Source organism: uncultured Xanthomonas sp. (genome assembly GCF_964278005.1).
In the GTDB taxonomy this organism is placed as follows: Bacteria; Pseudomonadota; Gammaproteobacteria; order Xanthomonadales; family Xanthomonadaceae; genus Xanthomonas_A; species Xanthomonas_A sontii.
In genome coordinates this window covers 280,465-393,437 of sequence record NZ_CAXYKF010000006.1, presented here as the reverse complement: position 1 = coordinate 393,437, position 112,973 = coordinate 280,465, and the positions used below count along the sequence as shown (strand labels likewise).

Genomic DNA, 112,973 nt, shown 5'->3' with positions numbered 1-112,973 from the left:
GTATCGCGCGTCTGACGAATGCGCGATGTGGGAGGGACTTCAGTCCCGACGCGCTGCACCATCAGACGGCAAGCAATGCTGTCTGTCGTGGCCGAAGCCGCTCCTGCAGCGGGTCTCCGTCGTTATTGGATCCGCTCTGGAGTCGTTCCCACAGAAATTCTCGGCGAGTTGTTTGGTGCACTGGTGGAAGGACTTAGCCCAGACCGCTATCGAAGCCGGTGGCGATCTGCACTTCGCTCGTCGCGACTGAAGTCGCTCCCTCAGGTGGCTCCCACAACGCACCTGCGACGAGCGCGGCCAACGTTAAAAGCGGCTCTTCGCCCGAGCACTGGCATTCCGCGCAACACGCACCCCGCCGCCCGGCCTTCCAGGCGGCGGCGTAGCGATCCCTCAGAGCTTCCCGGCGCCGGCCTTGGCCTTGACGTCTGCCGCCACCTTGTTCGCCGGCAACAGCGAATAGGTGTACGGCGGGGTCCAGCCGATGTTGTTGTTCCACGAGCAGGTCAGCGCCTGGCCGTTGAGCAGCGAGCCGAAATCGCGGTAGACGCTGCCGCCGTAGTCGGCCGCGATCTTGTCGCAGCTGCTCACGCCGCTGATGTCGAAGACGTTGTTCTCGGAGAAGATCTTCGATTCCTTGCCGACGCCGTGCGCATAGGAGAACGGATACACCGAATTGCTGGTGCTGCCCACGTGGTAGTTGTTGTACAGGTGCACCTGGCCGAAGCGCACCCGCGGCGCGCGCGCGGAGATGTTCTCGAACAGGGTGTTGTGGATGGTCACCTTGAGCTTGCCGCTGTCGGTGCTGGAGGCGCTGTCGCTGGAGCCGATCAGGTTGTTCTTCTCGTGCGACTTGAACACCGAGTACGACACGGTGACGTAGTTGGCGCCTTTCTTGATGTCCAGCGCGCCGTCGTGGTGCTGCTTGGGGCGGCCGTTGGCGGTGCCGTTCTGGTCGTCGGTGCGGCGGCCGTCGGTGAAGGTCACGTGGTCCACCCACACGTTGCTGGCGCCCTCGATGGTCATGCCGTCGTATTCGGAGTTCCAGTTGCCGGCGCTGCCGTCGTTCGGATCCCACACCGGTTGCGGATCCCATGGATTCTCGATGGTCAGGTTGCGCACGATCACGTCGTTGGCCTTGACGTAGAAGTAGCCCTCGCGGATCTCGGCGTTGCTGCCGACGCCGATCAGCGTGGTCTTGGTGGGCACATCCAGGCGCGCGCGGCTCTTCATGTCCGCGGTGGTGCTGTACGGCGTGCCTTCGCTGATGTCGATGATGCCGTTGACCTTGATGATGCGGCCGTTGCTGCCGGCACTGGCCTTCAGCGCGGCCTTCAGCTGTGCCGCGGTGCTGACGCTGTAGACGTCGGCCGCGGCGGCCTTGGAACCGCCCTTGGTGCCGCCGTTCTGCGTGGCCCAGCCGGTGCTGGCGACCTCCAGGCTGGCGTCGGCATGGGCGGCGCCGGCCAGGCCGGCCAGGCACAGGGCCAGGCCGAACGTGCGCAGCGACGAGCGTGGCGATGAAGCGATGAGGGACTGCGTGGTCATCCTGGAAACCTCGTGAGCGTGCGTGGTTTGGACGCAGGCGCGCGCGTTCCGCAGCAACGGAATGCACGGCGACGCCTGCGCGATCGCTGTCCCCTCGGACAACTGCGGGTCATGCCTTCGTGGGAGGCAGGCGCCGAAGAGGCGCGCACTGTAGGCAGCGCGTGGCACGTGTAAAGAGGCGTTGGAGAAACGCGCGATCCAACCGCACAATGTGTGAACCACGTCGCACGAATCGCCCGCGCGCGCCAGGGCGACGCGGCACCATCGCTGCGGGACAACAACGCTGTCCCGCCGACAGAAGGCGACATTGCGGAAGCCGCCTGCGACAGCGCAAAAACACCGAAAGCCGCAAACGGCAGGTGGCGGCCGCCGGGCCTCGCCCATCGACACGCAGCACGCAGCACGCAGCTGCGATTGCCACAACGAACACTGCCGGCACCACCGCCGACCGCCTGCAGCGGCATCGCCAGGATCAGGTTGGGGGACGCATGCGGCACAGCGCCGTCGCGCCGGCCGGGAGTAGGCCGGTATCACCTACACCGGCGCTTGCGCCACCGCCTTCCGCATCCAGGCGGCAGCACTCGAACGAAACCGCACGCCGCCCGCGGCGGACGCGCAGGAGCTCAGGACATGCCGTCGAAGAACAGCTCGATCGCCATCACCAGCGCGTCCTCGCGGCCGTTCGCGGCCGGGTAGTAGCGCGGGCGGCGGCCGATCTCGTTGAAGCCTTCGCTGTGGTACAGCGCGATCGCATTGGGATTGGACGGCCGTACTTCCAGGAACACCCGGCGCGCGCCGAGATCGACACCGTACTTGATCAGCGCGCGCAGCAGCAGCCGGCCGTAGCCGCGCGACTGCCGCTCGGGCGCCACGCAGACGTTGAGGATGTGCGCTTCGTCGGCGGCGACGCTGATCACGCCGTAGCCGACGATCGTGCCCTCCTCCACCAGCACCCAGCCCGGATAACCGGCCTGCAGGCAGTCGCGGAAGATGCCGCGGGTCCAGGGGAACGGATAGGCGCGGCGCTCGATCTCCATCACCGCGTCCAGATCGGCCTCGCGCAAGGCGCGCAGCGTGGCCGTGGGCGCCGATGCCGACCCCAGTGCGCTCATCGCGGCGCCCGCTTGCGCAGCGCGCGCAACTGCGGCCACAGCGCGCGCTTGGCCGCCGCATTGCCGCGCAGCTCGTCCAGCGGCCAGGTTGCCATCAGCGCCTGCGTGGCCGGATCGTTGGGATTGAGGCCGGAGGCGCGCAGCAGGGCGATCTGCAGGCGGTCGGGCAGGCGCAGCCCGACCCGGCGCGCACCTGCCGCGGGCGCCGCACGCGGCGCGTCCGGCTGCACCGCCGGTGCCGGGGGCGCAGGTGCGCGACGCCGCTCCGGTGCGTCGCCGGCCGGCATGTCGGCGGCATGGCCGCCACGCGGCGGCGCCGATGCCGATGGCGCGCGCTGCACCGGCGTCGCCGGCTCGGTCGCCGGCGACGGGACGGGCTCGGGCTCGACCACGGCCGCGGCATCCACATACACGGTGTAGCCCAACGCCTGCAGCCAGCCGACCTGTTCGGCCGACCACAACGGCACATGCATGGACGCGGGCTCGCTCATGCCGCGTCCGGCACCTTGCGCCAGCGCCGCCACAGCCACAGGCAAGGGCCGGACAGCGCGTACAGCACGCCGATCGCCAGCAGCGCCCGCGCCAGGTCGATGACCAGCACCGCCAGCACGATCGGCGCCAGCACCAGCATCAGGAACGGCACCCGGTCGGTCCGCGGCCCCTTCTCGCCACTGCCCTTGAAGCTCCAGAAGCGGATGCGGCTGACCATCAGCAGCGCCGCGGTCACGGTCAGACCCAGCGCCACGTAGCGCAGCTGTTCGCCGTCCCAGCCCAGCGAGCCGTCGGCGAAGGACCACACGAAGGCCATCATCAGCCCGGCCGCGGCCGGGCTGGCCAGGCCCACGAACCAGCGCTTGTCGACCGTGCCGACCTGGGTGTTGAAGCGGGCCAGGCGCAGCGCGGCGCAGGCCGCGTACAGGAACGCCGCCGACCAGCCGACCCGGCCCAGCATGCTGCCGTCGAACTTCAGCGCCGACAGCGACCAGTGGTACATCACCAGCGCCGGCGCCATGCCGAAGCTGACCAGGTCGGCCAGCGAGTCGTACTGCACGCCGAATTCGCTGCTGGTGCCGGTCAGCCGCGCCACGCGCCCGTCCAGCCCGTCCATCACCGCAGCCACGAACACCGCCACGCTGGCGTGCACGAACTGGCCGTTGGCGGCGGCGATGATGGCGTAGAAACCGGAGAACAGGCCGGCGGTGGTGAACAGGTTCGGCAGCAGGTAGATGGTGCGCGAACGGGGGGGCGGTCGGGATGGGTCCATCCCGCCAGTCTAATCGACTTGCCAGGCCCGTCGGCGGGTGCTGCAATCGGCGCTCCCGCCGCGCCCTGGAGACCGAGATGCGCGCCCTGCCCCGGTTTTGCTGCCTGCCCCTGCTCGCCGTCAGCGGCATGCTCGGCGCCACCACCCTGTACCAATGGAAGGACGCGCAGGGCGTCACCCACTATGCCGAGACCCCGCCCCCCGGCGGCAAGTACCAGGTGCGCAAGGTCGACACCCGTGGCGATGCCCCGACCGAGACGCCCGAGGCGGCCCCGGCCGAGAACGCCAAGTGCCTGACCGCGCGCAAGAACCTGGACATCCTCGACAAGCCCGGCAAGATCACCACCGACAGCGATGGCGACGGCAAGCCGGACGGAGAACTGGACGAATCCCAGCGCGGCGCGCAGAAGGCCCTGGCCGAGGCCGCGATCAAGGCCTACTGCACCCCGGCCGCCGCACCCGCCAAGTAAGCCGAACGCGCCCCGAACACGCGCGGCCGGCCGCGGGCGATGCCCGCAGCGCCGGCAATGACTGGCAAAATGGGCGACCCGCCGTCTGCGAAGCCCCTCGATGCGCCTTTCCCAGTTCCACCTGCACACCACCAAGGAAACCCCGGCCGACGCCGAACTGGTCAGCCACCAGCTGATGCTGCGCGCGGGCATGATCCGCAAGCTCGCCTCCGGCCTGTACACCTGGTCGCCGCTGGGCCTGCGCGTGCTGCGCAAGGTGGAAGCGGTGGTGCGCGAGGAAATGAACCGCGCCGGTGCGGTGGAAGTGCTGTTCCCGACCATCCAGCCGCGCGAGCTGTGGGACGCCACCGGGCGCTGGAGCAAGTTCGGCGGGCTGATGCTGCGCATGCAGGACCGCAAGGAACAGGACTACTGCTACAGCCCGACCGCCGAAGAGGCCGCCGCCGATTTCGCGCGGCAGGAGCTGAGCAGCTACAAGCAGTTGCCGGTCAACTTCTACCAGATCCAGACCAAGTTCCGCGACGAGATCCGCCCGCGCTTCGGGGTGATGCGCGCGCGCGAGTTCCTGATGAAGGACGCCTACTCGTTCCACATCAGCGACGAGGACCTGGCGCGCGAGTACGAGAACATGAAGGCGGCCTACACCCGCATCTTCACCCGCCTGGGGCTGCAGTTCCGCGCGGTGCAGGCCGATTCCGGCGACATCGGCGGCGACGCCTCGCAGGAATTCCACGTGCTGGCCGCCTCCGGCGAGGATTCGCTGGCGTTCTCCACCGGCTCGGACTACGCGGCCAACGTCGAAGCCGCCGTCGCCGCGGCACCGGCCCCGCGCCCGGCTGCCGGCGAGGAGCTGCGCAAGGTCGCCACGCCCACCCAGAAGACCTGCGAGGCGGTGGCCGAGCTGCTCGGCCTGCCGCTGCAGCGCACGGTCAAGTCGGTCGCCGTGATGGCCGGCGAGACCTTCGTGCTGGCGCTGGTGCGCGGCGATCACACGGTCAACGAGATCAAGCTGGGCAAGGTCGCCGGCCTGGCCGGCTACCGCATGGCCAGCGAGGCCGAGATCCTCGCGCATCTGGGCAGCGAGCCGGGCTTCCTCGGCCCGCTGGGCCCGCGCCAGCCGATCCGCGTGGTCGCCGATCGCGACGTGGCGGCGCTGGCCGACTTCGTCGTCGGCGCCAACGAACGCGGCTTCCACCTGGCAGGGGTCAACTGGGGCCGCGACCTGCCGGAACCGGACGCCGTCGCCGACCTGCGCAACGTGGTCGAGGGCGAGCGCGCCCACGACGGCGGCGAGATCCGCCTGGCCCGCGGTATCGAGGTCGGCCATGTGTTCCAGCTCGGCCGCCAGTACGCGCAGGCGCTGGACGCCACCGTGGTGGACGAGAACGGCAAGACCGTGACGCTGGCGATGGGCTGCTACGGCATCGGCATTTCCCGCATCGTCGCTGCGGCGATCGAGCAGAACCACGACGACGCCGGCATCCGCTGGCCGCAGCCGATGGCGCCGTGGACGGTGGCGGTGTGCGTGATCAATCCCAAGCGCGATCCGGCGGTCGACGCCGCCGGCGAGGCATTGCTGTCGGAGCTGCAGCAAACCGGGCTGGATGCCGTGCTGGACGACCGCGGCCTGCGCCCCGGCGCGATGTTCGCCGATATCGAATTGATCGGCGTTCCGCACCGGGTGGTGGTCTCGGAGCGGGGCCTGGCCGCCGGCACCTTCGAATATCGCGCGCGCAGCGGCGGCGATGCCGAACACCTGGATCGAACCGCCTTGCTGGCACGCCTGCAGGCGTGACGAAAGGGGCCGGGAGGATATCCCGGCCCTTTTTCTTTACGCGGCCGTCACGCCTTATGAGGGAAACCAGAGCGGTCTGTTTTCAATTGATTACGGCCGCCAGGGATCCATAAGGACATATTCCCACGGCATTGCGACCGAAAATACCCGCCGCGAATTAAGCAGGGTATTTGTCAATCCGATAAAGCATCATTATGATCCTGCGCTGGCCAGGGAATGGCGGAAGCCACCACCCATTTTCCGGAGTAAAGATGACCATCGATCTCAGTGGCCTGTCGGCCAAGCAGTTGGGCGCCCTCATCAAGACCGCCAAGAAGCAGCAGTCCATCGTCGCCAAGCGCACTCCCATCGCCAAGGTCCGCACCCAGCTGGCGCGCCTGGCCAAGAGCCACGGCTACAGCATCGAGGAAGTCTTCGGCGGCGCTCCCGCCGCGCGCGGCCGCAAGGCCGGCAAGCCGGGTCCGAAGCCGGGCCGCAAACTGGGCAAGGTTCCGCCGAAATACCGCAACCCCGCCAATGCCGCCGAAACCTGGACCGGCCGCGGCAAGCAGCCGCGCTGGCTGGCCGATCTGGTCGCCAAGGGCAAGAAGGTCGACGATTTCCTGATCGCCGGCGGCGCCGCCAAATCCGCCGCGCCGGCCAAGAAGACCGCCAAGAAGGCGGTCAAGCGCGTCGCCAAGAAGGCCAGCAAGAGCGCTGCGCCGAAGGCCTGATCCGCCACGGCAACCGCAGTCGAAACGCCGGCGCATGCCGGCGTTTTTTATTGCCGCATTCAAAGATTCTTGCGCGCCGGCACCAACAGATTGCCGAACAGCAGGCCGGCGACCAGCGCCATCACGATATTGGTCACCGTCAGCAGCGCCGATTGCCCGCCGAGCACGTCCTGCTGCTGGACCAGGGTCAACAGCCCGCGCAAGCTGGCACTCCCGGGCACCAGCATGATGATGCCCGGCAACCGGACCAGCGCGCCCGGCCGGTGCACGATGCGTCCGAACAGATTGCCGGCCGCGGTCAATACCATCGCCGACAGGAAGATGCCGACCGGGCTGCCCCATGCGTCGCCGGCGAAGCGCGCGATCGCGTAGCCGGCCACCGATGCCGCCATCACGAACGGATAATCGCGCAGGCTGGCCTTGAACAGCAGGGCGAACGCGTAGGCGGCCACCAGCAGCGAGGCCCATTCCACCCAGCCGTGCTGCGGCCGCGATGCCCGCACCATCGGCTCCAGGCCCAGCAGTTGCGCCAGGGTCACCGCGATCACCGCGCCGACGGTCAGCTTGACGATGGTGGTGACCGCGCCGGCGAAGCGCGCCGTGCCCGAGACCCAGTGCTGGCTGGTGAGTTCGTTGACCGCATTGGTCAGCGCCATACCCGGCAGCAGCACCACCAGCGAGGCGATGATCACCGTATTGAGATTCAGCGGCGCCACGAAACTGGCCACCAGGGTCGCGACGAAACCGGCCAGCAACGCCGCCAGCGCATCGTTGGCTTCCTTGGTGGCCGGGCGCTTGTCGGTGAGCTGGGTGAGCACGCCGATCAGCAGGCCGATGGCGCTGGCGGTGGCGATGTCCAGCCACGGCAGCCGCCACAACCCGGCCACGCCGGCCGCGGCCAGACCGAAGCCGAGCACCTGCATCGCCATCCAGCGCCGCCCCGGCGGCTGGTCCAGCTGGCGCAGCGCGGTGTGGCCCTGGGCCACGCTCATGCGCCCGCTGGCCACGTCGTCGGCGATGCGGTCGGCGACGCTGAGCTTGTGCAGGTCGTTGTCGCCGGGCGCCAGCCGCACCACGCGGGTGATGTCGCTGGAGCCGATTGCCTTGGTCGGGTCGCTGAAGCTGAGGATCAGCCCGGTCGGGTTGGACCAGGGTTCGCAGTCCAGGTCCAACTGCTGCGCCAGCGCCACCACCGCCGCCTCCAGCCGCTGCGCGGTGGTGCCGTAGGTGTGCAGTCGCCCGGCGATGTCGGAGACGAAGGCGATGCGCTGCGCGTAGGTCGCGTTGGCGGAGGGACTGACGGTGGGAGCGGCGGGCATGTCGGCTAGTATGGCGCGAACGCCGCGCCCGGCCACCCCGTCGCGATCACCACATCTGCAACACGGGCGAAACAGGTATGCTCGCGCACCGGACGCCCCCCATGATCGAACCGCAACCGCCCAAACTCAGCCAGGACGACCGAGACCCCTCGCGGGTGCGGCTGACCGGCAGTTGGACCCTGGCCACGGCCCTGGCGTCCTCGGAAGTGCTGCGCGGGATGCCGGCCGGCACCACCGGCATCGACGCCAGCGGCATCGGCCAGCTGGATTCGGCCGGGGTGCTGCAACTGATGCGCTACGCCACCCGCAACGGCATCGCCCACGAGGCGCTGGATTTCCGCCAGGATCACCGCGCCCTGGTCTCGACCATCGAGGACGTGGCCGACGACCGCCCCAAGCGCAAGCGCGACTATGGCTTCGCCGCGGCGCTGGAACGCCTGGGCTACGCGGTGCACCGCAACGGCAAGGAAATCGTCGCCCTGGTCGGTTTCCTCGGCGAGACCCTGGTCAAGCTGCTGCGGCTGCTGCACGCGCCGCGCCGGTTCCGCCTGACCGCCACCGTGCACCACATGGAACAGGTCGGCCTGGACGCGGTGCCGCTGGTGGCGCTGCTGTCGTATCTGGTCGGCGCGGTGATCGCCTTCCTCGGCTCCACGATCCTGCGCGACTTCGGCGCCGAGATCTACGTGGTGGAACTGGTCAGCATCGCCTTCCTGCGCGAGTTCGCGGTGCTGCTGACCGCGATCGTGCTGGCCGGGCGCACCGCCAGCGCGTTCACCGCGCAGATCGGCGCGATGAAGGCACGCGAAGAGGTCGACGCGATCCAGACCCTGGGCCTGGACCCGATGGACCTGCTGGTGATCCCGCGGCTGGTCGCGCTGCTGCTGATGCTGCCGCTGCTGACCTTCGTGGCCATGATCGCCGGCCTGGCCGGCGGCGTCACCGTCGGCGCCTTCGACCTGGGCATCCCGCCGCAGATGTACCTGGCGCGCATGCACGACACCATCCAGATCCGGCACATGCTGGTGGGTCTGTCCAAGGCGCCGATCTTCGCCATCGTGATCGGCCTGATCGGCTGCCTGGAGGGACTGCGCGTGGAAGGCACCGCGCAGTCCGTCGGCGAGCGCACCACCTCCAGCGTGGTGCAGACGATCTCGCTGGTGATCATCATCGACGCGATCGCCGCGCTGTGGTTCATGAACATGGGGTGGTGACGTGAAGCCGGGAATCGGGAGTGGGGAATCGGGAATGGGAAAAGCTGGCGGCGTCCGCGACGCTGGCCAGGAGTGCACGCTTTGACCATTCCCGATTCCCCACTCCCGATTCCCGACCAGGAACTGGCCATCTCCGTGCGCGGCCTGGTCAATCGCTTCGGCAGCCAGACCGTGCACGAGGAGCTGGACCTGGACGTGCGCCGCGGCGAGATCCTCGGCGTGGTCGGCGGATCGGGCACCGGCAAGTCGGTGCTGATGCGCACCATCCTCGGCCTGCGCGAGCCCGATGCCGGCAAGATCCAGGTGCTCGGCGTGGATACCGATTCCGGCCGCCGCGCCGATCGCCTGCATGTGGAGCGCAATACCGGCGTGCTGTTCCAGGACGGCGCGCTGTTCTCCTCGCTGACCGTCGGCGAGAACGTGCAGGTGCCGCTGAAGGAGCATTTCGGCGAACTGCCCGACAGCTGGCACTACGAGCTGGCGCTGCTGAAGGTGAAGCTGGCCGGCCTGCCCGCCGATGCATTGAACAAGCTGCCGTCGCAGCTGTCCGGCGGCATGCGCAAGCGCGCCGGGCTGGCGCGTGCGCTGGCGCTGGATCCCCCCCTGTTGTTTCTGGACGAGCCCACCGCCGGCCTGGACCCGATCGGCGCGGCCGCCTTCGACCGGTTGATCCGCACCCTGCAGGAAGCGCTGGGCCTGACCGTGTTCCTCATCACCCACGACCTGGACACCTTGTACGCTATCTGCGACCGCGTGGCGGTGCTGGCCGACCGCAAGGTCATCGCCAACGCGCCGCTGGCCGAGATCGAGCAAGTGGACCATCCGTGGATCCAAGAGTATTTCCACGGCCCGCGCGCCCGCGCCGCGCGCGATGCCAAGACCGCCTGGACCGAGACCCCCTGAGCCCATGGAAACCAAAGCCAATTACGTGCTGATCGGCGCCTTCACCATCGTGGTGGGGATCGCGCTGCTGCTGTTCGGACTCTGGGCCGCCAAGTACTCCTCCGACCGCACCTGGCAGGAATACCGCGTGGTGTTCCGCGAGGCGGTGACCGGCCTGTCGGTGGGCAGCCCGGTGCAGTACAACGGCATCGCGGTGGGCTCGATCACCGAGCTGACCCTGGCGCCGAACGATCCGCGCCAGGTGGTGGCGCGGATCCGGGTCAACTCGACCACGCCGATCAAGAGCGACACCCGTGCCAAGCTGGGCATCACCAGCCTGACCGGCCCGTCGATCATCCAGCTCTCCGGCGGCACCCCGGAAGCGCCGTCGCTGACCTCGATCGACAACAGCGACGCGCCGATCATCCAGACCACGCCCTCGGCGCTGCAGAACATCACCGACACCGCCAACCGCATCGTCGAGCGCCTGGACGAGGTGCTCAGCGACCGCAATGTCGCCAGCATCACCGCCACCCTGCACAACCTGGAAACCATCAGCGGCGGCCTGGCCGACCGCGACCAGGGCATGCAGTCGCTGATCGTCAGCGCGCGCGATGCGGCGCGCAACCTCGACACCACGCTCAAGACCACCAACGGCACCATCCAGCGCCTGGACCAGAACCTGGTGCAGCAGTTGCCGCCGATCCTGAACAAGCTGGAGGACACGCTGAGCAAGCTGGATTCGGCCGCCGGCAATGCCGACAAGATCCTTGGCGAGAACCGCTCGGCGATCAACAGCTTCGCCAACGACGGCCTCGGCCAGCTCGGCCCGACCCTGACCGAACTGCGCGGCCTGATCCGCGACCTGCGCCGGGTCAGCGACCGCCTGGACAACAACCCCGCGCGCTACCTGCTCGGCCGCGACGCCCCGAAGGAGTTCAAACCCAAATGAAGCCGATGCGCGCCTTCCTCCTGCTCGCCGTGCCGGCCCTGCTGCTGACCGGCTGCTCGCTGCCCGGCGGCAACAAGGAGCCGGTGACGATCTACGCGCCGGACGTGCGGGTCACCGCCGACCCGGCCTGGCCGCAGGTGAGCTGGCAACTGGCGCTGACCAAGCCCAGCGCCGCGCGCGTGGTCGACAGTTCGCGCATCGCGGTGCGGCCGACGCCCGACGAACTGCAGGTGTACGGCGGCGTCAGCTGGGCGCAACCGGCCACCGACATGCTCGAGGACATGCTGCTGCGCGCGTTCGAGGATTCCGGGCGCATTCCCGGCGTGGCCCGGCTCGGCACCGGCATCCGCGCCGACTACAAGCTGCTGCTGGACCTGCGCCGTTTCGAATCGGACTACGCCGGGCGCACGGTGCCGTCGGCGACCATCGAGCTCAACGCCAAGCTGCTGTACAGCACCGACCAGCGCGTGGTCGCCTCGCGCACCTTCCTGGTGACCCAGCCCGCCGCCGGCACCGCCGAATCGCAGGTGGTCGACGCCTTCGGCCAGGCCATGTCGCAACTCGGCCACGACGTGGTCGGCTGGACCCTGCAGCAAGGCCAGGCCGATGCCGCCACCGCGCTGGCCCCCAGCGTGCCGCCGCCGGCCAGCCAGAAGCCGCCGCGGCGCTGATTGGCTCCCCTCTCCCACTGGGAGAGGGGTTGGAGGTGAGGGTGCGGCAGCCAGGGAGCCATCTCCTCCAGACGCTTCCCAGGCAACTCGTACCCTCATCCGCCCCTTCGGGGTACCTTCCCCCGAAAAGGGGGCCATGGTCCCGAAGGGAGAAGGGATCAAAGTGTCGCTCCCCTCTCCCACCGGGAGAGGGGTCGGGGGTGAGGGTGCGGCGGCCGCGGAGCCGTCTTCTCCAGACACCTCCCCAGCCACCCAACCCTCATCCGCCCCTTCGGGGCACCTTCTCCCAAAGGGAGAAGAACTCAGGCATCACACGATCCTGCGGAAGGTCAGATTGATCCGCTCCCCCACCGGCTTGGCCGTACGCGGCAGCGCATGCCGATACAAGCGTTGGGTCTCGCCCGCCATCAGCAGCAGCCCGCCGGAGGTCAGTTCCAGCGCCTGGCGCAGTGCCGGCTCCCGACGATGGCGCAGCACGAAGCGACGCGTCGCCCCCAGGCTCAGCGAGGCGATCACCGGCGTCGGGCCGAGTTCGCGCTCGTCGTCGCTGTGCCAGCCCATGGCGTCGCGGCCGTCGCGGTAACGGTTGGCGAGCACGCTGTTGAACGCCACTCCGGTCTCGGCCGCCAAGCGCGCGCGCAGCGGCAGCAGCGCCGCTGGCCACGGATGCGGCGCGAAGCGGGTGCCGGAATAGCGGTAGCTGGCGTCGGCGTCGCCGATCCAGCAGCTCAGCCGCGGCGAATCGACCAGCTTGCCGAACAGGCGGATGCGGTGCACCTCCCACGGCACCTCATGCAGCAACTGCGTGCACAGCGCCGCGGCCACGACCAGATCCAGCCACTCGGGATACCAGCGCAGATCGGCGCCGGGCAAGTCCAGTTCCATCGCGCCACGCTAGCACGCCGGCGGCCACCATACGCCAGCGTGCGGAATTTGCCCCTTCACGCGCAAACCCTGAAAATGCAGGCAGCCAGAACGAGCCAACGGGAGCGGAGCAGATGACGGGAACCGAGGGCGGCGCCAACGCGCCGCAGCCAGTGGAGCGCGACGTCATGGAATACGACGTCGTCACCGTCGGCGCAGGCCCGGCCGGGTTGGCGTTCGCGATCCGGCTCAAGCAGCTCAACCCCGACATCTCGGTCTGCGTGATCGAGAAAGCCAGCACCATCGGCGCGCATATCCTGTCCGGCGCGGTGATCGAACCGGCGCCGCTGGACGCGCTGCTGCCGGGCTGGCGCGACAACCCGCCGCCGATCTGCGTGCCGGCGGCCGAGGACGAGTTCTGGTACCTGAGCAAGGACGGCGGGCACAAGTTCCCGATGGTGCCGCCGGGCATGCGCAACCACGGCAACTTCATCGTCAGCCTCGGCGCGATGTGCGCCTGGCTGGCGCCGCAGGCCGAGGCGCTGGGCGTGGAGATCTACCCGGGCTTCGCCGCCGCCGAGACCCTGCACGCCGAGGACGGCACGGTGCTGGGCGTGCGCATCGGCGACATGGGCGTGGCCAAGGACGGATCGCACAAGCCCGGCTACACCGCCGGCATCGACATCCGCGCCAAGGTCACGGTGCTGGCCGAAGGCGCGCGCGGACACCTGACCAAGCGCCTGATCGCGCGCTTCGCACTCGACGCCGGCCACGATCCGCAGGCGTTCTCGATCGGCATCAAGGAGCTGTGGCAGTTGCCCGAGGGCCGCGTCAGCCCCGGCAAGATCGTGCACACCCTGGGTTGGCCGGCCGACAGCAAGACCTATGGCGGCAGCTTCCTGTACCACCTGGAGAACAACCAGGTGGCGCTGGGCTATGTCAGCGGCCTGGACTACCACGATCCCGAATACCGCCCGTGGGAAGCCTTCCAGCAGTGGAAGAACCACCCGATGATGAAGGCCCTGCTGGACGGCGGCACCATCCTCTCGGCGGGTGCGCGCGCCATCGCCAGCGGCGGCTGGCAGTCGCTGCCGAAGGTGGAGATGCCCGGCGCGCTGCTGATCGGCGACACCGCCGGCCTGCTCAACGTGCCCAAGATCAAGGGTACCCACCAGGCGATCCGCAGCGGCATGCTCGCCGCCGAACACCTCGCCGCCGGTGCCGCGCTGGACCCGGCCGGCTTCGACGCGCGCCTGCGCAACTCCGAAGTGATGGCCGAGCTCCGTCAGGTACGCAACATCAAGCCCGGCTTCAAGAAGGGGCTGTGGTTCGGCCTGCTCAACGGCGCCTGGGAAACCCTGGTCAAGGGCGCCTCGCCGTGGACGCTGAAGGTCGGCGCCGACTGGAAGAGCCTGGACCGACTGGGCGAGCACGAGCAGCCCAAGCGCGACTACGTGCAGCGCGAGCTGGCCCCGCGCGACCGCCTGCAGGGCGTGTACTTCGCCGCCACCGAGCACGACGAGGACCAGCCGGTGCACCTGCACGTGCTCGACCCGCAGATCTGCGTGACCCGCTGCACCGAGGAATACGGCAACCCCTGCACGCGCTTCTGCCCGGCGGCGGTGTACGAGATCGTCGACGACGCGGCCGGCAAGCGCCTGCAGATCAACGCCGCCAACTGCGTGCACTGCAAGACCTGCGACATCAAGGATCCCTACGCGATCATCGACTGGGTGACGCCGGAAGGCGGCTCCGGGCCGAATTACCAGAACCTGTGAGCGGTCACCGGATGAGCGACTCCGTGCCGGCACGCCTGCGGGCGGGCATGTACCGCGTGTTGCGTATCGCCTTTCGTGCGATGCCAATCTCCGAAGGACTCCGCGACCGATGGCGCAACTGGTTTCTCGATAGATACGCGAACTGGGTGCCGGAGGCGCCCAGAGGGCGCGTCGCGAGCGTCGGGAGCATGGCCCTGCGCCCTCTGCATCGCGCCGACGAGGCAGCGATCGGTCATGTGCCTTACCAGAAGGGCGTGCTGCCGTCGCCGCTGCCGGCGACCCTGGTCGCGTTCTATCTCCCGCAGTTCCATGCGATTCCGGAGAACGACGCATGGTGGGGCAAGGGCTTCACCGAGTGGCGCAACGTCAGCCGCGCCCTGCCGCAGTTCTATGGACACATGCAGCCACGGATCCCGGCTGATCTTGGGTTCTACAATCTGCGCGACCGCGAGGTGATGCGGCAGCAGGCGCAACTCGCCTCCGAGTACGGGATCGGCGCCTTCTGTTTCTATTTTTATTGGTTCGCAGGAACGACCCTGCTCGAGGACCCCATCCGCAACTGGCGCGATGACACGACCATTTCCTTGCCCTACTGCCTGTGCTGGGCCAACGAGAACTGGGCGCGCCGGTGGGACGGCCGCAATACCGACATCCTGATCGAGCAGCAACACAGCGACGCAGACGATCTGGCCTTCATCGCGCACTTGGCCACCTATCTCGCCGACCCTCGCTACTTGCGCATCGACGGCAAGCCGCTGGTGCTGGTCTATCGTCCGAATCTGATGCCGGATCCGAAGGCCACGGCGTCGCGCTGGCGCGCGTGGTGCGCAGCCAATGGGATCGGCGAGATCCATCTTGCGTACGTCCAGGGGTTCGAGCGTCCCGATCCGCGCGATATCGGCTTTGATGCTGCCGTGGAGTTTCCGCCCAATATGAGTGCGCCGCCCTCGGTGGCTGGCGCACAGTTGTTGATCAATCCGGATTTTGCCGGGGAGGTGCTGGACTGGCGCGTCCTGGCGACCGAGATGGCAGCCAGGCCGTTGCAGGACTATCCGCTCTATCCCTGCGTCAATCCCGGCTGGGATAACGAGCCCCGCCGCTCCGGCAAGGGCCGCGTGTATCTCCATGCCTCCCCGCGCGGCTACGGGACATGGCTGTCGCAGACCATCCATGACCGGCTTGCGCCTGCTCCGGCTGCGCAGCGCATGGTGTTCGTCAATGCCTGGAACGAATGGGCTGAAGGTGCCGTCCTGGAACCGGATGCGCGCCTGGGCCACGCATGGTTGGAAGCGACTCGCCGCGCATTGCAACCAAAGCGCCCCGCAAACGAACGCCCGCACGTCGTCATCCATGCCTGGTATGTCGATGTTCTGGAAGAATTGCTGGCGCAGCTGCGCGAGGCGGCGTTCGACCACCAGCTCATCGTGACGACGACGGAACGCAACCTCGCCGGTGTCAACCTCGCCCTGAAACAACAGGGGATGGAGGCCGAGGTCGTGGTCCACGACAACCATGGCCGCGACATCCTGCCGTTCCTGCGGATCGCCGATCGTCTGCTCGATGCCGGCGTATCAGTGGTGCTGAAGCTGCACACCAAACGTTCGGTGCATCGCCAGGATGGCGATCAATGGCGGCGCGAAATGGTGGGCAGCCTCCTCGACCGCGACCGGGTCAAGGCGATCGTGGAGGCCTTCCAGCAGCGTCCGGAGCTCGGCCTGGTGGCCCCGGAAGGACATCTCCAGCCCCTGAGCTTCTACTGGGGAGCCAACGAGCAGGCCGTGCGTGCCCTGGCCACGCGCATGGGTCTGGCGCAACCGGACATCGACAGCGCGGTCTTTGCAGGCGGCAGCATGTTCTGGGTGCGCCTGCAGGCGATTCAGCCCATTTTGGACTGCCACCTGCAAGCTGGCGAATTCGAGAAAGAGGCGGGACAGGTCGATGGCACCTTGGCGCATGCCATCGAGCGCCTGTTCAGCCTCTGCACAGTGGATCGGGGCTTTGCGCTGACCAGTGCCGCCTCCCTCGTGGGGGCCGAGCACGCGCCTGCCGGCCCCTACAAGTACGCACGCAGAGGCTAGATCACCCGGCCCGGATCGAAAAACGGCACCCCGGTCTTGGCGACCAGCTCGGCCTCGTCCACGCCCTCGGCGGTTTCCACCAGCACCAGGCCGCTGTCGGTGACGTCGAACACGGCCAGGTCGGTGATGATGCGGTCGACCACGCCGACGCCGGTCAGCGGCAGGTCGCAGGCCGGCAGGATCTTGTGGCTGCCGTCCTTGGCCACGTGCTCCATCAACACGACCACGCGCTTGACCCCGGCCACCAGGTCCATCGCCCCGCCCATGCCCTTGACCATCTTGCCGGGCACCATCCAGTTGGCCAGGTCGCCCTTCTCGCTCACTTGCATCGCACCGAGGATGGCCAGATCGATATGACCACCGCGGATCATCGCGAAGGAATCGTGGCTGCCGAAGTAGCTGGCGCCGGCGCGGGCGGTGACGGTCTGCTTGCCGGCGTTGATCAGGTCGGCGTCGACCTCGTCCTCGCTGGGAAACGGGCCGATGCCGAGCAGGCCATTCTCCGACTGCAGCCACACGTCCACGCCATCGGGAATGTGGTTGGCGACCAGGGTCGGCAGGCCGATGCCCAGGTTCACGTAGGCGCCGTCGGTGAGTTCGCGGGCGGCGCGCTGCGCCATGTCGTCGCGGGTCCAGGCCATGTCAGGCGTCCTTCTGGCGCAGGGTGCGCTGTTCGATGCGTTTTTCGGGATGCGGGTTGTGCACGATGCGGTCGACGTAGATGCCGGGCAGGTGCACCTGGTCCGGATCCAGGCTGCCGGTCTCAACCACCTGCTCGACCTCGGCGATGCACAGCTTGCCGGCCATCGCGCAGGCCGGGTTGAAGTTGCGCGCGGTCTTGCGGAACACCAGGTTGCCGGCGGCGTCGGCCTTCCACGCCTTGACCAGGGCCACGTCGGCGCGCAACGCGGTTTCCAGCACGTAGTGCTTGCCGTCGAATTCGCGGGTCTCCTTGCCCTCGGCCACCACCGTGCCGTAGCCGGTGGCGGTGAAGAACGCGGGGATGCCGGCACCGCCGGCGCGCAAGCGCTCGGCCAGGGTGCCCTGCGGATTGAATTCCAGCTCCAGTTCGCCGGCCAGGTACTGGCGTTCGAACTCCTTGTTCTCGCCGACGTAGGACGAAATCATCTTGCGGATCTGCCGCGTCGCCAGCAGCTGGCCCAGGCCGAAGCCATCGACGCCGGCGTTGTTGGAGATCACGGTGAGACCGTTGACGCCGCTGTCGCGCAAGGCCGCGATCAAGGCCTCGGGAATGCCGCACAGGCCAAACCCGCCGACCGCCAGGGTCTGTCCGTCCGCCACCACATCGGCCAGCGCCGTGGCCGCATCGGGGAAAAGCTTGCCGCGCCGCCCGCCCGCAGGGGTAGAGGTGTCGCCCATTCGCCAGCTCCGCATTGGAATGTAGACAGCTAGTTTAGCCGCTCGGGGACTGCGACCCCCGCCGCACCGCCGCAACGACCGATTAAGCGCCGTAACGTTACACTCCGGTTTCCCCCAACTAGGACCCTCTTCCATGTCGCTTCCCGCATTCAAGGCCTACGACATCCGCGGTCGCGTACCCGACGAACTGAACGAGGACTTGGCGCGCCGCATCGGCGTGGCGCTGGCGGGGCAATTGGACAGCGGTCCGGTGGTGGTCGGCCATGACGTGCGCCTGGCCAGCCAGGGGCTGCAGGACGCGCTGTCGGCCGGCCTGCGCGCCAGCGGCCGCGAGGTCATCGACATCGGCCTGTGCGGCACCGAGGAAGTGTATTTCCAGACCGACCACCTGCAGGCGGCCGGCGGCGTGATGGTCACCGCCAGCCACAATCCGATGGACTACAACGGCATGAAGCTGGTGCGCGAGAACGCGCGCCCGATCAGCTCCGATACCGGCCTGTTCGCGATCCGCGACACCGTCGCCGCCGATACCGCGGCAGCCGCCGAGCCGACCGCCGCCGAGCATCACCGTCCGGACAAGAGCGCCTACATCGAGCACCTGCTCAGCTATGTCGACCGCGCCACGCTCAAGCCGCTGAAGCTGGTGGTCAACGCCGGCAACGGCGGCGCCGGCGCCATCGTCGACCTGCTCGCGCCGCATCTGCCGTTCGAGTTCGTGCGCGTCTTCCACGAGCCGGACGGGCACTTCCCCAACGGCATTCCCAACCCGCTGCTGCCGGAGAACCGCACCGCCACCGCCAACGCGGTCAAGCAGCACGGCGCCGACTTCGGCATCGCCTGGGACGGCGACTTCGACCGTTGCTTCTTCTTCGATGCCGACGGCCGCTTCATCGAGGGCTACTACCTGGTGGGCCTGCTGGCGCAGGCGATCCTGGCCAAGCAACCGGGCGGCAAGGTCGTGCACGACCCGCGCCTGACCTGGAACACCATCGAACAGGTCGAAGAAGCCGGCGGCATCCCGGTGCTGTGCAAGAGCGGCCATGCCTTCATCAAGGAGAAGATGCGCAGCGAAAACGCCGTATATGGCGGCGAAATGAGCGCGCACCATTACTTCCGCGAATTCGCCTACGCCGACTCGGGGATGATCCCGTGGCTGCTGATCGCCGAACTGGTGTCGCAGTCCGGCCGCTCGCTGGCCGATCTGGTCGAGGCGCGCATGCAGAAGTTCCCGTGCAGCGGCGAGATCAACTTCAAGCTCGCCGACGCCAAGGCCGCCGTGGCGCGGGTGATGGAGCACTTCGCCTCGCATGCGCCGACGCTGGACTACACCGACGGCGTCAGCGCCGAATTCGCCGACTGGCGTTTCAACCTGCGCAGTTCCAACACCGAACCGCTGCTGCGCCTGAACGTGGAAACCCGCGGCGACGCAGCGCTGCTGGAGCAGCGCACCCAGGAGATCTCCGAGCTGCTGCGCGGCTGATCCCACCACCCTCCCCCTAGACGCACTATGGAGTTCCATCGCCCATGAGCGACGTCCTTCCCATCATCCTGTCCGGCGGCTCCGGCACGCGCCTGTGGCCGTTGTCGCGCGAGTCGTATCCGAAGCAGTTCCTGCCGCTGGTCGGCGAACAGAGCATGCTGCAGGCGACCTGGCAACGCGCGGCCCCGGTCGCGGCGCATGCACCCATCGTGGTCGCCAACGAGGAACACCGCTTTGTGGCGGCCGAGCAGTTGCAGCAGATCGGCGTGAAGCCCCATGCGATCCTGCTCGAACCCAAGGGCCGCAACACCGCGCCGGCGATCGCCGTGGCGGCGCTGGAGGCCGCGCGCGATGGCGCCGACCCGCTGTTGCTGGTCCTGCCCTCCGACCACGTGATCGGCGACGAAGCCGCCTTCCAGGCCGCGGTACGCGTGGCCGCCGTTGCGGCCGAGCAAGGCAAGCTGGTGACGTTCGGGATCAAGCCGACCGCACCGGAAACCGGCTACGGCTACATCAAGGCCGCCGCCGGCGACGGCGCGCGCGCGGTCGAGCGCTTCGTCGAAAAGCCCGACCTGGCGACCGCGAAAAGCTACCTGGCCTCCGGCGAGTACTACTGGAACAGCGGCATGTTCCTGTTCCGCGCCTCGCGCTACCTGGAGGAACTGCGCAAGTTCCAACCCGCCATCGCCGATGCCTGCACCAAGGCCTGGCAATCGGCCAAGCGCGATGCCGACTTCACCCGCCTGGACAAGGAGGCCTTCGCCGCCAGTCCCTCCGATTCCATCGACTACGCGGTGATGGAGAAGACCGCCGACGCGGTGGTGGTGCCGCTGGACGCCAAGTGGAGCGACGTCGGCTCGTGGTCGGCGCTGCTGGACGTGTCGCCGCAGGACGCCAACGGCAACGCCCACCATGGCGACGTGATCGAGATCGATTGCCGCAACACCTACGCCTACGGCTCGCGCCTGATCGCGATGGTGGGCCTGCAGGACGTGGTGGTGGTGGAGACCGACGACGCGGTACTGGTCGGCCATCGCCAACGCATCCAGGAAGTGAAGGACATCGTCGGCAGGATCAAGGCCGATGGGCGTTCCGAAGCCACCTGGCACCGCAAGGTGTACCGCCCGTGGGGCGCCTACGATTCGATCGACAACGGCCAGCGCTTCCAGGTCAAGCGCATCACGGTCAAGCCCGGCGCCACGCTGAGCCTGCAGATGCATCACCACCGCGCCGAGCACTGGATCGTGGTCAGCGGCACCGCCGAGGTCACCCGTGGCGACGAAGTGCTACTGCTCACCGAGAACCAGAGCACCTACATCCCGCTCGGGGTGACGCATCGTTTGAAGAACCCTGGCAAGCTGCCGTTGGAGCTGATCGAAGTGCAGTCGGGCAGCTACCTGGGCGAAGACGACATCGTGCGCTTCGAGGACACCTACGGGCGCACCTGAGTTCGGCGCACGCCGCAAACGCAAAGAGCCGGGCACTGCCCGGCTCTTTGTTTTTCGGCTGCGTGGTTTACCGTGTGCGACGGTCAGGCGGCCGGCGCTGCCGCGGCGAGTTGGCCGATGACCTGGCGCAGACCATCGCGCCACTGTGGCAGTTCCAGCGCGAAATCGCGCTGCAGGCGCGACACGTCCAGGCGCGAATACGCCGGGCGCTTGGCCGGGGTCGGATACTCCGCCGTGGTGATCGGCAGCACGCGTGGCGCGCGCAACAACAGGCCCGCGGCCACCGCCTCGGCGAAGATCGCCTCGGCGAAACCGTGCCAGGTGGTCTCGCCGGCCGCGGTCAGATGCCAGGTGCCGGACGGCAACGTCGCGCGCTGCGCCAGCACCCGCGCGGTGACATCGGCGATCAGCGCGGCCGGCGTCGGCGTGCCGACTTGGTCGGCGACTACCTTGAGTTCGTCGCGGTCGGCGCCGACCCGCAACATGGTGCGCAGGAAATTGTGCCCGTGCGCTGCGTACACCCAGGCGGTACGGAAGATCAGGTGCTGCGCACCGGAGGCGCGGATCGCCTCCTCGCCGGCCAGCTTGGTGGCGCCGTACACGCCCAGCGGCGCGGTGGGCGCATCTTCGGGATAGGGCTGCGTGCCCTGCCCGTCGAACACGTAATCGGTGGAGTAATGCACCAGCGGCACGCCGTGCGCCGCGCACCAGGCGGCGATCGCCGCCGGCGACTCGGCATTGGCGCGGTGCGCCGCTTCGGCGTCCTGCTCGGCACGATCGACCGCGGTGTAGGCCGCGGCGTTGACCACCGCCGCCGGCCGCAGCCGGTCCAGCAGTTCGCCCAGGGTCTGCGGCTGGTCGAAATCGGCGCGCTCGCAGGCGCTGCCGTCGGGCAACTGGCCGCTGCGCGTGGTCGCGACCACCGGCCCCTGCCCGGCCAACGCCCGCAGCAGTTCCTGCCCGACCTGGCCGTTGCCGCCGAAGACCAGCACGCTCATGGCTGGTAGACCGGCAGGCGCTCGACCGGGATGTCGGCCAGGAACGGCGCAACCGCGTCCTTGCCCGACAGCACCGGCTCGGAGATCGGCCAGTCCACGCCGATCGCGGCATCGTCCCAGCGCACGCCGGCGTCGGCTTCCTTGACGTACACGTCGGTGCACAGATAGCTGAACACCGCGCGCTCCGACAGCACGGCAAACCCGTGCGCGAAGCCTTCCGGAATCCAGAACTGCTTCTTGTTCTCCGCGCTCAGCACCACCGCGGCCCAGCGGCCGAAGTGCGGCGAGCCGTGGCGGATGTCGACGGCGACGTCGTACACCTCGCCTTCCAGCACGCTGACCAGCTTGCCCTGCGGCCGCGGCCACTGGTAATGCAGGCCACGCAGCACGCCCTTGGCCGAGGTGGAGACATTGCTCTGCACGAACTTGGTCGGCAAGCCATGCTCACCGAAGCGCTCGGCGTTCCAGGTCTCGAAGAAATAGCCACGCGCGTCGCCGAACACTGCCGGCTCGATCACCACGCAGCCAGGCAGATTGGTTTCAATCACTTTCACGGAACGGATCCTCGTACAGCCAGTTCATGCAGGTAGGTGCCATAAGCGTTCTTGCGCAGCGGAGCGGCAAGTGTCTCCAGCTGCGCCGCGTCGATCCATCCCTGCCCGAAGGCGATCTCTTCCGGGCAGCACACCTGCAGGCCCTGCCGCGACTGGATGGTCTCGATGAAATTGGAGGCCTCGTGCAGCGACTGGTGGGTGCCGGTATCCAGCCACGCGTAGCCGCGACCCAACGCTTCCAAGTGCAGTTCGCCGGCCTCCAGGTAACGGCGGTTGAGATCGGTGATCTCCAGTTCGCCGCGCGGCGATGGCGTCAGCTCCGCGGCATGGTCGCTGGCCTGACCATCGTAGAAATACAGGCCGGTGACCGCGTAGTTGGAACGCGGCTTGGCCGGCTTTTCCTCGATGTCGATGACCTTGCCGGAGGCGTCGAACTCCGCCACCCCGTAGCGCTCGGGGTCGTTGACCCAGTAGCCGAACACGGTCGCGCCATGCTGGCGCGCATCGGCGCGGCGCAGGGTCTCGGTCAGGCCGTGGCCATGGAAGATGTTGTCGCCCAGCACCAGGCAACTCGGTTTGCCTGCGACGAAGTCGCGGCCGATCAGGTAGGCCTGGGCTAGCCCATCCGGGCTCGGCTGCACCGCGTACTGGATGTCCATGCCCCACTGCGCGCCATCGCCCAGCAGCGCCTGGAACAGCGCCTGCTCGTGCGGGGTGTTGATGATCAGCACCTCGCGGATGCCGGCGAGCATCAGCACGCTGAGCGGGTAGTAGATCATCGGCTTGTCGTACACCGGCAGCAGCTGCTTGCTGACGCCCTTGGTGATCGGGTACAGCCGCGTGCCGGAGCCGCCAGCGAGGATGATGCCCTTGCGTTGTGTCATGAGGTATTTCCTGGTGAAGTCCGCACGCGCATGGGCGGATTCTTGCGAGGGACTGGCGTTATGCCGCGGTGCCGATGCGTTCCAGCCGATAGCTGCCGTCGAGCACGCCCTGCACCCAGTCCTGGTGGCTCAGGTACCAGTCCACGGTGAGCGCGATGCCCTGTTCGAAGGTGTACTGCGGCTCCCAGCCCAGTTCGTTCTTCAGCTTGGACGCATCGATGGCGTAGCGGCGGTCGTGGCCGGGCCGATCGGCGACGTAGGTGATCTGGCTGGCGCGCGGCTTGCCGTCCTCGCGCGGACGCCGCGCGTCCAGCAGCGCGCAGATCGCCTGCACCACCTCGATGTTCTGTTTCTCGGAATTACCGCCGACGTTGTAGGTCTCGCCGACCTTGCCCTTGGCCAGCACGGTGCGGATCGCCTCGCAGTGGTCGCCGACGAACAGCCAATCGCGTACCTGCTTGCCGTCGCCGTACACCGGCAGCGGCTCGCCGGCCAGCGCCTTGGCGATCACCAGCGGGATGAGCTTCTCGGGGAAGTGGTACGGGCCGTAGTTGTTGGAGCAGTTGGTGGTCAGCACCGGCAAGCCGTAGGTATGGTGGAACGCGCGCACCAGGTGGTCGGACGCGGCCTTGGACGCCGAGTACGGCGAGTTCGGCGCATACGGCGTGGTTTCGCTGAACTTGCCGGTCTCGCCGAGCGTGCCGTAGACCTCGTCGGTGGACACGTGCAGGAAGCGGAACGCGTCGCGGCGGTCCTCCGGCAGCGCCTTCCAGTGATCGCGCACCGACTCCAGCAGGCCGAGGGTCCCGACCACATTGGTCTGGATGAAGGCGCCAGGTCCGTCGATCGAGCGGTCCACGTGGCTTTCGGCGGCGAAATTGACCACGGCGTCGGGCTGGTGCTCGGCAAGCAGACGGCCCACCAGATCGCGATCGCCGATATCGCCGTGCACGAACACATGGTCCGGGTTGCCATCCAGCGACGCCAGCGTCTTCAGGTTCCCGGCGTAGGTCAACGCGTCCAGGTTGATCACACGGATGCCGCGCGCCACCGCCTCGAGCACGAAATTACCGCCGATGAAACCGGCACCGCCGGTTACGAGCCAAGTCGCCACTGTGTGTCTCTCCTGATTCGGCGCCGTCGGCGCCTATATTCAAACCGAACAGGATATACGCTTTGTATGAACCGGTCGTGGTCGACGCATGCAGCGACCACGCCCCGTCGACGGCCCCACCATACGCCCTCGCATGGTCCCTCGCGCCCGGTTAGAATCCCACGACTGCCCCGTGCCAGCCGCCGCGGCCGGGCCTTCCCGCACTGCTGAAGGATCTCGTACACGATGAAAATCCTCGTCGCCTACAAGCGCGTGGTGGACTACAACGTCCGCATCCAGGTCAAGCCGGACGGCTCCGGCGTGGTCACCGAGGGCGTCAAGCTCTCCGCCAACCCGTTCGACGAAATCGCCCTGGAAGAGGCGCTGCGCCTGCGCGACGCCGGCATCGCCAGCGAGGTGGTGGTCGCCACCATCGCCCCGGCCGATGCCGCCGCGCACCTGCGCAACGGCCTGGCGATGGGCGCCAACCGCGCCATCCACGTGGTCGCCGACGCGGCGATCCAGCCGCTGACCGCCGCGCGCACCCTGCTGAAGCTGGTCGAGCAGGAGCAGCCGGACCTGGTGATCCTGGGCAAGCAGGCGATCGACGACGACGCCAACCAGACCGGGCAGATGCTGGCCACGCTGTGGGGCCGTCCGCAGGCGACCTTCGCCGGTAAGCTGGTGGTGGCCGACGGCAAGGCCACGGTGACCCGCGAGGTCGACGCCGGCCTGGAGACCCTGGAAGTGGATCTGCCGGCGGTGGTCACCACCGACCTGCGCCTGAACGAGCCGCGCTTCATCAAGCTGCCGGACATCATGAAGGCCAAGAGCAAGCCGCTGCAGACGCTGGCCTTCGCCGACCTGGGCGTGGAGGCCAACGACAGCCTCACCACCACCCACTACGCCCCGCCGGCCAAGCGCAACCGCGGCGTGATGGTCAAGGATGCCGCCGAACTGGTGGCCGCACTCAAGCAGAAGGGGTTGCTGTAATGGCCAAGATCCTCGTCGTCGCCGAACATCTCAACGGGCAGCTCAACGCCGCCACCGCCAAGTGCGTCAGCGCCGCGCAGGCGCTGTCGGCCGAGGCCATCGACATCGTGGTGCTGGCGTCCGATCCGGCCGCGGTGGCCGCCCAGGCCGCGCAGATCGCCGGCGTCGCCCGTGTCCTCACCGTCGCCAATCCTGCCAACGAACACGCCATCGCGCAGGTGCTGGGCCCGCAGATCGCTGCGCTGGCGGCGGGCTACACCCACGTGTTCGGCCCCTCCACCACGTTCGGCAAGGACCTGATGCCGGTGGTGGCCGCCCTGCTCGGCGTCAACCAGATCTCCGACCTGATGGCGGTGGACGGCGACTACGCGTTCAAGCGCCCGATCTACGCCGGCAACGCCATCATCAGCGTGCAGGCGCCGGCCGACCAGATCGTGGTCGCCACCGTGCGCAGCGCCTCCTGGCCGGAAGCGGCGCAGGGCGGCAGCGCGGCGGTCGAAGCGGCCAGCGTGGACGCGGCGCTGCCGAGCCACACCCGCTTCGTCGGTCTCGCCGCCGGCAAGTCCGATCGCCCCGACCTGCAGAGCGCCAAGCGCGTGGTCTCCGGCGGCCGCGGCGTCGGCTCGGCGGAGAACTTCCAGATCGTCTACCAGCTCGCCGACAAGCTCGGCGCGGCGGTCGGCGCCTCGCGCGCGGCGGTCGACGCCGGCTACGTGCCCAATGAGCTGCAGGTCGGCCAGACCGGCAAGATCATCGCGCCGGAACTGTACGTGGCGATCGGCATTTCCGGCGCCATCCAGCACCTGACCGGCATCAAGGACGCCGGCACCATCGTCGCAATCAACAAGGACCCGGAATCGCCGATCTTCGAGATCGCCGACATCGGCCTGGTCGGCGACCTGTTCACGGTGCTGCCGGAGCTGGAAAAGGCGCTGGGCTGAGCCGTCGCCGAGACCCGGGGATGATGCCGCACGGCGCCGATGGCGTGCCCGCGCCGCGCTACCGCGCGGATCATCTGACGTTGTTCGTCGTGCTGTTGTGCGGCGGCTACCTGGCCGCCCTGTGGTGGATCGACCGCGGCAACGGCACGTTCGCCCGGCTAGGCGCGATCTGGCCGTTGCTGGCGCTGGCGGTGCTGCCGGTCTCGGCCAGCTACCTGTTCCGCTTCTGGCGCTGGCGCTGGCTGCTGCAGCGACAAGGTCATGCGGTGCCGTTCTGGCTGGGCTGGGCCGCCTACCTGGCCGGCTTCGCCTTGACCGCTACCCCGGGCAAGGCCGGGGAATTGCTGCGCATCCGCTATTTCGCCCGTATGGGTGTGCCGGCAGGGCGGACGCTGGCGGTGTTCGTCTTCGAGCGCGCCTCCGATCTGCTGGTGATCCTGGCACTGTCGCTGCTGGCCGCGCCGGTCTTCCCCACCCTGGGCACCCTCGCCGCGGTGGTGCTGGGCTTCGTCGCCCTGCTGTTCGGCGCCGCCGCCTGGCCGGCCCTGCTGGCCTGGCTGGAGGGCATGGGACACCGCCTGCCCGGGCGCTGGCTACGGAGGACGGTTCAGTTCGCCGTGTTCGCCGCCGTGGAACTGCGTGCCTGCCTGGGCACCGCGCAGATGGCGCGCAGCCTGATCGCGGGCGCCGGCGCCTGGAGCCTGACCTCGGCGGTCTTCGTCGGGCTGTGCAGTGGCCTGGGCCTGGAGCTGGATCCGCTGGTCGCGTTCGGCATCTACCCGCTGGCGATGTTGATCGGCGCGCTGTCCTTCGTCCCAGGCGGGGTCGGCACCACCGAATTGGCGATCGTGCTGATGCTGGACCGGTTGGGCGTCGCCACCGCCGATGCGATCGCGGTCGCGGTGGCCGCGCGGCTGGTGACGCTCTGGTACGCGGTCGCCGTGGGCGCCCTGGCGATGGGCGCGACCGAATTCCTGCAACGGCGCCAACCCGACTGAGCGGGGCCAGGGCGGCTCCCAGGTATAATCGCGGCCCCGCTATGCATCACCAGGCCGCAGCATGTCCCTCCCCCCCAGCTCTCCCGCCGACCGCCCGGCTGTTTCAGGGCGCGCGCTCTGCGTGGATCTGGACGGTACGCTGCTGAATTCGGACATCCTCTACGAGTCCCTGCTGGCCCTGCTGGCGCGCAACCCGCTGTACGTGTTCCTGCTGCCGCTGTGGCTGCTGCGCGGCAAGGCCGCGCTGAAGCGCGAACTGGCCGCGCGGGTCACCCTCCCAGCCGAGACCCTGCCCTACAACGAGCACGTGCTGGAGTTGCTGCGCACCACGCCGCAGCGCCCGCGCGTGCTGTGCACCGCCTCCGACCAGTTGCTGGTCGCGCCGATCGCCGCGCACCTGGGCCTGTTCGAAGAGGTCATCGCCAGCGACGGCCAGCGCAACCTGTCCGGCCGCAACAAGGCCGACGTGCTGGTGCAGCGGTTCGGCGAAGGCAATTTCGACTATGCCGGCAATGGCCGCGTGGACCTGCACGTGTGGGACAAGGCCGGCGGCGCCTGGGTGGTCAACAACGGCAACAGCTTGCGCGCGGCCGCCGCGCAGCGCACCACCGTGCACGGGCACTGGCCGGCGCCGCCGCGCGCCCGCGCCTGGCTCAAGGCGCTGCGCCTGCACCAGTGGCTGAAGAACCTGCTGGTGTTCGTGCCGCTGCTCACCGCACACCGCTTCCTGGAGGGCGAATCGGTGCTGCAGTCGGTGATCGCCATGGTGGCGTTCGGACTGTGCGCTTCCGGCGTCTACGTGCTCAACGACTTGCTCGACCTCACGCCCGACCGCCAGCATCCGCGCAAGCGCAAGCGGCCGTTCGCCGCCGGGCGGCTGCCGCTGCTGCAGGGCCTGTTCGCCGCCCCCGCGCTGACCGTGGCCGGACTGGCGCTGTCGCTGGCCTGCAACCTGCACTTCACCCTGGTGTTGCTGGCCTACTACGTGATGACGCTGGCGTACTCGCTGCGGCTCAAGCGCATCGTGATGATCGACGTGGTGCTGCTGGCGGCGCTGTACACCGTGCGCATCATCGGCGGCGCGGTGGCCATCGACCTGGAACTGTCGTTCTGGCTGCTGGCGTTCTCGATGTTCATCTTCCTCTCGCTGGCGCTGCTCAAGCGCTACACCGAACTGCACGCGATGCTCGGCAGCGGCAAGACCAAGGCCAGCGGGCGCGCCTATTCGGTGGAAGACCTGGTGCTGCTGCAGTCGATGGGCGCGGCGGCCGGCTACATCGCGGTCATGGTGATGGCGCTGTACATCAACAGCCCGGAAAGCGTGCAGCTGTACCGGCATCCGAAGCTGCTGTGGCTGATCTGCCCTGTGCTGCTGTACTGGGTCAGCCGGGTCTGGATCGTGGCGCACCGCGGCGACATGCACGACGACCCGATCGTGTTCGCCGCCACCGACCGGGTCAGCCAGGTGGTCGTGGTGCTGTGCGGGCTGTTCGCGCTGAGCGCCATCTGATGGCCGATGCCGGGCAGTCCTGGGGACGCTATCCGCACGCGACGCAGACGCTGCTGCCGATCGCCGACCGGGCGGCGACCCTGCCGGCCTTCGCCGGCACGGCGCTGCCGCGCGGAAACGGCCGCAGCTACGGCGACAGTTGCCTCAATCCCGACGGCACCTTGCTGTGCGCGCGCGGCCTGGACCGCTTCATCGGCTTCGACCCGGCCTCCGGCCGGCTGCGCTGCGAGGCGGGAGTCACCCTCGCCGAGATCATCGACCTGGTCATGCCGCAGGGCTGGTTCCTGCCGGTGACGCCGGGCACCCGCTACGTCACCGTAGCCGGCGCCATCGCCAACGACGTGCACGGCAAGAACCATCACCGCACCGGCAACTTCGGCCACCACGTGCGCGCCTTCGAACTGCTGCGCAGCGACGGCAGCCGCCGCCTGTGCACGCCGCACGACGATGCCGAGGGCTGGTTCGCGGCCACGGTCGGCGGACTCGGCCTGACCGGGCTGATCACCTGGGCGGAGATCCAGTTGCGCCGCGTGCCGGGCCCGGCGCTGGAGACGGAGAACATCCGCTTCGGCTCGCTCGATGAGTTCTTCGCCCTGTCCGCCGCCTCGGCCGACAGCCACGAGTACAGCGTCGCCTGGATCGACTGCCTGGCCAGCGGGCGCGCCCGCGGCCGCGGCCATTTCACCCGCGCCGATCACTGCGCGGGCCTGCCCGAGGAGCGCCCGGCCTCGCCCGGCAAGGGCCTGGCGATGCCGCTGACCCCACCGGTCTCGCTGGTCAACAAGCTGTCGCTGCGGCCGTTCAACGCGCTGTACTACTGGCGCCAGCCCGCGCGCAGCAAGCGCCGGCTGAGCCATGTGCTGCCGTTCTTCTATCCGCTGGACGGCATCCGCCACTGGAACCGCATGTACGGCCCGCGTGGCTTCCTGCAGTACCAGTGCGTGCTGCCGCCGGCCACCGCACGCGACGGCGTGGATGCGCTGCTGGCGGAAATCGCCCGCAGCGGCAGCGGCTCCTTCCTGGCCGTGCTGAAGGAATTCGGCGACCTCCCCTCACGCGGCATGTTGTCCTTCCCGCGCCCGGGCACCACGCTGGCGCTGGATTTCCCCAACGACGGCGCCGACGTGCTGCGCCTGCTGGAGCGGCTGGACCGCATCGTCGACGCCGCCGGCGGCGCTCTGTACCCTGCCAAGGACGCGCGCATGTCCGCCGCCTCGTTCCAGCGCGCCTATGCCCGCTGGCAGGACTTCAGCCGCTATCTCGATCCCCGCTTTTCTTCCGGCTTCTGGCGCCGGGTCACGGAGTGAACATGCAACGCGTCCTCATCATCGGTGCCACCTCGGCCATCGCCGAGGCCACCGCCCGGCACTACGCCGCGCGCGGCGCGGCCCTCCATCTGGTCGGCCGCCAGGCCGCACGCCTGGACGCGATCGCGTCGGACCTGTCGGCGCGCGGCGGCAAGGCCAGTTGCGGCGTGCTCGACGTCAACGACAGCGCCGGCCATGCCGCAGCCTTCGATGCCGCCTGGGCCGCGCTGGGTGGCGTGGACGTGGTGCTGATCGCCCACGGCACGCTGCCCGACCAGGCCGCGTGCGACGCCTCCGTGGAGCTGTCGATGCGCGAGTTCGCCACCAACGGCACCTCCACGATCGCACTGTGCGCCGCGCTGGTGCCGCGCCTGCGCACGGGCGCGACGCTGGCGGTGATCTCGTCGGTGGCCGGCGACCGCGGCCGCGCCAGCAACTACCTGTACGGCAGTGCCAAGGCCGCGGTCAGCGCCTACCTGAGCGGCCTCGGCCAGCGCCTGCGCCCGGAGGGCATCAACGTGCTCACCATCAAGCCGGGTTTCGTCGATACGCCGATGACCGCCGCCTTCAAGAAGGGCGCGCTGTGGGCCAAGCCCGACCAGATCGCCAAGGGCATCCTGCGCGCCGTGGACGGTCGCCGCGCGGTCGCCTACCTGCCCGGTTTCTGGTGGGCGATCATGTTCGTCATCAAGTCCATTCCCGAATTCGTCTTCCGCAGGATCAAGCTCTGACATGCGCGATGAGCGCTCCAAGGCTTTCGCGGGCCGGGTTATCTCTCAATCACTTGATGGCCCTTATGTTGCCCAGGAGTTCCATTCAAGCGTTGGAAAGCTCGCACTGCCTGTGATCTTACTGATGTGCATGCTGCTTCTGGGCGGATGCAACTCTTATGGTAAGTCCGCGTTAGGTGTACATGGCGGTTGTGCGCCAAGCAGCTCTCCTTTTCTGAACCCAGACACCACTGTGGATGGGCAAATTACCTACTGCGAAGGTGGCGACAAATGGACTGGAACGCTTGAGTCACAGGTTTATCCAGCAGGCACCCAGAACGTCGTCGTCATGCTCAGCGGCTATCCCGGCTACCCGGGAGTTTCGGTCCACGCCATCAATGACGCGGGCGTGGAAGCACTTATACCTGTTTCCAGACAACCTCGCGATCGCTGGCAACCCATGGTACTTCAAGTACCGAGAGAGGTCTCGAAAGCTGCGTATCGTATTCGGATCAATGATCAGGCTACCGGTTCTTTCGGTTGGGCCGGCATGGGCGGATCCACTTTGCCCACAGGCCTGATTTTTGCCAAAGGCGCCTTACCAATTCTCGCTGCGGCACTTTTTGGGAATGCCTGGCTGATCGCAGTTTCCTTATGCCTACCAACTACTGCCCACCCACGTGAAAGTCTCCGCAATGGACTGCTTGCCGGCGGAACGTTATGGCTCACCCTTTTCAATACATACGTATTTTCTTTAGAACTGGGTAACGCGCTCACATGGATCCTATCAATTGCGCCATTTCCACTTGCCATTTTTATTGGATGGAGACGCCGCAGATTGATTGCCGACATCCTTGCAATGCAAAACTCGCTACTCCCCGTTTTGGCAGTTGCATTTCTTGTACTATGGACAGGACTTTTCCCATTCTATTGGAACGGCGAACCTGACGGCGCCCCAGCTAGTCGTTGGTGGCCATCGCTGGCAATCGACGCATGGCTGCCGATGTTATTCGGCAACATGCTCGAGAGCGGAAAATTGCTTGTGCCAATGACCGGCGACTGGCTGAGCAGCGATCGCCCTCCCCTTCAGACAGGCCTGTACCTATTAGTCTATAAGTTGATTCCTGGAAGCAGGGAGCTGGTTTATCAAGGTATATCAAGCTGGGCTCAGGCACTGGTACTTCTACCTTTAGCATCGCTGACCGAGCGCTTTATGACGAGGCGCGCTCAGATCGCAGCGCTCCTCACTCTAAGCTTGTCTGCACTGATGATTCTAAACACGCTATTCGTTTGGCCCAAGCTTCTAGCAGCCGCATTCTGCCTTATTTATTACATCGCCGCCTTCCCCGACGGAGGGAAACCAAGGCACTGGGGACAAGCGGGCGTTGCGGCAGCGCTGGCCTTACTGGCGCATGGTGGAGCATTGTTTTTCCTGGTGGGAGCATCGGTAGTCCACTTGGCTTGGTACAGGCGGAACAGCCTGGGAATGCTAATTAGGACTGCAGCCGTTACGCTCGCTCTGTATGGACCATGGATTGCTTATCAGCGCCTAATCGACCCTCCAGGAAATCGCCTTGTAAAATGGCATCTTGCAGGAAAAATCCCTGTAAGCAACGAAGGGGCATTACATGCCATTTTCAGCGCATATTCGCAATTGACTCCAGCAACCTGGCTCTCGTCGCGCATGGAAAACGTCGCCACAATCACAAAGGGCGCCATTTCCGTTCTTCGCGATGCGCCAAGAACTGCAATTGAGCGCGATCCAAACGCACTGCGGGATTTCATCAACGATGACTTTTACGGCTTATTTCACTCAATGTGGTTCGCGTCGCCCTTGCTGCTATTGCCCGGCTTGGCGTTAATTTGCTGGCGCACTAAACACAAAGTTCCAAACGACGTAGCGCTTAACGCACAGCTCAAGCTTGTCCAATTGGCAGCAACAGTGATCATTGCAACCACGCTCTGGGCCATTGTGATATTCCGGGGCGGAGAAGCGACTATCCATGTCGGAGCTTACGCATCCACATTGGCCCTGCAATTAGTAGTGCTGTCCATTGCCTGGCACACTAGCAAGACGCTCTTCTATACGATCTGCACGGCGAACATCATCGTCGCGTTGTCGGTCTATATATTCGACCGACGCTTCCTGCCCGGCCTAAACTTTATCTACGTCCTCGGAAACACCCTGTTCTGTAGCGGGCTATTGGCAGCCATTGCGTCGTCAACTGCAGGCCCTGGATGGCATGCGATCCGGCGCCCCCTCAGTGCCACCTCACTTACATGAAGATCGGCAAGTGCCTACACAACTCAACAAAAAAGGCTCTAGCAAAATCCATGCATTTGGAGGCATATGCGTGCCTGACTGGCAGCCCATGGAGTCATGTGGCTCAATGGTTTTTTCGGTATGATGAAATTCCGTCGATCTCGAGCCATCCCAAGGCGCAAAGCGACGCAACCTTCCGGACAGATGATAGGACCGATGTCCCGCATGAGAGCATTTGTGCCTTTGATGCTCCACCAAGGCGATCGCGCTATTTAGTAGTCTCCCGCCGAGTTTCCAGGACGACGCACCTACATCTCACTGATTTTTGGTTCATCTATGGCACAAAAAAATGAAAAAATTGTCTTGACAGGCGCTGCGGGCCTGGTAGGGCAGAATCTGATTGTCGAATTGAAGCAGCAGGGTTACACGTACCTGGTGGCAATCGACAAGCACGAACACAATCTGGACATCGTGCGCACGCTGCATCCGGAAGTACAGACGATACTCGCAGATCTTGCAGAGCCCGGGGATTGGGCCGAAGCGTTCGTAGGTGCAGGGTTGATAGTCCAGTTGCACGCGCAGATCACCGGCAAGACCACCGACCTGTTCACCCGCAACAACCTGACCGCGACCGCGCACGTGCTCGACGCCTGCCGCGCAGCGAAGGTGCCTTACATGGTGCACATCAGCTCCTCGGTGGTGAACTCCGTGGCCAAGGACGACTACACCAACACCAAGCGCGCCCAGGAAGAGATGGTGGTCGCCAGCGGCCTGCGTCACTGCGTGCTGCGCCCGACCCTGATGTTCGGCTGGTTCGATCCCAAGCACCTGGGCTGGCTGTCGCGCTTCATGGCCAAGACCCCGGTGTTCCCGATCCCGGGCGACGGCAGGTTCATGCGCCAGCCATTGTACGAGCGCGACTTCTGCCGCTGCATCGCCAAGTGCATCGAACGCGAACCGGACGGCGAGGTTTACGACATCGTCGGCGACACCCGCGTGGACTATGTCGACATCATCAAGACCATCAAGCGGGTCAAGAAGCTGCACACCCTGATCGTGCATATCCCGATCGGCTTCTTCGCCTTCCTGCTGCGCGTGTACTCGCTCTTCAGTTCCAAGCCACCGTTCACCGCCGACCAACTGAAGGCGCTGAGCGCCGGCGACGACTTCAAGGGCGTCGATACCGAGGCGGTGTTCGGCGTGCGCCAGACGCCGTTCGAAGACGCGATCCGCGAGAGCTATACCGACCCGCGCTACAGCCACATCGTGCTCAAGCGCTGAACCGTCATACGAGACTAGAACCATGAGTACATTCGCGATCGTCGGCAGCGGCCCCATGGGCCTGATGGCTGCCATGGAACTGCTGAAGAAGGGCCACCAGGTCGACGTCTACGAACGCGATGACCGCATCGGCGGCATGTCCGCGGACTTCGACTTCGACGGCCTGCGCATCGAGCGCTACTACCACTTCATCTGCAAGACCGATTTCCCGCTGTTCAAGCTGCTCGAGGACCTGAAGCTGTCCGACCGCCTGCACTGGACGGACACCAAGATGGGGTATTACTACCAGGGCAAGCTGCACAAGTGGGGCACGCCGTTCGCGCTGCTCGGCTTCCCGCACCTGGGGCTGGTCGACAAGATCCGCTACGCCCTGCACGTCATGCACACCAAGGGCATCAGCGACTGGACCGCGCTGGACAAGGAGAACGCGCGCGACTGGATCACCCGCTGGATCGGCCCCAAGGCCTACAAGGTGATGTGGGAAAAGGCGTTTGCGCTGAAGTTCTTCGAGTACCAGAACGACCTGTCCGCCTCGTGGATCGGCACCCGCATCAAGCGCGTGGCGCTGTCGCGGCGCAACCTGTTCAACGAAAGCATGGGCTATCTGGAAGGCGGCTCGGCCGTGCTGCTGGAACGCATGGCCGCGGAAGTCACACGCCTCGGTGGGCGCATCCTGCTGTCGCAACCGATCGAGGAAGTCGCCTCGGCCGACGGCAAGGTCACCGGCATCCGCACCCGCGACGGCCATCATGCCTACGACGGCGTGGTGTCGACGGCCCCGATCCAGTACGTGCCCGGCATGGTGCCCGGCCTGCCCAAGACCTTCGCCGACCAGGTCGCCGCGATCGAGAACATCCCCGTCGCCTGCGTGATCCTGAAGCTGTCCAAGCCGGTCAGCGAGAACTTCTGGATGAACATCAGCGACGAGCGGATCTCCATCCCCGGCCTGATCGAATACAGCAACCTCAACCCCGGCAAGGGCCCGGGCGAGCACATCGTGTATGCGCCCTACTACATGCCCAAGACCCATCCGAAATGGCAGTGGAGCAACCAGCAGCTGATCGACGAAGTCATCAGCTACCTGCCGATGATCAATCCGGACTTCAAGCCGGAGTGGATCCGCGCGACCCATTGCCATCGCTACGAGTATGCGCAGACCATCTGCCCGCCGGGCTTCCAGGACATGCTGCCGCCGATGAAGACGCCATTGCGGGGCTTCTACATGGCGGATACGGCGTACTACTACCCGGAAGATCGCTCGATCAACGAGAGCATCAATACAGCGCTGGCGCTGGTCGGTGAGGTTCTACGCGGATGAAGGCGCGGATGAAGGCAGCGCGCGTGCAGCTGGCAAGATGGTCTCATCCCCTGAACCCGATCTTCCTTCTGACGGTGCTGCTGATACCCATGATGGCCGTGCGGGCCTACCTGGTGCTGACCTACGGCAGCAGCAGCCCGTTCTGGGATCAATGGGACGCGGAGTTCGACAATCTGTTACTGCCTTTCCTGCGCGGGGAACTCGGCCTTGGCCACTTCTTCGCCGCGCACAACGAGCACCGTATCTTGTTCACCCGACTGATTTCGCTTGGGTTGTTCACCGCCAACAGCAACCAGTTCGACGCCAAGGTGGAAATGTTGCTGAACGTGCTGCCTCACGCAGCTGCCATCGGAACGATGGCCTGGATCGGCATGCGCACCCTCCCTGCTGCAGCCCGACCTCTTTTGGCGATAGGAGTCTTTGCGCTGGCAGCATCGCCATTGGATTGGGAAAACCTGATCGCAGGTTTCCAGAACCAGTTCTTCATCCTTGCATTGCTCTCGGTGGTCACTGCATGGCTGGCGTCGGCCGATGTACTCGGACGCAATCGCGTGCTGGCGATGGTGATTTGCGCAGGATTGGCCTTGTTTACCATGGCTTCGGGGGTATTCGCGGCAGCTGCGGCCGCTGGGTTGCTCATTCAACGGCTATCGGCGGCCGACGTGGATCGGCGCCAGGGAATGATCGCGCTTCTATTGATGCTGGCCATCGCTGCGGCGGGATTGCTGATGATGCCGAAGCCACCCCAAGGGGACAGCCTCAACTCTCACTCCGTCGAGCAGTTCTTGCACGCATTGAAGAATACGCTGGCATGGCCGCTGTCTCCGAATTGGATAAGCGCGGCCGTGCTGTGGCTACCGTCGGCAACGCTGATCATGCTGATGGTGAATCGGATGTTGGCGCGCGGCGCCGCGCCGCGTGGCGAGCGCTTCTCATTCGCCATTGCTGGCTGGGTATTGGTGCAAGCGGCAGCAATGGCATATTCGCGCGGAGGCGAAGTGCAGAACAGCGTGACCTCGCGCTACACCGACCTGCTGACGATTGGCGTCATCAATAACTTATGGTTAGTCCTGTACGCAAGCTTCCGTCAGGACAGCCGGTGGCCATCATGGACGCGCACCTTGGCGCCTGTCGCATTCATCGGATGGACTGCGCTAGGACTCTACCCCAGCCTACTCGCAGCCAAGGCCAGCATGGAGGAGCGCTCCAGAGCGGGCGCCAGCCAGGAGCGAATTCTGGCCAATTACTTGCGTGACGGGAACCTGGACGCCTTGCGCACCGCACCGGGGCGTTTTCCATACCCCGATGCCGAGCGCATTGCCAGGGTGCTCTCCGCGGACGATGCGGCGGGCATGATGCCAATGGAAATCCGTCGCCCACTGCCATTTAAGTTCGCCGACTGCAATGCTGTCAGCAGCCCTGGAGCATATACATCGTTGCCCGCCATGCCTTACGCACTGGGTACCTACACGCCTGGCAAAGGCGACGCCAACCTAGCCGATTGCAGCAGCGCAACCGTGGCAACCGATGGTGGCTGGATCGCGTACCGCCAAAGCGGTGCCGGTGCACCCTCGGTCGGCGCGCACCTGATCGGACACGACCATACCCTAGACCTGACGCGCCATGTGATTCAGGGTGAGCGCTGGCAAACGCGCCTGAAATGGCTGCCGGCCGACGAGTACAAGCTCCGCATCGTGGACTCGGATACGCACACATGGGTTGCGGTCACGCCTCCCGTCCAGATCGGCCGCCTGAGCTTGCTCCGCCTGTGGGCCCAGGAACGTGCTGGACGCTTGCTGTATGCCACACTGGTCCTTGTGCTGATGCTGCTGACGTATGCGGTCGTGCGGCCTCAGACCAAGCATGCGGCGACATCCGCATGAGCCGCCAATTCCTTCTGTTCGTCATCTGCGGCGGGACTGCGGCCGCCGTGAATGTAGGCAGCCGGATTCTTTTCAGCATGGCCGCGCCGTTCGAGGCAGCTGTTTGCCTGGCATATGTGCTCGGCATGCTTACAGCGTTTCTCCTCAATCGGATTCTGGTGTTCAAGGGTTCCGATCGCCCGATCGCACAACAGGCAGCGTGGTTCATCGGGATCAACGCCATCAGCCTGCTGCAGACCCTGGCGATCAGCATATTGCTCAAACGCTGGTTGCTGCCGGCGCTCAACTGGCCATTCGACATTCCACTGAGCGCCCACTTGGTCGGCGTGGCAGTACCTATCTTCACTGCCTACCTGGGACACAAGCACTTCACCTTTTCCCGCTCCAAGACCATCTGACGCATGGATGACATCCATGCGCGAAATGCCCACCCACAGTAGACTACCCGGTCAATCCAAACGCCCCTTGTATGGAAGCCCACCCTAGTTCTCCCGGCCATTTGGTCCGGTCACTGGTCATCAATCGCCGCCTTGTCGTTGCCTTGGCCGCACGTGAGATCGCAGCCCGCTACCGCGGCTCTCTGCTCGGCTTGGCCTGGGCGTTAGTGCAGCCGATTTTCATGCTGGCGATCTATACATTCGTCTTCAGCGAGGTGTTCAAAGCCCGCTGGCCAGGCGGTAGTGGCTCGCGAACAGAATTCGCGCTGGTCTTGTTCAGCGGCCTCCTGGTATTCAACTTGTTTTCGGAAGTCTTCAATCGAGCACCAGCGCTGATCGTCAGCAATGCCAACTACGTAAAGAAGGTGGTCTTCCCACTGGAAGTACTACCCTGGGTGAGTGTGCTGACCGCAATGTTCAGCCTCGTAGTGAACCTATTGGTCTGGATGGCGTTCTATCTGATCTCCACAGGATTGCCGCCGGTGACTGCGTTGCTTGCACCCGTGGTCATGCTCCCGATGATCCTCTTCATGACAGGAATCGCCTGGCTGCTTTCGGCACTTGGCGTATTCCTCCGCGATACGGCACAGATCACTGCGATCATCACTACCGCAGTAATGTTCCTGACCCCGATCTTTTATCCCATCGATGCGATTCCAGCCTCGTTTCGTCCGGTGCTCTACATCAATCCTCTGGCGCCGATTGTTTCACAAATGCGCGATGTACTGATGTGGGGCAAGGGCCTGGATCCGGTGACCTATCCGCTGTGTCTCGCGGTATCGATTGCCACCTTCTTCTTTGGCTACGCGTTCTTCCAACGCACGCGCAAGGGGTTCGCCGATGTGCTCTGACATCGCAATCCAGGTGCGCGACCTGGGCAAATGCTTCAATGTCTATGAGAAGCCTGCGCATCGCCTGATGCAGATGCTGTGGCGTGGACGTCGCAGGTACTATCGTGAGTTCTGGGCGCTTCGCGAGGTTGGTTTCACCATTCACCGTGGCGAAACCGTTGGCATCATCGGTCGCAATGGCGCGGGCAAATCCACACTGCTGCAAATGATCTGCGGTACGTTGACACCCACAGAGGGCGACATCACCGTCAACGGCCGTGTCGCCGCGCTGCTGGAACTGGGCGCTGGATTCAACCCCGAGTTTTCAGGCCGCGAGAATGTCTATCTAGCGGCATCGCTGTATGGGGTCGAACGTGAGGAAGTGAGCAGGCGATTTGCCGATATCGCCAGCTTCGCCGACATTGGCGACTTCATCGAACAGCCGGTGAAGACCTATTCCAGCGGCATGTACGTCCGCCTGGCCTTCGCGGTCATCGCCCATGTCGACGCAGATATCCTGATCATCGACGAGGCGCTGAGCGTGGGCGATGCCTATTTCCAGCAAAAATGCATGCGATTTCTCGCAAACTTCCAACGTGGCGGCGGAACCCTGCTGTTCGTCAGCCACGACATGGGCGCGGTGACCACTTTGTGTGCCTCCGCCGTACTGCTGCGTCGCCAGAATGGGCAGTACCAGTGCGACATCGGTTCGGCACGCGAGATCTCGGCACTGTACCTGCGTGAGTTGTACGCTGACCGTCAGGAGACGGCCCTGATCGCGCCGAACAATGCACTCAGGCAAGGCTCTTACGACGTCGACAACGTCGAACCCACGCATTTCCACGCAGGCGCCTTCCGCCCAGACGTTGACAGCTTCGGCGCTGGTGGCGCACGTATCGAAAATGCGGCATTCACTGACGTGGACGGCAATCCAGTCTCCGAATTCACGTCGCAGGATGATGTACGACTCACCGTCACTGCGCGCGCGCTAAAACCACTCAATTATCCTGCCATCGGATTCATGCTGAAGGATCGCAAGGGCCAGTATCTCGTTGCCGACAGCTCAGATAGCTACCTTCGGGAAGAAGCCATTGCGGTCGAACAAGGGAACACCTTCACGGTCACGTTCCAACTGCAGCTACCACGCCTGATCCGCGGCGAATACAGTCTGGATCTCGCACTCGCCGAAGGGCCAGGCGATGACCATGTGCAGCACCATTGGCTGCACGATGCCATCCTCCTGACCGCCCTCAACTCCCAACTCGTCCACGGCATCGCCGGCGCCCAACCGCTGGCGGTATCGTTCCGCACATTTCATCATTCATGACTATCATTACTGGACGCCACGGCGCTTTCGAAACACTTCCTGGTGACACCGTCATCGCGGACTCGCTGCGCTGGTACGGAGAATGGGCAGAGAACGAGCTCGAACTGCTCCGCCGCTTCGTTTCATCGGGAAGCGTTGTGGCCGACGTGGGCTCCTTCATCGGCACTCATGCAATCGCGTTCGCGCGTGCCGTTGGCAGCGTGGGCCACGTGCATGCGTTCGAACCCAGGCGCGACGCGTTTTCCATTCTTCAGCGCAATATTGAGCAAAATGGCCTGGCGAGCCAGATCACCGCACACAACGTCGGTGTCTCGGATTACCCAGGCACGATTTCGCTCGATGACACAATCGATGGAACACAGAACAAAGGTGGGCTAAGCCTGATCGACGCAGGCCAAGGATACGACGTTCGCATCATCACCCTCGACTCGCTTGCATTGTCGAGGCTGGACCTACTTAAAGTCGACGTTGAAGGCATGGAGGCGAAAGTTCTTATCGGTGCCACAAAGACGCTGCAGCGCTGCAGGCCGGTAATCTTCGCCGAGTTCAATTCCGTCGACGGCGCGGCAACCACCATGGCGGCTGTTGCGGACCTTGGATATACCGCCTATGGCGCGATCTACCCGGCATTCAATCCCGACAACTTCAACCAGTGCCCGGACAACTTCCATGGCGCAAACGCCGAATGCGGCCTGCTTCTGATCCCAAGCGAAGGCAAGCAAGAGAGTTTGCTCACGGAAGACATGCGCCCCATCGACTCCCTTGAGGACATTGTCGCGCTGCTTCTGGAGAAGCCTCAGTACCTGCCCGAGATCCTGCCAGATGCACCTGAAGTGACAGCGGTTCGTCGTAGCCGCATCGAAGCGCCACAGCCTCCTGCGCCAGCGTCCCGACCTCTGCACGTCGTGGCGCCTTTCTACTGCAACGAACATCTGGTCGCCCCGTTCATGCGCGGGCTGCGCAGCGTCGCGAGCGAACTCGTGCAGGCGCACGCCTCCGTCTGGCTCTACAACGACAGCCCAGATCACGAAGGGCTGCGTGTCGCACTGGCTGAAGCCGTAGCCGAGGGTGTTCCAGGGGTCGACGTGCGTACGCTTGCGAATGAAGGCAATTTGGGCTTCATCGGCACGTGTAACCGCGCCTTCGATCGGGCGATCGAGGAAGGCGCCGACGTCTTGCTGCTCAATTCGGACACGGAAGTCACCACCGGTGCGATTTCCGAAATACTGGCGGTGTCTACGCTCGATCCGATGATCGGCTTCGTCTGTCCGCGCAGCAATAACGCGACGCTGGCTACACTTCCGCACTCGATCGAACATGTGGACGTCTCCGCCGAACAGGCGCGCAGCCTGTTTCTTCCAATCGCACGCCGCTTGCCTCGTTCTTCGTTCATCCCGACGGCAGTGGGCTTTGCGCTGTGGATCCGCGGTACCGTGCTGGCCGAATTCGGCCACTTCGACACGGTGTACGGCAAGGGGTACAACGAGGAGAACGACCTCATCATGCGCGCCAACCGCGCAGGCTATCGCGCGGCCCTCGCCAACCATGCCTTCGTCTGGCATCAGGGCGAGCAATCGTTCTCGACAACCAACCAGCAACGCTCCGAACGCGAACAGGTCAATGCCGGCATCCTGCGCAAGCGCTACCCGGAGTACGACTCGCTCATCTATCGCTACTTCACCTCGCCAGAGTACCGCGCCGAGAGGCTGCTCGAAGCCCTGGAGCCAGTGGACGAGCGGCGCATCATCGCCTTCGATTTTTCATCGTTCGGGCCATTCCACAACGGCACGTTCGAATCCGGCATCAAACTGCTATCGGCTGCGCAGCGGTCCTGGCCGCAGGACACCCGAATCGGCGTCTACATCAGCAAAAAGGCCTGGAACTTCCACGGCCTGGATCGCCTCCCTGGAATCTTGCGTTTCGAACCGAACGATCAGAACGACAAGGTAGCTGCGATAGTACGCATCGGCCAGCCCTATCAGACCGGCACTCTGCTGCACCTGTTCGAGACCGCGCCGGTGGTGGGCATCTTCATGCTCGATACCATTTCCAGCGACTGCGGATATCTTCTGCTGGAGTTCGATGAAGACATCTGGCGTTTCGCGCTCGAAAACATGAGTGTGCTCTTCACCAACTCGCAGTTCACGCTCGACCGGATCCGTACGCGCTACACCATCGGCGCCTCGACGTTGCAGCGGGTATCCCTGCACTCGCTGGATCCGGCCGATTACGCCAGCTACCAGCCAAGCGACTCGGAAGGCTCGCATATCCTCGTCATCGGCAATCATTACGCGCACAAGTTTGTACGCGCGACAACCGATGCGCTGGCGATTGGACTACCCGACCACAAGATCATCGCGATCGGCTATCCGGACGACATCGAACTCCCCGCCAACGTGCAGTCCATCAAGGCGGGCGAGATCGACGAAGAGACATTCCAATCGTTCTACAGGGACTCGAAGGTCGTCGTCTTCCCGAGCCATTACGAAGGATTTGGCTTCCCGGTGCTGCACGCACTGGCGCACCATCGCCCGGTGATGGTGCGCGACACCGGGCTGAACCGCGAACTGGCCGACCACATCACCGCTTCGGCCAATATCCATCGTTATGAGACGACGCAGGAATTACTGCAAAAATTGCAGCATGCCATGCCGGTCTGGAGCGATGAATCTCGTGCCGGCGAAGTCGATGGCTGGCGTCGCTCGGCGCTGGAGGTACACGCGGCGCTGACGCTGGCAATGAACCAGGCCACCGGCTCACAGGTCGCATCCGTACTGCGGCGGGTTGATGCCCTCAAGCGTTCCGCCGCGCTCGCGGCGGAGATGGCAAGCTCGAACGCAGCCATGGCGACCTCAGGCCAGCGCGCCGGGCGTCGCTTGGGGCACATCATCGATCGTCTGTTGACGATTCCGGGTGCGGCGGCGGCGGCGCGCTTTGCCGCACGCATTTATCGCAGTCTCAGACGCTGACAAAGATGCGCGCTTTTTTGTCAGAAGCGCTTCTTACACATCGCCGATGGCGCCCTGGCAGGCAATGCCGGGGCGTTTACGCGGGGCCTAGGCTAACGCCCGCTCCAGATCCCCGCGCAAATCCCCCACATCCTCCACCCCCACGCTCAACCGCACCAGCGCATCGCTGATGCCGAGCTGCTCGCGCCGCGCGACCGGCACCGAAGCATGGGTCATCACCGCAGGATGGTTGACCAGGCTCTCCACGCCGCCGAGGGATTCGGCCAGGGTGAACAGGCGGGTGCGCTCGCAGAAGCGCTTGGCCGCGTCGAAGCCGCCCTTGAGCACGATCGAGACGATGCCGCCGTAGCCGCTCATCTGCCGGCCGGCCAGGGCGTGCTGCGGGTGCGAGGGCAGGCCCGGGTAGATCACCTTCTCCACCGCCGGGTGCGTCTCCAGCCACTGCGCCAGCGTCAGGGCGTTGTCGCAGTGCGCGCGCATGCGCAGCGGCAGGGTCTTCAGGCCGCGCAGGGCCAGGAAGCTGTCGAACGGGCCCTGCACGCCGCCCACCGAGTTCTGCAGGAAGGCCAACTGTTCGGCCAGCTCGGCGTTGTCGCCGACCACGGCCATGCCGCCGACCATGTCCGAGTGGCCGTTGAGGTACTTGGTCGCCGAATGCACCACGATGTCCGCGCCCAGGGCCAGCGGCCGCTGCAGCAGCGGCGAGGCGAAGGTGTTGTCGACCACCACCAGCAGGCCGTGCTTGCGCGCGATCGCGGCGATCGCCGCGATATCGACGATCTTGAGCATCGGATTGGTCGGGGTCTCGATCCACACCATCTTCGTGGTCGGGCGGATCGCCGCCTCGAACGCGGCCGGGTCGGTCAGGTCGACGAAGCCGAACTCCAGCGCGGCGGTGCGCTTGCGCACCCGCTCGAACAGGCGGTAGCTGCCGCCGTACAGGTCGTCCATCGCAATGACGTGGCTGCCGCTGTCCAGCAGTTCGATCACCGTGGCCGTCGCGGCCATGCCCGAGGCGAAGGCGAAGCCGCGGCTGCCGCCTTCCAGGGCCGCCACGCAGCGCTCGTAGGCGAAGCGGGTCGGGTTGTGGGTGCGCGAGTACTCGAAGCCCTGGTGTTCGCCGGGGCTGGACTGGGCGTAGGTGGAGGTCGCGTAGATCGGCGGCATCACCGCGCCGGTGGACGGGTCCGGGTGCTGTCCGCCATGGATGGCCAGGGTCGCCAGCGCCAGCGCGGGGCCGTCGCCATGGGGGTTCGACGTGTTGTCCGTCATGAAGGGTTACCGGAAAAGGGGCGTGATTCTAGCAGTGCGGTCTGAACGGCCCCATGCAGCGGGGCCGCGCCGACCGCAGGGATTACTGCACCCGGCGGCGCAGATAGTTGAGCAGGTCGATCCGGGTGATCAGGCCGAGGAAGGCGCCCTCGTTCATCACGATGGCGACCTGGCCACGGTCGAACACCGGCAGCAGGGCCTCGATCGGCGATTTGACGTCGAGCCGGTCGAGCTTGCTGACCATGGCCGTGGCGACGGGGTCGCGGAACCGCGCTTCATCGCCATATACATGCAACAAGACGTCGCTTTCGTCGACGATGCCGACCAGTTGGTCGCCTTCCATCACCGGCAGCTGCGACACGTCGTACAGCTTCATGCGCTGATACGCAGTAGTCAGCAGATCCTTGGGGCCGACCACCACCGTGTCGCGCTGGCTGTAGGGGCGCAGGATCAGGTCGCGCAGGTCGCCGTGCTGCGGGCGCTCCAAGAAGCCGTTGTCCAGCATCCAATAGTCGTTGTACATCTTCGACAGGTACTTGTTGCCGGTGTCGCAGACGAACACCAGCACGCGCTTGGGCTCGGTCTGTGCGCGGCAGTACTTCAGCGCCGCCGCCAGCAGGGTGCCGGTGGAGGAGCCGCCAAGGATGCCCTCCTTGGCCAGCAGTTCCCGCGCGGTGTGGAAGCTCTCGGCGTCGCTGATCGAATAGGCCTTCTTGACCCGGGTGAAATCGGAGATCGCCGGCAGGAAATCCTCGCCGATACCTTCCACCAGCCAGCTGCCGGACTTCTCGCTGACCGTGCCCTGCTCGATGTACTCGGTCAGGATCGAGCCGACCGGGTCGGCCAGGACCAGTTCGGTGTGCGGCGAGGCGGCGGCGAAGGCGCGCGACAGGCCGGTCATGGTGCCGGAGCTGCCGCAGCCGAACACGATCGCGTCCAGCCGGCCGTCCATCTGCCGCAGGATCTCCGGGCCGGTGCCGAACTCGTGCGCGGCCGGGTTGTCGGGGTTGCCGAACTGGTTGATGAAGTAGGCGCCCGGGGTCTCGGCAGCGATGCGCGCGGCCAGGTCCTGGTAGTACTCGGGGTGGCCCTTGGCCACGTCCGAGCGGGTCAGCACCACCTCGGCGCCCATCGCCTTGAGGTTGAAGATCTTCTCCCGGCTCATCTTGTCCGGCACCACCAGGATCAGCTTGTAGCCCTTCTGCTGGGCGACCAGGGCCAGGCCGATGCCGGTGTTGCCGGCGGTGCCCTCGACCAGCACCGCGCCGGGCTTGAGATCGCCGCGGCGCTCGGCCGCCTCGATCATCGACAGGCCGATGCGGTCCTTGATCGAGCCGCCGGGATTGGCGCTCTCCAGCTTCAGGTACAGCTCGCACACCCCGGTGTCGAGCTTGCTGGCCTTGACGATGGGGGTGTCGCCGATCAGATCGAGTACGGAGGAGTGAATGGCCATCGGGTCCGAATGCGTCGCGCCGCGGCAGCGGCTGGACCGGGCATTATCCGCGCTCGGGGAGGGAAAGTCAGAGAATGCGCGCGGCAGAGACGAAAAAAGCCGCGGTCGCGGCTTTCGGAGAGGATGACGCGGACGGTGGCAAGCCGACGAGGAGGCCAGCCACCGCCCGCGACAAGAGGGAATAGTACGGTCAGTGCGGCTTCTGCTCGTAAAGGCGCAGCAGCTTTTCCTTGGCGGCGAGCTTTTCGCGCTTCATCTGCGCCAGGGTGACATCGTCGATCGGCAGCACGCCGAGCTCGGCGTCCATGCACTTCTTGTCCAAGGTCTTGTGGCGCTGGTAGAGCTGCTTGAACTCCGGATCGGACTTGATCAACGCGTCGATTTCGGTCTGCGGTTGCCCTTCGAACATAGGAATAGCCTCCTTCAGCTAGAAACAAGAACGCCCCGGCCGCTGCGGCACGGGGCGTTGCCTGGGAGCGGAAGCGCGCGAGCCGCCGGCTGCACCGCCACAACGCCTGGAACCGCGGTTCCTGCGACGTCGGATTGCGGTGCGCGCCACTGCGTCATCGGCTCGAACTCCTCCGTTGGCACCAGGCGGCGGGAGTGCCGCCTGGAGTACCGACCCTACGCCTCCCCACCGCCGCGGACAAGAGAAGCAGGCCCGCTTTGCCGCATTCAGTTGCTCGGCGCTCAGGCCCAGGGAAAAACCCCGTTAAACGCCCGGGCGCAGGACACGACGCACTTAGGGCGCGATCACAACTTCGGCCGAACGGGCCTTGGTCGAGGCCCCCTTCTTGCCGACCGCCTGCACCCGGTTGGCGGCGACGCCACCGCCGACCAGGGCCGCGCGCAGGGCATCGGCGCGCTTCTGCGCCACCCCGGCGTCGGTGTCGTAGGCCTCGATCCGCACCTTGCCCTTGCTGATCTGCAGGTATTGCGACAGGGCCTTGGCCTGGTTGCTGGCATCGCCCGACAGCGCCGCCTTGCCGGCGCCGAAGGCCGCACCGGAGAAGGTGAAGACCTCGCCACGGGTCTCGAAGCGCGAGGCCGGCAGCTTGGTGCCGGCGACCAGCTCGGCCTCCTCGCGCGCCAGCTTGGCCGACTTCTGCTGCGCGGCGCTGAGCTTGGCGGTCTGCTGACCGGCGACGCTGGCCAGCGCCGCATCCGCATCTGCCCGTGCGGCCTGCTCGGCCTCGGCCGCCTGACGCAGACTCTCGGCCTCCTCGGCCTGGATCTGCGCCTGCACGCGCAGCCGCTCGGCCTCCTGCCGGGCCCGCGCGGCCTCGCGGCGGCTGGCCTCGATCAGCAGGTCGCTGCGGGTCTTCTCCAACTGGTCGACCTGACGACGGGCGATCTCGGCACGGGCCATGGTTTCGGCGATCTCGACCCGGCGCTCGGCCAGGTAGCGCGCTTCGTCGCGCTCCTTGCGCTTGGCGTTGGCGAAGTTGGCCACTGCCTGCTGCGCCTGCAGGCGTTCGTAGGCGGCGACATCGGCGTTGAGCGGATCGGCCTGCAGCGCCACCAGGCGCTGGTTGAGCACGGCCAGTTCCGGGTCGTCCGCGGCCATCGCGCCCAGCGGCGCCAGCAGCAACGCCAGCAGGGCCAGGCGGCGCATTCCGTGCAGGGCGCGGCTCATGGACGACCCTCCCCGGTGCCCAGGGTCTGTTGCAGCTGGGCCACCTCGGCCTGGCGCTGCTTCAACTGTGCATTGGCCACCGCCTCCTCGCTGCGCGCGCGCGCAAGGTCGGCATCGGCGGCCACACGCAGGGCCAGTTGCGGCGCGGTCTTGCGCTGGCGGCGGTCGAGCGCGGCCTGTTGCGCCTGTTCCAGGCCCTGTCGGGCGCTGGCCAGCAGGTCCGGCGCGTACTGGTCGGCATCGGCCTGGACCGCACGCTGCACCGCCTGCTGCGCGGACAGCAGCTCCGGCGAAGCCACCTGGGCGAACGCGGCCGGCGCGGCGAACAACGCCAATGCGCAGGCCATCACATACTGCTGACAACGGAAGTGTGCGAAGCTAGTTTTCATCTAGGGGGGCCGTGGACGGAGACGTCGGTCACGGCCATTGTCGGAAGCCTGTGGCGCGCTTGCAACGGGCGATTGCGGATCGTTGGGGAACCATTGCGCATGGATATCGGCTATTTCCTGAAGCTGATGACCGAAAAGAACGCCTCGGACATGTTCCTGACCACGGGAGCACCGGTCTATATCAAGATCGAAGGCAAGCTGTACCCGCTCGGCGCCACCGGCCTGCCGCCGGGCATGGTCAAGAAGATCGCCTACTCGTTGATGGACGAGGGCCAGGTGCCGCAGTTCGAGCGGGAGCTGGAATTGAACATGGCCATCGCCCTGCAGGACGCCGGGCGCTTCCGCGTCAACGTGTTCAAGCAGCGCGGCGAGGTCGGCATGGTGATCCGCGCGATCCGCAGCAAGATCCCCAGCATCGAGGAGCTGCACCTGCCGCAGGTGCTCAAGGATGTGATCATGACCCCGCGCGGGCTGGTCCTGGTGGTCGGCTCCACCGGCTCGGGCAAGTCCACCTCGCTGGCGTCGATGATCGACTACCGCAACAGCACCACCACCGGGCACATCCTCACCATCGAGGACCCGATCGAGTACCTGCACAAGCACAAGATGTCCATCGTCAACCAGCGCGAGGTCGGCCTGGACACCCACGCCTTCCACAACGCACTGAAGAACGCGATGCGCGAGGCGCCGGACGTGATCCTGATCGGCGAGATCCTGGACGCGGAAACCATGGAGGCGGCCATCGCCTTCGCCGAGACCGGACATCTGTGCCTGGCCACCCTGCACTCCAACAACGCCGACCAGACCATCGAGCGCATCCTCAACTTCTTCCCCGAGAGCGCGCACAAGAACGTGCTGATGAACCTGTCGCTGAACCTGCGCGCGGTGATCTCGCAGCGCCTGGTCAAGGACAGCAGCGGCCGCCGCCGGCCGGCCTCGGAAGTGCTGCTCAACACGCCGATGATCCGCGACCTGCTGCGCCGCGGCCAGGTCCACGAGATCAAGCAGGCGATGGAGGAGTCGCTGGAGGAAGGCATGGAGACCTTCGACCAGTGCCTGTTCCGCATGGTCAAGCAGGGCCAGATCGAGCAGGAGGAAGCGCTGCGCGCGGCCGACTCGCGCGACGGCCTGGCCCTCAAGTTCCGCCTGTCCGAAGGCGGCAGCGGCGAGCACGATCCCTACGCCGACTACGACAGCGGCCCCAGCGCCGCGCCGCGGATCACCCACGGCTTCGTCTGAGGCGTCGCCGTGTTGTCGTAGGCGCGGTTTCAGCCGCGACCGGACGTTCGCAGCCGCCTGGTCGAACTGGCCCCGCAGCGACGGCGGCAACGACCGACCGCAGGTCCAGCGGCGGTCGCCGCGGGTCGCCCTTGCGCGGGCAAACGCCACTTCCACACAATTGCGCGTCGGGACTGAAGTCCCTCCCACAGTGCACCCAGCGAGTGCGCCGCAAGCGCGTGTGGAAGCGACTTCCGTTGCGACACGTGAAGGCCGAAGTATCCGGAAAACTGCAGTCGGGACTGAAGTCCCTCCCACAGTGCGCCCAGCGAGTGCGCCGCAAGCGCGTGTGGAAGCGACTTCCGTTGCGACGCGTGAAGGCCGAAGTGTCCGGAAAACTGCAGTCGGGACTGAAGTCCCTCCCACATCCTCATGCTCACCGGTGCGGCAGGGGCTGGTGGCCGACTGGCAGCAGCGGATGCCCGGTCGCGGCTGAAGCCGCTCCTGCGACGATAGTCCCAGCTTACTGCGCGTCGGGCTGGTGTTCCGGGCGCGCCGCGTCGAATGCCGGCAGCGCCAGGCAGGCGCGCTCGATCCGCTCCAGGGTCGGGTAGGCCTGCAGATCCACGCCGAAGCGGCGCGCGTTGTAGAGCTGCGGCACCAGGCAGCAGTCCGCCAGGCCCGGCTGCTCGCCGTGGCAGAAGCGTCCGGTGTCGGGCGACTCGGCCAGCAACTGCTCCAGCGCATCGAAACCGGTCTGCATCCAGTGCCGCATCCACTCTTCGCGCTCTGGTTGCGGCACGTTCCAGGCGCTCCCGAAGAACTGCGTCACGCGCAGGTTGTTGAGCGGGTGGATGTCGCAGGCGATCAGTTGCGCCAGACCGCGCACGCGGGCGCGATCGATCGGCGCGTCCGGCAGCAGCGGCGGCTCCGGCCAGCGCTCGTCCAGGTACTCCAGGATCGCCAGCGATTGGCGGATCGGCTGGCCCTCGTGGCACAGGGTCGGCACCAGTTCCTGCGGGTTCAACCGCGCATATTCCGGCGAGTGCTGCTGTCCGCCGTCGCGCACCAGGTGCACCGGCAGCGACTGGTAGGCCAGACGCTTGAGCTCCAGCCCGATGCGCACCCGGTACGCGGCGCTGGAGCGCCAGTAGGTGTAGAGCTGCAGTGCCTCGTCCATGCCCGCCTCCGTCTGCGCAATCGACAACGATACCGGTGGACACCCGGGCTGCGGCGCCGCCGGTCGCCCCGGCAGCGCCGCCGGCCGGGTCAGGGCAGCGGCGCCTGCTCGATGCGCTGCTCGATCGCGCCGAAGATGCTCACTCCGTCACGGTCCAGCATCTCGATCCGCACCACGTCGCCGAAGGACATGTACGGCGTGCTCGGCTTGCCGTCGCGCAGGGTTTCCACGGTGCGCTGTTCGGCGAAGCAGGAGGCACCGCGTGTGGTGTCCTGGTTGGCGATGGTGCCCGAGCCGACCACCGCGCCCGCCGCCAGCGGCCGGGTCTTGGCCGCGTGCGCGACCAGCTGCGCGAAATCGAACTGCATGTCCTCGCCCGCCTCGGGGGCGCCGAACCAGGCGCCGTTGATATGGGTCAGCAGCGGCAGATGCACCTTGTTGCCCTGCCAGGCCTCGCCCAGTTCGTCGGGGGTGACGAACACCGGCGACAGCGCCGAACGCGGCTTGGACTGCACGAAGCCGAAGCCCTTGGCCAGTTCCGGCGGAATCAGGTTGCGTAGCGACACGTCGTTGACCAGGCCGATCAACTGGATGTGCGCGGCGGCCTGCGCCGGGCTGACCGCCATCGGCACGTCGTCGGTCACCACCACGATCTCGGCTTCCAGGTCGATGCCGTAGTCCTCGCTGACCACCTTGACCGCATCGCGCGGGCCGTAGAAGCCGGCGCTGACCGCCTGGTACATCAGCGGGTCGGTGTAGAAGCTCTCCGGCACCTCGGCGCCGCGCGCGCGGCGCACGCGCTCGACGTGCGGCAGATAGGCGCTGCCGTCGAGGAACTCGTAGGCGCGCGGCAGCGGTGCCGCCAGCGCGGCCATGTCCAGGTCGAACTGGCCGTCGGCGCTGCCGTCGTTGAGCGACTCGGACAGCGCGTTCAGGCGCGGGGCGAGGTTGCTCCAGTCCTCCAGCGCGCGTTGCAGGGTCGGCGCGATGCCGGTGGCGCGCACGGCGCGGGTCAGATCGCGGGACACGACGATCAGGGTGCCGTCGCGACCGCCTTCCTTCAGGGAACCTAGCTTCATGTCCGTCCAGTGCTGGGGGCTGAGCCGGCGATTGTACGGCCAGACGCCGGCTTGGTTTCAACTGAAACGGACCCGCATTTTGTGCAGCGCGCCAATTCAGGTACACTGCGCCGGTCTGCATGCGGCCGTCCGTTTCCCTCAGGGATCGCCGGCGAGGCCAGGATCGCAACGATCCGACTCGCCCGCCCCGCCCGACGCCTTTCGTGGTGCCGACGAACCCCAGCCTCGCGCTGCGGGTTGATCCACCCTCTCGCAGCGCGGTTCACGGGAACGCTCCGAGCCTCACCTACTTGCGCCTGCGCGCCGGGTCCGTCCCGGCGTCGGCGCGTTATCCGGAGCATTCTCATGTCGTTCGAATCCCTGGGCCTCGCGCCCTTCCTGCTGCGCGCGTTGGCCGAGCAGGGCTACGAAACCCCCACCCCGATCCAGGCACAGGCCATCCCCGTCGCGCTGGAAGGCCATGACCTGATGGCCGGCGCGCAGACCGGCACCGGCAAGACCGCCGCGTTCGGCCTGCCGCTGCTGCAGCACCTGGGCACTTCGCCGCAGTCGGTGGGCCCCGGCCCGCGCAAGCCGCGCGCGCTGATCCTGACCCCGACCCGCGAACTGGCCACCCAGGTCCACGACAGCCTGCGCGGCTACAGCAAGTACCTGCGCATCCCCAGCACCACCATCTACGGCGGCGTGGGCATGGGCAACCAGCTCGACGCGCTGCGCCGCGGCGTGGACCTGCTGATCGCCTGCCCGGGCCGCCTGCTCGACCACCTCGAGCGCCGCAGCGTGGACCTGTCGGGCATCGAGATCCTGGTGCTGGACGAAGCCGACCGCATGCTCGACATGGGCTTCCTGCCGTCGATCAAGCGCATCCTCGCCAAGCTGCCCAAGCAGAACCGGCAGACCCTGCTGTTCTCGGCCACCTTCGAGGAAGGCATCAAGCAGCTGGCCCGCGAGTTCATGCACGACCCGCAGGAAATCCAGGCCACCCCGAGCAACACCGTGGCCGACACCATCACCCACCGCGTGCATCCGGTGGACGGTGCGCGCAAGCGCGAACTGCTGCTGCACCTGCTGGCCGCCGACTCGCGCAAGCAGACCCTGGTGTTCGCCCGCACCAAGCACGGTGCCGACAAGCTGACCATGTTCCTGGACAAGTCCGGGTTGAAGACCGCGGCGATCCATGGCAACAAGAGCCAGGGCCAGCGCCTGCGCGCATTGAGCGACTTCAAGGCCGGCCGCATCACCGTGCTGGTGGCGACCGACATCGCCGCGCGCGGCATCGACATCGACCAGTTGCCCAAGGTCATCAACTACGACCTGCCGATGGTCGCCGAGGACTACGTGCACCGCATCGGCCGCACCGGCCGCAACGGTTCGACCGGCGAGGCGATCTCGCTGGTGGCGCAGGACGAGGCCAAGCTGCTGCGCGCGATCGCACGCATGCTCAAGCGCGAGATGGACATCCGCGACGTGCCGGGCTTCGAGCCGGTCACGCCGATCCGCTGGGGCAACAACAACCCGCCGGACGAGCGTCCGGGCGGCCAGCGCCCGCCGCGTCGCGGCAGCCACGCCCGTCGCGGCCATGGCGATGCGCCGGCGCACGCGCATGCGCACGCCGGCAGCAAGAAGCCCGGCGGCAGCCACGCCGACGGCGCCCGCCGCCAGGGCCAGGGCCGCCGCCACGGCAACGGCGGCGGCAACCGCCCCGCCGCGCCGCGCTGATCCGTCCGCGGCCACGTGCTGCGCACGCACTCGGCCGCCCTTCGGGGCGGCCTTTTTTGTCCGCTCCACCCGGCATCGCGCATGTCGCGACACCCTTCCGCACGACGGCGCCGTCGTCGTCGCGCGGCGCCGGCAGCCCGCCATGCCGCTCCACCCCTGACCGTACAATGCTCCCCATGGATATCTTCAAAGTCTTCACCCTCGAAGCCGCGCATCGCCTGCCCAACGTGCCGCCCGGCCACAAGTGCGCGCGCCTGCACGGGCATTCGTTCCGCATCGAGCTGCACGTCAGCGGCGAGCCTGGCGCCGAGAGCGGCTGGGTGATGGATTTCGGCGACATCAAGGCGGCGTTCCGCCCGCTCTACGACCAGCTCGACCACCATTACCTCAACGACATCGAGGGCCTGGACAATCCCACCAGCGAGCGTCTGGCGGTGTGGATCTGGGACCGGCTCAAGCCGGTGTTGCCGCTGCTGAGCGAAGTGGTGGTGCACGAAACCTGCACCTCCGGCTGTCGCTATCGCGGGCCGGGTTGAACAAGGCCGGGAATGGGGAATGGGGATTCGGGAATCGTAAGGGCCGCACCGCGCCGGCTGAGGGTTTGCGTGCTGCCCGCGTTGCGTCGTTGCGCGCATCTGGCGCTTTCCAGGCCCGCAGAGGTGTCCGGCAAGGGCTGGCGGAATTTCGCCAAGTAATTGATCAGAAAAGCAGTTTTAACGAATCCTGAGCGGCTTCAGAAAATTTTGTTGCATCGCAGCAGAATGAGCGTATGTTGCACTGCAACAGCAGTCGGCATTCCAACGGAGTTGCATGATGTCCGCTCAATTCAACGATCAGTTCAGCAGCTACACCCAGCAGTTCGCCGCCGCCGCGGCGCGTGCCAACCGCCTGGCGCTGGAGAGCGCCGAGAGCGTGTTCGGCGTGCAGTTGAAGACCTTCGAGAAGAACGTGTCGGCCACCACCGGCTTCCTCGGTGAACTGACCGAGGCGCGCGATCTGGGCACCGTGCAGGCGCTGTGGCCGAAGGGCCTGCAGATCGCCCGCGACAACTTCGAGCGGCTGGCCACGGCCAACCAGGAAGTGTTCGGCCTGGGCCTGAAGGCCTCCGAAGCCATCGGCCAGCTCGCCAAGCACCAGTTCGAAGCGGCGACCGAACAGGCCGCGCCGAAGGCCAAGCCCGCCGCCAAGTAACACTAGTTTTCGACGTCGCTGCGGTTCGCCGCCCGACGCACGCTCGGTCTGCATGGGTCCCTCCCCCCGTGCAACCCAAGGCCCGGTAGATCCCTCCCTCTACCGGGCCTTTTTTATGGGCGGGATTCGGGATTGGTTGATCGCGTGCGTCTTGGCGTTCCTGTCTTGCCTGATGAGAGAGGCTTCAGCTCCGGTGCTTTGCCAGGAGCCGGTAGATCGCCTCTTCGACCGGGCTTCTCCATGCGCTTGCTTCGGGAGTGAAACCCGGCATTCGGGATCAGCCCATCTTGCGGATCCGGGACGCCCTGCTCTTGTGGGAGGGGCTTCAGCCCCGACGCGCCATCGGTCAGGCGTCGGGACTGAAGTCCCTCCCACAAAAGCCGGCAGCGCAGTGCCACCGGCAGTTGCTCAGCCGGGCGACATGCCCGCCCACGGCTGCAGTTCCGCCGCCAACTGCTCGGCCTGCGGTTGCGGCCGGTACGGCAGGCGCCCCCAGCACGGCATCGGCAACCGCGCGCGCAGCATCGCCATGTTGTCGTCGATGCGCTCCATCGCCGGGTCGATCTCGTTGCCGATCCAGCCGATGCACTGCAGGCCATCGGCGGCGATCGCCGCGGCGCTGAGCCGGGCGTGGTTGAGGCAGCCCAGGCGCAGGCCGACCACCAGCACCACCGGCAGCCGCAGCGCGCGCGCCAGATCGGCCTGGTCCAGCGTCGCCGACAGCGGCGCCGCCCAGCCACCCACGCCTTCCACCACCACCACGTCGGCCTGCGCGCGCAGGCGGTCGAACGCGGCCGCGATCGGCGCCAGCTCCAGCTGCACGCCGGCATCGGCGGCGGCCAGTTCCGGCGCCAGGGGCAACGGCAGCGCGTAGGGATTGAGATCGTCATAGCGCGGGCGTGGCTTGCTGGCCTCCTGCAGCGCCAGCGCGTCCTCGTTGCGCCAGCCGTCGGCCTCGCGCGTGCAGCCGCTGGCCACCGGCTTCATGCCCACCGCGCGCTGGCCGCGCGCGCGCAGGGCGTGCAGCAGCGCGGTGCTGGCGATGGTCTTGCCGATGCCGGTGTCGGTGCCTGTGACGTAGAAGGCGGAAACAGCCATGCGAAACCCTGTCGGTTGGCCGGCGGGACGCGCGGCGGCGCGCAGGATAGCCGGGTGCGTCGCGCGCGTCAGCCGCCGCGGTGCCGGCGGACGCAGCGCGCTGCTAGACTCGCGCGATGTTCGCCTCGTCCTCGCTCACCGGCAGCAAGCCGGAACAGTACGCCCAGTTGCTCGACCAGGCCCGTGCCCTGGTCGCCGGGGAGCCCGACCGCATCGCCAATGCCGCCAACCTGGCCGCGCTGGTGTACCACGCGCTGCCGCGGCTGAACTGGGTCGGTTTCTACTTCTACGACGGCAAGGAACTGGTGGTCGGCCCGTTCCAGGGCCTGCCCGCCTGCGTGCGCATTCCGCTGCACAAGGGCGTGTGCGGCGCGGCCGCCAGCAGCGGCCAGACCCAGCGCATCGACGACGTGGAGGCGTTCCCCGGGCATATCGCCTGCGATGCGGCCTCGCGGTCGGAACTGGTGGTGCCGCTGCTGCGCGACAGTGCGCTGGTCGGCGTGTTCGACCTGGACAGCCCCGACCTCGCCCGCTTCGACGCCGACGACCAGCGCGGCCTGGAAGCGATCGCCCAGGTCTTCGTCGACAGCCTGCGATGAGTACCACCAAGCTGCGCAACATCGGCCCCAAGAGCGCGGCCTGGCTGCGCCAGGTCGGCGTGCGCACGCAGCAGGACCTGGAGGCGGCCGGCGCGGTCGGCGCCTTCGTCAAGGTCAAGCGCGCCGGCTTCAAGCCCAGCCTCAACCTGCTGTATTCGCTGGAAGGCGCGCTCAGCGGCTGCCACTGGCAGGAACTGTCCGAAGCACGCCGCGCGCAGTTGCTGGGCGAACTGGAGATCGCGACGGCGGCGCTGCCGGCGCAGCGCGGCCTGCCGGTCGCCGGGCCGGTGGCGACCACGCACTTCGACCGCGACGACACGCGCGACGACGACGCTGCCGACGGCGCCTACGCGCACGACACGCACGACACGCCGATGGGCGACCACTACGGCGACGACGACGGCCACGGCACTCACGCCGACTGAGCCGCGCAGCCAGCGGCGATCGCGTACAATCGCGCCGCTTCAAGGTGACCCACCGGCTCCGGCCAGCGGGTTGAAACGGGAAGCCGGTGCGTCTTGCGACAAGGCCGGCGCTGCCCCCGCAACGGTAAGCGATCCGCGCTGACGACCTGCGCCACTGTGCCCTGGGCATGGGAAGGCGTCGCAGCCGGGAGGTCCGCCTCCCTGATCGCGAGCCCGGAGACCGGCCTTGCAGTTCACTGGTTGCGATGCGGAGGGCGTCGCGGCGTGCCGCGCCGTGTCCGGTGCCGTCCGCTTGCACCTTCCGTTCGCGACTCCCTTGCCGTCACAGCGCGCAGCCGCGCGCCGGAGTTGCCACCCATGTCGTCCCGCCTGCTTTCGGTCGCGATCGCGTCCGCCCTGTCCCTGCCCGCGCTGGCCCACGCCGCCGATGCCGCCACCGACCTCGACCAGGTCCTGGTCACCGCCACCCGCACCCAGATTTCGATGGAGGACAGCGTGGTCCCGGCGCAGGTCATCGACCGTGCCGAGATCGAGCGCAGCCAGGCCACCTCGCTGGCGCAGCTGCTGCAGGGCCGCGCCGGCATCGGCCTCTCCAACCAGGGCGGCCTGGGCAAGCTGACCACGCTGAACCTGCGCGGCAGCGAGTCGGACCACGTGCTGGTGCTGGTGGACGGCGTGCGCATCGGCTCGGCCAGCGCCGGCCTGGCCGCGTTCCAGGACCTGCCGCTGAGCCAGATCGAGCGCATCGAGATCGTGCGCGGCCCGCGCTCGAGCCTGTACGGCTCCGACGCGATCGGCGGCGTCATCCAGATCTTCACCCGCCGCGGCGGCCAGGGCTTCCAGCAGAACCTGAGCCTGGGCGGCGGCAGCCACGGCCTGCGCGAGGCCGGCGCCGGCTTCAGCAACCGCGGCGAGCGCGGCTGGCTGGCCGTGCAGGGCGGCTACCAGAAGACCGACGGCATCAATGCCTGCAACGGCTCGGCCACGCTGTTCGCCGGCTGCTTCGTCGACCAGCCCGACCGCGACGGCTACCGCAACGTCTCGCTGAGCGCGCGCGGCGGCTACGCGCTGACCGACACGCTGCGCATCGAAGGCCAGGCGCTGAACATCGACAGCCGCAACGAGTACGACGGCGACGCGCTGTTCGCCGGCAACGAGGCCGACAACACCCAGCAGGTGTTCAGCGGCAAGCTCGACTGGACGCCCTCCGATCGCCTGCACCTGGCCGCGCAACTGGGCCGCAACGTCGACGACGCGGACAGCTACTACCGTGCGCCAGGCGCACGCACCCGCAGCTTCGTCAGCACCTTCGACAGCCGCCGCGACACCGCCGCGCTGCAAGGCGACATCACCCTGGCCGAAGGCCATTTGCTCAGCGTCGGCAGCGACTGGCAGCGCGAGCACGTCGCCAGCAGCACCGCCTTCGACGTCGACAGCCGCGACAACACCGGCGTGTTCGCCGAGTACCAGGGCCGTTTCGGCGCGCAGCAGGTGCAGGCCAGCGTGCGCAGCGACGACAACGAGCAGTTCGGCGAGCACACCACCGGCAGCCTCGGCTGGGGCCTGGCGCTGGACCATGGCCTCAAGCTCACCGCCAGCGTCGGCACCGGCTTCAAGGCGCCGACCTTCAACGACCTGTACTACCCGTTCGCCGGCAATCCGGAACTGAAGCCGGAGCGCTCCAAGAGCGGCAACCTCGGCATTGCGCAGTATGCCGACAGCTGGAACTGGACCTTCAACGCCTACGAGACCCGGGTGAAGGACCTGATCTCCTACGACGCGGTCAGCTTCCTGCCGGTCAACGTGGACGAGGCGCGCATCCGCGGCGCCGAACTGACCGGCTATGCGTTGCTGGCCGGCTGGGAACTGTCGGCGCAGCTGAGCCACACCGACCCGCGCAACCGCAGCGACGGCGGCAACCGCGACAACTGGCTGGCGCGCCGCGCGCAGAACACCGCGCGTCTGGACGTGGACCGCGGCATCGGCCCGGTCAAGCTCGGCGTCAGCGTGTTCGGCAGCGGCCACCGCTTCGACGACGCGGCCAACCGCGTGCGCCTGGCCGGCTACGGCACCGTCGACCTGCGCGCGGAGTACGCGTTCACCCCGGACTGGACGCTGCAGGCCAAGGCCAGCAACGTGTTCGACCGCGACTACCAGACGGTGAACTGGTACAACCAGCCGGGTCGCGAGTACGCGCTGACCCTGCGCTACGCGCCGGCGGCGCGCTGAGCCGGCGTCCCGCGCTGCGCCGATGGCGTGGCGCGGGACGACAGTGCGGAAACCACGCGTCTTTTTTTGTAGGAGCGGCTTCAGCCGTGATGGGCTTTCCCGGGAAAGCCTGTCGCGGCTGAAGCCGTTCCTACGAAAGGCGGCATGTGCGAACACACCGGATGTAGATGCGCGCATTCTCAAAGCAGGCATGCGCGACGCACGCGCACGTGGTCACTCGCGATCAGGCCGCTGGCTGCCGAACGCAAACGGCCTCCCTCGTGCTCATGCATCGCGGCACAAACCTGACAGTTCAGCGACCGCTACGCGCCCGGACCCTCACCCCAACCCCTCTCCCGGGGGGAGAGGGGCTTACTGCGTCATCGGCTGAAGCCGCTCCTGCAAGCGCATCCCGGTCTTTGCGCTACACCGCAGTGTTTGGATCGCCGTCGTATCAGCGCAGCTGCAGCAGCTCGCGCAAATCATCCATCAGCAACACCACGTCGGCCGTGGCCAGATCCAGATCGCGCGGATAGCCGTAACGCACCAGCGCCACCGGCATGCCGGCGGCGTGGCCTGCCTGCAGGTCGGTCCCCGAATCGCCGACCATCAGGCAGCGTGCCGGCGGCTGCGCGAACTGCTGTGCCAGGTGCAGCAGCGGCGCCGGGCTGGGCTTGCGCTCGGGCAGGCTGTCGCCGCCGAGCACCGCAGAGAACAGATCGGCCACGCCCAGATGGCGCAACAGCGGCGGCACCATCGCCGACGGCTTGTTGGTGCACAGCGCCAGCGTCACGCCATCCGCATGCAACTGCGTCAGCGCCTCGGCCGCACCCGGATACAGCCGCGGACTGCGCAACAGGCATTCGGCGTAGTGACGCATGAAGGTCGGCATCACCGTCTCGAGCGGCGTGGCGTCGTCGGCACGCCGCCAGGCGCTCTCGACCAGTTTGCGCACGCCCTCGCCGATCCAGCCGAGCACGGTCGCCTCCGGCACGCGCGGCAGGCCGAAGTCGGCCAGGGTGCGGTTCAGCGCCTCGGCGATGTCGGCGCCGCTGTCGACCAGGGTGCCGTCCAGGTCGAACACCACCAATGCATAAGGAAATGTCATGTCGTGCCAACACAGGGAAACAAGTGCGCATTGTAGGTGGCGCAATGTCGGACGCGGTTGCGACGCGCGCGCGCGGGCGCGGCGCGGCGCGGAAGCTGCCTTCGCTGACACGCGATTGCGACCACGCCACGCCCGCTGCGGCGGCGCCGTGACGGCGACCGAGCGCGCGAACCGCGCTCACGCGATCCATCCCGGCCCGAGTCAACCGCTCGATCCCTGCGCTCGCGCGCACGACACCCGAGAACATCACCGGTTGGCGATCCCCACCCATGTTTCAATCCACGCATCCGTGAGGACGCGACCAGGTCGATCCGCGTGCCAGAGGATGAAGTCGCTGTTGCAACCCGAGCAGGATGCCCCTGTGGGAGGGACTTCAGTCCCGACGCGGGAGCGACAGCCAGGTTCTCGGCCTGCACCCACATCCCATGGTTGTTTCAACACACGCACACGCGAGCGTGTGCGACCGCTTACGCTGTGCTTGCTGACCGACTCGATGTACTTTCAATCCACGCCCCCGCAAGGGCGCGACACAGACCCGCCGTCGCCGCACCGTAACCCCAGGTGTTTCAATCCACGCACCGCTCAGGGCGCGACGATAGAGGGTACGACAGTCTCCCGTGGCACACGTTCCCATGCAATCAGCCGGGAAGGCAGTCTCCCAGGCAATGCCACCACCTCAACCGAACAAGCGCCCCTGCGCTTGCCCCGGCTCGCGCTCGTGGAAGCCGGACAGGCCGACGCCGACCAGGCGGTAGCGGGTGGATGCCGGCAGGTCCACCCGCTCGCGCAGCGCCAGGGCGATGTCGATCAAGGCCTGCAGCGAGTCCGGCGGCTGCTCCGGGGTGAAACTGCGGGTGAGGATGCGGAACTGCGCGGTCTTCAGCTTCAGCACCACGGTGCGCGCGATGCGCTCGGTGCGGCGGGTGGCGTTCCAGGTCTTCTCGGCCAGTTGCCGGATCGCCGGCTCCAGCGCCTCCAGCGCCAGGTCTTCGGCGAAGGTGTCCTCGGAGGAGATCGACTGCACCGGCTGGTCCGATTCCACCGGGCGTTCGTCGATGCCGCGCGCGCGCTGGTACAGGCGCAGGCCGAAGCTGCCGAAGCGCGCCTCCAGTTCCGCCTCGCTGCGCGCGCGCAGGTCGCCGACGGTGGCGATGCCCAGTTCCGCCAGCTTGGCCTCCATGACCTTGCCCACGCCGGGCACCTTGTTCACCGGCAACGGGGTCAGGAACGCTTCCACGCGATGCGGTCGGATCACGAACTGGCCGTCGGGCTTGCGCCAGTCCGAGGCGATCTTGGCCAGGAACTTGTTCGGCGCGATGCCGGCCGAGGCGGTCAGTTCGGTTTCGGCGCGGATCTGCGCGCGGATGGTCTGGGCGATCTCGGTGGCGGTGTGCAATTCGCCCTTGGGCGCGGTGACGTCCAGGTAGGCTTCGTCCAGCGAGAGCGGCTCGATCAGGTCGGTGTGGCGCTGGAAGATCTCGCGCACCTGCCGCGACACCGCCTTGTAGCGGGCGAAATCCGGCGGCACGAAGATCGCGTCCGGGCACAGCCGCTCGGCTCGCAGCGCCGGCATCGCCGAGCGCACGCCGAACACCCGCGCCTCGTAGGAGGCGGCGCACACCACCGAGCGCATGCCGCGCCAGGCCACCACCACCGGCTTGCCGCGCAGCGCCGGATCGTCACGCTGCTCCACGGACGCGTAGAACGCGTCCATGTCGACGTGAATGATCTTGCGCATCGACCCCATACCCTACGCCTGCGAACGGTGTGCGCATGATAAGCCCCGCGCTGCGCACGGACTGAGAATGCGCGCTTTGATCCGGCGCAGTGCGCGCGCCACCGCCGCTGCCGACACTACGCGTGCGTACGGATAAAACGTTTGATTGAACGCGCGAAGCTCATGCACTCTTGCGCGCCTCGACTGTCTCGCCTGGGAATGTTTCGCTCATGAGTCGTCTGTCCTCCTATTCGCGCGAGCAATTGCTCGCCAGCGCACGCGGCGAGTTGTTCGGCGCCGACGCCGCGCGCCTGCCCAACGATCCGATGCTGATGTTCGACCGCATCGTCGCCATCGACGAGACCGGCGGCGCGCACGGCAAGGGCGTGATCCGCGCCGAACTGGATATCCGCCCGGACCTGTGGTTCTTCGGCTGCCATTTCATCGGCGATCCGGTGATGCCCGGCTGCCTGGGCCTGGATGCGATGTGGCAGTTGACCGGCTTCTTCCTGACCTGGCTGGGCGCGCCCGGCCGCGGCCGCGCGCTGGGCGTGGGCGAAGTGAAGTTCACCGGGCAGGTGCTGCCCACCGCCAGGCAGGTGGTGTACGAGATCGACATCAGCCGGGTGATCAACCGCAAGCTGGCGATGGCGGTGGCCGACGGCCGCATGTCGGTGGATGGGCGCGAGATCTATACCGCCAAGGACCTGCGCGTGGGCCTGTTCACGTCGACGGAGGCGTTCTGATGCGGCGCGTGGTCATTACCGGAATGGGCATCACGTCGTGCCTGGGCAACGATCTGGACAGCGTGTCGCGCGCCTTGCGCGAAGGCCGCGCCGGCATCCGCCATAACCCGCAGGCGGTCGAGGCCGGCCTGCGCAGCCAGATCGGCGGCGATGTGCAGCTGGACCTGGACGCGGCGATCGACCGCAAGCTCAAGCGCTTCATGGGCGACGCCTCGGCCTACGCCTACCTGGCGCTGCGCGATGCGCTGGCCGATGCCGGCCTGGACGAGGCGGCGATCAGCGACCCGCGGATCGGCCTGATCGCCGGCTCCGGCGGCGGCTCCAGCCACTGGCAGGTGGAAGCGGCGGACCTGCTGCGCAACCGCGGCGTGCGCAAGGTCGGCCCGTACATGGTGCCGCGCACGATGTGTTCGGCGGTGTCGGCGAGCCTGGCCACCGCGTTCAAGATCAAGGGCGTCAGCTACTCGCTGTCGGCCGCGTGCGCGACCTCGGCGCACTGCATCGGCGCGGCGGCGGACCTGATCCGCCACGGCCAGCAGGACGTGATGTTCGCCGGCGGCGGCGAAGAGCTGGACTGGACCATGAGCCTGATGTTCGACGCCATGGGCGCGCTGTCCACCGGCTTCAACGACACGCCGGCGGTGGCCTCGCGGCCCTACGACGCCGCGCGCGACGGCTTCGTCATCGCCGGCGGCGGCGGCATGCTGGTGCTGGAGGACTACGAGCACGCGGTGGCGCGCGGCGCACGCATCCATGCCGAACTGGTCGGCTACGGCGTGACCTCCGATGGCGCCGACATGGTGGCCCCGTCCGGCGAAGGCGCGGTGCGCTGCATGCGCATGGCGCTGCAGAGCGTGGACGCGCCGATCGACTACCTCAACACCCACGGCACCTCGACGCCGCTGGGCGACGTCACCGAGCTGGACGCGGTGCGTGCGGTGTTCGGCGACGCGGTGCCGCCGCTGTCCTCGACCAAGGCGCTGTCCGGGCATTCGCTGGGTGCGGCCAGCGTGCACGAGGCGATCTACTGCCTGCTGATGCTGCGCGACGGCTTCATCGCCGGCTCGGCCAATATCGACACGCTGGATCCGCGCGCCGAGGGCTTCCCGATCGTGCGCGAAAGCCGCGACGCGGACTTGCGCACGGTGATGTCCAACAGCTTCGGCTTCGGCGGCACCAACGCCGCGCTGGTGTTCGCCAAGGCTTGACCGTACCCAGGCCGCACGGCGCCTTTGAGGGCGCCGTGGCGCGGCTCAGCGTTCCAGTTGCTTCACGTCGTGTCGCCCGGCGGCCTCGTCCTTGTGCGGTTCCGGCTTGGCCGGTGGCGCTGAGGGCGGAGGCGGAGGCGGAGGCGGAGGCGGAGGCGGCGGTGGTGGCGGCGGTGGTGGCGAACTCGGCTTCGGTGGATGCCGCTCGACCCACTGGATCGTCGCCGGCGACGGCGGCCAGGATGGCGATGCCGATGGCGCAGACGCAGGCGGCGGCACCGGCTGCAGTCCCATCGATTCGCGCTGGCGGCGGTCGCTGTCCTGGCGTTGCAACTCCTTCGCCAGTTCCTTGTTGTAGCGGGGATTGAGCGCGTCCGGCGGCGGGATCTGATGCATCCGCTCGCCCGGCGGCGTCCATGCCGGCGTGGCGCTCACGGCCTCGGACGCGGACGCCTGCGGTGGAGGGGGCGCCCGCCATTGCGGCGCCAACTGCCGCTGCAGCGGTGCCGGGATCTGCGCTGGACCAGCGGCAGTCGCCGCGCTTTCCAGCGGGCGGTAACGCGCGCGTTCGCGTGCCCACGGCTGGCCGCGATAGTGCGTGTCCCAGTAGCGGTCCAGCGCGAAGCCGACCGTGGGCACACCGAGCGAGGCACCGGGCGCGACGCCCTGCCCCTGTTCGTGAAAGTCGATTGCACCAGCCGGCAGCCAGCCGCGTTTCTCGCGCCAGCTGACATCGCACCAGGCCCAATCCCGTGTGCAGCCATGCACCTGCAACGCGTCGTCGGTGGCCGGCGTGGCCACGCGCGGATACTCCGGCGCCGGGCCGGCGCGCAGACTGGCGCCGATGCGCACCGTGCCGCTGCCGTCCTGCGCCAATGCCGGCGCGGCCATGCCCAACAGCAACGGCGTCCACCACCCTGCTCGCTTCATGCGGTCCTCCTTGTGCAGTGCGGCAGTGTCCTGCGCCGCGATCGCGGCGGCGAAGATCGACGTGCCGCTGTGCTGTGTTCTAGCACAGAGGAGCTGGGATTCGGGATTCGGGATGATCAGTCTGCGGCTGTTGAAAGCCGGGATGGGAATTGGGGGACGTCGTGCACGGAACAACATCACGATCAAGCTATCTGACAAACGTGGCTGCCTTCCGATGAAAAAGGTCGCCGCTTTTTGTGGGAGGGGCTTCAGCCCCGATGGGCTTTCCCGGGAAAGCCCGTCGGGGCTGAAGCCCCTCCCACAGTGCAATCGCAACCACTACGCCTGTGCAGGAAAATCTCGAATCCCGGCTTTCAGCAGCCGCAGGCTGTCATCCCGAATCCCCAATCCCGAATCCCGAATCCCGGCTTATCCGGCCATGCCGCTGTGCCGCAGCAACGCCTCCAGCTCCGGCGCGCGACCACGGAAGGCGGTGAAGTTCTCCAGCGCCGGGCGGCTGCCGCCGCGCGAGAGGATCTCGCGCAGGAAGCGCGCGCCGGTGTCCGCCAACTGGTCAGGCGCTTCCTCGAATGCGGCATACGCGTCGGCGCTGAGCACCTCGGCCCACTTGTAGCTGTAATAGCCGGCCGCATAGCCGCCAGCGAAGATGTGGTTGAACTGGTGCGGGAAGCGGTTCCACGCCGGCGGCCGGTTCACCGCCACGGCGTCGCGCACGCGCTCGAGCAACTGCAGCACGCTGTCGGACTGCGCATCGAAGTCGTGGTGCAACTGCATGTCGAACAGCGCGAACTCGAGCTGGCGCACGGTGAACATGCCGCTCTGGTAGTTCTTCGCCGCCAGCATCTTGTCGAACAGCGCGCGCGGCAGCGGCTCGCCGCTGTCCACGTGCGCGGTCATCGCCTGCAGGCGCGGCCATTCCCAGCAGAAGTTCTCCATGAACTGGCTGGGCAGTTCCACCGCGTCCCATTCCACGCCGTTGATGCCGGCCACGCCCAGTTCGCCGATCTGGGTCAGCAATTGGTGCAGGCCATGGCCCATCTCGTGGAACAGGGTGGTGACCTCGTTGTGGGTGAAGGTGGCCGGCTTGCCGTCGCTGCCGCGGCCGAAATTGCACACCAGGTACACCAGCGGGGTCTGCACGCCGTCGGCGCGTTCGCGGCGGTTGCGGCAGTCGTCCATCCAGGCGCCGCCGCGCTTGCCTTCGCGCGCGTACAGGTCCAGGTAGAACTGCCCGACCAGGCGCCCCTGCGCATCGCTGAGGCGGAAGAAGCGCACGTCCGGATGCCACACCGGCGCGCTGTCGGCCTCCACCCGCAGGCCGTACAGGTCGTGGATCAGGCCGAACAGGCCGTCCAGCACCTTGGGCTCGGTGAAGTAGCGCTTCACCTCCTGCTCGGAGAAGCTGTAGCGCGCCTGCTTGAGCTTTTCGCCGGCATAGAGCAGGTCCCAGGCTTCAAGTGTGTCGAGGTCCAGGTGCTCGCGCGCGAAGGCTTCCAGTTCCGCGCGGTCGCGCTGCGCGTAGGGCTTGGCGCGTGCGGCCAGGTCGTGCAGGAAGTCCAGCACCTGTGCAGGATCCTGCGCCATCTTGGTCGCCAGCGAATACTCGGCGTAGCTGGCGAAGCCAAGCAAGGCCGCCAGTTCGCCACGCAGGGCGAGGATGCGCCCGATCGCCGCGCTGTTGTCCAGCGCCGCGTCGCCGAACTCCGAGGCGCGGATCGCGTTGGCGCGGTACAGCGTTTCGCGCAGCGCACGGTCCTCGGCGTACATCTGCACCGGCAGGTAGCACGGCATCTGCAGGGTCAGCTTCCAACCCGCTTGGCCGTCGCGCTCGGCCGCCGCGCGCGCGGCTGCGATGCTGTCCTCGGGCAGGCCGGCCAGGCGTGCCGGGTCGTCGACCAGCAGCGACCACGCATCGGTGGCATCAAGCACATTCTGCGAGAACTTGGCCGACAGCGCCGACAGTTCTTCCTGGATCGCGGCGAAGCGCTGCTTGTCGGCCTCGCCCAGTTCGGCGCCGCCCAGGCGGAAATCGCGCAGCGCGTTGTCCAGCACCTTGCGCTGCGCCGGGCCGAGCGCGGCCGCCTCCGGCGACTGCGCCAGCGTGCGGTACTGCGCGAACAGCGCCAGGTTCTGTCCCAGCGCGCTGGAGAAGCGCGTCACCTTGGGCAGGTTGGCGTTGTAGGCCTCGCGCAGCGCCGGCGTGTTGACCACCGCCTGCAGGTGACTCACCTGGCCCCAGGCGCGCCACAGGCGCTCGGTGGCATCGTCCAGCGGCGCCACGAAGCTGTCCCAGCGCACCGGCGCCACCGTCTCGGCGGCGGCCACGGCGGCCTCGGCCTGCGCCAGCAGCGTGTCGATCGCCGGGCCGATGTGCTCGGGCTGGATCGCATCGAAGCGCGGCAGGCCGGAAAAATCGAGCAGGGGATTGGTCATCGCGGAAGTCTCGGTAGCGGGGGAAGGACCGGCGCGGCCGGCCACGAAAAGCAGATGGCGGTCAGTCCAGCGCAGCACAAGGCAGCGGCGGCAGGCCGGCGCCGGCCACCGCCGCGGCCAGCTGCGCATCGGCCTGCTCCACGTCGATGCCGTGCTCGGCGTACCACTGCGGCCGGTAGTAGCTGTGCCCGTAGCGCTCGCCGCTGTCGCACAGGATGGTGACGATGGCGCCGCTGCGGCCCTGCTCGCGCATGCGCGTGGCCGCCTGCAGCACGCCGACGAAGTTGGTGCCGGTGGAGCCGCCCACGCGCCGGCCCAGGCGCGCGCTGACGTAGCGCATCGCCGCCAGGCTCAGCGCGTCGGGCACCTTGACCATCGCATCCACGCAGCTGGGGATGAAGCTCGGCTCCACCCGCGGCCGGCCGATGCCTTCGATGCGCGAGCCGCCGGTGCTTTCCAGGCCGGCGTAGTCGCGTCCGGCCAGCGCCTCGCGGTAGCCGTCGAAGAACAGCGACACCTCCGGATCCGCGCACAGGATGCGGGTGGGATGGCGCCGGTAGCGCACGTAGCGCCCGAGCGTGGCCGCGGTGCCGCCGGTGCCGGGGCTGCACACGATCCAGGCCGGGATCGGATGCGGCTCCTCCTGCATCTGCCGGAAGATCGACTCGGCGATGTTGTTGTTGGCGCGCCAGTCGGTGGCGCGCTCGGCGTAGAGGAACTGGTCCATGAAGTGGCCTCCGGTCTCGCGCGCCAGTTGCACCGAATCGGCATGCAGGTCGCAGGCGCGCCCGACCAGGTGGCAGCGCCCGCCCTGGAACTCGATCGCGGCGATCTTCTCCGGCGAGGTGGTGGCCGGCATCACCGCGATGAACGGCAGCCCCAGCAGGCGCGCGAAATACGCCTCGGAGACCGCGGTGGAACCGCTGGAGGCCTCGATCACCGGCCGCCCCTCGCGCAGCCAGCCGTTGGCCAGCGCGTACAGGAACAGCGAGCGCGCCAGGCGGTGCTTGAGGCTGCCGGTGGGATGGCTGGACTCGTCCTTGAAGTACAGGTCGATGCCGGGGAAACCGGGCAGGTCCAGCGGGATCAGGTGGGTGTCGGCCGAGCGGTTGAAGTCGGCTTCGATCTTCTGGATGGCGGCGGCCACCCAAGCGCGATGGGTCATGGCGGTGCGGGAGCGGAGAAATCGCGCCCACGATACACGCCCGGCCACGCGCCCGGGCCATGCGCGGCAGCGGCCGCCACGCCGGCGTTCACCTGGCGTGGCGCGGCGTCGGAGCGGCGTCGGAGCGGCGCTCAGCCAGCGGCCACGCTGAAGCCGGCGTCGGCGATCGCCTGCTCCAGCGCGGCCACGTCGATGCGCGCGGGGTCGTAGTCGATGCCGACGCGCCCGCCTTCCAGCAGCACCGTGCTGGCGGCCACGCCCGGGCAGGCGTCGAGCACCCGCTGCAGCCGTGCGCTGCAGCCACCGCAGCTCATGCCGTGGACCAGAAGATCGAGATGGTGCATGTCAGGCTCCAGGGTCAGGAAATCGAATCCGCGCTCATTGCGGACGCCAGCGATTCAGCAGCAGCGCGTTGCCCAGCACCGAGACCGAACTCAGCGCCATCGCCGCGCCGGCGATCACCGGGTTGAGCAGGCCGAACGCGGCCAGCGGGATGCCCAGGCCGTTGAAGACGAAGGCGAAGAACAGGTTCTGGCGGATCTTGCGCACCGTCGCCGCGGACAGGTCGATGGCGGCGGCGACACCGGCCAGGTCGCCGTGCATCAGCACCACGTCGGCCGCCTCGATGGCGATGTCCGAGCCGCTGCCGATGGCGAAACTGACGTCGGCCGCGGCCAGTGCCGGGGCATCGTTGATGCCGTCGCCGACCATGCCCACATGTGCGCCCGGCACGGCCTGCAGCCGGCGCACGTGCTCGGCCTTGTCCTGCGGCAGCACCTCGGCCTGCACCTGCTCGATGCCGAGCCGCACGGCCACCGCCTGCGCCGCGTGGCGGTTGTCGCCGCTGAGCATGGCCACCGCGATGCCGCGCGCCTGCAGCAACCCCACCGCCTCGGCGGCATCCTCGCGCAGCGGATCGGCGATGGCGATGTAGCCGGCCATCGCGCCGTCCACCGCCACCCCGACCACGCTGTGGCCCTGCGCCTGCGCCGCCTCGGCCTGGCGGCGCAGCGCCGGGTCGGCCGGTGCGGCGACCAGGCCGTCGAGCCACGCCAGCGCGCCCAGCGCCACCTCGCGCCCGTCCACGCGGCCGCACACACCCTGCCCCGGCAACGTCTGCACCGCCTCAGCCGACGGTGCCGGCACGGCCGCGCGCACGCCCAACTCGGCGGCGCGCTGCACGATGGCACGCGCCAGCGGATGCGCCGAGCCGGTCTCCAGCGCCGCGGCCAGGCGCAACAGCGGCGCGGTCTCGGCAGCGTCGGCGACCAGCACCGCGGTCACCTGCGGCTGGCCCAGGGTCAGGGTGCCGGTCTTGTCGACCACCAGCGCGGTCAGCGCACGGGCGCGTTCCAGCACTTCGGCGTCGCGGATCAGGATGCCGGCGCGGGCGCCGACGCCGGTGCCGACCATGATCGCGGTCGGCGTGGCCAGGCCAAGCGCGCACGGGCAAGCGATCACCAGCACCGCCACCGCGTGCACCAGCGCCTCGGCGAAGCTGCCGCGCAGCGCCCAGGTCGCGCCAAGGGTGATGGCGGCGATCGCCAGCACCGCCGGCACGAACACCGCGGCGATGCGGTCGACCAGGCGCTGGATCGGCGCGCGCGAGCCTTGCGCGGCGTCGACCATGCGCACGATCTGCGCCAGCAGGGTGTCGGCGCCGACACCGGTGGCGCGCGCGCGCAACAGGCCGAGCTGGTTGACCGTGGCCGCGTGCAGGCGACTGCCCGGCGCCTTGGCCACCGGCATGGCCTCGCCGGACAGCATCGCCTCGTCCACGCTGGAATGGCCGTCGAGCACCTCGCCGTCCACCGGCACGCGCTCGCCGGCAGCGACCACGAACACGTCGCCGACCGCCAGTTCCGCCGCATCCACCTCCACGACGGTGCCGTCGCGCTCGACCCGCGCGGTGGTCGGCGCCAGGTCGAGCAGCGCGCGCACCGCCGCGGTGGTGCGGCGCTTGGCGCGCGCTTCGAGCAGGCGCCCGAGCAGCACCAGGGTGATGACGCTGGTGCTGGCCTCGAAGTACACGTGCTGGCCATGCAGGCCGGCCACGGTGACCACGGCGCTGTACAGATAGGCCATGCCGGTGCCCAGCGCGACCAGCACATCCATGTTGGCGCTGCCGTTGCGCAGCGCGCGGTAGCCGGCGCGGTAGAAGCGCGCACCGATCCAGCACTGCACCGGGGTGGCGAGCAGCAACTGCAGCCAGCGCGGCAGCGGTTCGACGTGCCCGCCGCGCAGGGCGTCGCCATCCAGCATGCCGAGCATCTGCCCCCAGAACGGCAGGGTGAGCAACACCGCCGCGGCGAACAGGCCCAGCTCGCGTCGCCAGGCGTGCCGCTCGCTGCGCTCGCGCTCGGCCAGCTGCGCCGGGTCCATGGCCTGCGCGACGCGCGCGCCGAACCCGGCGCGTTCAATCCGTGCGACCAGCTCCGCCGGCGCGACCGCACCAGGCACGATCTCCACCCGCGCCTTGGCCGAGGCCAGGTTGGCGTGGCCGGCGAGCACGCCCGGGGTCTTCGCCAGCACCGCATCGATGGACGCGACGCAGGACGCGCAGTGCAGGCCGCTGAGTTCCAGGGTCAGGGTCTCGATGGGCACGCTGTAGCCGGCCTGCTGGATGCGCTGCAGCAGCGTCGGCAGATCCACCTGCTGCGGATCGTAGTCCACCTGCACGCGCGCGCCGGCATAGCTGGCCTGCGCCGCCACGCCGGGCAGGCGCTGCAGCGCCTTCTCCACGCCGGCCGCGCAGGCGGCGCAGGTCATGCCCTGCACCGGCAAGGTCAGCGAGGCGGTGGCGCGACCCGTGCTCATCGCGACGGCTCGCCGGCGGCATCGCCGCGGATGTCGCCCAGGATCGGGCAGGCGTCCGGCGCACCGCGGCCGGGGCACTCCTCGACCAGCGCCGCCAGGGTGTCGCGCATCTCGGTCAGCTCGGCGATGCGCCGATCCAGCGCCTGCAGGCGCGCGCTGGCGCGCTGCTTGATGCCCTCCACGCCGTGCACGCGATCGTCCTGCAACGCCAGCAACTCGCCGATCTCCTCCAGCGAAAAGCCCAGTTCCTTGGCGCGGCGGATGAAGCGCACCCGCTGCACCGCCGCGGTGTCGTACTCGCGGTAGCCGGAGGCGCGGCGCGGGGCGGGTGGCAGCAGGCCCTGGCGTTCGTAGTAGCGCACGGTGTCGATGGCGACATCGGCCTGGCGGGCGAGCGCGCCGATGGTGAAGCGGGCGGTGGCGGGGTCGGATCGCATGCGCACACCCTACTCCCTGGACTCGGGTCCAGAGTCAAGCCTTGCCGGATGGCGGTCGCTTGCCGCGCACGCCGGCTTCGGTATCCTCTTCCGTTCCCGCTACCACGCTGCCGCCTGTGCCGACCTTCGCCATCCTGCTGCGCCTGCTGCTGTGCCTGAGCCTGCTGCTCAACGGCACTGCGGCCGCCATGGCGATGCCTGGCATGGCGACGCACGGCACTTCGACGCACGACACCGGTGCCACGGTCGCCAGCGCGGCGCCGGTGCATGCGGCAATGCCCTGTCACGACGCGCCGCCACCGCCGCCGGCGGATCACGACGGCCACTGCCACGACCATGCCGGCAAGCACGGTGGCTGCGGCGGCATGGCCGGCTGCCAATGCCCGCACGCGCAGCCGCTGCCGGCCCTGCTGGCGATGCCGCTGGCGCTGCCACGCTTGCCCCGCACCCTGATTGCAGCCGCTCCCCAGGGCGCGCACGGCGCACCCGGCCTGCCGCGGCTGGAACGCCCTCCCAGCGCCTGAGCGCGCGCGGCCGCCTGCTGGGCGGTCTCCCGGTGGCAGCGCACAGGCGCTGCCGCGTCCGAGCCTGCAGCGCCCATCGGCGCTGCGTGGCGCATCGCATCCGCTTACGGACATCGCACATGAACCCATCTTCTTCCGGCCTGCCGGCGCTGCCGTCGCGGCGCCGCTTCGTCACCGGGCTGGCGCTGGGCGCCGCCGCCGGCCTCACCGGGCTGCCGCTGCGCAGCGCCCACGCCAGCGCGCTCGCCCGCAACGGCGCCGCGCCCTACGTGCTGCAGGGCACCGACCTGGATCTGAGCATTGGCAGCACCCGCGTCAACTTCACCGGGCGCGAGCGTCCCGCCATCGCCGTCAACGGCAGCGTGCCGGCGCCGCTGCTGCGCTGGCGCGAAGGCGACACCGTCACCATCCGCGTGGCCAACCGCCTGCCCGGCCACACCCAGACCTCGGTGCACTGGCATGGCCTGCTGCTGCCGGCCAACATGGACGGCGTGCCGGGCATGAGCTTCGACGGCATCTACCCGGGCGAGACCTACCAGTACCGCTTCGCCCTGCGCCAGTCCGGCACCTACTGGTACCACAGCCATTCGCTGCACCAGGAGCAGGTCGGGCTGTACGGCGCCATCGTCATCGACCCGCGCGAGCCGCCGCCGTACCGCTACGACCGCGAGCACGTGCTGCTGCTGTCGGACTGGACCGACCTGGATCCGGCAGCGCTGTTCCGGCGGCTGAAGCAGATGCCGTCCTACGACAACCTGTACCAGCGCACCGTCGGCGATTTCCTGCGCGACGCGCGCGAGGACGGGCTGCGCGCCACCCTTGCCGACCGCGGCATGTGGGGGCGCATGCGCATGACCCCCAGCGACCTGTCCGACGTCAACGGCAACACCTACACCTACCTGCTCAACGGCATGACCCCGGCCGGCAACTGGACCGGGCTGTTCCGTCCCGGCGAGAAGGTGCTGCTGCGCTTCATCAACGCCTCCAGCATGAGCTACTTCGACGTGCGCATCCCCGGGCTGAAGATGACCGTGGTCGCCGCCGACGGCCAGTATGTGCATCCGGTGAGCGTGGACGAATTCCGCATCGCCGCGGCCGAAACCTTTGATGTGCTGGTCGAACCCAGCGGCCAGGACGCGTACACGGTGTTCGCGCAGGACATGGGCCGCACCGGCCACGCGCGCGGCACGCTCGCAGTGCGCGAAGGACTGCAGGCACCGGTGCCGGCGAACGATCCGCGTCCGCTGCTGCGCATGCAGGACATGGGCCATGCGATGGCCGGGCACGCCGGCATGGAGGGCGGCTGCGGCGCGAACATGCACATGGCCGGCATGCCGGGCATGGAGCACGCCGCGCACGCGGCTGCAGGCGCTGCCACCGCACCTGCGCACCCACGCAGCGAACGCGGCAATCCGCTGGTGGACATGCAGTCCGCCGCCACCGCGCCACGGCTGGACGACCCGGGCATCGGCCTGCGCGACAACGGCCGCCGCGTGCTGAGCTACGCCGACCTGCACAGCCTGTTCGAGGACCCGGACGGACGCGAGCCGGGGCGCGAGATCCAGTTGCACCTGACCGGCAACATGGAGAAGTTCGCCTGGTCGTTCGACGGCATTCCCTTCGCCAGCGCCGAGCCGCTGCGGCTGAACTACGGCGAGCGCCTGCGCATCGTGCTGGTCAACGACACGATGATGCAGCACCCGATCCACCTGCACGGCATGTGGAGCGACGTCGAGGACGCGGCCGGCCGCTTCCAGGTGCGCAAGCACACCGTGGACATGCCGCCGGGCACGCGCCGCAGCTACCGCGTGCGCGCCGATGCGCTGGGCCGCTGGGCCTACCACTGCCACCTGCTCTACCACATGGACGGCGGCATGATGCGCGAAGTGCGGGTGGACGCATGAGCCGCCTCCGCCTCGCTCCGCTCGCCCAGGCCACCGGCCTGGCGCTGCTGCTCGCGCACGCTGCGGCGCAAGCGCAGCATGCCCACACGGCCGATACCGACGGCGGCGACGCACCCACTGCCGCGCCCTGCGCCTGCCCGGCACCCGCTGCCACCACACCCATGGCGGGCGCTGCGGAGGCATCGCAGCCCGACACGGCAATGCACGGCGCCATGGACCACGCAGCCATGGGGCATGCCGCGCACGCGTCGACCATGCAAGACACGCCTGCGGCAGAGCACGCCGACGCCCTGTCGCACGCGCACATGGACCACGCCACGAAGGACCACGCGGCCGCGCCGGCGTCGCAGGTCGATCACAGCCACCGCGCGCATCACGCACACGACGGCATGCATCACGACGGCATCGACCATGCGATGCCCACCGCGCCCGCGTCGACCGCGACCGCGAGCGCATGCCAGTGTCCTGCGAGCGCCGACACGTCGCTGCCACGCGAGCCGATCCCGCCGATCACCGACGCCGATCGCGCAGCCGCATTCCCCGTGCTGCGCGACCACGGCATGGCGCACGGCGCGGCGCGCATCGGCTACCTGCTGGTCGATCGCCTGGAGGGCTGGGACAACGCCCACGGCAGCGGCCAGGCCTGGGAGGCACGTGGCTGGTACGGCGGCGACATCGACCGGCTGTGGCTGCGCAGCGACGGCAAACGCGAGGGCGGCCGCACCACGGCCTCCTCGCTGGAACTGGCTTATGGCCGCGCGATCTCGCCCTGGTGGGACATGCTGATCGGCGCCAGGCAGACATTCGCGCCGGGCCGCGCGCGAACCTCGGCGGCGTTCGGCGTGCAAGGCATGGCGCCGTACAAGTTCGAGGTGTCGGCCATGCTCTACGTCGGCGAGGGCGGCCATGCCAACCTGCACCTGGAAGGCGAGTACGACGTGCTGCTGACCAATCGCCTGATCCTGCAGCCACGGCTGGAAGCCGAACTGGCCGCGCGCGACGATCCGGCGCATCGTACCGGCAGCGGCCTGACCACCGTGGAGGGCGGGTTGCGCCTGCGCTACGAGGTCACGCGCCGGTTCGCGCCGTATGTCGGCGTGGAGCACGTGCGCAGCTTCGGCGACACCGCCGACCTGCGCCGCGCCGATGGCGAGGCGGCGCGCGAGACACGCTGGGTCGCCGGCCTGCGGTTCTGGTTCTGAGCGGACGGCAACGCGGCGCGGCGCTGTCCGTCGACGGTCGTTCTCCCCATCCAGGGTCGGCCGCAGTTCACCCGGTACATGCGAGGGTTCGGGCAGCCCTGTGCGCACCACGCACGCGGGGCTGTCACCGTCGATCGCCCAGGAGACCCCCTCGATGCACGAATCCGCCAACGCCGCCGTTCCCGCGGCCCGCCGGTGGCTCGGCCTGGCAGGCATCGCCTGCCTGGCCGTGCTCGCCGCTTGCGCATGTTCGACCGCCATGCAGCAACGCCCTCTGCTGCCGGACGGCACCCACGCGGCTGCCGACGCGCAGGACGCCAACGCGGCCAGGGCAGTGATCGTCTACTTCGATCGCAGCGGCGACGTCGAGCAGACCAAGCGCCGCATCAGCGCGGCGGCGGCGGGCTGGCATGCCCCGCTGCTGTACACGCTCGACCGCGTCGGCGCCATCGTGTTGGGGGTCCCGACCGGGAAGACCGCCGAGCGCCTCATCGCCGACGTCAGCGCCATCGCGGGCGTGCTGATGGCGGTACCCGATGGCCAACAGCAACTGCAGCAGGACGCGTCGTCGCCCCCTTCGTCGGTGCGGTAGCCAGCGGGCCGATGCCAGGGGCGCCCGCGCATGCGGGCGAGCGCGCTGGATGGCCTGGACGCGTCCGCGCGCGCCGGTGCGGCCGTCTCCCGCAGGCGCGGCGCTGGCGGTTTCCAGGATCGGCCACGACAGGCGTCATGGCAATGCCCGCCACGGCTGAAGCCGCTGCTACAACACGGCTCCTGCAAGAACGCTTCAGCTAGGCGTGCAGCGCCGCCTGCAACCCCGCTACCTCGTGCCGCGGCGGACGCAGCGCCCCCAGCGTGCCGACCAATTCGCGATAGCTGCGCGCGAGCTGCGCGAACAGCCCCGCGTCGCTGTCGCGGGTCTCGGCGACTTCGGCATAGGCGCCGCGGCCCAGATCGATGAAGTAGTCCACGCTGACCCGACGTCGCGCCGCCACGCCAGGGAACAGCCCGGCGATCAGCAGGCAACCGTCGCCGACCTCGCGCAAGGCGTCGGCACGCGCACGCCCCACCTGCTCCTGCGCATGCAGCCAGGCCAGCGCCTGGATGCGCGCCAGCAACTGCGCGTCGCGCTGGTAGCGCAGCAGCACGAACACCAGATAGTGCTCGCGCGGTTCGTCCAGCGGCCGGCCCAGGCGCTGCCCGGCCTCGTGCACCAGCGCCTGCCACAGCTCGGCCGGCGCCCCCTGTCTGAAAGACTCGTACATGCGTCCTCCTGCGTGGTGGGAACCCTCGCAGGAAGCTTATGCATAACCCGGGCCAGTGCGTTAGCAGATCGGCGGCGCCTCTGCCAACAGGCGGAGCCGCACGACTCTCTCGCCGCGCTCTACATCGGCCGCTACGCCGTCGCCCTTGGAATTGCGCCAAGCCGCACAACGCGGCGCCTCCCCCATGCGAGACCGCCATGCCCACCACCGAAGGTACAGGTGCCGGCAGACCCGGCGCAGCGGCAGATGTGGACGGCCGGCCCGGCGTGCTGGAATCGACCCACAACCACGGCAGCGAACGGCTGGATGGCCCGGTCTACCACGACGGCAACAGCGAGCCGCGCGGCTTCGGCCATCTGTGCGTGTCGGTGCCGGACCTGCATGCGGCCTGCGCACGCTTCGAAGCGCTGCACGTGCCGTTCCAGAAGCGCCTGAGCGACGGGCGCATGCGCAACATCGCCTTCATCAAGGACCCGGACGGCTACCGGGTGGAGATCATCTCCAACACCTCCAGCGACTGAGCGCAGCGCGCTCAGGCATGCTGCGGCGCGATCACCACGTTGACCCGCAGGCCTAGGCGGCCGGATTCAAGATCTTTCTTGAGCACCGCCGGGTTGTCCAGCAACCCGGCCGGATCGTAGATCAGGCACACCAGGCGCTTGACGCCAGGATGCTGGCTATAACGGGCGGCATCGATCACCAACTGATCGACGATCTCGCGATCCCGCAGCCCATCGCGCGTCATTTTCACTTCGATCGCGACCTCGTTGTCGTCGAGCCGAAAATCCATCCGCGAACTGTTGCCGGCATAGCTCGGCGTGTACTCCTCGGCACGCACGTGCAGGTAATGCAGCTTCAACAGCGCGTGCAGAGCATCCTGCACGTCGTGCTCGTCGACGAAGGTCATGGCCGTCCGTGTTGCGTGGCGCTTGCCGATCTGCCGTACGAACGCGTGGAAGTTCTGCAGCAGGTTGAACAACTGCGCCAGATCACCGCCCGGCGTGCTCGCATCATCGACGGCTGGCGCTGGATCGGCGTAGGACCGTTCCAGCAAGCGCTGCTCAAACTGGCGTTGCGGCTTCGATGCTGGGCGCAGGATGAAATGCAGCAGCACGACGGCACCTGCCATGAGCGCCAGGTAGAAGATCAGATAGCGGGGATCCAGTCGGACGTCGATATCGGGCACATAGCTGGCCCGCACGTGGTCCGCCGCCCCCTGCCCACGGGCGACGACCAGATAGTGGACCACCACCACCAGCCCGGACATCGATCCGCTGCCGGCGTAGAACTCGTCCGGGCGTTCGACCGGAGATCCCTCGGGAGACGCGTTGTAGCGCTGCATCTGCGCGAACAGCGGCGCCGTGCGCGCCCTGAACTCCTCCGACAGCAGGAACTGCTGCACCCTGGAATTGCTCAGGTCGTGCGGCTGGAAGATCGGCCAGATCAGCAGCAGATAGCTCAGCGTGATCATCACCGCGGACAGCACCGTCGCGGACAGGGCCAACCGCCGCATCCATTGCACCCGTTCGATCAGCGCCCGCAGCGACGCCTGCGGCGACCCACGCGTTTCGTGGACATCCTGCATCGTGTCGCTCCTGGGTTGCAGGCGATGGACGCGCCCTCGCCGCCAGCATAGCGCAGCGTCGGCATCGCCCTGCGCCCCGGCGACTACTCCACCGTCACCGACTTGGCCAGGTTGCGCGGCTTGTCCACGTCGGTGCCGCGCGCCAGCGCGGTGTGGTAGGCCAGCAACTGCACCGGCACGGTGTGCAGCACCGGGCTGAGCACGCCGGCGTGGCGCGGCGTACGGATCACGTGCACGCCTTCGGACTCGTTGAAGTTGCTGTCCTGGTCGGCGAACACGAACAGCTCGCCGCCGCGCGCGCGCACTTCCTGCATGTTCGACTTCACCTTCTCCAGCAAGGTGTCGTTGGGCGCGATCACCACCACCGGCATGTTGGCGTCGACCAGCGCCAGCGGGCCGTGCTTGAGCTCGCCGGCCGGATAGCCCTCTGCGTGGATGTAGGTGATCTCCTTGAGCTTGAGCGCGCCTTCCAGGGCGATCGGGTAATGCAGGCCGCGACCGAGGAACAGCGCGTTGTGCTTGTCGGCGAAGCGCTCGGCCCATACCGCGATCTGCGGTTCCAGGTTGAGCACGTGCTGCACGCTGCCGGGCAGGTACCGCAGTTGCTCCAGGTACTCGGCCTCCTGTTCGGCGCTCAGCCGCCCGCGGCGCTTGGCCAGCACGCAGGTGAGCTGGAACAGCGCCGCCAGCTGGGTGGTGAAGGCCTTGGTCGAAGCCACGCCGACCTCGGCGCCGGCGCGGGTGTACAGCACCATCGCGCTGGCGCGTGGGATCGCGCTCTCGGGCACGTTGCAGATCGACAGGGTCTTGGTATGGCCCAGCGCCTTGGCGTACTTGAGCGCCTCCATCGTGTCCAGGGTTTCGCCGGATTGGGAGATGGTCACGATCAGCTGCCGCGGATTGGCGCAGGCATCGCGGTAGCGGTACTCGCTGGCGATCTCCACGCTGCACGGCAGCCCGGCGATGCCCTCGATCCAGTAGCGCGCGGTCAGCCCGGCGTAGTAGCTGGTGCCGCAGGCCAGGATCTGCACGCCGTCCACGTCGGCCAGCAGCGCCTCGGCCTTGCTGCCGAACAGCGTGGTGTCGAACCCGCCTGCGTCGAACAGCGCCTCCAGCGTGTCGGCCAGCGCGCGCGGCTGCTCGTGGATCTCCTTCTGCATGAAGTGGCGGTACGGGCCCAGCTCCAGCGAGGCCAGCGACACGTCGGAGACGTGCGGCTCGCGCTGCACCGGCTGGTCCTGCGCGTCGTACACCTGCACGCCGTCGCGGCGCAGTTCGGCGGTGTCGCCTTCTTCCAGGAAGATCACCCGGCGCGTGGCCTGGATCACCGCCGAGACATCCGAGGCGATGAAGTTCTCGCCCTCGCCCAGGCCGATCAGCAGCGGGCAGCCCATGCGCGCGCACACCAGCAGGTCCGGGCGCGACTTGCTCACCGCGGCCACGGCATAGGCGCCGGTCAGCTCCTTCACCGCCGCCTGCAGCGCGCCGAGCAGGTCGCGGCCCTGGGCGATGTAGTGGTGGATCAGGTGGGCGATGACCTCGGTATCGGTCTGCGATTCGAACACGTAGCCCAGCGCGGTCAGGCGTTCGCGCTGCTGCTCGTGGTTCTCGATGATGCCGTTGTGGACCAGCGCCAGGTCGCCATGACTGACGTGCGGGTGCGCATTGGCCTCGGTGACGCCGCCATGGGTCGCCCAGCGGGTGTGGCCGATGCCCAGCGGCGCGTGCAGGCCTTCGGCCAGCGCGGCGCTCTCGGTCTCGGACACGCGGCCGGTACGGCGCACGCGGCGGACCTGCCCGTCGGCGATGGCGGCGATGCCGGCCGAGTCGTAGCCCCGGTATTCCAGGCGCTTGAGCCCCTCGATCAGGACCGGAACCACATCGCGATCCGCGATCGCACCGACGATACCGCACATAGCCACGCCCTTCGCCGCAAAGTCCGCCATTCTAGCGAAGTCCGCTGAATGTCTCGCCGCTGTCCGCTGCCGGACACAGAGCGTGTCACCCATTCCCGAGCATGCCCCCGCCCTGGTGTCCGCGAACGTGTCCGCGGACACCCGGACACCTGTCCGCGCCGTCCGCACGCATGCAATTCAATGACTTGCAGTTGGCACGCATCATGCTGTGAAGTCCCCATCCTCACCGCTGCGACCGTCCGATGATCCGTGACACCTCCGCCCAGGACCAGGTTCTCGCCCGCCCCCGCTCCGCGGCCTGGCGCCGCTGGCTGTGGCCCGGGCTGATCACGGCGCTGGTGCTGCTGGGCATCGCCTTCGCCGCACGCGGCTGGATCGCCGGCAGCCGCTCGTTCGACGCACAGCGGGTGCGCATCGCCACGGTGACCCGCGGCGACCTGGTCCGCGACATCTCCGCCGACGGCCGCCTGATCGCCGCCAACAGCCCCACCCTGTACGCGATCTCCGGCGGCACCGTGACCCTGAAGGTGGTCGCCGGCGACGTGGTCAAGCAGGGCCAGGAGCTGGCCGAGATCGACAGCCCGGAACTACGCAGCAAGCTGGCCCAGGAAGAGGCCACCCTGGCCGGCCTGCAGGCCGAGGCCGGCCGTGCCGACCTGGACGCGACCCTGGCCCGCGCCAATGCCAGCAAGCTGATCGACCAGGCGCAGATCGAACGGCAGGCGGCCAGCCGCGACCTGGAGCGCTACCAGCGCGGCTATGAAGGCGGCGCCGTGCCGGCAGTGGAACTGGCCAAGGCCCAGGACACCCTGAAGAAGGCCGACATCGCGATGAGCCACGCGCAGAAGGATTCGGGCCTGCAGGCGCAGGGCGCCTCGCTGGACGCGCGCAACAAGCGCCTGCTCGCCGAGCGCCAGCGCGCGGTGGTGGCCGAGGTGCAGCGCCAGGTCGACCTGCTGACCCTGCGCTCGCCGTTCGACGGCCAGGTCGGCCAGGTGCAGGTCTCGCAGCACACCAACGTCGCCGCCAACGCGCCGGTGCTGAGCGTGGTCGACCTGTCCAAGTTCGAACTGGAGATCAAGGTGCCGGAAAGCTTCGCCCGCGACCTGGCGATCGGCATGCCGGCGCAGTTGACCAGCGGTGCCGGCGAACCGTTCGCCGGCGCGATCTCGGCGGTGTCGCCGGAAGTGGTCAACGGCGAGGTCAACGCGCGCATCCGCTTCACCGACAAGCAGCCGCCGGGCCTGCGCCAGAGCCAGCGCATGAGCGCGCGGGTGCTGCTGGATACTCGCAAGAACGTGCTCAAGCTCGAGCGCGGCCCGTTCGTCGAACAGTCCGGCGGCCGCTACGCCTACGTCATGGACGGCGACTCGGCGGTGCGCCGCCCGGTCGAACTGGGCGTCACCAGCCTGGGCGAAGTCGAAGTGCGCTCGGGCCTGCAGCCGGGCGACCGGGTCGTGGTCTCCGGCAGCGACCTGTTCGGCGATGCGCCGCAGGTGACGGTGCATTAGGAGCCGGGATTGGGGAATCGGGATTGGGGATTCGCAAGCCTCTCTCGTTTTCCTTTCCTGGCCACTGATTCCGAATCCCGACATCCCTAATCCCTAATCCCCAATCCCCGCTCCACCACCACAGGAACTCACGCCATGCTCGAAATGCGCTCCGTCTCCAAGGTCTTCCGCACCGAACAGGTCGAGACGCATGCGTTGCGCTCGCTGGACCTGCATGTCCGCGAGGGCGAGTTCGTCGCCGTCACCGGGCCGTCGGGGTCGGGCAAGACCACCTTCCTCAACATCGCCGGGTTGCTGGAAACCTTCACCAGCGGCCAGTACCTGCTCGACGGCCAGGACGTCAGCAACCTCAACGACGATGCGCGCTCGCGCATGCGCAACCAGAAGATCGGCTTCATCTTCCAGGGCTTCAACCTGATCCCCGACCTCAACCTGTTCGACAACGTCGACGTGCCGCTGCGCTACCGCGGCATGGGCGCGGCCGAGCGCAAGCAGCGCATCGAGGAGGCGCTGAGCCGGGTCGGGCTGGGCTCGCGCATGAAGCACTATCCGTCCGAACTGTCCGGCGGCCAGCAGCAGCGCGCGGCGATCGCCCGCGCCCTGGCCGGCAGCCCGCGCCTGCTGCTGGCCGACGAACCGACCGGCAACCTCGACTCGCAGATGGCGCGCGGGGTGATGGAACTGCTGGAGGAGATCAATGCGCAGGGCTCGACCATCGTCATGGTCACCCACGACCCGGAACTGGCCGCGCGCGCGCAGCGCAACGTGCACATCGTCGACGGCCAGGCCACCGACCTGCAGCGCGAACCGGTGCTGGTGCAGGGCGGCGCGGCGGCGGCGTCCGCCAACGATCACCGCTGAGACAGGCCCTGCCATGTCGCTGCCGTATGCCGTGGAACTGGGATTGCGTGGAATGCGTCGGCATCCGCGCACGGTGTTGCTCGCCGTGCTCACGCTCGCCCTGGGCCTGGCATCGGTGATGACGATGCTGACCTTGCAGGCGATGCTGTCCGCCGATCCACTGCCCGGCCTCAGCCAGCAGCTGTACCTGGGCTGGGTGGACTCGCGGCAGATCGCCCGCCAGGACGACCCCGACGCTGGCGAGCCGCCTCAGGCGCTGTGGAAGCTGGACGATGCCACGGCATTCATGGCTACGCTGCCGCAGGTGCGGCAGGCGGCGCTGACGCTGAGCACGTTCGACGTGAGCGACCAGGCACGCACGCGCCACCAGCAGGCCTACGCGATCAGCGCGCTGGGACCGATGCCGGCGCTGTTCGGCCTGCCGCTGCGGTCCGGCCGCTACTGGACGGACGCAGAAGAACGCAACCGTGCGCCGGTGGCCATCATCAGCCACGCGCTCAGCCTGAAGCTGCTGGGCAGCGAGAACGGCGTCGGCCGGCAGATCCGACTGGGCAAGCAGCTGTTCCAGGTCGTCGGCATCAGCGACGACTGGAGACCGCGCCCGGCCTTCTACTTCCTCAATGGGCCGGAAGCGGCCTGGCAGCAGTATCCGCTGGAGGTGTTCGTTCCGGCACGGGCGGCCCTGGACGCGGACGCCAAGCCGGGATTCGTCCAGGACTGCGACGACACCGGCCACGCCGGCGTGCGCTTCAACGAACTCGACCTCGGTGCCTGCCGCTGGCTGATGCTCTGGGCGCAGTTGTCCACCCCCGTGCAGGTAAACGCCTACCGCGATGCGCTGTCCGCGTTCGCACAAGCGCGCCATGCCGATGGGGTTTTCCAGCGCGCGCCGCAGGTCGCCTTGTACGGCGTGGCCGAGTGGCTTGCGCGCAACCGCGTGGTCCCGGACAGCGTGCGCCTGAACGTCTGGCTGGCGCTCGCGCTGCTCGGGCTGTGCATCGTCAATGTCGCCGGCCTGCTGGCCGCACGTTTCCTGCGCCGCTCCGCCGAAATCGGCGTGCACCGGGTCCTGGGCGCCCCGCGCGCGGCGGTGTTCGTCCGCTGCCTGACCGAAGCCGGCGCGATCGGCCTGTTGGGCGGCGTGCTGGCATTGCCGGCCACGCTGTTCGCCCTGTGGATCGTGCGCATGCAGGCGGAGGCCTACAGCGACCTGGCACGCTTCCAGCCCAGCCTGTTCCTGGCGATGGTGGCGCTGGCGATCGGCACCGGCCTGCTGGTCGGCCTGCTCCCGGCGTGGCGTGCAGCGTTGCTGCAACCGGCGCTGCAAGTGAAAAGCCTCTGAGGGCCCGTCGATGCCACTGCGCCCCTATCTCTCACCCCTGTTGCGGCATCCGCTGATGCCGCTGCTGGTGATCGTGCAGACCGGCCTGGCCTGCGCGATCCTGACCAACGTGCTGTTCCTGCTGTGGCAGAAGCTGGCGCCGATGCTGGTCCCGGACGGCATCGCCCGCGATGAGGTCATTTTGGTCGACCAGGTGATCAATGGCCAAGGCGGCTGGAAAGCGCCGCAGATCCGCGCCGGCACCGACACGCTGCGCCGCATCCCCGGAGTCACCGCGGTCTCGCCGACGATCGGCCTGCCAATGAGTTCCTCCATGGTCATGGTCGGCCGCGTCGCCGGCCCTGCGGCGACCGAGCGCGTGAGCCTGCTGGTCGGCGACGACCTGATCGATGCGTTGGGCCTGGACCTGGTGGCCGGACGCAACTTCAGCGCCGACGAAATGCGGGTCGGCGACCTGCCCGCCGCGACCGCGTCCGACCGCACCACCGCGGTCATCCTCACCCAGGCGCTGGCGCAGCGGCTGTTCGGCTCGCGCCCGGCGCTGGGCGGCGTGCTCACCAACGGACAGGCGAACGCGACCAAGCGTTTCGTCGTGGTCGGCATCGTCCGCCACCTGCTGCGCTACCAGCTCGACGCGCTGGACGACGGCAAGGCCGAGTACACGATGCTGACGGCGGGCACAGTCACCGGGACGCCGATCCTGACCTACGCGGTGAGGACCGCGCCGGAGCGGCGCGCGGCCGTGATGGCCGAGATCCCGCAACGTGTGCAGCAGTTGTTCGGCGACGCGCTGCTGCGCGGGATCACGATCCGTGCGAACGACTACGAATCCCAGCGCAACGAACGGCTCCAGCCGCGCCGCGCCGCAGTGTGGCTGTTCGGCACCGCCAGTGCGGTGGTCACCCTCATCACCCTGATCGGCATCGCCAGTCTCAGCGGTTTCTGGATCCAGCAGCGGACCCGGCAGATCGGCATCCGCCGCGCCCTGGGCGCCAGCCGCGGCCAGATCCTGCGGCATTTCCTGCTGGAAAACCTGGTGGTCATCGGCAGCGGCGTGGTCCTGGGCATGCCATTGGCCTACATCGCCAATCTCTGGTTGATGCAGCACTACGAGCTGCCGCGGCTGCCCGCCGCCTGCCTGCCGATCGGCTTGCTCGCCCTGTTGCTGCTAGGCCAATGCGCGGTGTTGTCGCCGGCGCGGCGCGCCGCCGCGATCCCGCCCGCCACCGCCACCCGCAGCGCCTGAGCCAAGGACCCCATGTTCCGTTACTACATCCAACTGGCAGTACGCAGCCTGCGCCGCAGCCCGGTGCTCACCGCGCTGATGGTGCTGTCCATCGCCGTGGGCATCGGCGCGGCGATGACCACGCTGACGGTGATGCGGTTGCTGTCCGGCGATCCCTTGCCCGGGCGCAGCCAGCAGATCTTCTTCGCGCAACTCGATCCGCGCCCCAGCAACGGCGCCAACCAGAAGCCTTTCGACAAGCTCGACTACCCCTCGGCCATGGACCTGTGGACGCGCGGGCGCGCCGATCGCCAGGCCATGGTCGCCGAGAGCGAGATCAAGGTGCACGCGGCAGACGGCGCCACCCCGCCGTTCATGACCCAGTTGTTGATGACCCAGGCCGATTTCTTCCCGATGTTCCAGGTGCCGTTCGCCTACGGCAGCGGCTGGCGCGCGCGCGACGACCAGGACCGGGCGCGGGTGGCGGTGATCTCGTCCGACCTCAACGCCAAGCTGTTCCAGGGCCGCAACAGCGTCGGCCGCAGCCTGCTGGTGCGCGGCACGGCGGTGCGCATCGTCGGCGTGCTGGCACCGTGGCGGCCGTCGCCGCTGTTCTACACGCTGGCCGGCGGCAGCTTCGCCCATGGCGATACCGCCAGCTTCTACGGACGGCCGCAGGACGTGTTCATGCCGCTGTCCAGCAGCCTGGAGGTCAACGACGGCCACATCCAGCCGTGGACCTGTTTCAGCAAGCCCGAGGCCAACCTGGACCTGCGCAGCGCGCCGTGCGTGTGGCTGCAGTTGTGGGTGCAGCTGGACACGCCGGCGAAGGTCGCCGACTACCGCCGGCTGCTGGCCGACTACGCCGCGCAGCAGCACGCCGCCGGGCGCATCGGCCGCGCCGACACCGCGCGCCTGCTGTCGCTGCCGCAATGGCTGGACCATAACCGCGTGGTGCCGGGCGACGTGCGCCTGCAGAGTTGGCTGGCGCTGGCGTTTCTGGGCCTGTGCCTGTTCAACAGCGTCGGCCTGCTGCTGGCCAAGTTCCTGCGCCGCGGCGGCGAGATCGGCGTGCGCCGCGCGCTGGGGGCCTCGCGTCGCGCGATCTTCGCGCAGTGCCTGACCGAGGCCAGCGTGATCGGCCTGCTCGGCGGCGCCGGCGGCTGGCTGCTGACCCTGCTGGGCCTGTGGAGCGTGCGCCAGCAGCCCACCGCCTACGCCGACCTGGCGCATCTGGATCCGACGACGTTCGCCGGCACCTTCGCACTGGCGATCGCCTGCAGCCTTGCCGCCGGCCTGTTCCCCGCCCTGCGCGCCAGCCGTATCGCGCCGGCCATGCAACTCAAAAGTCTGTAACCGGGGCGCACGACGATGCACATCACTCCCATCCTCAGCGCGCTGTCGCGCCATCGCATCGCCGCGGCGCTGATCGCGCTGGAAGTGGCGCTGGCCTGCGCCGTGCTGTGCAACGCCTTCTTCCTGATCGGCAATCGTCTGGAGCTGGTGCACCTGCGCAGCGGCATCGACGAGACCGCGCTGGGCCTGGTGTCGCTGTCCGGCTGCGACGGCTGCAACGCCGCCGACGTCAACGCCCGCGCGCTGGATGCGGTGCGCCGCACGCCCGGCGTGCGCGCGGCCGGTGCCATCAACACTGTCCCGTTCGCGCCGCCGGTGTTCAACAACGGGCTGTGCCTGGACCAGGACTGCACCCGGGTCGGCGGCGTGCCGCACTTCTACATGGTCAGCCCGGGCGCCGTCGCGGCACTGGCGCTGCAGCCGGACAGCGGCCGCACCTTCGGCGAGGCCGACTACCAGCCGCTCGACAACGGCATCCCGACCGCGGCCGGCGTGTGGATCACGCGGGCGCTGGCCGCGCACCTGTGGCCGGGCCAGGATCCGCTGGGCAAGGAATTCTGGTCCGGCGGCCATTTCCGCGTGATCGGCACGCTGGAGCATCTGGCGCGCCCCGATCCGGGCCGCAGCGAGGATGGCGTGATCGGCAGCGACTGGTCGGTGGTGATCCCGGTGCGCGAGGCCGCGCAGTCCGGCACCTATGTGCTGCGTGCCGATCCGCGCGACTTGCCACGGGTGTTGGCGCAGGCGCGCGCAGCGGTGGCACGGGCGGTGCCCGAGGCGGTGCTGGACAACGCCAACAGCAAGCCGCTGGACGACCTGCGCCAGACGTATTTCCAGAGCGACCGGGCGATGACCGGGCTGCTGGTCGCGATCATCGTCGCGATGCTGCTGGTGACCGCGCTGGGCATCGTCGGCCTGGTCAGCTTCTGGGTGCAGCAGCGCACCAAGCAGATCGGCATCCGCCGCGCGCTCGGCGCCACCCGCCGCGACATCCTGCGTTATTTCCAGACCGAGAATCTGCTGCTGGTCGGCGCCGGCGTGGCCCTGGGCATGTTGCTGGCCTACGGCGGCAACGTGCTGCTGATGCGGGTCTTCGAACTGGAACGGTTGCCGGCCAGCTACCTGCCGGTCGGCGCGCTGCTGCTGTGCGCGCTGGGCCAGCTCGCCGTGCTCGGCCCGGCGCTGCGCGCGGCCGCCGTCGCCCCCGCCATCGCCACCCGCAGCGCCTGACCCGGAGCCCGCATGTTCGCCTACTACCTCCGCCTGGCGCTGCGCAGCTTCGGTCGCAACCGCATCCTCACAGGACTAATGGTGCTGGCCGTGGCGCTGGGCATCGGCGCGTCGATGACCATGCTGACCGTGCTACACACGCTCTCCGGCGACCCGCTGCCCGGGCGCAGCGCCACGCTGTTCCATCCGCAGCTGGATCCGCGTCCGCGCAACCTGCCCAGCGCCGACCCCGAGCCGCCGGACGAACTGACCTGGCAGGACGCGACCGCGCTGTACCGGGCGCAGGCGGCGCCGGCGCAGACCATGACCAGCGCGAACTGGCTGCCGGTGCGCCAGACCGTGCCCAACAGCCCCTTGCGCATGCTCACCACCCGCGCCGCCACCGCCGACCTGTTCGGCATGTTCGGCATGCGCTTCCTCTACGGCAGCGGCTGGAGCCATCGCGACGATACCCAGCGCGCGCCGGTGGTGGTGCTGAGCCGCAAGCTCAACGACGCGTTGTTCGGCGGCGCCGACAGCGTCGGCAAGACCCTCACCATCGCCACCCGCCCGTTCCGGGTGATCGGGGTGATCGACGCGTGGGATGCGCAACCGCGCTTCTACGACCTCAACTCCGGTGCGTACACGCCGCCGGAAGCGCTGTACATGCCGTTCGAGACCTGGCTGGACCTGCCGCAGGACTATGGCTACGGGCCGATGCAGTGCTGGGGCAAGGACGGCGAGGCCGGCCTGCACGATCCCAAGGCCGCGCAATGCACCTGGGTGCAGTACTGGGCACGGCTGGACACGCCGGAGCAGGCGCGGCGCTATCGCGCGGCGCTGGATGCCTACAGCGCGCAGCAGCGCCAGCTCGGCCGCTTCGAACGCGCCCCCAACACCCGCCTGCGCGGCCTGGTCGACTGGCTGGACTACAAAAGAGTGGTGCCGGCCACGGTGCGCATGCAGACCTGGATCGCCTTCGGTGTGCTGCTGGTATGCCTGCTCAATGCGGTCGGCCTGCTGGTCGCCAAGTTCATGCGCAAGGCCGGCGAGATCGGCGTGCGCCGCGCGCTCGGCGCCAGCCGCCGCGCGGTGTTCGCGCAGTGCCTGGCCGAATCGGCGCTGATCGGCTGCCTGGGCGGCCTGCTCGGCATCCCGCTGACCTGGGTCGGCCTGTGGCTGGTGCGCCAGCAACCGGTGGCGTACGCGCAGCAGGCGCATGCCGATCCCGCGATCCTCGGCATCGCCCTGGCCGTGGCCACGCTCTCGGCGCTGGCCGCCGGCCTGTGGCCGGCCTGGCGCGCCTCGCGCATCGCCCCCGCCCTGCAGGTGAAATCGCTATGACCCCGCTGCCTCCCGTGCGTCCCATCCTGTCCGCATTGGGCAGCCATCGCGCCGCGGTGGTGCTGATGGCCCTGCAGATCGCCCTGACCCTGGCGGTGCTGTGCAACCTGGTGTTCATCATCGCCCGCACCTACCAGCGCGTGCAGACCCCGACCGGAGTGATGGAACAGGACATCGGCCTGATCCAGAGCATCAGCGTGGTCGGCGAGCCGGGCAGCGTCAGCAGCGTCGGCCGCAGCCTGGACATCCTGCAGGCGGTGCCCGGCGTCGAAGCGGCGGCGTTCGGCACGCCGCCGCTGTGGGGCCCGACGCAGGCGCAATTGTTCCTGCAGCCGCAGGCCACGCAAGCGGTCGCCCGTGCGCGCCTATTCCTCGGCAGCCAGGGCCTGAACCGCACGCTGGGCATCCGCATCGTCGCCGGTCGCGACCTGCGCGACGCGGAACTGACCGGCGCCTCGGACCTGTTCGGTGCACCACCGGAGATCGAGCGGCGCCTGCCGGCCCTGATCACGCCCTCGCTGGCGGCCAAACTGTTCCCCGGCACGTCGCCGCTGGGGCGCACCCTCTACACCAGCACCTTCAACCAGCCGGTGCGCCTGGACATCGTCGGGGTGATGGCGCCGGTGCGCGGCGACATCACCGGCCACGACGACGATGCCGATGCACTGCTCACCGAGATCCGCATCGGCAGCGAAGGCTGGGGCGGCGGCTACCTGATCCGCAGCACGCCCGGGCAACTGGCGCAGGTGCTGCCGCGCGCGGCGGCGGCGATGCAGCGCGCCAACCCCACCTACGTGCAGCAGCGCGTGGCCACCATGCAGGAACTGCGGACCGAGTACTTCAAGAGCGACAGCGCGGTGGCGCGGATGCTGCTGGCGATCATCCTGATCCTGCTCACCGTCACCGCGCTGGGCATCGGCGGGCTGGCCAGCTTCTGGGTGCAGCAGCGCACCCGGCAGATCGGCATCCGCCGCGCGCTCGGCGCCACCCGCGGCGACATCCTGCGCTACTTCCAATTGGAAAACCTGCTGATCGTCGGTGGCGGCGCGTTGCTCGGCGCCGTGCTCGCCTACGTCATGAACCAGTGGTTGATGCAGCGCTTCGAACTGGAGCGGCTGTCCTCGCCCACCGTCCTGACCGGCATCGTCGCGGTGTGGCTGCTCGGCCAGTGCGCCGTGCTCGGCCCCGCCTTGCGCGCCGCCGCCGTCCCGCCCGCCACCGCCACCCGCAGCGCCTGACCCCGGAGTTCCCATGTTCGGCTACTACGTCCGCCTCGCCTTGCGCAGCTTCCGCCGCAACAAGGTCCTCACCGCACTGATGGTGCTGGCCATCGCCCTGGGGATCGGCGCCAGCATGACCACGCTGACCGTGTTCTACGTGCTCTCCGGCGACCCGATCCCGCAGAAGAGCGACCGCCTGTTCTACGTGCAGGTGGATGCGCAGCCCAAGTCCGGCTACCAGCCGGGCGAGGAACCAGATTCGCAGAACACCCGGTTCGATGCCGAGGCCCTGCTGCGCGAGAAGCGCGCCAAGCGCCAGGCGCTGATGACCGGTGGCAGCGTGGCGATCGAACCGACCAAGAGCGGCCTGAAACCGTTCAAGTCGGAAGTGCGCTTCACCTCCGCGGACTTCTTCCCGATGTTCGACACGCCGTTCCTGTATGGCCACGGCTGGACCGGCACCGAAGACGAGCGCCACGACCGCGTGGTGGTCATCAGTCGGAAGCTCAACGAGAAGCTGTTCGACGGCGCCGACAGCGTCGGCCGCGAACTGCGCATGGACCAGAACACCTTCCGCATCGTCGGTGTGCTCGACGCCTGGGAGGCCAAGCCGCGCTTCTACGACCTCACCAACACCTATGGATCGGACGAACAGGCCTACCTGCCGTTCTCGGTGGCGATGGACCTGAAGATGGACCGCAACGGCAGCATGAACTGCTTCGGCGACAGCAACGGCGACCAGACCGCGCTCAATGCGCCCTGCACCTGGGTGCAGTACTGGGTGGAACTGGAAAGCCCGGCGCAGGCCGCCGACTACAAGGCCTACCTGGAGAACTATTCGGCCCAGCAACGCGCCGCCGGCCGCTTCCAGCGCCCCAACAACGTGCGCCTGCGCAACGTCATGCAGTGGCTGGACCACAACGAAGTGGTGCCCGGCGACGTGCGCCTGCAGCTGTGGCTGGCGATGGGCTTCCTGCTGGTGTGCCTGCTCAACACCGTCGGCCTGCTGCTGGCCAAGTTCCTGCGCCGCAGCGGCGAGATCGGCGTGCGTCGCGCGCTCGGCGCCTCGCGCGGGGCGATCTTCGCGCAATGCCTGGTGGAGGCCGGCGCCATCGGCCTGGCCGGCGGCGTGGCCGGCCTGGGACTGGCCACGCTCGGTCTGTGGGCCGTGCGCCAGCAGCCGGCCAGCTACGCCAAGCTGGCGCATCTGGATCCGAGCATGCTGGCGCTGACCTTCGCCATGGCGGTGGGCGCCAGCCTGCTCGCCGGCCTGCTGCCGTCGTGGCGCGCCATCCAGGTGGCCCCCGCCCTGCAGCTCAAGTCCTGATCCTGCGCGCCCTGCGCCTTCCACGCATTCTCACAAGGTCATCGCCATGGATATCCGCCCCATCCTGTCCACCTTGCGCCGGCACAAGACCGCCGCCGCGCTGATCGTGCTGGAGATCGCCCTGGCCTGCGCGATCGTGTGCAACGCGCTGTTCCTGATCGGCAACCGCATCGAGACCCTGCACCGGCCCAGCGGCATCGCCGAGTCGGAACTGGTGACGATCTCGCTGGGCGGCATCGGCCAGCAGGTCAACGCCGCTGCGCGCACCCGCGAGGACCTGGCCGCGTTGCGCGCGGTGCCCGGGGTGCGCAACGCCACCGTGCTCAACCAGGTGCCGTTCGTGCACTACTCCTGGAACACCAGCCTGTCGCTGACCCCGGACCAGGAACGGCCCACGCTGAACGCGGCGCAGTACATGGCCGAGGAGGGCACGCTGAAGACCCTGGGCCTGAAGCTGGTGGCCGGTCGCGATTTCGCGCCCGACGAGTACATGGATCTGGAAGCGGCGCAGACCGACAAGCGGATCCAGGAGAAAGGCACCGCCATCATCCTCAACCGCGCCACCGCGGAAAAGATGTTCCCGGGGCAGAACGCGCTGGGCAAGACCGTGTACACCGGGCCGGTGGGCGCCCGCGTGGTCGGCATCGTCGAGACCCTGGCACGGCCCACCGCCGCCAGCGGCCTGGCCGAGATCGACTACGCGATGCTGCTGCCGTTTCGCCTGAGCTACACCGACGGCCTGTACGTGCTGCGCGTCACCGACCCGGCGCGGCGCCAGGAAGTGCTGAACGCGGCGACCGCGGCCTTGATGAAGGTCGACAGCAGCCGGCTGGTGCTCAAGCAGCAGACCTACAGCGAGATCCGCGACGCCTACTTCCAGGGCGACCGCGCGATGGTGTGGCTGCTCGGTGCGGTGTGCGTGGCGCTGCTGGTGGTCACCGCGCTGGGCATCGTCGGCCTGGCCAGCTTCTGGGTGCAGCAGCGCACCAAGCAGATCGGCATCCGCCGCGCGCTCGGCGCCACCCGCGGGCAGATCCTGCGCTACTTCCAGACCGAGAACTTCCTGCTGGCCAGCACCGGCATCGTGCTCGGCATGCTACTGGCCTACGCCATCAACCAGTGGCTGATGGGCAAGTATGAACTGCCGCGGCTGCCGCTGTCCTACCTGCCGATCGGCGCGGTGGCGCTGTGGCTGCTCGGCCAGCTGGCGGTGTTCGCGCCGGCGCGCCGCGCCGCCGACGTGCCGCCGGCCGTCGCCACCCGCAGCACCTGATCCATCCCCTTGGCCGGCTCCGGCCGGCCTTTTTTCATCGAGCGCGCCATGCCCCGCAACCATCGCCCACTGCCGTCCTCCGGTCTCCTGCGCCACGCGCCTGCGTGGCCGCAGCCGTGCCCGATCGGCCTGGCGGCGCCGGTGCGGCGCGGCCGTTGAACGTCGCCGCCATGGCACTGGGTCCGATGCTCTCGACGCTGTCCCGGCACCGCACCGCGGCGACGCTGATCGTGCTGGAGATCGCGCTGGCCTGCGCGATCGTCTGCAACGCGCTGTTCCTGATCGGCAACCGCATCGCGACCCTGCGCAGCGCCAGCGGCGTCGCCGAAGCGGAACTGGTGACGATCGCCCTCGGCGGCATCGGCCGGCAGGTCGACGCGGCGGCACGCACCCGCGAAGACCTGGCTGCGTTGCGCGCGCTGCCCGGCGTGCGCAACGCCACCGTCGTCAACCAGATGCCGTTCGGGGACGCCGCCTGGAACGTCGGCCTGAATCTGACCCCCGACCAGGAATGGCCCACGCTCAATGCCGCGCAGTACAAGGCCGAGGACGCCACGCTGCGCACGCTGGGCCTGCGCCTGATCGCCGGGCGCGATTTCCGCGCCGACGAATACCTGGACCTGGACGCCCTGCGCAACGACGAGCGCCTGCGCAACGCCGGCGGCGCGGTCATCCTCAACCGGGCGGCGGCGGAGAAGATGTTCCCCGGACAGAACGCACTGGGCAGGACCGTCTACCGCGGCACCGTGCCGGCGCAGGTGGTCGGCATCGTCGACGCCCTGGCCCGCCCCAACCCGGACCTGGTCGGCCCGGCGCAGGCGCCCTACGCATTGCTGATTCCGCTGCGCATGCCCTACACCGACGGGCTGTACGTGCTGCGCGTGCGCGACCCGGCGCAACGCCAGACCGTGCTCGCCGCGGCGACCGCGGCGCTGATGCAGGTGGACAGCAGCCGGCTGGTGCTCGATCAGCAGACCTACAGCGAGATCCGCGACGCCTACTTCCAGGGCGACCGCACCATGGTGTGGCTGCTCGGCGCGGTGTGCGTGGCGCTGCTGGTGGTCACCGCGCTGGGCATCGTCGGCCTGGCCAGTTTCTGGGTGCAGCAGCGCACCCGGCAGATCGGCATCCGCCGCGCCCTTGGCGCCACCCGCAGCCAGATCCTGCGCGACTTCCAGGCCGAGAATTTCCTGCTGACCAGCGCCGGCATCGCGCTGGGCATGCTGCTGGCGTACGCGATCAACCAGTGGCTGATGGGCCGGTACGAACTGCCGCGGCTGCCGCTGTCCTACCTGCCGCTCGGCGCGGCGACGCTGTGGCTGCTCGGCCAGTGCGCGGTGCTCGCGCCGGCGCGGCGCGCGGCGGCGGTGCCGCCGGCCGTGGCCACCCGCAGCCTCTGATCCCGTCCTTCCATCGCCCGCCACCGCCCCCTTCTCCAGGACGCCACGATGTTCGGCTACTACTGCAAACTGGCGCTGCACAGCTTCGGTCGCAACCGCCTGCTGACCGCCCTGATGGTGCTGGCGATCGCGGTCGGCATTGGCGCATCGATGACCACGCTGACCGTGTTCCACGTGCTGGCGGCCGATCCCATTCCCGGCAAGAGCGGGCAGCTGTTCAACGTCGAACTCAACGTCGAACCGGACGACCGTTACGATCCGAACGACACCGACCCGCAGCAACTGACCCGCCGCGATGCCGAGGCGCTGCTGCGCGACCGGCGCGGCGACCGCCAGGCGATGATGTCGGCCGGCAGCGTGACGGTGGTGCCGGCGCAGCCGCAACTGACCCCGTTCGGCGCCGAAGCGCGCTACACCAGCGCCGACTTCTTCCCGATGTTCGCCGTGCCTATGCGCTACGGCCACGCCTGGACCGCGGACGACGATGTCCGGCGCGCGCGTGTCGCGGTGATTTCGCGGCGGCTCAATACCCAACTGTTCGGCGACGCCAACAGTGTCGGCCGCCAGCTCCAGCTCGGCGGTGCCGTGCTGCGGGTGGTCGGGGTGATCGACGCCTGGGACATGAACCCGCGCTTCTACGACCTGACCAACACCGAGTATGGCGACAGCGAGGACGTGTTCGTGCCGTTCTCCACCGCGCGCGACCTGGACCTGGATGTCAGCGGCTCGATGTCCTGCTGGGGCGACCATGCGGGCAACAGGACCAGCGCGAACGCCCCCTGCGCCTGGATCCAGTACTGGGTGGAACTGGACAGCCCCGGCAAGCGCGCCGCGTACCTGGACGCGCTGCAGGCCTATGCGCGGCAGCAGCGCGACGCGGGACGCTTCCGCCATCCGCCGGACATCCGCCTCAGCGACGTGATGACCTGGCTGGACCGCAACCACGCCGTGCCCTCCGACGTGCGTCTGCAGGTGGGGCTGGCACTGGCGTTCCTGGGCATCTGCCTGCTCAACACCGCCGGGCTGATGCTGGCCAAGTTCCTGCGCCACAGCGGCGAGATCGGCGTGCGCCGCGCGCTCGGCGCCTCGCGGTGGACGATCTTCGCCCAGCATCTGATCGAAGCGGCGGCGATCGGCCTGGCCGGCGGTGCCGGCGGCCTGCTGCTGGCCTGGATCGGCACCTGGCTGGTACGGCAGCAGCCGGCCGACTACGCCGCGCTGGCGCACCTGGACAGCCGCATGTTGCTGCTCGCCCTGGCGATGAGCCTGGGCAGCGCGCTGCTCGCCGGCCTGCTGCCGGCCTGGCAGGCGATGCGCGTGTCCACCGCCCTGCAGCTCAAGTCGCAATGACGCGCCGCGCGCGCCCTCTCCGCCAGGAACTCCCACCGTGTCCCTCCATCCCATCCTCTCCAGTCTGCGCAAGCACCGCGTCGCCGCCGGCCTGATCGTGCTGGAGATCGCCTTCAGTTGCGCCGTCGTCTGCAACGCGCTGTTCCTGATCGATCAGCGGCTCGAGCGCATGCAGCGGCCCAGCGGTGCTGCCGAGCAGGAACTGGTGCAACTGCGCAGCCGCAGCGTGGTCAGCGACGGCAATGGCGCCGCGCAGACCCGCGCCGACCTGGACGCGCTGCGACGCATTCCGGGTGTGCGCGAGGCCAGCATCATCAACCAGCCGCTGTTCGGCGATTCGCTCGGCTACAGCGGCGTGTCGCTGCGCCCGGACCAGGAACGCAGCACCTTGCACGCGGTGCAGTACTTCGGCGACGCGCGGCTGCTCGATACCCTGGGGCTGCATCTGGTCGCAGGGCGCCGCTTCGCGGACGACGAGTTCATCGACGACGCGCAACTGCGCGATCCGGTGGCCAAGCGCATCCCGCCCTCGGTCATCCTCAGCCAGTCGCTGGCGCAACGCCTGTTCCCCGGCCAGAACGCGGTGGGCCGCACCATCTACGTCTACGGCGAACACCGCATCGTCGGCGTGGTGCAACGCCTGGTGCAACCCCGCGAAGGAGGGAACGTCGGCCAGTACGAGGACACGATGCTGTTCCCGGTGAACGTTCCCTACGATCGCGGCACCTACCTGCTGCGCGTGCGCGATCCGGCGCAGCGCGAGGCAGTGTTGCGGCAAGCCAAGGCGACGCTGTCGCAAAACGGTCCACGGCGCATGGTGAACGGCGCCCGGACCTTGCAGCAGGCACGCGCGGCCTATTACCGCGACGACCAGGCGATGGCCTGGCTGCTGGTCGGCGTGAGCGTGGCGCTGCTGCTGGTCACCGCACTGGGCATCGTCGGCCTGACCAGTTTCTGGGTGCAGCAGCGCACCAAGCAGATCGGCATCCGCCGCGCGCTCGGTGCCACCTGCACGCAGATCCTGCGGCATTTCCAGTTGGAGAATTTCCTGCTCGCCAGTACCGGCATCGTGCTCGGCATGCTGCTGGCCTACGCCGCCAACCTGTACCTGATGAGCGCCTACGAACTGCCGCGGCTGCCGCTGTGGTACCTGCCGGTCGGCGCGGTGGTGCTGTGGCTGCTCGGCCAGCTCGCGGTGCTGCCGCCCGCACGCCGCGCCGCGGCGGTGCCGCCGGCGGTGGCCACGCGCAGTGTCTGAGCCGCCGATGCACGCAGGCACGACAAGCCGCGCGCGGGCTGCGATGATGCCGCCTGGTCCGTTTTTCTCCGCCGGCGTGTCCCGCCGCGCCCAAGGTGCACGATGCCCTGCCTGCTGATCATCGACGACAACCCCGCGGTCGCCACCGCGCTGGAAGTGCTGTTCTCCCTGCACGACATCGACACCGTCCATGCCGACAGCCCGCAGGCCGGCCTGCAGCGGCTGAGCGAGGGCGACATCGACCTGGTCCTGCAGGACATGAACTTCACCGCCGACACCACCTCCGGCGAGGAAGGCGTGGCCCTGTTCGAGGCGATCCGCACGCGCCATCCGGACCTGCCGGTGATCCTGCTGACCGCCTGGACCCAGCTCAGCAGTGCGGTGGAGCTGGTCAAGGCCGGCGCCGCCGACTACCTGGCCAAGCCCTGGGACGACCGCAAGCTGCTGACCACGGTCAACAACCTGCTGGAGCTGTCGGAGACCCGCCGCGAACTGGAACGCCGCCGCGACGGCGAGCGCCGCCATCGCCAGCAATTGGCGCAGCGCTACGACCTGTGCGGTGCGGTGTTCGCCGACCCCGCCAGCGAGCGCGCCATCGCCCTGGCCTGCCAGGTCGCGCGCTCGGAACTGCCGGTGCTGATCACCGGCCCCAACGGCAGCGGCAAGGAGAAGATCGCGCAGATCATCCAGGCCAACTCCTCGGTGCGGCGCGGCCCGTTCGTGGCGCTGAACTGCGGCGCGATCCCGGCCGAACTGATCGAGGCCGAACTGTTCGGCGCCGAGGCCGGCGCCTACACCGGCGCCAACAAGGTGCGCGAGGGCAAGTTCGAGGCCGCCGACGGCGGCACGCTGTTCCTGGACGAGATCGGCAACCTGTCGCTGGCCGGGCAGATGAAGCTGCTGCGGGTGCTGGAGACCGGCCGGTTCGAGCGGCTCGGCTCCAACCGCGAGCGGCAGGTCAAGGTGCGGGTGATCAGCGCCACCAATGCCGACCTGACCGCGATGATCCGCGACGGCAGCTTCCGCGAGGACCTGTACTACCGGCTCAACGCGGTGGAACTGTCGCTGCCGGCGCTGGCCGAGCGCCCCGGCGACATCGTGCCGCTGGCCGAACACTTCCTCTCCGGCGACAAGCCGCTGTCGGCCGGCGCCTGCCAGGCGCTGCAGCGCCACGCCTGGCCCGGCAACGTGCGCGAACTGCGCAACGTGGTGCAGCGCGCCGAACTGCTGGCCGGCGGTGCGCAGATCGAGTCCGCCGACCTCAACCTGCCCAAGCCCGCCGCGCCGCGCACGGCCGCCGCTGCCGAACCCGACCGCGAGCGCATCGTGGCCGAGCTGAGCCGTGCGCACGGCGTCATCGCCCAGGCCGCCGCCGAACTGGGCATGAGCCGGCAGGCGCTGTACCGGCGCATGGACCGCTACGGCATCCCGCGCGAATGAAACTGCGCCGCTCCTTCACCGTCATGCTGTTCCTGCGCCTGCTGCCGGTGCTGGCGCTGGCCGCCGCCCTGCCGTGGCTGCTGGCCTACTGGATGGACCGCGGCTGGGAAGTGGTGACCGCCTCGGCGCTGGCCCTGCTGCTGCTGATGTGGTGGACCCTGCGCCGCGCTACCGCGCCGATGCGCTCGCTGTTCCGCGCCCTCGCCGGCACGGTCAGCAGCTACCGCGACGGCGAATACAACTTCGGCGTGCACTGGCGCGGCGACGACGAACTGGGCGAGATGGTCGCCGCGCACGCGCAACTGGGCGAGATCCTGCGCGAACAGCGCCAGGGCCTGGCGCAGCGCGAACTGATGCTCGACACCATGGTGCAGAACACCCCGGTGGCGATGCTGCTCACCTCCAAAGGCGGCGACGGCCTGCGCCGCGTGGTGTTCTCCAACCTGGCCGCACGCAAGCTGCTGCACAGCGGCTGGAAGCTTGAAGGACAGCGCCTGGACGACCTGCTGCTGGGCGTGCCGGCGCCGCTGCGCGAGGCGATCTCGCGCGGTGGCGACAGCCTGTTCGCCATCGAAGGCAGCGACGAGGATCCGGAGGAGGAGCAGATCTACCACCTGTCGCAGCGCCGCTTCCATCTCAACGGCCGCCCGCACGAACTGCTGTTGATCCGCCTGCTCACCGCCGAACTGCGCCGCCAGGAAGTGCACACCTGGAAGAAGGTGATCCGGGTGATCAGCCACGAGCTCAACAACTCGCTGGCGCCGATCGCCTCGCTGGCGCACTCCGGCGCCGAGCTGGTGCGGCGGCAGAAGGTGGAGCGGCTGGAAGAGGTGTTCGGCACCATCGAGGAACGCGCGCGGCACCTGGAAGGCTTCATCCGCGGCTATGCGCGCTTCGCCAAGCTGCCGCAGCCGCAGCTGCAGACGGTGCACTGGGCGCAGTTCCTGGCCGGGCTGCAGCAGCAGATTCCGTTCGCGCTGGACCTGGAGTCGCCGGACCTGCACAGCCGGGTCGATCCGGCGCAACTGCAGCAGGCCCTGCTCAACCTGGTCAAGAACGCCCACGAATCCCTGCCCGAGGGGCAGACGCCGGCCGATGGCGTGCGCGTGCGCGTGTCTACCCGCCCGGACTGGCTGCGCCTGGAAGTGCTGGACCGCGGCAGCGGCATGAACGAGGCGGTGCTGCACAACGCGTTGATGCCGTTCTACTCGACCAAGCGCAACGGCACCGGCCTGGGCCTGGCCCTGACCCGCGAGATCGTCGAAGCCCACGGCGGCCGCCTGTCGCTGCACAACCGCGACGAAGGCGGACTGTGCGTGACGGTGCAGTTGCCACAGGGGGAGCGGGGCTGATTTTTTTCGGGATTGGGGATTGGGGATTGAGCGCCGGGACCCGGGACCCGGGACCCGAAGAGCATGAGCGCACCTAGCCAAGCCGTGACCGTCGCGCTACGTTCCGCTCAAGCAAAAGCGCTGCGGTTCAGCGGCGCGCACCCAGGACACGTCGGGCGCAGTGGCTCAGTAGATCGCCATGTGGTCGATCACGGCGCGATCGACGTCGGCGCAGCCCTTGACCACGATCTCGACATTGGCCTTGCTGGTGAACGCAGCCAGGGCGAGCGAATACAGTTCCTTGAAGTGGGGCGTCGCTTCGTCGCGGTAGACCTCATAGAACACACCGCCGCATTGCTGCGGAATGTCGCTATCGGCGACGACGAGGGTGAATCGATTGGATTCCGAATATAACTTGCTGACCTTTGCATGCACGCGCTCAAACGCCGGCGCCTGAAAACTCAGCAGCGTCAGCACTGACGCCACGACAAGTCGCTTCATGATCCCCCCTGGATTGGACCGTCGCGGCATCATTGCCGCGCTTCCATCTGTATACATTATCAGCGCTACCCCGGCAGCATCGACGAGCCGGCCGCGAGGCTCAGCGCGACGGCAGCGGACAACGCATCGCCACCCGCAGGTGCATCGGGAAACCGAGTGCGGCTTCCTGTCGCCAGGTCGCGCGCAACTGTGGTCCCCACTGCGTAGGCGGCATCTCGACGAAGCCTTCGCTGGCGTAGAGCGGCGCATTCCACGGCACGTCGCGCAAGGTGGTCAGCAGCATGCATTGAAAACCAGCAGCTGCCGCGGCGGCGCGCGCATACCGCAGCAGGGCACGGCCGTGGCCGCGGCGCCCGGCATCGGGATCCACGTCCATCTGCTGGACGTGGAAGCCGCCGTCCAGGCACCCGCCGAGCAGATAGCCGACGCAACGTTCGTCCTCGTCCAGCGCCACCCATAACTGCTCGCGCGCCAATCCGGCACGCAGGGCGTGCGTCTCCAACGCGTGCGCCGCGAACACGGCCTGCGCCGGATGCCCTTGCAGCAGGGCGCCGGCGCGCCGTTCGATCTCCTGCAACCGCGCCAACTCCTTCGCGTGCGCCAGACGAATGCGCCCGGCCATGCCTCAGTCGCGCTTGCCCGGGCGTTTCCAGCCTTCGACGGTTTCCTGCCGCACCCGTGCCACGCTCAGCTTGCCGGCCGGCGCGCTGCGGGTGATCACCGAGCCGGCGCCGATGGTGGCGCCGTCGCCGATCTCCAGCGGCGCCACCAGCGCGCTGTTGGAGCCGACGAACACGCCATCGCCGATCACCGTCTGCGACTTGTTGACGCCGTCGTAGTTGCAGGTGATCACCCCGGCACCGACGTTGACGCCGCTGCCGATGGTCGCGTCGCCGAGGTAGGTCAGGTGATTGGCCTTGCTGCCGACGCCGAGCACCGCCTTCTTGGTCTCGACGAAGTTGCCGATGTGCACGCCGTCGGCCAGCACCGTGCCCGGGCGCAGCCGCGCGAACGGGCCGATCTGCACCGCGCCCTCGGCGACCACGCCTTCCAGATCGCAATGCGCACGCACCTCGGTGCCCGGCCCCAGCACCACGTCCTTCAAGCGCACGAACGGGCCGATGCTGACGCCGTCGCCCAGTTCCACCTCGCCTTCCAGGATCACGTTGGCGTCGATGCGCACGTCGTGGCCGGCGCGCACGCGGCCGCGCTGGTCCAGGCGGTTTGGGTCGATCAGTTGCACGCCCTGCTCGCACAACGCACGCGCCGCGCGCAACTGCCAGGCACGTTCCAGTTGCGCCAGCTGCCACGGATCGTTGGCGCCCTCGGCCTCGATCGGGTCGGCCACCAGCACCATCTCGGCCGGGGTGAACTCGGCGGCGGCGGCGGCGAACACGTCGGTCAGGTAGTACTCGCCCTGCGCGTTGTCGTTGCGCAACTGCGCCAGCCAGCGCTTCAGCGCGGTGGACTCGGCGGTGACGATGCCGGTGTTGATGGTGCGGATGCGCCGCTGCTCGTCGTCGGCGTCCTTCTGCTCGACGATCGCCGCGACCTTGCCGGCGGCGTCGCGCACGATGCGGCCGTAGCCGGTGGGATCCTCCGGCTCGGCCACCAGCACCGCGACGCGGCCGGGCGCATGCAGCAGGCGGGTCAGGGTCTCGGCGCGGATCAGCGGCACGTCGCCGTACAGCACCAGCACGGTGGCCGCGTCGGGTACGGCCGCCATCGCCTGCTGCACCGCGTGGCCGGTGCCCAGCTGTTGCGCCTGCTCGGCCCACAGCAGGTCCGGCTGGTCAGCGAACGCCGCCAGCACCGCCTCGCCGCCGTGGCCATGGACGATGTGGATCGCGTCCGGCTGCAGCTGGCGCGCGGTCTCGATCACATGCGCCAGCATCGGCCGGCCGGCGATCGGCTGCAGCACCTTGGGCTTGGCCGACTTCATCCGCTTGCCCGCGCCGGCGGCGAGGATCACGACGTGCAGGGGCAGACTCATGGGGCGGTTCCGTTGCGGGTGGACGACGAATTCTAGAGGCTGCCGGCCATGCCTGCCGTCACGACCGCGCCACACGCGGCGGGCTGCACATCGGCGCCGCAGGCGCTAGCATGCGCGATCGTCTTCTCCTGTGGATGTTCATGGGTCTCCTGCGCCAGGGCAGCCAGTTCCTGCTGATCGGCCTGCTGCAATTGCTGATCGACTGGAGCGTGTTCGTCGCCGCCACCGCGGCCGGCATGCCGACGGTCCCGGGCAACGTGCTGGGCCGCGTCTGCGGCGCCCTGCTCGGGTTCTGGCTCAACGGCCGCATCACCTTCGCCAGCGACGACGCCGCACGCCTGGGCTGGCGCCGCTTCGGCCGTTTCATGGCCATGTGGCTGGTGCTCACCGCACTCAGCACCTGGCTGGTGGCGCTGTGCGCCCACGCCCTGGGCCTGCGCCTGGCCTGGCTGGCCAAGCCGCTGGTCGAGGGCATGCTGGCGGTGGTGTCGTTCTTCCTTGGACGGCAGTTGGTGTATCGCTAGCGCTGGCGACACGGCAGGCAGGCGGCACCGCTGCGCGCGATCGGCGCCGGCTGTCGGGGCTGAAGCCCCTCCCACAAAAGACCTAACGTATGCCGGGAGCATCCATGTGGGAGCGACTTCAGTCGCGACGAGCGAAGCCTAGACGGCCAGCGCGGATCGGGCCTGCAGAGCGCCAAATCGGCTTCAGCGCCCCGTTGGGCGCAGGCAACGCGCCATCGGCCCCGCTACCGACAACTCAGTGGCAGAAATCGCCCAGGCTGCGCACCAGCGCCGTGCGGTGCAGTTGGTCGAGCTGCCAGCGCAGCGCATAGGCCTCGGCCGCGCGCGCGGTCGTGGCCGGGCAGTCCGGGGCCTGGCGCACCGCCGCGCTGGCCTGCAACGCGTCCAGCATCTCGCCCTGCAGCTGGTCCAGGCGCGCGCGCAGTCCGGTCAGGTCCGGGCGCGGGCTGTTGGGCGCGCGGCCGCGCAGGTGCCAGCGCGACAGCAATTCGTACTGCACCAGTTTGTTGGATTCGATCTGCATGCCGAAGAAACGCGCCGCATCGTCCGGATCCACGCCGTGGGCCGGCGCCTGATCGCGCACGCTGGCCAGCACCGCGGCCTCGCGCGTGGCATCCAGCACCGGCTTGCCGCTGTCCCACTTGCTCAGCGCCACCTGGTCGCCGATCGCGTTGCGCTCGACGATGCGATCCAGCAGCGGCTCCAGTGGGGTGGCACTGCGTGCGGGCAATGCGCATCCCATCAACAGGGCGCCGGCCAGCACGGCGGTCAGCGCATGCATGCAGGGACGAGGAACGGCAGCGGACAGGCTCATCTCGGTTCTCCGGTAACCGTCTGCGGGTGGGGGATGAACCGCAGATCGGGCGGCCATCTTGCCGCAGTCCACCGACCGCACGATGACCGCACCCGCGTCTTGTCGCATGCCAGCGCGGCCGAGTCAGCGACCAGCAAGCCAGCGCCGTGCGCTGCGTCGCAGTCCAGCTCGATCTCGGGCTGCGCCGCAGGAATGCGATCTTCGCGGCGATCCAATGCGCCTGCGCGTCACAGAGTGCGGCAAGCCGGATCCGCGAGGTGATCCCCCACAGGCACGCAGAGGTGGCGTGCGAAGGAGACCCCCATCTCCCAGACACGACAACGCCGGCAAACGCCGGCGTCGTCGTCGTCGCATGCGGCCATCAGGCCGCGAGGCGGTGAACTCAGTGCTTGAGGTTCTTGCGCAGGCGCTCCAGCGCCTGCAACTGCGCGGTGACCTCGGCCAGCTTGGCCTGTGCCTCGGCCACGTCCATGCCTTCGCCGCGGTTGGCGAGCAGGCGCTCGGCTTCTTCCTTGGCCTTGCGCACCGACGCCTCGTCGATGTCCTGCGCGCGGATCGCGGTGTCGGCCAGGATCGTCACCACCTGCGGCTGCACCTCGAGGATGCCGCCGGAAATGGCGAAATCCAGCTGCTCGCCGCTCGGGGTGGTCACCACCACCTTGCCGGGCTTGAGCCGGGTGATCAACGGCGCGTGCTTGGGCGCGATGCCCAGCTCGCCCAGCTCGCCGGTCGCGACCACCAGGGTGGCGTCGCCGTGGTAGATCTCATGCTCGGCGCTGACGATGTCGCAACGGATGGTGCTCATGGTGCCTCACTGGGTGAGGCGGGAATCGGGAATCGGGAATCGGGAATGGGGAGAAGCAGATTGCCTTCTCTCAACCAGTACGCGATGCATCAGATTCCAGTTGTCCCGCCTTGACGATTCTCGATTCCCGATTCCCGATTCCCGGACGCCGGCCTCGGCCGGCGTCCAGATCAGGCCTTCTCGGCCATCTTCTTGGCCTTCTCGACCGCTTCCTCGATGCCGCCGACCATGTAGAAGGCCTGCTCCGGCAGGTGGTCGTATTCGCCGTCGACGATGGCCTTGAAGCCGCGGATGGTGTCCTTCAGCGACACGTACTTGCCCGGCGAGCCGGTGAACACCTCGGCCACGTGGAACGGCTGGCTGAAGAAGCGCTCGATCTTGCGCGCGCGCGACACGGCCTGCTTGTCCTCTTCGGACAGTTCGTCCATGCCCAGGATCGCGATGATGTCCTTCAGTTCCTTGTACTTCTGCAAGGTGGACTGCACGCGGCGGGCGGTGTCGTAGTGCTCGTGGCCGATCACGTTCGGGTCCAGCTGGCGGCTGGTCGAATCGAGCGGATCCACCGCCGGGTAGATACCCAGCGAAGCGATGTTACGCGACAGCACGACGGTGGCGTCGAGGTGGGCGAAGGTGGTCGCCGGCGACGGGTCGGTCAGGTCGTCCGCGGGCACGTACACGGCCTGGATCGAGGTGATCGAGCCGGACTTGGTCGAGGTGATGCGCTCCTGCAGCACGCCCATTTCCTCGGCCAGGGTCGGCTGGTAGCCCACCGCCGACGGCATGCGGCCCAGCAGCGCCGACACTTCGGTACCGGCCAGGGTGTAACGGTAGATGTTGTCGACGAACAGCAGCACGTCCTTGCCCTTGCCCGAGGCGTCCTTCTCGTCGCGGAAGTACTCGGCCATGGTCAGGCCGGTCAGCGCGACGCGCAGGCGGTTGCCCGGCGGCTCGTTCATCTGGCCGTACACCATCGCCACCTTGTCCAGGACGTTGGAGTCCTTCATCTCGTGGTAGAAGTCGTTGCCCTCGCGGGTACGCTCACCCACGCCGGCGAACACGGACAGACCCGAGTGCGCCTTGGCGATGTTGTTGATCAGTTCCATCATGTTGACGGTCTTGCCGACGCCGGCGCCGCCGAACAGGCCGACCTTGCCGCCCTTGGCGAACGGGCACATCAGGTCGATGACCTTGATGCCGGTCTCCAGCAGCTCGGTGGCCGAGGACTGGTCTTCGTAGGTCGGCGCCGCGCGGTGGATTTCCCAATGGTCGGTGGCCTGCACGTCGCCGGCCTCGTCGATCGGACGACCCAGCACGTCCATGATGCGGCCCAGCGTGCCGGCGCCGACCGGCACCGAGATCGCACGGCCGGTGTTGGTGGCGACCAGGTTGCGCTTGAGGCCGTCGGTGGAGCCGAGGGCGATCGTACGCACGACGCCGTCGCCCAACTGCTGCTGCACTTCCAGCGTGATGGCGGTGCCGTCGACCTTCAGTGCGTCGTACACCTTCGGCACATCGGCACGCGCGAATTCGACGTCGACGACCGCGCCGATGATCTGAACGATCTTGCCCTGACTCATTTGGATAACTCCACTAATGTCTATGCGAATCTGGTGTCGGGAATGGGGAACGGGGAATCGGGAATGGGAAGATCAAGCGCTGCTGCTTCGACCATTCCCGTTTCTCCATTCCCCATTCCCGGCTACACAGCGGCTGCGCCGCCGACGATTTCGGAAATTTCCTGGGTGATCGCAGCCTGACGCGCCTTGTTGTAGACCAACTGCAAGGTGCTGATCAGCTTGCTGGCGTTGTCGCTGGCCGCCTTCATCGCGACCATGCGCGCCGCATGCTCGGACGCCACGTTCTCCAGCACCGCCTGGTACACCAGCGACTCGATGTAGCGCGTCATCACGTGCTCGAGCACGCTCGCGGCATCGGGTTCGTACAGGTAGTCCCAGTCGTGGTGCGCGACCTGGCTCTCGGCCGCCGGCAGCGGCAGCAACTGGTCGAAGCTGGCCTTCTGCGTCATCGTGTTGACGAAGCGGTTGTAGACCAGATACACGCGGTCCAGCTTGCCTTCGGTGAACGCGTCCAGCATCACCTTGATCACGCCGATCAACTGCTCCAGCTGCGGCAGGTCGCCGAGGTGGCTGACGCTGCCGACCATGTCCACCTTGATCCGGCGGAAGAACACCGAGGCCTTCTGGCCGATGGTGACCACGTCCACGCCCGCGCCCTGGTCCTGCCACTGGCGCACTTCGCCCAGCATCTTGCGGAACAGGTTGTTGTTCAGGCCGCCGGCCAGGCCGCGATCGGAGGAGATCACGATGTAGCCGACGCGCTTGACCGATTCGCGCTGCACCAGGAACGGATGCGTGTAATCGGTGCTGGCCTGCGCCAGATGCCCGATCACCTGCTTCATCGCCTGCGCGTACGGACGCGAGGTCTTCATCCGATCCTGCGCCTTGCGGATCTTGGAGGCCGAGACCATCTCGAGCGCGCGCGTCACCTTGCGGGTGTTCTGCACGCTCTTGATCTTGGATTTGATTTCGCGTCCGCCTGCCATGCTCTCGCTCGCTTTGCTCGCTTCGTGGGAATGGGGAATGGAGAATCGGGAATGGGCAAGCCCGGATCCCGCTCCTACGATTCCCTATTCTCTAATCCCGATTCCCGGCAACTGATTTACCAGCTGCCCGTGGTCTTGAACTCGCCGATGCCCTTCTTGAACGCGGCCTCGATGTCGCCGTTCCAGTCGCCGGTGTCGTTGACCTTGGCGATCAGCTCGCCCTGGGTGTTGGCGAAGTGGGCGTGCAGGCCCTCTTCGAACGCCAGCAGCTTGTTGACCGGCACGTCGTCGAGGTAGCCCTCGTTGACCGCGTAGATCGACAGCGCCTGGTTGGCGATGGACATCGGCATGTACTGCTTCTGCTTCATCAGCTCGGTGACGCGCTGGCCGCGCTCGAGCTGCTTGCGGGTGGCTTCGTCCAGGTCCGAGGCGAACTGCGCGAACGCCGCCAGTTCGCGGTACTGCGCCAGCGAGATGCGGATGCCGCCGGAGAGCTTCTTGATGATCTTGGTCTGCGCGGCGCCGCCGACGCGCGACACCGAGATACCGGCGTTCACCGCCGGGCGGATGCCGGCGTTGAACAGGTCGGTTTCCAGGAAGATCTGGCCGTCGGTGATCGAGATCACGTTGGTCGGCACGAACGCGGACACGTCGCCGGCCTGGGTCTCGATGATCGGCAGCGCGGTCAGCGAACCGGTCTTGCCCTTGACCTCGCCCTTGGTGAACTGCTCCACGTACTCCTCGGACACGCGCGCGGCGCGCTCCAGCAGGCGGCTGTGCAGGTAGAACACGTCGCCCGGGTAGGCTTCGCGGCCCGGCGGGCGCTTCAGCAGCAGCGAGATCTGGCGGTAGGCCACGGCCTGCTTGGACAGATCGTCGTACACGATCAGCGCGTCTTCGCCGCGGTCCATGAAGTACTCGCCCATGGTGCAGCCGGCGTAGGCGCTGATGTACTGCATCGCCGCCGATTCGGAGGCGGTCGCGGCGACCACGATGGTGTGCGCCAGCGCGCCGTTCTCTTCCAGCTTGCGCACGATGTTGGCGACGGTCGAGGCCTTCTGCCCGATCGCCACGTACACGCACTTGATGCCGGTGTTCTTCTGGTTGATCACCGCGTCGATGGCCAGCGCGGTCTTGCCGGTCTGGCGATCGCCGATGACCAGCTCGCGCTGGCCGCGGCCGATCGGGATCATCGCGTCGACCGACTTGTAGCCGGTCTGCACCGGCTGGTCGACCGACTTGCGCCAGATCACGCCCGGCGCCACGCGCTCCACCGGCGCGGTTTCGCTGGTGCCCAGCGGGCCCTTGCCGTCGATCGGCTCGCCCAGCGCGTTGACCACGCGGCCCAGCAGTTCCTTGCCCACCGGCACTTCCAGGATGCGGCCGGTGGTCTTGGCCACGTCGCCTTCGCGCAGGTTCTCGTAGTCGCCGAGCACCACGGCGCCGACCGAGTCGCGCTCCAGGTTCAGCGCCAGGGCGTAGGTGTCGTTCGGCAGTTCGATCATTTCGCCCTGCATCACGTCGGCCAGGCCGAAGATGCGCACGATGCCGTCGGACACGCTGGTGACCGTACCTTCGTTGCGCGACTCCGCGGCCAGCTTGACCTGCTCGATGCGGTTCTTGATCAGTTCGCTGATTTCGGAGGGGTTGAGCGTGGTTGCCATCTTGGTTTCCTTCGGATCGTCCATCGCGCAAGGGCGCATGGCGACGTGTGGTTAGCTTCTTTGAGAATCGGGAATGGGGAATCGGGAATCGCGGGTGGCGTCGCCGCCGGGCCGGGTTCTCTCCTCTCTATTCGCCATTCCCGTTTCTTAGTGGGCCAGTGCGGATTGCAGACGCGACAGCTTGCCTTTCAACGAACCGTCGATGACCACGTCGCCGGCGTCGATCACCGCGCCGCCGATCAGCGAAGCGTCCACCGCCGTGGTGATCTCGACCTCGCGGCCGAAGCGCTGCTTCAGCGCCACCTTCAGCGAGGCCACCTCGGCATCGCTCAGCGCCGTCGCGGAGGTCACGTTGGCCTGTACCACGCGCTCGGCCTCGGCCCGCAGCTGGTCGTACAGCCCGGCGATCTCCGGCAGCAGCGACAGCCGCTGGCCTTCGGCCAGCAGGCTCAGGAAGCGCTGGTACTGCTCGTCGACCGCTTCCGGCGCCAGCAGCGACACCGCCTGCTCCCGCTGCAGCAGCGGGTTGTGCAGCAGCGCGGCCACGCGCGGGTCGGCGGCGACCTGGGCGGAGAACGCCAGCGCCTGCGACCAGGGCGCGAGCTTGCCGGCGTCGCTGGCCGCGGCGAACGCGGCGCGAGCGTAGGGACGCGCCAGTGTGAGGGCCTGGCTCATCTCAGATCTCCGCCGCCAGCTCGTCGAGCAGCGCCTTGTGGGCGTTGGCGTCGATTTCGCGCTTGAGCAGCTTCTCGGCGCCGCTCACCGCCAGCAGCGACACCTGGCGACGCAGGTCTTCGCGCGCGCGGTTGGCCGCGGCGTCGATCTCGGCCTGGGCCAGTTCCTTCTGCCGGTTGGCTTCGACGATCGCCTCGTGCTTGGCCGCCTCGACGATCTGGTTGGCGCGCGCATGGGCCTGATCGATGATCTCGTTGGCCTTGATGCGGGCATCCTTCAACGCTTCGTTGACCTTTTCCTGCGCCTGCGCCAGATCCTTCTGGCTGCGATCGGCGGCGGCCAGGCCTTCGGCGATCTTCTGTTGGCGCTCTTCGATGGCCTGCATCAGCGGCGGCCAGATCTTGGTCGCGACGATCCAGATCAGACCGGCGAACGCCAGCGCCTGGGCAAAGAGGGTGAGACCGATATTCATGGGGTACGCTCAGCCAATGGTGACGGGGTGGACGCGCCGCCAGCACGGCGACGCGTCCGAACCTTCATCCGTAGCGGCGGCCGCCGATGGCGACCGCACGCCGGTACGACGGGATCAACCGCCCTGCGGCAGACGCGCGACGAACTCGCCGATCATCGGGTTGGCGAACGCGAACAGCAGGCCGACCGCGACGCTGATGATGAACGCGGCGTCGATCAGGCCGGCGGTGATGAACATGCGGACCTGCAGCACCGGGATCAGTTCCGGCTGGCGCGCGGCCGATTCCAGGAACTTGCCGGCCATGATGGCCAGACCGAGGCCGGCGCCCAGCGCGGCCAGGCCGATCATGATGCCGACGGCGAGGACGGTGGAGCTCTGGACTTGGGCGAGGTTGGTCAGGACGGCGAAGTACATGGTTTTCTCCAGGAACAAAGTTGCTTGAGGATGGTGAATCGAACGAAGGGTTGCTTAGAACGCGTGAAACAGAAACGTCAGTGGCTGTCTTCCGCCAGGCTCAGGTACACGATGGACAGCATCATGAAAATGAACGCCTGCAGCGGAATCACCAGCAGGTGGAACAGCATCCAGCCGAAGCCGAACGCGCCGCCGGCCAGCGCACCGAGGATGCCGGCACCGCCCAGCACCCAGATCAGCAGGAACACGATCTCGCCGCCGAACATGTTGCCGAACAGTCGCATCGCCAGCGACACCGGCTTGCTCAGCCATTCGACGATATTGAGGATCAGGTTGAACGGCAGCATCCACTTGCCGAACGGCGCGGTGAGGAATTCCTTGGTCATCCCGCCCACGCCCTTGGAGCGCAGCGAGAAGAACAGCATCAGGAAGAACACGCTGATCGACATGCCCAGGGTGGCATTGACGTCGGCGGTGGGCACCGGCTTCCAGTAGTGCACGCCGGCCCAGCCCAGCGGGATCGCGAGGAAGTCCGCCGGGATCATCTTGATGAGATTCATCAACAGGATCCAGAAGAACAGGGTGATCGCGATCGGGGTCACCAGCTTGCTGGTGCCGTGGTAGGTGTCCTTGGCCTGGCGGTCGACGAACTCCAGCATGATTTCCACGAACGCCTGCCACTTGCCGGGCACGCCCGCGGTGGCCTTGCGCGTGGCCAGCCAGAAGCCGAACACCATCAGCAGGCCCATCAGCAGCGACATCACCAGGGTGTCGACATGCAATTGCCAGAACCCGCCTTCCTGCACCTGGAAGGTGAGGTTGTGCAGATGGTGCTGGATGTAGGAGGTAGGGGTTTCTGCCTCGCCCGCCATGAGTCCTGAGCCTTTTCTTGATTCGATCAACGCCTGGCCAGAGCCAGAACCTGGAACATCAGCCCGACGGCGATACCCGCCAACAGGGCCAGAGGAGGCAACCGCCACCAGGCAAAGCCCAGCGCCAGCACCGCGAACACCAACACCCACTTCAGCACCATGGCCGCGATCAACCGCGCCAGCGCCGAACCCGCCGCCTGCACGCCGCCATTGAGCGCGGTGCGTGCGGCCAGCCATCCCCCTGCCACGGTCGCCAGCCCGGTTGCGGCGGCGCCCATCGCATATTTCGGTCCCAGCAGCAGGAACAGCAGGGACACCACGGCCACCGCCACCAGCGGGTAAATCGCTGCGCGCAGCATCAGCCGCCGACCCGCATCAACGGAGTTCAGCACAGAAAATCCTGCAATTGGTGGTGGATTGAGGACGTCTTCGCGTCCGTCGAGCCGCGGAATTATAGCAATGGGACAATTTGCGAGACAACCGCCAGGGGTCCTGGCCGCGTCCGAATGCCCATCCGCCCGTAGACGATAACACGGCCACCGCCCGCCGCCGGCGCCGAATGCGGCATTGCAGCACGCCTTTGCGGAGGAACTTTCTGTCCACTGCGCTGTCTGATCGGACAGGGACTGCGCTCATCCTCGTCGGCCCACAGCGCAGACCCACCGAGCCCCGGTCCTCCCGGGGCTCTTTTCGTTGCGCGTTCTGGGACGGGCGTGGCGGCCCGGGCCACCATACTTTCACGAATGGTGGACGCAAATTTAAGGATAGTGACGGCACGCGGTGGCCCAGCCATCGACGCCTCATCAAAAAATCCCAAGACGACGGAGCTTGTCCCCCATGAAACACTTGCTTGCCCTGGCGCTGCCGTGCGCGATCGCCGCCGCTTACGCCCTGCCCGCCCACGCCGAAGACGGCGACGACCGCTTCACCCTGCGCCTGGGCGCGATGAACGTCGACAACAACAACACCCTGCGCGGCAACACCGTCATCAACGGCAATGCCATCTCCGGGTCGCAGGACTTCAAGCTGGGCGGCAAGGAGTGGGAGCCGCGCGTGGACGGCGTGTTCCGCATCAGCACCCGCCAGCGCCTGATCTTCGACTACTTCAAGTACGACAAGGACCGCCGCGAGGAGCTGGGCCAGGACGTCAGCTATGGCGGCGTCACCGTGCCGTCGGGCAGCTTCGTCAAGGGCCAACTGAAATATCAGGTCGCCAGCCTGGTGTACGACTACTCGGTGATCGATACGCCGCAGTTCAGCATGGGCCTGCAGCTCGGTGCCGAGTGGGCCAAGGTCAACGGCAAGGCCTATGCCGACCTGGGCCCGCTGTACACCGGCACCTTCGTCGACGAAAGCGACGACGGCGCCGCGCCGGTGGTCGGCCTGCGCTTCACCGCGCACCCGAACGAACACTGGCTGTTCAATGTGCAGGGGCAGTACGTCAACACCAAGTGGGGCGATTTCAAGAAATACGACGGCGACCTGAGCCGCGCCAACGCCATCGCCGAGTATCGCTTCACCCGCAACTTCGGCATCTTTGCCGGCTACGACTGGTTCAAGCTCGACGTGGACCGCAAGGGCGGCAACGCCGCGATCGGCCTGAAGCAGGAGTTCAAGGGTCCGGTCGCGGGCGTGACCTTCGCGTTCTGATCTTTCGGGACCCGGAACCCGGGACCCGCGAGCGGTTCCATGCAGAACCCCGCAGCGATGCGGGGTTTTGTCGTTCAACGGGGTGCGCGGCAGATCGCAGAGGCGGTGGCAGCGACTGCGGCAGCCGACACAGGCTCACGGCGGCTTGGTCGCTCCCGCCACCAGCAGATGCTGGTGCGTCGAGCAGTAGCACTCGTCGTGCCAGCCGTAGTGCGGATCGGTGCAGATCGCATGCTGCACCGTCGCCGGCAGCGCCGCCACGTCGCTGCGCAGGTCGCGCTTCAGCGACACGAAGACCGAGCCCGGATGCGGCCAGTCGGTCCGGCGCGGCGGCTCGGCGATGCGGTTGCCGCTGGCCAGTTCGCGCTGCAGCAGCGCCTGCAGTTCGGGACATAGGGTGCCCTGCCCCACGGCGACCTCCATGCGTGGACTCACCACGGCCGCGACCGCACCGCACGCAGCGGCACGGTCGCGCCTGGCGGCGTCACTTCTTCTTCGGGATGTACAGGTCGGTGATGGTGCCGTCGTAGACCTCGGCGCTCATGCCGACCGATTCGCTCAGGGTCGGATGCGCGTGGATGGTGTGGCCGATGTCCTCGGCCTCCGCGCCCATCTCGATCGCCAGGCCGATCTCGGCCAGCAGGTCGCCGGCGTGCACGCCGACGATCGCGCCGCCGATGATGCGGTGCGTCTCCTCGTCGAAGATCAGCTTGGTGAAGCCCTCGGTGCGGCCGATGCCGATCGCGCGGCCGCTGGCCGCCCACGGGAACTTGGCCACGCCGACCTTCAGCCCCTTGGCCTTGGCCTCGGTCTCGGTGACGCCGACCCAGGCGATTTCCGGGTTGGTGTAGGCCACCGACGGGATCACCCGCGCCACCCACTCCTTCTTCTCGC

The 112,973-nt window shown here is 68.0% G+C and carries 101 protein-coding genes, 1 pseudogene and 1 riboswitch (1 of these 103 running past the window's edge); of the genes and pseudogenes, 56 read left to right on the top strand and 46 right to left on the bottom strand.

The annotated features are described in order from the left end of the window. Positions 1-390 precede the first annotated feature (390 nt). The 4 genes from ACHWVH_RS04165 to pssA form a co-directional block, all read right to left on the bottom strand. Positions 391-1,545 (bottom strand): pectate lyase, encoded by a 1,155-nt coding sequence (locus ACHWVH_RS04165; protein WP_320739644.1) that lies wholly within the window; start codon positions 1,543-1,545, stop codon positions 391-393. Positions 1,546-2,168: 623 nt separating this feature from the next. After that, on the bottom strand, positions 2,169-2,657 hold the full coding sequence (gene rimI, locus ACHWVH_RS04160; protein WP_017907927.1) for a ribosomal protein S18-alanine N-acetyltransferase: 489 nt from the start codon (positions 2,655-2,657) through the stop codon (positions 2,169-2,171). Further along, the gene (locus ACHWVH_RS04155; RefSeq protein ID WP_295909348.1) at positions 2,654-3,130 is read right to left on the bottom strand and encodes a hypothetical protein; all 477 of its coding nucleotides are present in this window, start codon (positions 3,128-3,130) and stop codon (positions 2,654-2,656) included. The genes rimI and ACHWVH_RS04155 overlap by 4 nt, the downstream gene beginning before the upstream one ends. Before the next feature lie 14 nt (positions 3,131-3,144). Continuing rightward, the gene (gene pssA, locus ACHWVH_RS04150; protein ID WP_017913906.1) at positions 3,145-3,921 is read right to left on the bottom strand and encodes a CDP-diacylglycerol--serine O-phosphatidyltransferase; all 777 of its coding nucleotides are present in this window, start codon (positions 3,919-3,921) and stop codon (positions 3,145-3,147) included. A gap of 77 nt (positions 3,922-3,998) precedes the next feature. On the opposite strand from pssA, the gene ACHWVH_RS04145 reads away from it, so the two are divergent. From ACHWVH_RS04145 to ACHWVH_RS04135, 3 genes are all read left to right on the top strand, one after another. Next, a complete protein-coding gene (locus ACHWVH_RS04145) occupies positions 3,999-4,391 on the top strand; it encodes a DUF4124 domain-containing protein (protein ID WP_148828843.1) in 393 nt (130 codons plus the stop codon). Between the two features lie 100 nt (positions 4,392-4,491). Then, positions 4,492-6,186 carry a proline--tRNA ligase gene (locus ACHWVH_RS04140; RefSeq protein ID WP_043093279.1) on the top strand — a complete coding sequence of 565 codons (1,695 nt, stop codon included), beginning with the start codon at positions 4,492-4,494 and terminating at the stop codon, positions 6,184-6,186. Between the two features lie 251 nt (positions 6,187-6,437). Beyond that, entirely contained in the window at positions 6,438-6,899 is a 462-nt protein-coding gene (locus ACHWVH_RS04135) for an H-NS family nucleoid-associated regulatory protein (RefSeq protein WP_017907458.1), read from the top strand. Between the two features lie 59 nt (positions 6,900-6,958). Here the strand turns inward: ACHWVH_RS04135 and ACHWVH_RS04130 are convergent, their stop codons facing one another. Continuing rightward, positions 6,959-8,218: a threonine/serine exporter ThrE family protein gene (locus ACHWVH_RS04130; protein ID WP_017907457.1), complete on the bottom strand. Its 1,260-nt coding sequence runs from the start codon at positions 8,216-8,218 to the stop codon at positions 6,959-6,961. A gap of 101 nt (positions 8,219-8,319) precedes the next feature. Between ACHWVH_RS04130 and ACHWVH_RS04125 the strand changes: the two genes are divergently transcribed. From ACHWVH_RS04125 to ACHWVH_RS04110, 4 genes are all read left to right on the top strand, one after another. Next, positions 8,320-9,432: an ABC transporter permease gene (locus tag ACHWVH_RS04125; RefSeq protein WP_010340194.1), complete on the top strand. Its 1,113-nt coding sequence runs from the start codon at positions 8,320-8,322 to the stop codon at positions 9,430-9,432. Between the two features lie 81 nt (positions 9,433-9,513). Further along, complete coding sequence (locus ACHWVH_RS04120; RefSeq protein WP_017914623.1) at positions 9,514-10,335, top strand: ABC transporter ATP-binding protein; 822 nt, start codon at positions 9,514-9,516, stop codon at positions 10,333-10,335. 4 nt (positions 10,336-10,339) lie between these two features. Beyond that, positions 10,340-11,266, top strand: a complete 927-nt coding sequence (locus ACHWVH_RS04115; RefSeq protein ID WP_267082044.1) for an MlaD family protein — start codon at positions 10,340-10,342, stop codon at positions 11,264-11,266. After that, positions 11,263-11,937, top strand: coding sequence for an ABC-type transport auxiliary lipoprotein family protein (locus tag ACHWVH_RS04110; RefSeq protein ID WP_394686717.1), 675 nt, complete (start codon positions 11,263-11,265; stop codon positions 11,935-11,937). Before ACHWVH_RS04115 ends, ACHWVH_RS04110 begins: the two co-directional genes overlap by 4 nt. Positions 11,938-12,246: 309 nt before the next feature. On the opposite strand, the gene ACHWVH_RS04105 is transcribed toward ACHWVH_RS04110, so the two are convergent. Beyond that, complete coding sequence (locus ACHWVH_RS04105; RefSeq protein WP_295924850.1) at positions 12,247-12,822, bottom strand: alpha-ketoglutarate-dependent dioxygenase AlkB; 576 nt, start codon at positions 12,820-12,822, stop codon at positions 12,247-12,249. A 113-nt stretch (positions 12,823-12,935) separates the two neighbouring features. On the opposite strand from ACHWVH_RS04105, the gene ACHWVH_RS04100 reads away from it, so the two are divergent. Both ACHWVH_RS04100 and ACHWVH_RS04095 read left to right on the top strand, forming a co-directional pair. Next, the gene (locus ACHWVH_RS04100) at positions 12,936-14,579 is read left to right on the top strand and encodes an electron transfer flavoprotein-ubiquinone oxidoreductase (protein ID WP_320694769.1); all 1,644 of its coding nucleotides are present in this window, start codon (positions 12,936-12,938) and stop codon (positions 14,577-14,579) included. 11 nt (positions 14,580-14,590) lie between these two features. Then, positions 14,591-16,657, top strand: a complete 2,067-nt coding sequence (locus ACHWVH_RS04095) for a glycoside hydrolase family 99-like domain-containing protein (RefSeq protein WP_394686716.1) — start codon at positions 14,591-14,593, stop codon at positions 16,655-16,657. Here ACHWVH_RS04095 and ACHWVH_RS04090 read toward each other — a convergent pair. Both ACHWVH_RS04090 and ACHWVH_RS04085 read right to left on the bottom strand, forming a co-directional pair. Continuing rightward, on the bottom strand, positions 16,654-17,298 hold the full coding sequence (locus ACHWVH_RS04090; RefSeq protein ID WP_394686715.1) for a CoA transferase subunit B: 645 nt from the start codon (positions 17,296-17,298) through the stop codon (positions 16,654-16,656). The two genes, ACHWVH_RS04095 and ACHWVH_RS04090, sit on opposite strands and share 4 nt — an antisense overlap. 1 nt (position 17,299) lies before the next feature. Further along, complete coding sequence (locus ACHWVH_RS04085; RefSeq protein WP_010340202.1) at positions 17,300-18,037, bottom strand: CoA transferase subunit A; 738 nt, start codon at positions 18,035-18,037, stop codon at positions 17,300-17,302. Positions 18,038-18,170: 133 nt separating this feature from the next. Here ACHWVH_RS04085 and ACHWVH_RS04080 point away from each other — a divergent pair, with 133 nt between their 5' ends. Together ACHWVH_RS04080 and ACHWVH_RS04075 are read left to right on the top strand one after the other, a co-directional pair. Beyond that, positions 18,171-19,517, top strand: coding sequence for a phosphomannomutase (locus tag ACHWVH_RS04080; protein ID WP_394686714.1), 1,347 nt, complete (start codon positions 18,171-18,173; stop codon positions 19,515-19,517). Between the two features lie 44 nt (positions 19,518-19,561). Continuing rightward, the gene (locus tag ACHWVH_RS04075; RefSeq protein WP_267102514.1) at positions 19,562-20,965 is read left to right on the top strand and encodes a mannose-1-phosphate guanylyltransferase/mannose-6-phosphate isomerase; all 1,404 of its coding nucleotides are present in this window, start codon (positions 19,562-19,564) and stop codon (positions 20,963-20,965) included. Between the two features lie 83 nt (positions 20,966-21,048). Here ACHWVH_RS04075 and rfbD read toward each other — a convergent pair whose 3' ends face one another. The 4 genes from rfbD to rfbB are packed head-to-tail and all read right to left on the bottom strand — an operon-like array spanning position 21,049 to position 24,515. Then, entirely contained in the window at positions 21,049-21,963 is a 915-nt protein-coding gene (gene rfbD / locus ACHWVH_RS04070; protein WP_267123073.1) for a dTDP-4-dehydrorhamnose reductase, read from the bottom strand. After that, the gene (gene rfbC / locus ACHWVH_RS04065; protein WP_019797144.1) at positions 21,960-22,517 is read right to left on the bottom strand and encodes a dTDP-4-dehydrorhamnose 3,5-epimerase; all 558 of its coding nucleotides are present in this window, start codon (positions 22,515-22,517) and stop codon (positions 21,960-21,962) included. The genes rfbD and rfbC overlap by 4 nt, the downstream gene beginning before the upstream one ends. Next, positions 22,514-23,401 (bottom strand): glucose-1-phosphate thymidylyltransferase RfbA, encoded by an 888-nt coding sequence (rfbA, locus tag ACHWVH_RS04060; RefSeq protein ID WP_017917123.1) that lies wholly within the window; start codon positions 23,399-23,401, stop codon positions 22,514-22,516. The genes rfbC and rfbA overlap by 4 nt, the downstream gene beginning before the upstream one ends. A 58-nt stretch (positions 23,402-23,459) precedes the next feature. Continuing rightward, a complete protein-coding gene (gene rfbB, locus ACHWVH_RS04055) occupies positions 23,460-24,515 on the bottom strand; it encodes a dTDP-glucose 4,6-dehydratase (RefSeq protein WP_295924864.1) in 1,056 nt (351 codons plus the stop codon). A gap of 225 nt (positions 24,516-24,740) precedes the next feature. On the opposite strand from rfbB, the gene ACHWVH_RS04050 reads away from it, so the two are divergent. The 14 genes from ACHWVH_RS04050 to ACHWVH_RS03985 all read left to right on the top strand — a co-directional run bounded on the left by ACHWVH_RS04050 (position 24,741) and on the right by ACHWVH_RS03985 (position 43,261). Then, entirely contained in the window at positions 24,741-25,487 is a 747-nt protein-coding gene (locus ACHWVH_RS04050) for an electron transfer flavoprotein subunit beta/FixA family protein (RefSeq protein WP_394686713.1), read from the top strand. Further along, on the top strand, positions 25,487-26,428 hold the full coding sequence (locus ACHWVH_RS04045; RefSeq protein ID WP_394686712.1) for an electron transfer flavoprotein subunit alpha/FixB family protein: 942 nt from the start codon (positions 25,487-25,489) through the stop codon (positions 26,426-26,428). Before ACHWVH_RS04050 ends, ACHWVH_RS04045 begins: the two co-directional genes overlap by 1 nt. 20 nt (positions 26,429-26,448) lie before the next feature. After that, positions 26,449-27,426, top strand: coding sequence for a YbhN family protein (locus ACHWVH_RS04040; RefSeq protein ID WP_394686711.1), 978 nt, complete (start codon positions 26,449-26,451; stop codon positions 27,424-27,426). 121 nt (positions 27,427-27,547) lie between these two features. After that, positions 27,548-28,936: a UbiA family prenyltransferase gene (locus tag ACHWVH_RS04035; RefSeq protein WP_295924910.1), complete on the top strand. Its 1,389-nt coding sequence runs from the start codon at positions 27,548-27,550 to the stop codon at positions 28,934-28,936. Next, on the top strand, positions 28,936-30,243 hold the full coding sequence (locus ACHWVH_RS04030; protein WP_394686710.1) for an FAD-dependent oxidoreductase: 1,308 nt from the start codon (positions 28,936-28,938) through the stop codon (positions 30,241-30,243). The genes ACHWVH_RS04035 and ACHWVH_RS04030 overlap by 1 nt, the downstream gene beginning before the upstream one ends. A gap of 2 nt (positions 30,244-30,245) precedes the next feature. Continuing rightward, on the top strand, positions 30,246-30,974 hold the full coding sequence (locus ACHWVH_RS04025) for an SDR family oxidoreductase (protein WP_394686709.1): 729 nt from the start codon (positions 30,246-30,248) through the stop codon (positions 30,972-30,974). 1 nt (position 30,975) lies between these two features. Then, the gene (locus tag ACHWVH_RS04020) at positions 30,976-33,237 is read left to right on the top strand and encodes a hypothetical protein (protein WP_394686708.1); all 2,262 of its coding nucleotides are present in this window, start codon (positions 30,976-30,978) and stop codon (positions 33,235-33,237) included. Between the two features lie 315 nt (positions 33,238-33,552). Further along, a complete protein-coding gene (locus tag ACHWVH_RS04015) occupies positions 33,553-34,497 on the top strand; it encodes an NAD(P)-dependent oxidoreductase (protein WP_295924878.1) in 945 nt (314 codons plus the stop codon). Positions 34,498-34,519: 22 nt separating this feature from the next. Then, positions 34,520-35,815, top strand: a complete 1,296-nt coding sequence (locus tag ACHWVH_RS04010) for an NAD(P)/FAD-dependent oxidoreductase (RefSeq protein ID WP_267123063.1) — start codon at positions 34,520-34,522, stop codon at positions 35,813-35,815. After that, complete coding sequence (locus ACHWVH_RS04005; RefSeq protein ID WP_394686707.1) at positions 35,812-37,698, top strand: hypothetical protein; 1,887 nt, start codon at positions 35,812-35,814, stop codon at positions 37,696-37,698. The genes ACHWVH_RS04010 and ACHWVH_RS04005 overlap by 4 nt, the downstream gene beginning before the upstream one ends. Then, a complete protein-coding gene (locus ACHWVH_RS04000) occupies positions 37,695-38,096 on the top strand; it encodes a GtrA family protein (protein ID WP_267123061.1) in 402 nt (133 codons plus the stop codon). Before ACHWVH_RS04005 ends, ACHWVH_RS04000 begins: the two co-directional genes overlap by 4 nt. A gap of 71 nt (positions 38,097-38,167) precedes the next feature. Next, entirely contained in the window at positions 38,168-38,986 is an 819-nt protein-coding gene (locus ACHWVH_RS03995) for an ABC transporter permease (protein WP_267123060.1), read from the top strand. Next, a complete protein-coding gene (locus ACHWVH_RS03990) occupies positions 38,976-40,292 on the top strand; it encodes an ABC transporter ATP-binding protein (protein WP_267123059.1) in 1,317 nt (438 codons plus the stop codon). Before ACHWVH_RS03995 ends, ACHWVH_RS03990 begins: the two co-directional genes overlap by 11 nt. Further along, complete coding sequence (locus ACHWVH_RS03985) at positions 40,289-43,261, top strand: FkbM family methyltransferase (protein ID WP_295924901.1); 2,973 nt, start codon at positions 40,289-40,291, stop codon at positions 43,259-43,261. The genes ACHWVH_RS03990 and ACHWVH_RS03985 overlap by 4 nt, the downstream gene beginning before the upstream one ends. A gap of 87 nt (positions 43,262-43,348) precedes the next feature. Here the strand turns inward: ACHWVH_RS03985 and ACHWVH_RS03980 are convergent, their stop codons facing one another. From ACHWVH_RS03980 to ACHWVH_RS03960, 5 genes are all read right to left on the bottom strand, one after another. After that, positions 43,349-44,533: a cystathionine gamma-synthase gene (locus ACHWVH_RS03980; RefSeq protein WP_394686706.1), complete on the bottom strand. Its 1,185-nt coding sequence runs from the start codon at positions 44,531-44,533 to the stop codon at positions 43,349-43,351. A gap of 82 nt (positions 44,534-44,615) precedes the next feature. Further along, positions 44,616-45,986 (bottom strand): pyridoxal-phosphate dependent enzyme, encoded by a 1,371-nt coding sequence (locus tag ACHWVH_RS03975; RefSeq protein ID WP_148827338.1) that lies wholly within the window; start codon positions 45,984-45,986, stop codon positions 44,616-44,618. A gap of 190 nt (positions 45,987-46,176) precedes the next feature. Continuing rightward, positions 46,177-46,395, bottom strand: a complete 219-nt coding sequence (locus ACHWVH_RS03970; RefSeq protein WP_010340228.1) for a YdcH family protein — start codon at positions 46,393-46,395, stop codon at positions 46,177-46,179. A gap of 333 nt (positions 46,396-46,728) precedes the next feature. Next, complete coding sequence (locus tag ACHWVH_RS03965; protein ID WP_342073132.1) at positions 46,729-47,601, bottom strand: hypothetical protein; 873 nt, start codon at positions 47,599-47,601, stop codon at positions 46,729-46,731. 17 nt (positions 47,602-47,618) lie between these two features. Then, positions 47,619-48,011, bottom strand: coding sequence for a DUF4398 domain-containing protein (locus tag ACHWVH_RS03960; RefSeq protein WP_026144112.1), 393 nt, complete (start codon positions 48,009-48,011; stop codon positions 47,619-47,621). A gap of 99 nt (positions 48,012-48,110) precedes the next feature. On the opposite strand from ACHWVH_RS03960, the gene ACHWVH_RS03955 reads away from it, so the two are divergent. After that, positions 48,111-49,250, top strand: coding sequence for a PilT/PilU family type 4a pilus ATPase (locus ACHWVH_RS03955; protein WP_017907532.1), 1,140 nt, complete (start codon positions 48,111-48,113; stop codon positions 49,248-49,250). A 502-nt stretch (positions 49,251-49,752) separates the two neighbouring features. On the opposite strand, the gene maiA is transcribed toward ACHWVH_RS03955, so the two are convergent. After that, the gene (gene maiA / locus ACHWVH_RS03950; protein WP_295925199.1) at positions 49,753-50,409 is read right to left on the bottom strand and encodes a maleylacetoacetate isomerase; all 657 of its coding nucleotides are present in this window, start codon (positions 50,407-50,409) and stop codon (positions 49,753-49,755) included. An 89-nt stretch (positions 50,410-50,498) separates the two neighbouring features. Then, entirely contained in the window at positions 50,499-51,488 is a 990-nt protein-coding gene (locus ACHWVH_RS03945) for a fumarylacetoacetate hydrolase family protein (protein WP_017908490.1), read from the bottom strand. Between the two features lie 345 nt (positions 51,489-51,833). Here ACHWVH_RS03945 and ACHWVH_RS03940 point away from each other — a divergent pair, with 345 nt between their 5' ends. The 3 genes from ACHWVH_RS03940 to ACHWVH_RS03930 all read left to right on the top strand — a co-directional run bounded on the left by ACHWVH_RS03940 (position 51,834) and on the right by ACHWVH_RS03930 (position 54,398). Beyond that, positions 51,834-53,207, top strand: coding sequence for a DEAD/DEAH box helicase (locus ACHWVH_RS03940; protein WP_043093333.1), 1,374 nt, complete (start codon positions 51,834-51,836; stop codon positions 53,205-53,207). Positions 53,208-53,383: 176 nt separating this feature from the next. Further along, positions 53,384-53,743 carry a 6-carboxytetrahydropterin synthase QueD gene (gene queD / locus ACHWVH_RS03935; RefSeq protein ID WP_017912556.1) on the top strand — a complete coding sequence of 120 codons (360 nt, stop codon included), beginning with the start codon at positions 53,384-53,386 and terminating at the stop codon, positions 53,741-53,743. 277 nt (positions 53,744-54,020) lie between these two features. After that, positions 54,021-54,398: a phasin family protein gene (locus ACHWVH_RS03930; RefSeq protein ID WP_026143664.1), complete on the top strand. Its 378-nt coding sequence runs from the start codon at positions 54,021-54,023 to the stop codon at positions 54,396-54,398. Between the two features lie 408 nt (positions 54,399-54,806). Here ACHWVH_RS03930 and bioD read toward each other — a convergent pair whose 3' ends face one another. Then, positions 54,807-55,496 carry a dethiobiotin synthase gene (gene bioD, locus ACHWVH_RS03925; protein WP_295925194.1) on the bottom strand — a complete coding sequence of 230 codons (690 nt, stop codon included), beginning with the start codon at positions 55,494-55,496 and terminating at the stop codon, positions 54,807-54,809. 116 nt (positions 55,497-55,612) lie between these two features. On the opposite strand from bioD, the gene ACHWVH_RS03920 reads away from it, so the two are divergent. The 3 genes from ACHWVH_RS03920 to btuB all read left to right on the top strand — a co-directional run bounded on the left by ACHWVH_RS03920 (position 55,613) and on the right by btuB (position 58,749). Then, positions 55,613-56,095: a GAF domain-containing protein gene (locus ACHWVH_RS03920; protein ID WP_017912553.1), complete on the top strand. Its 483-nt coding sequence runs from the start codon at positions 55,613-55,615 to the stop codon at positions 56,093-56,095. Further along, complete coding sequence (locus ACHWVH_RS03915) at positions 56,092-56,520, top strand: TfoX/Sxy family protein (RefSeq protein WP_152236067.1); 429 nt, start codon at positions 56,092-56,094, stop codon at positions 56,518-56,520. Before ACHWVH_RS03920 ends, ACHWVH_RS03915 begins: the two co-directional genes overlap by 4 nt. A gap of 25 nt (positions 56,521-56,545) precedes the next feature. Further along, positions 56,546-56,764: riboswitch (cobalamin riboswitch) on the top strand. A gap of 113 nt (positions 56,765-56,877) precedes the next feature. After that, positions 56,878-58,749, top strand: a complete 1,872-nt coding sequence (btuB, locus tag ACHWVH_RS03910; RefSeq protein WP_394686705.1) for a TonB-dependent vitamin B12 receptor — start codon at positions 56,878-56,880, stop codon at positions 58,747-58,749. Positions 58,750-59,182: 433 nt separating this feature from the next. Here the strand turns inward: btuB and gph are convergent, their stop codons facing one another. Next, positions 59,183-59,836, bottom strand: a complete 654-nt coding sequence (gene gph, locus ACHWVH_RS03905) for a phosphoglycolate phosphatase (RefSeq protein WP_394686704.1) — start codon at positions 59,834-59,836, stop codon at positions 59,183-59,185. A 676-nt stretch (positions 59,837-60,512) separates the two neighbouring features. Beyond that, positions 60,513-61,583: a DNA polymerase IV gene (dinB, locus tag ACHWVH_RS03900; RefSeq protein WP_193312708.1), complete on the bottom strand. Its 1,071-nt coding sequence runs from the start codon at positions 61,581-61,583 to the stop codon at positions 60,513-60,515. A gap of 200 nt (positions 61,584-61,783) precedes the next feature. On the opposite strand from dinB, the gene fabA reads away from it, so the two are divergent. Both fabA and fabB read left to right on the top strand, forming a co-directional pair. Further along, positions 61,784-62,299 (top strand): 3-hydroxyacyl-[acyl-carrier-protein] dehydratase FabA, encoded by a 516-nt coding sequence (fabA, locus tag ACHWVH_RS03895; RefSeq protein ID WP_150409556.1) that lies wholly within the window; start codon positions 61,784-61,786, stop codon positions 62,297-62,299. Continuing rightward, positions 62,299-63,507 (top strand): beta-ketoacyl-ACP synthase I, encoded by a 1,209-nt coding sequence (fabB, locus tag ACHWVH_RS03890; protein WP_295925189.1) that lies wholly within the window; start codon positions 62,299-62,301, stop codon positions 63,505-63,507. The genes fabA and fabB overlap by 1 nt, the downstream gene beginning before the upstream one ends. A gap of 45 nt (positions 63,508-63,552) precedes the next feature. On the opposite strand, the gene ACHWVH_RS03885 is transcribed toward fabB, so the two are convergent. The 6 genes from ACHWVH_RS03885 to ACHWVH_RS03860 form a co-directional block, all read right to left on the bottom strand. Then, positions 63,553-64,437 carry an SH3 domain-containing protein gene (locus ACHWVH_RS03885; protein ID WP_394686703.1) on the bottom strand — a complete coding sequence of 295 codons (885 nt, stop codon included), beginning with the start codon at positions 64,435-64,437 and terminating at the stop codon, positions 63,553-63,555. Between the two features lie 408 nt (positions 64,438-64,845). Next, complete coding sequence (locus tag ACHWVH_RS03880; protein WP_295965385.1) at positions 64,846-66,870, bottom strand: M3 family metallopeptidase; 2,025 nt, start codon at positions 66,868-66,870, stop codon at positions 64,846-64,848. Positions 66,871-66,931: 61 nt separating this feature from the next. After that, positions 66,932-68,035 (bottom strand): PLP-dependent cysteine synthase family protein, encoded by a 1,104-nt coding sequence (locus tag ACHWVH_RS03875; RefSeq protein WP_150410562.1) that lies wholly within the window; start codon positions 68,033-68,035, stop codon positions 66,932-66,934. Positions 68,036-68,166: 131 nt separating this feature from the next. Continuing rightward, positions 68,167-68,379: a heavy-metal-associated domain-containing protein gene (locus ACHWVH_RS03870; protein WP_267092915.1), complete on the bottom strand. Its 213-nt coding sequence runs from the start codon at positions 68,377-68,379 to the stop codon at positions 68,167-68,169. Positions 68,380-68,413: 34 nt separating this feature from the next. Continuing rightward, positions 68,414-70,852, bottom strand: a complete 2,439-nt coding sequence (locus ACHWVH_RS03865) for a heavy metal translocating P-type ATPase (protein ID WP_295965384.1) — start codon at positions 70,850-70,852, stop codon at positions 68,414-68,416. After that, the gene (locus ACHWVH_RS03860) at positions 70,849-71,289 is read right to left on the bottom strand and encodes a heavy metal-responsive transcriptional regulator (RefSeq protein ID WP_295965383.1); all 441 of its coding nucleotides are present in this window, start codon (positions 71,287-71,289) and stop codon (positions 70,849-70,851) included. The genes ACHWVH_RS03865 and ACHWVH_RS03860 overlap by 4 nt, the downstream gene beginning before the upstream one ends. A 116-nt stretch (positions 71,290-71,405) precedes the next feature. On the opposite strand from ACHWVH_RS03860, the gene ACHWVH_RS03855 reads away from it, so the two are divergent. The 4 genes from ACHWVH_RS03855 (at position 71,406) to ACHWVH_RS03840 (ending at position 75,511) form a co-directional block, all read left to right on the top strand. Further along, positions 71,406-71,813 carry a CopL family metal-binding regulatory protein gene (locus tag ACHWVH_RS03855; protein ID WP_394686702.1) on the top strand — a complete coding sequence of 136 codons (408 nt, stop codon included), beginning with the start codon at positions 71,406-71,408 and terminating at the stop codon, positions 71,811-71,813. A gap of 119 nt (positions 71,814-71,932) precedes the next feature. Then, positions 71,933-73,717: a copper resistance system multicopper oxidase gene (locus ACHWVH_RS03850; RefSeq protein ID WP_394686701.1), complete on the top strand. Its 1,785-nt coding sequence runs from the start codon at positions 71,933-71,935 to the stop codon at positions 73,715-73,717. Beyond that, a complete protein-coding gene (locus ACHWVH_RS03845; RefSeq protein WP_394686700.1) occupies positions 73,714-74,919 on the top strand; it encodes a copper resistance protein B in 1,206 nt (401 codons plus the stop codon). The genes ACHWVH_RS03850 and ACHWVH_RS03845 overlap by 4 nt, the downstream gene beginning before the upstream one ends. A gap of 154 nt (positions 74,920-75,073) precedes the next feature. Beyond that, positions 75,074-75,511 (top strand): hypothetical protein, encoded by a 438-nt coding sequence (locus tag ACHWVH_RS03840; RefSeq protein ID WP_295925164.1) that lies wholly within the window; start codon positions 75,074-75,076, stop codon positions 75,509-75,511. 199 nt (positions 75,512-75,710) lie between these two features. Here ACHWVH_RS03840 and ACHWVH_RS03835 read toward each other — a convergent pair whose 3' ends face one another. Further along, positions 75,711-76,184 carry a hypothetical protein gene (locus tag ACHWVH_RS03835; protein WP_295925162.1) on the bottom strand — a complete coding sequence of 158 codons (474 nt, stop codon included), beginning with the start codon at positions 76,182-76,184 and terminating at the stop codon, positions 75,711-75,713. A gap of 222 nt (positions 76,185-76,406) precedes the next feature. Here ACHWVH_RS03835 and ACHWVH_RS03830 point away from each other — a divergent pair. Beyond that, positions 76,407-76,705: pseudogene (locus ACHWVH_RS03830) on the top strand (lactoylglutathione lyase); the annotation flags it as partial. Positions 76,706-76,716: 11 nt separating this feature from the next. Here ACHWVH_RS03830 and ACHWVH_RS03825 read toward each other — a convergent pair. Continuing rightward, positions 76,717-77,769: a hypothetical protein gene (locus ACHWVH_RS03825; protein ID WP_295925159.1), complete on the bottom strand. Its 1,053-nt coding sequence runs from the start codon at positions 77,767-77,769 to the stop codon at positions 76,717-76,719. Positions 77,770-77,852: 83 nt separating this feature from the next. After that, positions 77,853-79,685 carry a glutamine--fructose-6-phosphate transaminase (isomerizing) gene (gene glmS, locus ACHWVH_RS03820; RefSeq protein ID WP_017916681.1) on the bottom strand — a complete coding sequence of 611 codons (1,833 nt, stop codon included), beginning with the start codon at positions 79,683-79,685 and terminating at the stop codon, positions 77,853-77,855. 242 nt (positions 79,686-79,927) lie between these two features. On the opposite strand from glmS, the gene ACHWVH_RS03815 reads away from it, so the two are divergent. The 15 genes from ACHWVH_RS03815 (at position 79,928) to ACHWVH_RS03745 (ending at position 99,153) form a co-directional block, all read left to right on the top strand. After that, on the top strand, positions 79,928-81,196 hold the full coding sequence (locus ACHWVH_RS03815) for an efflux RND transporter periplasmic adaptor subunit (protein WP_394686699.1): 1,269 nt from the start codon (positions 79,928-79,930) through the stop codon (positions 81,194-81,196). A 135-nt stretch (positions 81,197-81,331) separates the two neighbouring features. Then, the gene (locus ACHWVH_RS03810) at positions 81,332-82,057 is read left to right on the top strand and encodes an ABC transporter ATP-binding protein (RefSeq protein WP_017910317.1); all 726 of its coding nucleotides are present in this window, start codon (positions 81,332-81,334) and stop codon (positions 82,055-82,057) included. A gap of 13 nt (positions 82,058-82,070) precedes the next feature. Beyond that, a complete protein-coding gene (locus tag ACHWVH_RS03805) occupies positions 82,071-83,399 on the top strand; it encodes an ABC transporter permease (RefSeq protein ID WP_267102679.1) in 1,329 nt (442 codons plus the stop codon). Positions 83,400-83,409: 10 nt separating this feature from the next. Next, entirely contained in the window at positions 83,410-84,645 is a 1,236-nt protein-coding gene (locus tag ACHWVH_RS03800) for an ABC transporter permease (RefSeq protein WP_394686698.1), read from the top strand. A 12-nt stretch (positions 84,646-84,657) separates the two neighbouring features. Continuing rightward, positions 84,658-85,980: an ABC transporter permease gene (locus tag ACHWVH_RS03795; protein WP_295936529.1), complete on the top strand. Its 1,323-nt coding sequence runs from the start codon at positions 84,658-84,660 to the stop codon at positions 85,978-85,980. Positions 85,981-85,995: 15 nt separating this feature from the next. Beyond that, the gene (locus ACHWVH_RS03790) at positions 85,996-87,210 is read left to right on the top strand and encodes an ABC transporter permease (protein ID WP_394686697.1); all 1,215 of its coding nucleotides are present in this window, start codon (positions 85,996-85,998) and stop codon (positions 87,208-87,210) included. A 12-nt stretch (positions 87,211-87,222) separates the two neighbouring features. Further along, positions 87,223-88,533, top strand: coding sequence for an ABC transporter permease (locus tag ACHWVH_RS03785; RefSeq protein WP_394686696.1), 1,311 nt, complete (start codon positions 87,223-87,225; stop codon positions 88,531-88,533). Next, complete coding sequence (locus ACHWVH_RS03780) at positions 88,530-89,771, top strand: ABC transporter permease (RefSeq protein ID WP_394686695.1); 1,242 nt, start codon at positions 88,530-88,532, stop codon at positions 89,769-89,771. Before ACHWVH_RS03785 ends, ACHWVH_RS03780 begins: the two co-directional genes overlap by 4 nt. Before the next feature lie 13 nt (positions 89,772-89,784). Beyond that, entirely contained in the window at positions 89,785-91,080 is a 1,296-nt protein-coding gene (locus tag ACHWVH_RS03775) for an ABC transporter permease (RefSeq protein WP_342074035.1), read from the top strand. Positions 91,081-91,126: 46 nt separating this feature from the next. Next, complete coding sequence (locus ACHWVH_RS03770) at positions 91,127-92,353, top strand: ABC transporter permease (protein WP_148829598.1); 1,227 nt, start codon at positions 91,127-91,129, stop codon at positions 92,351-92,353. A gap of 170 nt (positions 92,354-92,523) precedes the next feature. Further along, on the top strand, positions 92,524-93,753 hold the full coding sequence (locus tag ACHWVH_RS03765; protein ID WP_394686694.1) for an ABC transporter permease: 1,230 nt from the start codon (positions 92,524-92,526) through the stop codon (positions 93,751-93,753). A 48-nt stretch (positions 93,754-93,801) separates the two neighbouring features. Then, positions 93,802-95,103 carry an ABC transporter permease gene (locus ACHWVH_RS03760; protein ID WP_394686693.1) on the top strand — a complete coding sequence of 434 codons (1,302 nt, stop codon included), beginning with the start codon at positions 93,802-93,804 and terminating at the stop codon, positions 95,101-95,103. A gap of 37 nt (positions 95,104-95,140) precedes the next feature. Continuing rightward, positions 95,141-96,361, top strand: coding sequence for an ABC transporter permease (locus tag ACHWVH_RS03755; RefSeq protein WP_394686692.1), 1,221 nt, complete (start codon positions 95,141-95,143; stop codon positions 96,359-96,361). A gap of 102 nt (positions 96,362-96,463) precedes the next feature. Continuing rightward, positions 96,464-97,801, top strand: a complete 1,338-nt coding sequence (locus tag ACHWVH_RS03750; protein ID WP_267102374.1) for a sigma-54 dependent transcriptional regulator — start codon at positions 96,464-96,466, stop codon at positions 97,799-97,801. Continuing rightward, positions 97,798-99,153, top strand: coding sequence for a PAS domain-containing sensor histidine kinase (locus ACHWVH_RS03745; RefSeq protein ID WP_017916671.1), 1,356 nt, complete (start codon positions 97,798-97,800; stop codon positions 99,151-99,153). Before ACHWVH_RS03750 ends, ACHWVH_RS03745 begins: the two co-directional genes overlap by 4 nt. A gap of 165 nt (positions 99,154-99,318) precedes the next feature. Here the strand turns inward: ACHWVH_RS03745 and ACHWVH_RS03740 are convergent, their stop codons facing one another. From ACHWVH_RS03740 to glmU, 3 genes are all read right to left on the bottom strand, one after another. Then, complete coding sequence (locus ACHWVH_RS03740; RefSeq protein ID WP_153752204.1) at positions 99,319-99,633, bottom strand: hypothetical protein; 315 nt, start codon at positions 99,631-99,633, stop codon at positions 99,319-99,321. A 100-nt stretch (positions 99,634-99,733) separates the two neighbouring features. Continuing rightward, positions 99,734-100,255 (bottom strand): GNAT family N-acetyltransferase, encoded by a 522-nt coding sequence (locus tag ACHWVH_RS03735; protein ID WP_394686691.1) that lies wholly within the window; start codon positions 100,253-100,255, stop codon positions 99,734-99,736. 3 nt (positions 100,256-100,258) lie between these two features. Then, complete coding sequence (gene glmU, locus ACHWVH_RS03730) at positions 100,259-101,626, bottom strand: bifunctional UDP-N-acetylglucosamine diphosphorylase/glucosamine-1-phosphate N-acetyltransferase GlmU (protein WP_017913608.1); 1,368 nt, start codon at positions 101,624-101,626, stop codon at positions 100,259-100,261. Positions 101,627-101,766: 140 nt separating this feature from the next. On the opposite strand from glmU, the gene ACHWVH_RS03725 reads away from it, so the two are divergent. Further along, complete coding sequence (locus ACHWVH_RS03725) at positions 101,767-102,150, top strand: GtrA family protein (RefSeq protein ID WP_026143775.1); 384 nt, start codon at positions 101,767-101,769, stop codon at positions 102,148-102,150. Positions 102,151-102,385: 235 nt separating this feature from the next. Here the strand turns inward: ACHWVH_RS03725 and ACHWVH_RS03720 are convergent, their stop codons facing one another. From ACHWVH_RS03720 to ACHWVH_RS03675, 10 genes are all read right to left on the bottom strand, one after another. Continuing rightward, the gene (locus ACHWVH_RS03720; RefSeq protein ID WP_320744880.1) at positions 102,386-102,931 is read right to left on the bottom strand and encodes a chorismate mutase; all 546 of its coding nucleotides are present in this window, start codon (positions 102,929-102,931) and stop codon (positions 102,386-102,388) included. A 415-nt stretch (positions 102,932-103,346) separates the two neighbouring features. Next, positions 103,347-103,769: a F0F1 ATP synthase subunit epsilon gene (locus ACHWVH_RS03715; RefSeq protein WP_019796279.1), complete on the bottom strand. Its 423-nt coding sequence runs from the start codon at positions 103,767-103,769 to the stop codon at positions 103,347-103,349. Between the two features lie 170 nt (positions 103,770-103,939). Continuing rightward, a complete protein-coding gene (atpD, locus tag ACHWVH_RS03710) occupies positions 103,940-105,346 on the bottom strand; it encodes a F0F1 ATP synthase subunit beta (RefSeq protein ID WP_017910295.1) in 1,407 nt (468 codons plus the stop codon). Positions 105,347-105,468: 122 nt separating this feature from the next. Next, on the bottom strand, positions 105,469-106,332 hold the full coding sequence (gene atpG / locus ACHWVH_RS03705) for a F0F1 ATP synthase subunit gamma (protein WP_017910294.1): 864 nt from the start codon (positions 106,330-106,332) through the stop codon (positions 105,469-105,471). Between the two features lie 116 nt (positions 106,333-106,448). Continuing rightward, positions 106,449-107,996 (bottom strand): F0F1 ATP synthase subunit alpha, encoded by a 1,548-nt coding sequence (atpA, locus tag ACHWVH_RS03700; RefSeq protein WP_295925126.1) that lies wholly within the window; start codon positions 107,994-107,996, stop codon positions 106,449-106,451. 147 nt (positions 107,997-108,143) lie between these two features. Next, entirely contained in the window at positions 108,144-108,671 is a 528-nt protein-coding gene (locus ACHWVH_RS03695; protein ID WP_295925124.1) for a F0F1 ATP synthase subunit delta, read from the bottom strand. A 1-nt stretch (position 108,672) separates the two neighbouring features. Beyond that, positions 108,673-109,143 carry a F0F1 ATP synthase subunit B gene (locus ACHWVH_RS03690; RefSeq protein ID WP_017910291.1) on the bottom strand — a complete coding sequence of 157 codons (471 nt, stop codon included), beginning with the start codon at positions 109,141-109,143 and terminating at the stop codon, positions 108,673-108,675. Positions 109,144-109,257: 114 nt separating this feature from the next. Then, on the bottom strand, positions 109,258-109,557 hold the full coding sequence (gene atpE / locus ACHWVH_RS03685) for a F0F1 ATP synthase subunit C (protein WP_010340497.1): 300 nt from the start codon (positions 109,555-109,557) through the stop codon (positions 109,258-109,260). A gap of 77 nt (positions 109,558-109,634) precedes the next feature. Further along, the gene (atpB, locus tag ACHWVH_RS03680) at positions 109,635-110,429 is read right to left on the bottom strand and encodes a F0F1 ATP synthase subunit A (protein WP_010340498.1); all 795 of its coding nucleotides are present in this window, start codon (positions 110,427-110,429) and stop codon (positions 109,635-109,637) included. A gap of 26 nt (positions 110,430-110,455) precedes the next feature. Next, entirely contained in the window at positions 110,456-110,821 is a 366-nt protein-coding gene (locus ACHWVH_RS03675) for an ATP synthase subunit I (RefSeq protein ID WP_267108048.1), read from the bottom strand. 445 nt (positions 110,822-111,266) lie between these two features. Between ACHWVH_RS03675 and ACHWVH_RS03670 the strand changes: the two genes are divergently transcribed. Further along, entirely contained in the window at positions 111,267-112,079 is an 813-nt protein-coding gene (locus tag ACHWVH_RS03670) for a hypothetical protein (protein WP_394686690.1), read from the top strand. 135 nt (positions 112,080-112,214) lie between these two features. On the opposite strand, the gene ACHWVH_RS03665 is transcribed toward ACHWVH_RS03670, so the two are convergent. Beyond that, positions 112,215-112,502, bottom strand: a complete 288-nt coding sequence (locus ACHWVH_RS03665; RefSeq protein WP_150411109.1) for a hypothetical protein — start codon at positions 112,500-112,502, stop codon at positions 112,215-112,217. Between the two features lie 61 nt (positions 112,503-112,563). Further along, positions 112,564-112,973: the end of a dihydrolipoyl dehydrogenase gene (gene lpdA, locus ACHWVH_RS03660; protein ID WP_394686689.1), read on the bottom strand. It continues 1,387 nt past the right edge of the window; the window shows 410 of its 1,797 coding nt (coding positions 1,388-1,797); the start codon falls outside the window, past its right edge; it ends in the stop codon at positions 112,564-112,566.

Excerpts from the sequence above, each read along its gene's own strand:
- ACHWVH_RS04165 (WP_320739644.1), bottom strand. The coding sequence starts at position 1,545 with ATGACCACGCAGTCCCTCATCGCTTCATCGCCACGCTCGTCGCTGCGC.
- rimI (WP_017907927.1), bottom strand. The coding sequence starts at position 2,657 with ATGAGCGCACTGGGGTCGGCATCGGCGCCCACGGCCACGCTGCGCGCC.
- ACHWVH_RS04155 (WP_295909348.1), bottom strand. The coding sequence starts at position 3,130 with ATGCATGTGCCGTTGTGGTCGGCCGAACAGGTCGGCTGGCTGCAGGCG.
- pssA (WP_017913906.1), bottom strand. The coding sequence starts at position 3,921 with ATGGACCCATCCCGACCGCCCCCCCGTTCGCGCACCATCTACCTGCTG.
- ACHWVH_RS04145 (WP_148828843.1), top strand. The coding sequence starts at position 3,999 with ATGCGCGCCCTGCCCCGGTTTTGCTGCCTGCCCCTGCTCGCCGTCAGC.
- ACHWVH_RS04140 (WP_043093279.1), top strand. The coding sequence starts at position 4,492 with ATGCGCCTTTCCCAGTTCCACCTGCACACCACCAAGGAAACCCCGGCC.
- ACHWVH_RS04135 (WP_017907458.1), top strand. The coding sequence starts at position 6,438 with ATGACCATCGATCTCAGTGGCCTGTCGGCCAAGCAGTTGGGCGCCCTC.
- ACHWVH_RS04130 (WP_017907457.1), bottom strand. The coding sequence starts at position 8,218 with ATGCCCGCCGCTCCCACCGTCAGTCCCTCCGCCAACGCGACCTACGCG.
- ACHWVH_RS04125 (WP_010340194.1), top strand. The coding sequence starts at position 8,320 with ATGATCGAACCGCAACCGCCCAAACTCAGCCAGGACGACCGAGACCCC.
- ACHWVH_RS04115 (WP_267082044.1), top strand. The coding sequence starts at position 10,340 with ATGGAAACCAAAGCCAATTACGTGCTGATCGGCGCCTTCACCATCGTG.
- ACHWVH_RS04110 (WP_394686717.1), top strand. The coding sequence starts at position 11,263 with ATGAAGCCGATGCGCGCCTTCCTCCTGCTCGCCGTGCCGGCCCTGCTG.
- ACHWVH_RS04105 (WP_295924850.1), bottom strand. The coding sequence starts at position 12,822 with ATGGAACTGGACTTGCCCGGCGCCGATCTGCGCTGGTATCCCGAGTGG.
- ACHWVH_RS04100 (WP_320694769.1), top strand. The coding sequence starts at position 12,936 with ATGACGGGAACCGAGGGCGGCGCCAACGCGCCGCAGCCAGTGGAGCGC.
- ACHWVH_RS04095 (WP_394686716.1), top strand. The coding sequence starts at position 14,591 with ATGAGCGACTCCGTGCCGGCACGCCTGCGGGCGGGCATGTACCGCGTG.
- ACHWVH_RS04090 (WP_394686715.1), bottom strand. The coding sequence starts at position 17,298 with ATGGCCTGGACCCGCGACGACATGGCGCAGCGCGCCGCCCGCGAACTC.
- ACHWVH_RS04085 (WP_010340202.1), bottom strand. The coding sequence starts at position 18,037 with ATGGGCGACACCTCTACCCCTGCGGGCGGGCGGCGCGGCAAGCTTTTC.
- ACHWVH_RS04080 (WP_394686714.1), top strand. The coding sequence starts at position 18,171 with ATGTCGCTTCCCGCATTCAAGGCCTACGACATCCGCGGTCGCGTACCC.
- ACHWVH_RS04075 (WP_267102514.1), top strand. The coding sequence starts at position 19,562 with ATGAGCGACGTCCTTCCCATCATCCTGTCCGGCGGCTCCGGCACGCGC.
- rfbD (WP_267123073.1), bottom strand. The coding sequence starts at position 21,963 with ATGAGCGTGCTGGTCTTCGGCGGCAACGGCCAGGTCGGGCAGGAACTG.
- rfbA (WP_017917123.1), bottom strand. The coding sequence starts at position 23,401 with ATGACACAACGCAAGGGCATCATCCTCGCTGGCGGCTCCGGCACGCGG.
- ACHWVH_RS04050 (WP_394686713.1), top strand. The coding sequence starts at position 24,741 with ATGAAAATCCTCGTCGCCTACAAGCGCGTGGTGGACTACAACGTCCGC.
- ACHWVH_RS04045 (WP_394686712.1), top strand. The coding sequence starts at position 25,487 with ATGGCCAAGATCCTCGTCGTCGCCGAACATCTCAACGGGCAGCTCAAC.
- ACHWVH_RS04040 (WP_394686711.1), top strand. The coding sequence starts at position 26,449 with ATGATGCCGCACGGCGCCGATGGCGTGCCCGCGCCGCGCTACCGCGCG.
- ACHWVH_RS04030 (WP_394686710.1), top strand. The coding sequence starts at position 28,936 with ATGGCCGATGCCGGGCAGTCCTGGGGACGCTATCCGCACGCGACGCAG.
- ACHWVH_RS04025 (WP_394686709.1), top strand. The coding sequence starts at position 30,246 with ATGCAACGCGTCCTCATCATCGGTGCCACCTCGGCCATCGCCGAGGCC.
- ACHWVH_RS04020 (WP_394686708.1), top strand. The coding sequence starts at position 30,976 with ATGCGCGATGAGCGCTCCAAGGCTTTCGCGGGCCGGGTTATCTCTCAA.
- ACHWVH_RS04015 (WP_295924878.1), top strand. The coding sequence starts at position 33,553 with ATGGCACAAAAAAATGAAAAAATTGTCTTGACAGGCGCTGCGGGCCTG.
- ACHWVH_RS04010 (WP_267123063.1), top strand. The coding sequence starts at position 34,520 with ATGAGTACATTCGCGATCGTCGGCAGCGGCCCCATGGGCCTGATGGCT.
- ACHWVH_RS04005 (WP_394686707.1), top strand. The coding sequence starts at position 35,812 with ATGAAGGCGCGGATGAAGGCAGCGCGCGTGCAGCTGGCAAGATGGTCT.
- ACHWVH_RS04000 (WP_267123061.1), top strand. The coding sequence starts at position 37,695 with ATGAGCCGCCAATTCCTTCTGTTCGTCATCTGCGGCGGGACTGCGGCC.
- ACHWVH_RS03995 (WP_267123060.1), top strand. The coding sequence starts at position 38,168 with ATGGAAGCCCACCCTAGTTCTCCCGGCCATTTGGTCCGGTCACTGGTC.
- ACHWVH_RS03990 (WP_267123059.1), top strand. The coding sequence starts at position 38,976 with ATGTGCTCTGACATCGCAATCCAGGTGCGCGACCTGGGCAAATGCTTC.
- ACHWVH_RS03985 (WP_295924901.1), top strand. The coding sequence starts at position 40,289 with ATGACTATCATTACTGGACGCCACGGCGCTTTCGAAACACTTCCTGGT.
- ACHWVH_RS03980 (WP_394686706.1), bottom strand. The coding sequence starts at position 44,533 with ATGACGGACAACACGTCGAACCCCCATGGCGACGGCCCCGCGCTGGCG.
- ACHWVH_RS03975 (WP_148827338.1), bottom strand. The coding sequence starts at position 45,986 with ATGGCCATTCACTCCTCCGTACTCGATCTGATCGGCGACACCCCCATC.
- ACHWVH_RS03970 (WP_010340228.1), bottom strand. The coding sequence starts at position 46,395 with ATGTTCGAAGGGCAACCGCAGACCGAAATCGACGCGTTGATCAAGTCC.
- ACHWVH_RS03965 (WP_342073132.1), bottom strand. The coding sequence starts at position 47,601 with ATGCGCCGCCTGGCCCTGCTGGCGTTGCTGCTGGCGCCGCTGGGCGCG.
- ACHWVH_RS03960 (WP_026144112.1), bottom strand. The coding sequence starts at position 48,011 with ATGAAAACTAGCTTCGCACACTTCCGTTGTCAGCAGTATGTGATGGCC.
- ACHWVH_RS03955 (WP_017907532.1), top strand. The coding sequence starts at position 48,111 with ATGGATATCGGCTATTTCCTGAAGCTGATGACCGAAAAGAACGCCTCG.
- maiA (WP_295925199.1), bottom strand. The coding sequence starts at position 50,409 with ATGGACGAGGCACTGCAGCTCTACACCTACTGGCGCTCCAGCGCCGCG.
- ACHWVH_RS03945 (WP_017908490.1), bottom strand. The coding sequence starts at position 51,488 with ATGAAGCTAGGTTCCCTGAAGGAAGGCGGTCGCGACGGCACCCTGATC.
- ACHWVH_RS03940 (WP_043093333.1), top strand. The coding sequence starts at position 51,834 with ATGTCGTTCGAATCCCTGGGCCTCGCGCCCTTCCTGCTGCGCGCGTTG.
- queD (WP_017912556.1), top strand. The coding sequence starts at position 53,384 with ATGGATATCTTCAAAGTCTTCACCCTCGAAGCCGCGCATCGCCTGCCC.
- ACHWVH_RS03930 (WP_026143664.1), top strand. The coding sequence starts at position 54,021 with ATGTCCGCTCAATTCAACGATCAGTTCAGCAGCTACACCCAGCAGTTC.
- bioD (WP_295925194.1), bottom strand. The coding sequence starts at position 55,496 with ATGGCTGTTTCCGCCTTCTACGTCACAGGCACCGACACCGGCATCGGC.
- ACHWVH_RS03920 (WP_017912553.1), top strand. The coding sequence starts at position 55,613 with ATGTTCGCCTCGTCCTCGCTCACCGGCAGCAAGCCGGAACAGTACGCC.
- ACHWVH_RS03915 (WP_152236067.1), top strand. The coding sequence starts at position 56,092 with ATGAGTACCACCAAGCTGCGCAACATCGGCCCCAAGAGCGCGGCCTGG.
- btuB (WP_394686705.1), top strand. The coding sequence starts at position 56,878 with ATGTCGTCCCGCCTGCTTTCGGTCGCGATCGCGTCCGCCCTGTCCCTG.
- gph (WP_394686704.1), bottom strand. The coding sequence starts at position 59,836 with ATGACATTTCCTTATGCATTGGTGGTGTTCGACCTGGACGGCACCCTG.
- dinB (WP_193312708.1), bottom strand. The coding sequence starts at position 61,583 with ATGGGGTCGATGCGCAAGATCATTCACGTCGACATGGACGCGTTCTAC.
- fabA (WP_150409556.1), top strand. The coding sequence starts at position 61,784 with ATGAGTCGTCTGTCCTCCTATTCGCGCGAGCAATTGCTCGCCAGCGCA.
- fabB (WP_295925189.1), top strand. The coding sequence starts at position 62,299 with ATGCGGCGCGTGGTCATTACCGGAATGGGCATCACGTCGTGCCTGGGC.
- ACHWVH_RS03885 (WP_394686703.1), bottom strand. The coding sequence starts at position 64,437 with ATGAAGCGAGCAGGGTGGTGGACGCCGTTGCTGTTGGGCATGGCCGCG.
- ACHWVH_RS03880 (WP_295965385.1), bottom strand. The coding sequence starts at position 66,870 with ATGACCAATCCCCTGCTCGATTTTTCCGGCCTGCCGCGCTTCGATGCG.
- ACHWVH_RS03875 (WP_150410562.1), bottom strand. The coding sequence starts at position 68,035 with ATGACCCATCGCGCTTGGGTGGCCGCCGCCATCCAGAAGATCGAAGCC.
- ACHWVH_RS03870 (WP_267092915.1), bottom strand. The coding sequence starts at position 68,379 with ATGCACCATCTCGATCTTCTGGTCCACGGCATGAGCTGCGGTGGCTGC.
- ACHWVH_RS03865 (WP_295965384.1), bottom strand. The coding sequence starts at position 70,852 with ATGAGCACGGGTCGCGCCACCGCCTCGCTGACCTTGCCGGTGCAGGGC.
- ACHWVH_RS03860 (WP_295965383.1), bottom strand. The coding sequence starts at position 71,289 with ATGCGATCCGACCCCGCCACCGCCCGCTTCACCATCGGCGCGCTCGCC.
- ACHWVH_RS03850 (WP_394686701.1), top strand. The coding sequence starts at position 71,933 with ATGAACCCATCTTCTTCCGGCCTGCCGGCGCTGCCGTCGCGGCGCCGC.
- ACHWVH_RS03845 (WP_394686700.1), top strand. The coding sequence starts at position 73,714 with ATGAGCCGCCTCCGCCTCGCTCCGCTCGCCCAGGCCACCGGCCTGGCG.
- ACHWVH_RS03840 (WP_295925164.1), top strand. The coding sequence starts at position 75,074 with ATGCACGAATCCGCCAACGCCGCCGTTCCCGCGGCCCGCCGGTGGCTC.
- ACHWVH_RS03835 (WP_295925162.1), bottom strand. The coding sequence starts at position 76,184 with ATGTACGAGTCTTTCAGACAGGGGGCGCCGGCCGAGCTGTGGCAGGCG.
- ACHWVH_RS03825 (WP_295925159.1), bottom strand. The coding sequence starts at position 77,769 with ATGCAGGATGTCCACGAAACGCGTGGGTCGCCGCAGGCGTCGCTGCGG.
- glmS (WP_017916681.1), bottom strand. The coding sequence starts at position 79,685 with ATGTGCGGTATCGTCGGTGCGATCGCGGATCGCGATGTGGTTCCGGTC.
- ACHWVH_RS03815 (WP_394686699.1), top strand. The coding sequence starts at position 79,928 with ATGATCCGTGACACCTCCGCCCAGGACCAGGTTCTCGCCCGCCCCCGC.
- ACHWVH_RS03810 (WP_017910317.1), top strand. The coding sequence starts at position 81,332 with ATGCTCGAAATGCGCTCCGTCTCCAAGGTCTTCCGCACCGAACAGGTC.
- ACHWVH_RS03805 (WP_267102679.1), top strand. The coding sequence starts at position 82,071 with ATGTCGCTGCCGTATGCCGTGGAACTGGGATTGCGTGGAATGCGTCGG.
- ACHWVH_RS03800 (WP_394686698.1), top strand. The coding sequence starts at position 83,410 with ATGCCACTGCGCCCCTATCTCTCACCCCTGTTGCGGCATCCGCTGATG.
- ACHWVH_RS03795 (WP_295936529.1), top strand. The coding sequence starts at position 84,658 with ATGTTCCGTTACTACATCCAACTGGCAGTACGCAGCCTGCGCCGCAGC.
- ACHWVH_RS03790 (WP_394686697.1), top strand. The coding sequence starts at position 85,996 with ATGCACATCACTCCCATCCTCAGCGCGCTGTCGCGCCATCGCATCGCC.
- ACHWVH_RS03785 (WP_394686696.1), top strand. The coding sequence starts at position 87,223 with ATGTTCGCCTACTACCTCCGCCTGGCGCTGCGCAGCTTCGGTCGCAAC.
- ACHWVH_RS03780 (WP_394686695.1), top strand. The coding sequence starts at position 88,530 with ATGACCCCGCTGCCTCCCGTGCGTCCCATCCTGTCCGCATTGGGCAGC.
- ACHWVH_RS03775 (WP_342074035.1), top strand. The coding sequence starts at position 89,785 with ATGTTCGGCTACTACGTCCGCCTCGCCTTGCGCAGCTTCCGCCGCAAC.
- ACHWVH_RS03770 (WP_148829598.1), top strand. The coding sequence starts at position 91,127 with ATGGATATCCGCCCCATCCTGTCCACCTTGCGCCGGCACAAGACCGCC.
- ACHWVH_RS03765 (WP_394686694.1), top strand. The coding sequence starts at position 92,524 with ATGGCACTGGGTCCGATGCTCTCGACGCTGTCCCGGCACCGCACCGCG.
- ACHWVH_RS03760 (WP_394686693.1), top strand. The coding sequence starts at position 93,802 with ATGTTCGGCTACTACTGCAAACTGGCGCTGCACAGCTTCGGTCGCAAC.
- ACHWVH_RS03750 (WP_267102374.1), top strand. The coding sequence starts at position 96,464 with ATGCCCTGCCTGCTGATCATCGACGACAACCCCGCGGTCGCCACCGCG.
- ACHWVH_RS03745 (WP_017916671.1), top strand. The coding sequence starts at position 97,798 with ATGAAACTGCGCCGCTCCTTCACCGTCATGCTGTTCCTGCGCCTGCTG.
- ACHWVH_RS03740 (WP_153752204.1), bottom strand. The coding sequence starts at position 99,633 with ATGAAGCGACTTGTCGTGGCGTCAGTGCTGACGCTGCTGAGTTTTCAG.
- ACHWVH_RS03735 (WP_394686691.1), bottom strand. The coding sequence starts at position 100,255 with ATGGCCGGGCGCATTCGTCTGGCGCACGCGAAGGAGTTGGCGCGGTTG.
- glmU (WP_017913608.1), bottom strand. The coding sequence starts at position 101,626 with ATGAGTCTGCCCCTGCACGTCGTGATCCTCGCCGCCGGCGCGGGCAAG.
- ACHWVH_RS03725 (WP_026143775.1), top strand. The coding sequence starts at position 101,767 with ATGGGTCTCCTGCGCCAGGGCAGCCAGTTCCTGCTGATCGGCCTGCTG.
- ACHWVH_RS03720 (WP_320744880.1), bottom strand. The coding sequence starts at position 102,931 with ATGCATGCGCTGACCGCCGTGCTGGCCGGCGCCCTGTTGATGGGATGC.
- ACHWVH_RS03715 (WP_019796279.1), bottom strand. The coding sequence starts at position 103,769 with ATGAGCACCATCCGTTGCGACATCGTCAGCGCCGAGCATGAGATCTAC.
- atpD (WP_017910295.1), bottom strand. The coding sequence starts at position 105,346 with ATGAGTCAGGGCAAGATCGTTCAGATCATCGGCGCGGTCGTCGACGTC.
- atpG (WP_017910294.1), bottom strand. The coding sequence starts at position 106,332 with ATGGCAGGCGGACGCGAAATCAAATCCAAGATCAAGAGCGTGCAGAAC.
- atpA (WP_295925126.1), bottom strand. The coding sequence starts at position 107,996 with ATGGCAACCACGCTCAACCCCTCCGAAATCAGCGAACTGATCAAGAAC.
- ACHWVH_RS03695 (WP_295925124.1), bottom strand. The coding sequence starts at position 108,671 with ATGAGCCAGGCCCTCACACTGGCGCGTCCCTACGCTCGCGCCGCGTTC.
- ACHWVH_RS03690 (WP_017910291.1), bottom strand. The coding sequence starts at position 109,143 with ATGAATATCGGTCTCACCCTCTTTGCCCAGGCGCTGGCGTTCGCCGGT.
- atpE (WP_010340497.1), bottom strand. The coding sequence starts at position 109,557 with ATGTACTTCGCCGTCCTGACCAACCTCGCCCAAGTCCAGAGCTCCACC.
- atpB (WP_010340498.1), bottom strand. The coding sequence starts at position 110,429 with ATGGCGGGCGAGGCAGAAACCCCTACCTCCTACATCCAGCACCATCTG.
- ACHWVH_RS03670 (WP_394686690.1), top strand. The coding sequence starts at position 111,267 with ATGAAACACTTGCTTGCCCTGGCGCTGCCGTGCGCGATCGCCGCCGCT.
- ACHWVH_RS03665 (WP_150411109.1), bottom strand. The coding sequence starts at position 112,502 with ATGGAGGTCGCCGTGGGGCAGGGCACCCTATGTCCCGAACTGCAGGCG.